The 115,343-nt window shown below is 69.1% G+C and carries 105 protein-coding genes and 2 tRNA genes (2 of these 107 cut by a window edge); 26 read left to right on the forward strand and 81 right to left on the reverse strand.

What is annotated here, in order from left to right:
* A protein-coding gene (locus tag JFC09_RS08725; protein WP_198393639.1) for a ribonuclease J crosses the window boundary here: on the reverse strand, positions 1–762 show its beginning. It extends 924 nt beyond the left edge of the window; the window shows 762 of its 1,686 coding nt (coding positions 1–762); its start codon is at positions 760–762; the stop codon falls past the left edge of the window.
* Positions 756–1,679: a 4-hydroxy-tetrahydrodipicolinate synthase gene (gene dapA / locus JFC09_RS08730; RefSeq protein WP_198393640.1), complete on the reverse strand. Its 924-nt coding sequence runs from the start codon at positions 1,677–1,679 to the stop codon at positions 756–758. Before dapA ends, JFC09_RS08725 begins: the two co-directional genes overlap by 7 nt.
* Positions 1,680–1,726: 47 nt before the next feature.
* Here dapA and JFC09_RS08735 point away from each other — a divergent pair, with 47 nt between their 5' ends.
* Positions 1,727–3,061: a heparan-alpha-glucosaminide N-acetyltransferase domain-containing protein gene (locus JFC09_RS08735; RefSeq protein WP_198393641.1), complete on the forward strand. Its 1,335-nt coding sequence runs from the start codon at positions 1,727–1,729 to the stop codon at positions 3,059–3,061.
* Here JFC09_RS08735 and JFC09_RS08740 read toward each other — a convergent pair.
* The 18 genes from JFC09_RS08740 to JFC09_RS08825 all read right to left on the reverse strand — a co-directional run bounded on the left by JFC09_RS08740 (position 3,024) and on the right by JFC09_RS08825 (position 20,486).
* Positions 3,024–4,232 (reverse strand): MalY/PatB family protein, encoded by a 1,209-nt coding sequence (locus JFC09_RS08740; RefSeq protein ID WP_198393642.1) that lies wholly within the window; start codon positions 4,230–4,232, stop codon positions 3,024–3,026. The two genes, JFC09_RS08735 and JFC09_RS08740, sit on opposite strands and share 38 nt — an antisense overlap.
* On the reverse strand, positions 4,229–4,684 hold the full coding sequence (locus JFC09_RS08745) for a hypothetical protein (protein ID WP_198393643.1): 456 nt from the start codon (positions 4,682–4,684) through the stop codon (positions 4,229–4,231). Before JFC09_RS08745 ends, JFC09_RS08740 begins: the two co-directional genes overlap by 4 nt.
* Positions 4,681–5,433, reverse strand: a complete 753-nt coding sequence (dapB, locus tag JFC09_RS08750; protein ID WP_198393644.1) for a 4-hydroxy-tetrahydrodipicolinate reductase — start codon at positions 5,431–5,433, stop codon at positions 4,681–4,683. The genes JFC09_RS08745 and dapB overlap by 4 nt, the downstream gene beginning before the upstream one ends.
* A gap of 196 nt (positions 5,434–5,629) precedes the next feature.
* Positions 5,630–6,250, reverse strand: a complete 621-nt coding sequence (locus tag JFC09_RS08755; protein ID WP_198393645.1) for a superoxide dismutase — start codon at positions 6,248–6,250, stop codon at positions 5,630–5,632.
* 130 nt (positions 6,251–6,380) lie between these two features.
* The gene (locus JFC09_RS08760; protein ID WP_198393646.1) at positions 6,381–7,691 is read right to left on the reverse strand and encodes a M16 family metallopeptidase; all 1,311 of its coding nucleotides are present in this window, start codon (positions 7,689–7,691) and stop codon (positions 6,381–6,383) included.
* A gap of 10 nt (positions 7,692–7,701) precedes the next feature.
* Positions 7,702–9,930, reverse strand: coding sequence for a polyribonucleotide nucleotidyltransferase (locus JFC09_RS08765; protein WP_198393647.1), 2,229 nt, complete (start codon positions 9,928–9,930; stop codon positions 7,702–7,704).
* Complete coding sequence (locus tag JFC09_RS08770; RefSeq protein WP_198393648.1) at positions 9,921–10,088, reverse strand: hypothetical protein; 168 nt, start codon at positions 10,086–10,088, stop codon at positions 9,921–9,923. The genes JFC09_RS08765 and JFC09_RS08770 overlap by 10 nt, the downstream gene beginning before the upstream one ends.
* Before the next feature lie 194 nt (positions 10,089–10,282).
* Positions 10,283–10,552, reverse strand: coding sequence for a 30S ribosomal protein S15 (gene rpsO, locus JFC09_RS08775; protein WP_198393649.1), 270 nt, complete (start codon positions 10,550–10,552; stop codon positions 10,283–10,285).
* Between the two features lie 86 nt (positions 10,553–10,638).
* Positions 10,639–11,574, reverse strand: a complete 936-nt coding sequence (locus JFC09_RS08780; protein WP_198393650.1) for a bifunctional riboflavin kinase/FAD synthetase — start codon at positions 11,572–11,574, stop codon at positions 10,639–10,641.
* Positions 11,575–11,686: 112 nt separating this feature from the next.
* On the reverse strand, positions 11,687–12,157 hold the full coding sequence (locus JFC09_RS08785; RefSeq protein WP_198393651.1) for a hypothetical protein: 471 nt from the start codon (positions 12,155–12,157) through the stop codon (positions 11,687–11,689).
* On the reverse strand, positions 12,154–12,828 hold the full coding sequence (locus JFC09_RS08790; protein ID WP_198393652.1) for a MarR family transcriptional regulator: 675 nt from the start codon (positions 12,826–12,828) through the stop codon (positions 12,154–12,156). The genes JFC09_RS08785 and JFC09_RS08790 overlap by 4 nt, the downstream gene beginning before the upstream one ends.
* A gap of 105 nt (positions 12,829–12,933) precedes the next feature.
* Positions 12,934–13,929 (reverse strand): tRNA pseudouridine(55) synthase TruB, encoded by a 996-nt coding sequence (gene truB, locus JFC09_RS08795; protein WP_198393653.1) that lies wholly within the window; start codon positions 13,927–13,929, stop codon positions 12,934–12,936.
* Between the two features lie 11 nt (positions 13,930–13,940).
* On the reverse strand, positions 13,941–14,843 hold the full coding sequence (locus tag JFC09_RS16430) for a ligand-binding protein SH3 (RefSeq protein ID WP_232483378.1): 903 nt from the start codon (positions 14,841–14,843) through the stop codon (positions 13,941–13,943).
* A 175-nt stretch (positions 14,844–15,018) separates the two neighbouring features.
* Positions 15,019–15,540 (reverse strand): 30S ribosome-binding factor RbfA, encoded by a 522-nt coding sequence (gene rbfA, locus JFC09_RS08805; RefSeq protein WP_198393654.1) that lies wholly within the window; start codon positions 15,538–15,540, stop codon positions 15,019–15,021.
* Between the two features lie 100 nt (positions 15,541–15,640).
* The gene (gene infB / locus JFC09_RS08810; protein WP_198393655.1) at positions 15,641–18,454 is read right to left on the reverse strand and encodes a translation initiation factor IF-2; all 2,814 of its coding nucleotides are present in this window, start codon (positions 18,452–18,454) and stop codon (positions 15,641–15,643) included.
* Positions 18,455–18,562: 108 nt separating this feature from the next.
* Positions 18,563–18,835: a YlxR family protein gene (locus tag JFC09_RS17075; RefSeq protein WP_408610962.1), complete on the reverse strand. Its 273-nt coding sequence runs from the start codon at positions 18,833–18,835 to the stop codon at positions 18,563–18,565.
* A gap of 96 nt (positions 18,836–18,931) precedes the next feature.
* Positions 18,932–19,891, reverse strand: coding sequence for a transcription termination factor NusA (gene nusA / locus JFC09_RS08820; RefSeq protein ID WP_198393657.1), 960 nt, complete (start codon positions 19,889–19,891; stop codon positions 18,932–18,934).
* A gap of 112 nt (positions 19,892–20,003) precedes the next feature.
* Positions 20,004–20,486: a ribosome maturation factor RimP gene (locus JFC09_RS08825; RefSeq protein ID WP_198393658.1), complete on the reverse strand. Its 483-nt coding sequence runs from the start codon at positions 20,484–20,486 to the stop codon at positions 20,004–20,006.
* 79 nt (positions 20,487–20,565) lie between these two features.
* Here JFC09_RS08825 and JFC09_RS08830 point away from each other — a divergent pair, with 79 nt between their 5' ends.
* Both JFC09_RS08830 and JFC09_RS08835 read left to right on the forward strand, forming a co-directional pair.
* Positions 20,566–21,609: a hypothetical protein gene (locus JFC09_RS08830; protein WP_198393659.1), complete on the forward strand. Its 1,044-nt coding sequence runs from the start codon at positions 20,566–20,568 to the stop codon at positions 21,607–21,609.
* The gene (locus JFC09_RS08835; RefSeq protein ID WP_198393660.1) at positions 21,606–22,625 is read left to right on the forward strand and encodes an aminoglycoside phosphotransferase family protein; all 1,020 of its coding nucleotides are present in this window, start codon (positions 21,606–21,608) and stop codon (positions 22,623–22,625) included. Before JFC09_RS08830 ends, JFC09_RS08835 begins: the two co-directional genes overlap by 4 nt.
* 8 nt (positions 22,626–22,633) lie before the next feature.
* Here the strand turns inward: JFC09_RS08835 and JFC09_RS08840 are convergent, their stop codons facing one another.
* Together JFC09_RS08840 and JFC09_RS08845 are read right to left on the reverse strand one after the other, a co-directional pair.
* Complete coding sequence (locus JFC09_RS08840; RefSeq protein ID WP_408610963.1) at positions 22,634–23,479, reverse strand: TSUP family transporter; 846 nt, start codon at positions 23,477–23,479, stop codon at positions 22,634–22,636.
* A 92-nt stretch (positions 23,480–23,571) separates the two neighbouring features.
* Positions 23,572–25,404 (reverse strand): proline--tRNA ligase, encoded by a 1,833-nt coding sequence (locus tag JFC09_RS08845; protein ID WP_198393661.1) that lies wholly within the window; start codon positions 25,402–25,404, stop codon positions 23,572–23,574.
* 263 nt (positions 25,405–25,667) lie between these two features.
* On the opposite strand from JFC09_RS08845, the gene JFC09_RS08850 reads away from it, so the two are divergent.
* The 3 genes from JFC09_RS08850 to JFC09_RS08860 all read left to right on the forward strand — a co-directional run bounded on the left by JFC09_RS08850 (position 25,668) and on the right by JFC09_RS08860 (position 28,964).
* On the forward strand, positions 25,668–27,041 hold the full coding sequence (locus JFC09_RS08850) for a CaiB/BaiF CoA transferase family protein (RefSeq protein ID WP_332839712.1): 1,374 nt from the start codon (positions 25,668–25,670) through the stop codon (positions 27,039–27,041).
* Complete coding sequence (locus JFC09_RS08855; RefSeq protein ID WP_198393662.1) at positions 27,038–27,970, forward strand: beta/alpha barrel domain-containing protein; 933 nt, start codon at positions 27,038–27,040, stop codon at positions 27,968–27,970. Before JFC09_RS08850 ends, JFC09_RS08855 begins: the two co-directional genes overlap by 4 nt.
* 64 nt (positions 27,971–28,034) lie before the next feature.
* Positions 28,035–28,964 (forward strand): carbon-nitrogen hydrolase family protein, encoded by a 930-nt coding sequence (locus JFC09_RS08860; RefSeq protein ID WP_198393663.1) that lies wholly within the window; start codon positions 28,035–28,037, stop codon positions 28,962–28,964.
* A 183-nt stretch (positions 28,965–29,147) separates the two neighbouring features.
* Here the strand turns inward: JFC09_RS08860 and JFC09_RS08865 are convergent, their stop codons facing one another.
* On the reverse strand, positions 29,148–30,101 hold the full coding sequence (locus JFC09_RS08865) for a cytochrome b/b6 domain-containing protein (protein ID WP_198393664.1): 954 nt from the start codon (positions 30,099–30,101) through the stop codon (positions 29,148–29,150).
* Positions 30,102–30,249: 148 nt separating this feature from the next.
* Between JFC09_RS08865 and JFC09_RS08870 the strand changes: the two genes are divergently transcribed.
* Positions 30,250–30,642, forward strand: coding sequence for an RNA-binding S4 domain-containing protein (locus JFC09_RS08870; RefSeq protein WP_198393665.1), 393 nt, complete (start codon positions 30,250–30,252; stop codon positions 30,640–30,642).
* A gap of 120 nt (positions 30,643–30,762) precedes the next feature.
* Here the strand turns inward: JFC09_RS08870 and JFC09_RS08875 are convergent, their stop codons facing one another.
* The 4 genes from JFC09_RS08875 to dxr form a co-directional block, all read right to left on the reverse strand.
* Positions 30,763–31,638, reverse strand: a complete 876-nt coding sequence (locus tag JFC09_RS08875) for a GNAT family N-acetyltransferase (RefSeq protein ID WP_198393666.1) — start codon at positions 31,636–31,638, stop codon at positions 30,763–30,765.
* Between the two features lie 13 nt (positions 31,639–31,651).
* Positions 31,652–32,800 carry a flavodoxin-dependent (E)-4-hydroxy-3-methylbut-2-enyl-diphosphate synthase gene (gene ispG / locus JFC09_RS08880; protein WP_198393667.1) on the reverse strand — a complete coding sequence of 383 codons (1,149 nt, stop codon included), beginning with the start codon at positions 32,798–32,800 and terminating at the stop codon, positions 31,652–31,654.
* A gap of 156 nt (positions 32,801–32,956) precedes the next feature.
* Positions 32,957–34,360, reverse strand: a complete 1,404-nt coding sequence (locus JFC09_RS08885) for a M50 family metallopeptidase (RefSeq protein WP_198393668.1) — start codon at positions 34,358–34,360, stop codon at positions 32,957–32,959.
* On the reverse strand, positions 34,357–35,646 hold the full coding sequence (dxr, locus tag JFC09_RS08890) for a 1-deoxy-D-xylulose-5-phosphate reductoisomerase (RefSeq protein ID WP_198393669.1): 1,290 nt from the start codon (positions 35,644–35,646) through the stop codon (positions 34,357–34,359). Before dxr ends, JFC09_RS08885 begins: the two co-directional genes overlap by 4 nt.
* 103 nt (positions 35,647–35,749) lie before the next feature.
* On the opposite strand from dxr, the gene JFC09_RS08895 reads away from it, so the two are divergent.
* From JFC09_RS08895 to JFC09_RS08910, 4 genes are all read left to right on the forward strand, one after another.
* Positions 35,750–36,967, forward strand: a complete 1,218-nt coding sequence (locus JFC09_RS08895; RefSeq protein ID WP_198393670.1) for an acyl-CoA dehydrogenase family protein — start codon at positions 35,750–35,752, stop codon at positions 36,965–36,967.
* Between the two features lie 528 nt (positions 36,968–37,495).
* A complete protein-coding gene (locus JFC09_RS08900) occupies positions 37,496–39,142 on the forward strand; it encodes a long-chain-fatty-acid--CoA ligase (RefSeq protein WP_198393671.1) in 1,647 nt (548 codons plus the stop codon).
* A 37-nt stretch (positions 39,143–39,179) separates the two neighbouring features.
* Positions 39,180–40,496 carry an alpha/beta fold hydrolase gene (locus tag JFC09_RS08905; protein WP_198393672.1) on the forward strand — a complete coding sequence of 439 codons (1,317 nt, stop codon included), beginning with the start codon at positions 39,180–39,182 and terminating at the stop codon, positions 40,494–40,496.
* Positions 40,493–41,593: a dihydrodipicolinate synthase family protein gene (locus JFC09_RS08910; protein WP_332839713.1), complete on the forward strand. Its 1,101-nt coding sequence runs from the start codon at positions 40,493–40,495 to the stop codon at positions 41,591–41,593. The genes JFC09_RS08905 and JFC09_RS08910 overlap by 4 nt, the downstream gene beginning before the upstream one ends.
* Positions 41,594–41,739: 146 nt before the next feature.
* Here JFC09_RS08910 and JFC09_RS08915 read toward each other — a convergent pair whose 3' ends face one another.
* From JFC09_RS08915 to rpsB, 8 genes are all read right to left on the reverse strand, one after another.
* Complete coding sequence (locus JFC09_RS08915) at positions 41,740–42,516, reverse strand: hypothetical protein (RefSeq protein WP_198393673.1); 777 nt, start codon at positions 42,514–42,516, stop codon at positions 41,740–41,742.
* A 2-nt stretch (positions 42,517–42,518) separates the two neighbouring features.
* Positions 42,519–43,076, reverse strand: a complete 558-nt coding sequence (locus tag JFC09_RS08920; protein ID WP_198393674.1) for a DivIVA domain-containing protein — start codon at positions 43,074–43,076, stop codon at positions 42,519–42,521.
* A 70-nt stretch (positions 43,077–43,146) separates the two neighbouring features.
* The gene (gene rlmN, locus JFC09_RS08925; RefSeq protein ID WP_198393675.1) at positions 43,147–44,535 is read right to left on the reverse strand and encodes a 23S rRNA (adenine(2503)-C(2))-methyltransferase RlmN; all 1,389 of its coding nucleotides are present in this window, start codon (positions 44,533–44,535) and stop codon (positions 43,147–43,149) included.
* A gap of 72 nt (positions 44,536–44,607) precedes the next feature.
* Positions 44,608–46,047, reverse strand: coding sequence for a phosphatidate cytidylyltransferase (locus JFC09_RS08930; RefSeq protein WP_332839714.1), 1,440 nt, complete (start codon positions 46,045–46,047; stop codon positions 44,608–44,610).
* Positions 46,048–46,053: 6 nt separating this feature from the next.
* Positions 46,054–46,611 (reverse strand): ribosome recycling factor, encoded by a 558-nt coding sequence (gene frr / locus JFC09_RS08935; RefSeq protein ID WP_198393676.1) that lies wholly within the window; start codon positions 46,609–46,611, stop codon positions 46,054–46,056.
* A 135-nt stretch (positions 46,612–46,746) separates the two neighbouring features.
* Positions 46,747–47,505: a UMP kinase gene (gene pyrH / locus JFC09_RS08940; RefSeq protein WP_198393677.1), complete on the reverse strand. Its 759-nt coding sequence runs from the start codon at positions 47,503–47,505 to the stop codon at positions 46,747–46,749.
* Between the two features lie 214 nt (positions 47,506–47,719).
* Entirely contained in the window at positions 47,720–48,547 is an 828-nt protein-coding gene (tsf, locus tag JFC09_RS08945; RefSeq protein WP_198393678.1) for a translation elongation factor Ts, read from the reverse strand.
* A 67-nt stretch (positions 48,548–48,614) separates the two neighbouring features.
* The gene (rpsB, locus tag JFC09_RS08950; RefSeq protein WP_198393679.1) at positions 48,615–49,598 is read right to left on the reverse strand and encodes a 30S ribosomal protein S2; all 984 of its coding nucleotides are present in this window, start codon (positions 49,596–49,598) and stop codon (positions 48,615–48,617) included.
* 549 nt (positions 49,599–50,147) lie between these two features.
* On the opposite strand from rpsB, the gene JFC09_RS08955 reads away from it, so the two are divergent.
* Complete coding sequence (locus JFC09_RS08955) at positions 50,148–51,251, forward strand: D-alanyl-D-alanine carboxypeptidase family protein (protein WP_198393680.1); 1,104 nt, start codon at positions 50,148–50,150, stop codon at positions 51,249–51,251.
* Between the two features lie 25 nt (positions 51,252–51,276).
* On the opposite strand, the gene JFC09_RS08960 is transcribed toward JFC09_RS08955, so the two are convergent.
* The 24 genes from JFC09_RS08960 to coaD all read right to left on the reverse strand — a co-directional run bounded on the left by JFC09_RS08960 (position 51,277) and on the right by coaD (position 75,499).
* The gene (locus tag JFC09_RS08960) at positions 51,277–52,383 is read right to left on the reverse strand and encodes a tyrosine recombinase XerC (RefSeq protein ID WP_198393681.1); all 1,107 of its coding nucleotides are present in this window, start codon (positions 52,381–52,383) and stop codon (positions 51,277–51,279) included.
* A gap of 19 nt (positions 52,384–52,402) precedes the next feature.
* On the reverse strand, positions 52,403–53,614 hold the full coding sequence (gene dprA / locus JFC09_RS08965) for a DNA-processing protein DprA (protein WP_198393682.1): 1,212 nt from the start codon (positions 53,612–53,614) through the stop codon (positions 52,403–52,405).
* Between the two features lie 3 nt (positions 53,615–53,617).
* Positions 53,618–55,231, reverse strand: a complete 1,614-nt coding sequence (locus tag JFC09_RS08970) for a YifB family Mg chelatase-like AAA ATPase (RefSeq protein WP_332839715.1) — start codon at positions 55,229–55,231, stop codon at positions 53,618–53,620.
* Entirely contained in the window at positions 55,228–55,584 is a 357-nt protein-coding gene (locus JFC09_RS08975) for a YraN family protein (protein ID WP_198393683.1), read from the reverse strand. The genes JFC09_RS08970 and JFC09_RS08975 overlap by 4 nt, the downstream gene beginning before the upstream one ends.
* 143 nt (positions 55,585–55,727) lie before the next feature.
* Positions 55,728–56,045: a DUF2469 domain-containing protein gene (locus tag JFC09_RS08980; protein WP_198393684.1), complete on the reverse strand. Its 318-nt coding sequence runs from the start codon at positions 56,043–56,045 to the stop codon at positions 55,728–55,730.
* Between the two features lie 55 nt (positions 56,046–56,100).
* The gene (locus JFC09_RS08985) at positions 56,101–56,796 is read right to left on the reverse strand and encodes a ribonuclease HII (RefSeq protein WP_198393685.1); all 696 of its coding nucleotides are present in this window, start codon (positions 56,794–56,796) and stop codon (positions 56,101–56,103) included.
* On the reverse strand, positions 56,797–57,471 hold the full coding sequence (gene lepB, locus JFC09_RS08990) for a signal peptidase I (protein ID WP_198393686.1): 675 nt from the start codon (positions 57,469–57,471) through the stop codon (positions 56,797–56,799).
* Between the two features lie 54 nt (positions 57,472–57,525).
* Positions 57,526–58,143, reverse strand: a complete 618-nt coding sequence (gene lepB / locus JFC09_RS08995) for a signal peptidase I (protein WP_332839716.1) — start codon at positions 58,141–58,143, stop codon at positions 57,526–57,528.
* A 49-nt stretch (positions 58,144–58,192) separates the two neighbouring features.
* Positions 58,193–58,534 carry a 50S ribosomal protein L19 gene (rplS, locus tag JFC09_RS09000; RefSeq protein WP_198393688.1) on the reverse strand — a complete coding sequence of 114 codons (342 nt, stop codon included), beginning with the start codon at positions 58,532–58,534 and terminating at the stop codon, positions 58,193–58,195.
* A gap of 167 nt (positions 58,535–58,701) precedes the next feature.
* Complete coding sequence (trmD, locus tag JFC09_RS09005) at positions 58,702–59,634, reverse strand: tRNA (guanosine(37)-N1)-methyltransferase TrmD (RefSeq protein ID WP_198394039.1); 933 nt, start codon at positions 59,632–59,634, stop codon at positions 58,702–58,704.
* Positions 59,634–60,170 (reverse strand): ribosome maturation factor RimM, encoded by a 537-nt coding sequence (rimM, locus tag JFC09_RS09010; RefSeq protein WP_198393689.1) that lies wholly within the window; start codon positions 60,168–60,170, stop codon positions 59,634–59,636. The genes trmD and rimM overlap by 1 nt, the downstream gene beginning before the upstream one ends.
* Before the next feature lie 206 nt (positions 60,171–60,376).
* Positions 60,377–60,607, reverse strand: a complete 231-nt coding sequence (locus JFC09_RS09015; protein WP_198393690.1) for an RNA-binding protein — start codon at positions 60,605–60,607, stop codon at positions 60,377–60,379.
* Positions 60,608–60,609: 2 nt separating this feature from the next.
* A complete protein-coding gene (gene rpsP, locus JFC09_RS09020; RefSeq protein WP_198393691.1) occupies positions 60,610–61,044 on the reverse strand; it encodes a 30S ribosomal protein S16 in 435 nt (144 codons plus the stop codon).
* A gap of 226 nt (positions 61,045–61,270) precedes the next feature.
* On the reverse strand, positions 61,271–62,875 hold the full coding sequence (ffh, locus tag JFC09_RS09025; RefSeq protein ID WP_198393692.1) for a signal recognition particle protein: 1,605 nt from the start codon (positions 62,873–62,875) through the stop codon (positions 61,271–61,273).
* A 176-nt stretch (positions 62,876–63,051) separates the two neighbouring features.
* A complete protein-coding gene (ftsY, locus tag JFC09_RS09030; protein ID WP_198393693.1) occupies positions 63,052–64,215 on the reverse strand; it encodes a signal recognition particle-docking protein FtsY in 1,164 nt (387 codons plus the stop codon).
* A 70-nt stretch (positions 64,216–64,285) separates the two neighbouring features.
* Entirely contained in the window at positions 64,286–64,687 is a 402-nt protein-coding gene (locus tag JFC09_RS09035; RefSeq protein WP_198393694.1) for a hypothetical protein, read from the reverse strand.
* A gap of 208 nt (positions 64,688–64,895) precedes the next feature.
* The gene (smc, locus tag JFC09_RS09040) at positions 64,896–68,579 is read right to left on the reverse strand and encodes a chromosome segregation protein SMC (protein WP_198393695.1); all 3,684 of its coding nucleotides are present in this window, start codon (positions 68,577–68,579) and stop codon (positions 64,896–64,898) included.
* Positions 68,580–68,700: 121 nt separating this feature from the next.
* A complete protein-coding gene (locus JFC09_RS09045; protein WP_198393696.1) occupies positions 68,701–70,878 on the reverse strand; it encodes an HNH endonuclease signature motif containing protein in 2,178 nt (725 codons plus the stop codon).
* A gap of 622 nt (positions 70,879–71,500) precedes the next feature.
* Positions 71,501–72,442: a redoxin family protein gene (locus tag JFC09_RS09050; RefSeq protein ID WP_198393697.1), complete on the reverse strand. Its 942-nt coding sequence runs from the start codon at positions 72,440–72,442 to the stop codon at positions 71,501–71,503.
* An 86-nt stretch (positions 72,443–72,528) separates the two neighbouring features.
* Positions 72,529–73,419 carry a bifunctional DNA-formamidopyrimidine glycosylase/DNA-(apurinic or apyrimidinic site) lyase gene (gene mutM, locus JFC09_RS09055; protein ID WP_198393698.1) on the reverse strand — a complete coding sequence of 297 codons (891 nt, stop codon included), beginning with the start codon at positions 73,417–73,419 and terminating at the stop codon, positions 72,529–72,531.
* Entirely contained in the window at positions 73,412–74,122 is a 711-nt protein-coding gene (rnc, locus tag JFC09_RS09060) for a ribonuclease III (protein WP_198393699.1), read from the reverse strand. The genes mutM and rnc overlap by 8 nt, the downstream gene beginning before the upstream one ends.
* Before the next feature lie 7 nt (positions 74,123–74,129).
* Complete coding sequence (rpmF, locus tag JFC09_RS09065; RefSeq protein WP_198393700.1) at positions 74,130–74,333, reverse strand: 50S ribosomal protein L32; 204 nt, start codon at positions 74,331–74,333, stop codon at positions 74,130–74,132.
* 2 nt (positions 74,334–74,335) lie between these two features.
* Positions 74,336–74,857 carry a YceD family protein gene (locus tag JFC09_RS09070; protein ID WP_198393701.1) on the reverse strand — a complete coding sequence of 174 codons (522 nt, stop codon included), beginning with the start codon at positions 74,855–74,857 and terminating at the stop codon, positions 74,336–74,338.
* A 126-nt stretch (positions 74,858–74,983) separates the two neighbouring features.
* Positions 74,984–75,499 carry a pantetheine-phosphate adenylyltransferase gene (gene coaD / locus JFC09_RS09075; RefSeq protein ID WP_198393702.1) on the reverse strand — a complete coding sequence of 172 codons (516 nt, stop codon included), beginning with the start codon at positions 75,497–75,499 and terminating at the stop codon, positions 74,984–74,986.
* Positions 75,500–75,695: 196 nt separating this feature from the next.
* On the opposite strand from coaD, the gene JFC09_RS09080 reads away from it, so the two are divergent.
* From JFC09_RS09080 to ehuA, 4 genes are all read left to right on the forward strand, one after another.
* A complete protein-coding gene (locus JFC09_RS09080) occupies positions 75,696–76,595 on the forward strand; it encodes a transporter substrate-binding domain-containing protein (RefSeq protein WP_198393703.1) in 900 nt (299 codons plus the stop codon).
* 104 nt (positions 76,596–76,699) lie between these two features.
* On the forward strand, positions 76,700–77,431 hold the full coding sequence (gene ehuC / locus JFC09_RS09085; protein WP_198393704.1) for an ectoine/hydroxyectoine ABC transporter permease subunit EhuC: 732 nt from the start codon (positions 76,700–76,702) through the stop codon (positions 77,429–77,431).
* Complete coding sequence (gene ehuD, locus JFC09_RS09090; RefSeq protein ID WP_198393705.1) at positions 77,428–78,090, forward strand: ectoine/hydroxyectoine ABC transporter permease subunit EhuD; 663 nt, start codon at positions 77,428–77,430, stop codon at positions 78,088–78,090. Before ehuC ends, ehuD begins: the two co-directional genes overlap by 4 nt.
* On the forward strand, positions 78,077–78,865 hold the full coding sequence (gene ehuA, locus JFC09_RS09095; protein WP_198393706.1) for an ectoine/hydroxyectoine ABC transporter ATP-binding protein EhuA: 789 nt from the start codon (positions 78,077–78,079) through the stop codon (positions 78,863–78,865). Before ehuD ends, ehuA begins: the two co-directional genes overlap by 14 nt.
* A gap of 66 nt (positions 78,866–78,931) precedes the next feature.
* Here the strand turns inward: ehuA and rsmD are convergent, their stop codons facing one another.
* The 4 genes from rsmD to JFC09_RS09115 form a co-directional block, all read right to left on the reverse strand.
* Entirely contained in the window at positions 78,932–79,504 is a 573-nt protein-coding gene (gene rsmD / locus JFC09_RS09100) for a 16S rRNA (guanine(966)-N(2))-methyltransferase RsmD (protein WP_198393707.1), read from the reverse strand.
* Positions 79,505–79,565: 61 nt separating this feature from the next.
* Positions 79,566–81,800: an ATP-dependent DNA helicase RecG gene (locus tag JFC09_RS09105; RefSeq protein WP_232483381.1), complete on the reverse strand. Its 2,235-nt coding sequence runs from the start codon at positions 81,798–81,800 to the stop codon at positions 79,566–79,568.
* Positions 81,793–83,457: a DAK2 domain-containing protein gene (locus JFC09_RS16895; protein ID WP_198393708.1), complete on the reverse strand. Its 1,665-nt coding sequence runs from the start codon at positions 83,455–83,457 to the stop codon at positions 81,793–81,795. Before JFC09_RS16895 ends, JFC09_RS09105 begins: the two co-directional genes overlap by 8 nt.
* Positions 83,458–84,645 carry a thiamine-phosphate kinase gene (locus JFC09_RS09115; RefSeq protein WP_198393709.1) on the reverse strand — a complete coding sequence of 396 codons (1,188 nt, stop codon included), beginning with the start codon at positions 84,643–84,645 and terminating at the stop codon, positions 83,458–83,460.
* A gap of 96 nt (positions 84,646–84,741) precedes the next feature.
* Between JFC09_RS09115 and JFC09_RS09120 the strand changes: the two genes are divergently transcribed.
* Positions 84,742–85,311 (forward strand): DUF3515 domain-containing protein, encoded by a 570-nt coding sequence (locus JFC09_RS09120; RefSeq protein ID WP_198393710.1) that lies wholly within the window; start codon positions 84,742–84,744, stop codon positions 85,309–85,311.
* Positions 85,312–85,342: 31 nt separating this feature from the next.
* Here JFC09_RS09120 and JFC09_RS09125 read toward each other — a convergent pair whose 3' ends face one another.
* From JFC09_RS09125 to leuC, 7 genes are all read right to left on the reverse strand, one after another.
* A complete protein-coding gene (locus JFC09_RS09125; protein WP_198393711.1) occupies positions 85,343–86,464 on the reverse strand; it encodes a D-alanine--D-alanine ligase family protein in 1,122 nt (373 codons plus the stop codon).
* Between the two features lie 10 nt (positions 86,465–86,474).
* Complete coding sequence (locus tag JFC09_RS09130; protein ID WP_198393712.1) at positions 86,475–87,002, reverse strand: YbhB/YbcL family Raf kinase inhibitor-like protein; 528 nt, start codon at positions 87,000–87,002, stop codon at positions 86,475–86,477.
* A gap of 37 nt (positions 87,003–87,039) precedes the next feature.
* A complete protein-coding gene (locus JFC09_RS09135) occupies positions 87,040–88,044 on the reverse strand; it encodes an NAD(P)H-dependent glycerol-3-phosphate dehydrogenase (RefSeq protein ID WP_198393713.1) in 1,005 nt (334 codons plus the stop codon).
* Positions 88,041–88,979 carry a lysophospholipid acyltransferase family protein gene (locus JFC09_RS09140; RefSeq protein ID WP_198393714.1) on the reverse strand — a complete coding sequence of 313 codons (939 nt, stop codon included), beginning with the start codon at positions 88,977–88,979 and terminating at the stop codon, positions 88,041–88,043. Before JFC09_RS09140 ends, JFC09_RS09135 begins: the two co-directional genes overlap by 4 nt.
* Positions 88,976–90,304 carry a UDP-N-acetylglucosamine 1-carboxyvinyltransferase gene (murA, locus tag JFC09_RS09145; RefSeq protein ID WP_198393715.1) on the reverse strand — a complete coding sequence of 443 codons (1,329 nt, stop codon included), beginning with the start codon at positions 90,302–90,304 and terminating at the stop codon, positions 88,976–88,978. Before murA ends, JFC09_RS09140 begins: the two co-directional genes overlap by 4 nt.
* Before the next feature lie 113 nt (positions 90,305–90,417).
* Positions 90,418–91,014, reverse strand: a complete 597-nt coding sequence (gene leuD, locus JFC09_RS09150) for a 3-isopropylmalate dehydratase small subunit (RefSeq protein ID WP_198394042.1) — start codon at positions 91,012–91,014, stop codon at positions 90,418–90,420.
* Positions 91,015–91,022: 8 nt separating this feature from the next.
* On the reverse strand, positions 91,023–92,594 hold the full coding sequence (gene leuC / locus JFC09_RS09155) for a 3-isopropylmalate dehydratase large subunit (RefSeq protein WP_332839717.1): 1,572 nt from the start codon (positions 92,592–92,594) through the stop codon (positions 91,023–91,025).
* Positions 92,595–92,797: 203 nt separating this feature from the next.
* Between leuC and JFC09_RS09160 the strand changes: the two genes are divergently transcribed.
* The 3 genes from JFC09_RS09160 (at position 92,798) to JFC09_RS09170 (ending at position 94,684) form a co-directional block, all read left to right on the forward strand.
* Entirely contained in the window at positions 92,798–93,520 is a 723-nt protein-coding gene (locus JFC09_RS09160; RefSeq protein ID WP_198393716.1) for an IclR family transcriptional regulator, read from the forward strand.
* 148 nt (positions 93,521–93,668) lie between these two features.
* Positions 93,669–94,178, forward strand: coding sequence for a DUF4282 domain-containing protein (locus JFC09_RS09165; RefSeq protein WP_198393717.1), 510 nt, complete (start codon positions 93,669–93,671; stop codon positions 94,176–94,178).
* Positions 94,178–94,684, forward strand: coding sequence for a DUF4282 domain-containing protein (locus tag JFC09_RS09170; protein ID WP_198393718.1), 507 nt, complete (start codon positions 94,178–94,180; stop codon positions 94,682–94,684). Before JFC09_RS09165 ends, JFC09_RS09170 begins: the two co-directional genes overlap by 1 nt.
* A gap of 103 nt (positions 94,685–94,787) precedes the next feature.
* Here JFC09_RS09170 and JFC09_RS09175 read toward each other — a convergent pair.
* The 4 genes from JFC09_RS09175 to JFC09_RS09190 all read right to left on the reverse strand — a co-directional run bounded on the left by JFC09_RS09175 (position 94,788) and on the right by JFC09_RS09190 (position 97,539).
* Positions 94,788–94,860 (reverse strand) — tRNA-Glu (locus JFC09_RS09175).
* Between the two features lie 46 nt (positions 94,861–94,906).
* Positions 94,907–94,978, reverse strand: a tRNA-Gln gene (locus JFC09_RS09180).
* A 185-nt stretch (positions 94,979–95,163) separates the two neighbouring features.
* A complete protein-coding gene (gene gltX, locus JFC09_RS09185; protein WP_198393719.1) occupies positions 95,164–96,645 on the reverse strand; it encodes a glutamate--tRNA ligase in 1,482 nt (493 codons plus the stop codon).
* An 84-nt stretch (positions 96,646–96,729) separates the two neighbouring features.
* Positions 96,730–97,539, reverse strand: coding sequence for a fumarylacetoacetate hydrolase family protein (locus JFC09_RS09190; protein ID WP_198393720.1), 810 nt, complete (start codon positions 97,537–97,539; stop codon positions 96,730–96,732).
* A gap of 92 nt (positions 97,540–97,631) precedes the next feature.
* Here JFC09_RS09190 and hrpB point away from each other — a divergent pair, with 92 nt between their 5' ends.
* On the forward strand, positions 97,632–100,406 hold the full coding sequence (hrpB, locus tag JFC09_RS09195; RefSeq protein ID WP_198393721.1) for an ATP-dependent helicase HrpB: 2,775 nt from the start codon (positions 97,632–97,634) through the stop codon (positions 100,404–100,406).
* 71 nt (positions 100,407–100,477) lie between these two features.
* Here the strand turns inward: hrpB and JFC09_RS09200 are convergent, their stop codons facing one another.
* The gene (locus tag JFC09_RS09200) at positions 100,478–101,113 is read right to left on the reverse strand and encodes a TetR/AcrR family transcriptional regulator (protein ID WP_198393722.1); all 636 of its coding nucleotides are present in this window, start codon (positions 101,111–101,113) and stop codon (positions 100,478–100,480) included.
* Positions 101,114–101,253: 140 nt separating this feature from the next.
* On the opposite strand from JFC09_RS09200, the gene JFC09_RS09205 reads away from it, so the two are divergent.
* The 4 genes from JFC09_RS09205 (at position 101,254) to JFC09_RS09220 (ending at position 105,963) form a co-directional block, all read left to right on the forward strand.
* A complete protein-coding gene (locus tag JFC09_RS09205) occupies positions 101,254–103,770 on the forward strand; it encodes a YhgE/Pip domain-containing protein (RefSeq protein ID WP_198393723.1) in 2,517 nt (838 codons plus the stop codon).
* A 105-nt stretch (positions 103,771–103,875) separates the two neighbouring features.
* Positions 103,876–104,097 carry a hypothetical protein gene (locus tag JFC09_RS09210; RefSeq protein WP_198393724.1) on the forward strand — a complete coding sequence of 74 codons (222 nt, stop codon included), beginning with the start codon at positions 103,876–103,878 and terminating at the stop codon, positions 104,095–104,097.
* 223 nt (positions 104,098–104,320) lie between these two features.
* Positions 104,321–105,346, forward strand: coding sequence for a malate dehydrogenase (locus tag JFC09_RS09215; RefSeq protein WP_198393725.1), 1,026 nt, complete (start codon positions 104,321–104,323; stop codon positions 105,344–105,346).
* Positions 105,343–105,963 (forward strand): DUF1990 domain-containing protein, encoded by a 621-nt coding sequence (locus JFC09_RS09220; protein ID WP_198393726.1) that lies wholly within the window; start codon positions 105,343–105,345, stop codon positions 105,961–105,963. The genes JFC09_RS09215 and JFC09_RS09220 overlap by 4 nt, the downstream gene beginning before the upstream one ends.
* A 10-nt stretch (positions 105,964–105,973) precedes the next feature.
* Here the strand turns inward: JFC09_RS09220 and JFC09_RS09225 are convergent, their stop codons facing one another.
* On the reverse strand, positions 105,974–106,807 hold the full coding sequence (locus JFC09_RS09225; protein ID WP_198393727.1) for an aminotransferase class IV: 834 nt from the start codon (positions 106,805–106,807) through the stop codon (positions 105,974–105,976).
* Positions 106,808–106,847: 40 nt separating this feature from the next.
* On the reverse strand, positions 106,848–109,142 hold the full coding sequence (pabB, locus tag JFC09_RS09230) for an aminodeoxychorismate synthase component I (RefSeq protein ID WP_198393728.1): 2,295 nt from the start codon (positions 109,140–109,142) through the stop codon (positions 106,848–106,850).
* 158 nt (positions 109,143–109,300) lie between these two features.
* Here pabB and JFC09_RS16440 point away from each other — a divergent pair, with 158 nt between their 5' ends.
* Positions 109,301–110,368, forward strand: a complete 1,068-nt coding sequence (locus JFC09_RS16440; protein ID WP_332839718.1) for a 3-methyladenine DNA glycosylase — start codon at positions 109,301–109,303, stop codon at positions 110,366–110,368.
* A gap of 89 nt (positions 110,369–110,457) precedes the next feature.
* Here the strand turns inward: JFC09_RS16440 and JFC09_RS09240 are convergent, their stop codons facing one another.
* From JFC09_RS09240 to JFC09_RS09255, 4 genes are all read right to left on the reverse strand, one after another.
* Positions 110,458–112,461, reverse strand: a complete 2,004-nt coding sequence (locus JFC09_RS09240) for an FAD/NAD(P)-binding protein (protein ID WP_198393729.1) — start codon at positions 112,459–112,461, stop codon at positions 110,458–110,460.
* Positions 112,461–113,453 carry an LLM class flavin-dependent oxidoreductase gene (locus JFC09_RS09245; protein ID WP_198393730.1) on the reverse strand — a complete coding sequence of 331 codons (993 nt, stop codon included), beginning with the start codon at positions 113,451–113,453 and terminating at the stop codon, positions 112,461–112,463. The genes JFC09_RS09240 and JFC09_RS09245 overlap by 1 nt, the downstream gene beginning before the upstream one ends.
* A 160-nt stretch (positions 113,454–113,613) precedes the next feature.
* Positions 113,614–115,065 (reverse strand): NtaA/DmoA family FMN-dependent monooxygenase, encoded by a 1,452-nt coding sequence (locus JFC09_RS09250; RefSeq protein WP_198393731.1) that lies wholly within the window; start codon positions 115,063–115,065, stop codon positions 113,614–113,616.
* Positions 115,062–115,343: the 3' end of a dipeptide ABC transporter ATP-binding protein gene (locus JFC09_RS09255; RefSeq protein WP_198393732.1), read on the reverse strand. The gene runs 1,635 nt beyond the window's last position; only the last 282 of its 1,917 coding nucleotides appear in the window; its start codon lies beyond the right edge, outside the window; the stop codon is at positions 115,062–115,064. The genes JFC09_RS09250 and JFC09_RS09255 overlap by 4 nt, the downstream gene beginning before the upstream one ends.

The raw sequence follows: 115,343 nt of genomic DNA on the forward strand, positions 1-115,343 counted from the left end.
CGCGTCGAGCACCTGCTGCACGCGGTGCACGTGCGACGCGAACGACGCGACGATGATGCGGCGCGGTGCTTGGGCGAACAGGTTGACGAGGACCGGTCCGATGTCCTTCTCGAACGGGGTGAAGCCGGGGACCTCCGCGTTCGTCGAGTCGGTGAGGAAGAGGTCCACCCCTTCCTCGCCCAGGCGTGCGAAGGCGCGGAGGTCCGTGATCCGACCGTCGAGCGGAAGCTGGTCCATCTTGTAGTCGCCGGTGTGGAGGACGTTGCCCGCCTTCGTCCGGATCATGACGGCCAGCGCATCCGGGATCGAGTGGTTCACCGCGATGAACTCGAGGTCGAACGGACCCAGCTGGTCCTTGTCGTCCTCCTTCACCACCCGGGTCATCGGCTTGATCCGGTGCTCCTTGAGCTTCGCCTCGATGAGCGCCAGTGTCAGGGTCGATCCGAGGATCGGGATGTCATTGCGCTTGCGCAGCAGGTAGGGCACCGCTCCGATGTGGTCCTCGTGCCCGTGGGTGAGGACCAGCCCGACGATCTTGTCGTACTTGCCGTCCAGGTATGTGAGGTCGGGCAGGATGAGGTCGACGCCGGGCTGCTCCTCCTCAGGGAAGAGGACGCCGCAGTCGACGATGAGGATCTTGTCGTTGTACTCGAAGACGGTCATGTTGCGACCGACTTCTCCGAGTCCGCCGAGTGCCACGATTCTCAGAGCATCGCGAGAAGCCTTCTTGGGCTCTCCGATCTCCGGTAGGAAAGTCAACACGTGAGGTAGTCGCTCCTTTGCAGGGCCAGGCGCACCGCCTCCACCTGCTCCGCATCAGCCGGAAGCAGGGGAAGGCGCGTTGTGCGCGTCGGGATGACGCCCATGAGTTCGAGCGCCGCCTTCGCGGCGACGACTCCGGGCATGTGATTCATGATCGCGTCCACCAGGGGTGCCAGGTCCGCCGCGATCCGGCGGGCCGCCGCGACATCATTCGACGCGACGAGGGAGACGAGGGTGCTGTAGCGGTCCGCGGCGACATGTCCCACGACGGAGACGACGCCGACGGCACCGATCGACAGCAGGGGGAGGTTGAGTGCGTCCTCCCCCGAGTAGTAGGCGATGGTCCCGTGTGCGAGGACGTCCTGCGTCGCACCGAGTGCGCCCTTCGCATCCTTGACCGCGAGGATCTGCGGATGCTCAGCGAGGGCGAGGATGGTCTGGGTGGTCAGCGGTGCGGCCGACCGCCCGGGGATGTCGTAGAGCATGACGGGGAGGTCCGTCGAGTCCGCGATCGCCCGTGTGTGCGCGATGATCCCGTCCTGCGTGGGCCGCGAATAGTAGGGGGTGACGGAGAGCAGGCCGTCCGCTCCGCACTCCCGCGCACTCTGCGACAGCGCGATCGACTGTGCCGTGTGGTTCGTCCCCACACCTGCGACGACCTTGGCGCGACCCGCGGTCGCGGAGACGACGGCGCGGAGGATCTCCGCCTTCTCCGTGTCGGTCGTCGTCGACGCCTCCCCGGTCGTCCCGGACACGACCAGCAGGTCGTTGCCCCGTTCGATGAGATGGTCCGCCGTCGCTTCCAGCGCAGCGAAGTCCACCGCGCCGTCCGCGGTGAAGGGGGTGATCATCGCGGTGCCGACGTGGCCGAAGGCATCGCGCGCCGCATTTCCTGCTGCGTCCTCTATCATGGCCATGGTCCGATCCTACCCGCCGCGCGCGGGCGAACCCACGAAGGCCCGCCGTGCACACGACTCCCGCAGCATCCGCCCAGGGCACACCTCGCGGCACTCCGCGAAGCGCCACCCGCTCCCGCATCCTCGGCATCGACCTGGCCCGCGGGCTCGCGCTGTTCGGGATGATGGCCACGCACATCCTCCCCCGCATGGACGATGCGGGGAATCTCACAGCGGTCGCGCTCTTCCAGGGCCGTGCCTCCGCTCTCTTCGCCGTCCTCGCGGGGTTCTCGATCATCCTGTCGACCCGTGGCGCACTCGCCCACCCGGGAGTACGCGGGTGGGCAGCTGCGGCGATCGGACTCGTCGTGCGCGGCATCCTCATCGCCCTCGTCGGCTTCGCTCTGGGCGAGTTGCCTTCCGGGATCGCCGTCATCCTCGTGAATTACGGCGCACTGTTCCTCATCGCCCCGCTCTTCCTCCGCTTCCCCACGTGGCTGCTCGGCGCCACCGCGTGGGTGTGGTTCCTCGTCACTCCTCAGCTGTCGCACCTCGTGCGGTCACTGCCGGTGTTCGCGGACGCGGACCTGTTCGTCCCCGCCTTCTCGAACGCCCTCGTCCCCGACACCTGGATCGGCCTCCTGCTCACCGGGTACTACCCCCTCCTGCAGTGGGTGGGCTACATCCTGCTGGGGATGTGGCTGGCCCGCATCGACTGGAGCGATCTCAACCGCCGGGTCGCACTGCTCCTGGCCGGGACGGCAGCGACGACCCTCGCTCTGGCCGCTTCCTCGCTCCTCATGAACGTCCGCGGCCGCTGGGAGCTCGAATCGCTCTACGGAGAGGCGACCGTGACGGATGTCCCCACCTATGTCGATCGCGTCATCATGCTGGGGGCGTACGGCGTCACACCGGCGGATTCGGCGTGGTGGCTGGTCACGGCCGGACCGCATTCCGGCACGAGCTTCGATCTCGTCCAGACCTCAGGGGTCGCGATGGCGGTCATCGCGCTCTGCCTGCTCGTGGGGCCCCTGCTGGACCGTGGTCCGACCCTGCTGCACGCGTGGCTGTCGCGACCCGGGTCGACCCCGCTCAGCATGTACTCGCTGCACATCTGCGTCCTCGCGATCGCGGCCGTCTCCCCCACCATGCCGACATTGCCCGGAGTCGGGTGGCACCTGCAGTGGTTCGCGGTGAACCTCGCGCTCGTCATCCTCGCCGCTCTGCTGTGGACCGGCCTGGTCTCCCGCCGGGGGCCGCTGGAGACCGGCGTCTCCGTCATCGTGAGAGCCGCTCTGCGGCAGGTGCTGGGTCCCGTCGTCGGTGAGGCCTCCGGCCCGGTCGTCGGTCCGGGCGCGACTCACGTCACCGGACCGCGGACACCGCCCGGCCCATCCTCGTGACGGCATCGGTGAGGATCTCCGGCCGAGTCGCGAAGTTCAGGCGCACCGCGTCCTCCCCGCCGCGACCGAACACGTGGCCGGAGCTCAGCGCCACCCGCGCCTCCTCGAGGAAGAATTCCGCCGGTCCCGCGAGGTCGGAGACGACTGCGAGGGCGTCCGCTGAGGCCGCGGCGGACAGGCCCAGGGCAGAGGCGTCGAGCCACGCGAGGTAGGTGGCCTGCGGCGGTGTCCAGGACACCTGCGGCAGATGTTCCTCGAGCAGCCGGCCCAGCAGCGTCCGGTTGTCCTCGAGTCCCGCGAGCAGCGCGTCGAGCCAGTCTCCGCCGCGAGCGAAGCCGGCGGTGTGCGCGAGGATCCCCACGTGGCTGGGGCCGTGGCTGACTTCCTCCGGCAGGCGCCCGAGGTCGTCGACGGCCTCCGGACCCGCCATGAGGAGCGCGGCCTTGAGTCCGGCGAGGTTGAACGCCTTCGACCCGCTCGTGAGCGCGAACGCGTTCTCCGCCCCCACCACCGACAGCATCGGGACGAACGCCGCGTCGGAGTACACGAGCGGTGCATGGATCTCGTCGGAGACGATCCGTGCACCGTGCCGCCGCGCGACCTGGGCGATGGATTCGAGCTCTGCGCGCGTGTGCACGGTGCCCGTGGGGTTGTGCGGATTCGACAGGAGCACGACGGGGTTCTTCGAACCCCCTGCCCGCGCGCGCAGCAGCCCGTCCTCGATCGCGGCCGGGTCCAAGCGGTGTTCGGCGCTCAGCGACGTCTCCACCACCTGCCGGTCCGCGTGCGTGACGAAGGCGAAGAACGGCGCATAGACGGGCGCGGTGACGACGACAGCGTCACCGGGCCGGGTGAGCAGTCGGAGCACTTCGACGATCCCCATCATGACGTCCGGCACCTGAGCCGTCCGGGATGGGTCGAGGCCGTCCCACCCCCAGCGGTCCGCTGCGAAGGAGGCGACGGATTCGGCGTACGCCGTTCCGTACGGGTACCCGGTGTCGCCGGTCTGAGCGGCACGGACGATCGCCTCCGTCACGGCAGGGGCGAGACTCACGTCCATCTCCGCCACCCAGAGCGGCAGCACGTCGGAGGGGTAGAGGCCCCATTTCATGCTCGTCCGCGCACGGAGGTCCGAGAGGGTGGGGACGAGGAGGGGGTTGGTGGTCGTCATGGTGTCACCGCGATTCTCTTCTCCATGCTGATCGCTCGCCGCATCGATTCGCGGGCGCGCCTGCGGTCCCCGGCGGCGTCATACGCGCAGGACAGGCGGAACCAGGACCGCCAGTCGTCCGGTGCCGCGTCCGCCTCCACCCGGTACCGCTCGAATTCGGCGTCCGCGGCTGCACGGACGATGCGCCCTCCCGGGGTGCGGGGCAGGTTGTCCGGGGGCAGACCGCCTTCGGCGGCGAGCATCTGGGCCAGGCGCTCCGTCTGCGCTCCGAAGAGCAGTTCCCGCACGAGCGTCCATGCGCCGACGAGCGGAAGGGCGAACAGTGCGATCCCGATCCCCTTCGCGACGAGGGAGTCGTCCGTCACCATGATCCACGCGCGCTGGAGGGTGAACCAGAAGTAGAGGAGGAGGCCGATCGTGACGATCGCCACACCGATCTTCGCCTTCGTCATGCGAGGTCCAGGTAGGACTCGAGTCCCACGTCCAGGCCGCGACGGCTGCCGATCGCGCGCACCGCCGTGAGGATGCCCGGCATGAAGGCGCTGGTGGAGAACGTGTCGGTGCGCAGTGTGAGGGCTTCCCCGTCGGAACCGAACATGATCTCCTCGTGGGCGTTCATGCCCTGCTGGCGGACGGCGTGGACGTGGACGCCGTCGATCACCGCTCCGCGGGCGCCGTGCGGATCGGAATCCGTGGCGTCCGGCATCGCCGTCAGGCCCGCCGCGTTCCTCGCCGCAGCGATCCGCTGCGCCGTGTGGACGGCGGTCCCGGACGGTGCATCGAGCTTGCGGGTGTGGTGGATCTCGAGGATCTCCGCGGAATCGAAGTACGGCGCCGCCAGTTCCGCGAACCGCATCGCGAGCACCGCGCCGATCGAGAAGTTCGGGGCGATGAGGACTGCCGTGTCGGGGTGTTCCTCCAGGCGCGCCCGCAGCGCGTTGAGCCGGTCGTCCGTCCACCCGGTCGTCCCCACGACGGTGTCGATGCCGTGGTCGACGAGGAAGGAGACGTTGTCCTCCGTCGCGTTCGGGACGGTGAGCTCGACGGCGACGTCGACGTCCGCCTCCAGGATCCGCTCGATCGGGTCGGAGCTGCCCAGTGCGGTGGCCAGCACGAGCCCCTCTGCGTCCCGGACCGCTTCGACGGCGTGCGAGCCCATGCGGCCCTGCGCTCCGATGACGCCCACTCGGATGTCGCTCACGTGTCACTCCCCTGTTCCCCGACCCGCGGGCCGGTCTGCACACTGCGGTCGGATCCGAGTCTACGAGGCTGAAGCCCCCGCCCGGAAACAGGCCCTGCACGCTGCAGCGCACCACGGCGCACTGCAAGGGGGCGAGACGACGAAGCGCCCCTGCTCAGCGGAGCGGGGGCGCTTGTCACGTGCGAGGCTGGAGGCGTCAGGCGATGAGGCCCGGCGTCTGCGTGCGTGCGCGCTCGAAGCGTGCCTGCACGTCCTCCCAGTTCACGATGTTCCACCAGGCCTTGACGTAGTCCGGCTTCACGTTCTGGTAGTCGAGGTAGAAGGCGTGCTCCCACATATCGAGCTGCAGCAGCGGGATGTAGCCGACCTGGACGTTGCCCTGCTGGTCGTAGAGCTGCTCGAGCGTGAGGCGCTGCCCCAGCGTGTCCCAGCCGAGGATGGCCCAACCGGAGCCCTGGATCGACGTCGCCGCGGCCGTGAAGTGTCCCTGGAACGAGTCGAAGCCGCCGAACTGGTCGTCGAGGGCCGCCGCGAGCTCACCGGTGGGCTTGTCGCCGCCGTCCGGGCTCATGTTGTTCCAGAAGATCGAGTGGTTGACGTGACCGCCGAGGTTGAAGGACAGGTCCTTCGACAGCTTGCTGATCGTGCCGAACTCGCCCTTCTCGCGGGCTTCCGCCATCTGCTCGAGTGCGGTGTTGGCACCCTTCACGTAGGTCGCGTGGTGCTTGTCGTGGTGCAGCTCCATGATGCGACCGGAGATGTGCGGCTCCAGTGCGGCGTAATCGTACGGAAGGTCGGGAAGGCTGTACTCAGCCATGTGTTGCCTCCTTGAAATCGTCGGGTGGGCGGAACGCCCCTCCACATCTTCGACCCTATCGCGGGCCGCTATCAGGGACAACGGCTGTGTCACGTGCCGTTATTCCCGCCCTTCCACGTGCGGTGCGGCGTCACCCCAGGTGCGGGATCCGCAGATCACTGCGGGGTCCCACCGCTGCGAGGGCCCAGTCCTGCTCGAGCAGACCTGCGGCGTGTGCGCGGATGTCCTCAGGGGTGACCCGGCGGACCTCCGCGATGAGGGTGTCCGCACTGAGCAGTGGCAGGCCCGTGAGCTCGTGCCGCGCGATGCGATTCATGCGCACTGCCGTCGATTCGAGCCCCAGCACGGTGCCGCCCGCCAGCTGCGAGACCACGTCGTCCACCTCGCGGCCGTCCGGCATCTCTCGTGCGATACGGGTGAGCTCCTCCCCCACGAGGTCGAGCACCTGGTCGGCGGATTCGGGTGCGCATCCCGCGTAGACGCCGAAGAGCCCCACGTCCGAGTACTGGCTCAGCACGGTCTGGACCGAGTAGGCCAGCCCGTGCTCCTCACGGATCCGCTGGAAGAGTCGCGAGGCCATACCGCCGCCCAGCAGGTTCGACAGGACGAGGTGGACGAACCGGTCGTCGTGCCCCTCGCTGAGCCCCTGCGTGCCGAGGACGAGTCCCTGCTGCTCCGTCGACCGCTGCCGGACGTGGGTGCCCGGAGTGAACACCGCGGCCGAGGCCTCCGCCGGGTCCTCCGTGCCGCGCGCGGTCCCAGCCGTGCAGGAACCCGCCCCGTCGCTTCCGGCGACGTGTCGCATGACCTGGTCCACGACCTCGGCGTGCGTCGCACCGCCCGCGGCGGCGAAGACGAGTCCGGGGCCCGAGTAGGCGTCGGCGTAGTGCTCGCGGAGCACCCCGTGCTCGAGCGCGCGGATCTGCTCCCTCGTCGCGCCCACCGGGCGGCCCAGCGCCTGCGATTCGAACGTGAGCTGCTCGAAGTCCTCGAACAGCTGGTCCGTCGGATCGTCCGCCGCCATCGCGAGCTCTTCGACGATGACTCCGCGCTCCCTCTCGAACTCGTCCACGTCGAGCGTCGAGCGGAGCACCATGTCCCACAGCAGCTCGCCGACGGCCTCGAGGTCACTCACGAGGCACCGGGCGTAGTAGCAGGTGTACTCCTTCGACGTGACCGCGTTGGAGTCGCCACCCGTGCGCTCGAGACCTCGGGCGATGTCCAGCGCACTGCGCGTCGCCGTGCCCTTGAAGAGCATGTGCTCGAGGAAGTGCGTCGACCCCGCGGCGACCTCGGCCTCGTGGCGGGAGCCGGAGCCCACCCACACGCCGACGGTCTCCGACTGCAGGCCGGGCACGGTCTCGGTGATGATGCGAATGCCGCCGGGGAGGACGGTGCGCTCGATGCGACCGCCCTCCCCGGCTGAGAGGATCTCACTCACGATGGCAGGATCAGGCCTCCTCGGCCGTCTCTGCGGTCGCGTCGGCGTCAGAGTCCTCCGTCACCGGCACGAGCGACAGCTTGCCGCGGTCATCGATCTTCGTGATCTCGACCTGGACCTTCTGTCCGACGCCCAGGACGTCCTCGACCTCTTCGACACGCTTGTTGTCGTTCAGCTTCCGCAGCTCCGAGATGTGGAGCAGACCGTCGCGGCCCGGGCTCAGCGACACGAACGCGCCGAAGCTCATGAGCTTGACGACGGTGCCCAGGTAGCGCTCGCCCAGTTCGGGGACCTGCGGGTTCGCGATCGCGTTGACCGCGCTGCGTGCGGCTTCCGCCGCAACGCCGTCCGCCGCTCCGATGAGCACGGTGCCGTCGTCCTCGATGCTGATCTGCGCGCCGGTGTCCTCCTGGATCTGGTTGATCATCTTGCCCTTGGGGCCGATGACCTCGCCGATCTTGTCCACGGGGATGTTGACCGAGATGATCCGCGGTGCCGTCGGAGCCATGTCCGCCGGTGCGTCGATCTCCTCACCCATGACGTCGAGGATCGCGAAGCGCGCCTCACGTGCCTGCTTGAACGCAGCGGACAGGACTGCGGTCGGCAGTCCGTCGAGCTTCGTGTCGAGCTGGATCGCCGTGATGAAGTCGCGGGTGCCGGCGACCTTGAAGTCCATGTCGCCGAAGGCGTCCTCCGCACCGAGGATGTCGGTGAGTGCCGCGTAGGCCGTCTGCGGGCCATCGGCGGTGTCGACGACGTCCGAGACGAGGCCCATCGCGATGCCCGCGACCGGCGCGCGCAGCGGCACACCCGCGTGGAGCATCGCGAGCGACGACGCGCAGACGGAGCCCATCGAGGTCGAGCCGTTGGAGCTCAGTGCCTCCGACACCTGACGGATCGCGTAGGGGAACTCCTCGCGGGTCGGCAGGACCGGCATGAGCGCACGCTCTGCGAGCGCGCCGTGACCGATCTCGCGGCGCTTCGGGCTTCCCACACGGCCGGTCTCACCGGTCGAGTACGGCGGGAAGTTGTAGTGGTGCATGTAGCGCTTCGACTTCTCCGGTGCCAGCGAGTCGATCTGCTGCTCCATCTTGAGCATGTTGAGCGTCGTGACGCCGAGGATCTGCGTCTCGCCCCGCTCGAAGAGGGCTGATCCGTGCACGCGCGGCAGGACGCCGGTCTCCGCGGTCAGCGGACGGATGTCCTTGAGCCCGCGACCGTCGATGCGGATCTGCTCGGTGAGGATCCGCTTGCGGATGACCTGCTTCGTCAGCGCGTTGAGCGCACCCGCGATCTCGCCCTCGCGGCCCTCGAAGCGCTCACCGAGCTGCTCGTAGAGCGACGTGAGCAGAGCGTCGCCAGCGGTTTCGCGCTCCTGCTTGTCAGCGATCTGGAAGTTCTTCGTCTGCTGCTCGAGCGCGAGCTCTTCAACAGCGGCGTAGACGTCGTCCTCGTACTCGCGGAACACCGGGTAGTCGGCAGTGGGCTTCGCAGCCCGGTCAGCCAGCTCCTGCTGTGCACGGACGAGCTCCTTGATGAAGGGCTTCGCGGCCTCGAGGCCGCTCGCCACGACTTCTTCGGTCGGTGCGGTGGCGCCGCCGCGGACCAGGTCGATGACCCGTTCCGTCGCCTCTGCCTCGACCATCATGATCGCGACGTCGTCGCCGACCACCCGACCGGCGACCGCCATGTCGAAGACGGCCTCCTCGAGCTGTTCGTGTGTGGGGAACGCGACCCACTGGCCGTCGATCAGTGCGATGCGGACAGCACCGATCGGACCGCTGAAGGGCAGGCCCGACAGCTGCGTCGACATCGACGCCGCGTTGATGGCGAGCGTGTCGTACAGGACGCCCGGCTCGAGCGCCATGACCGTGACGACCACCTGGACCTCGTTGCGCAGCCCCTTGACGAAGGACGGGCGCAGCGGGCGGTCGATGAGGCGGCAGGTGAGGATCGCGTCGGTCGACGGGCGGCCCTCACGGCGGAAGAACGAGCCGGGGATCCGGCCGTCCGCGTACATGCGCTCTTCGACGTCGACCGTCAGCGGGAAGAAGTCGAAGTGCTCCTTCGGACGCTTGCTGGCCGTCGTCGCCGACAGCAGCATCGTCTCGTCGTCCAGGTAGGCGCAGACGCTGCCGGCGGCCTGCTGCGCGATGCGTCCGGTCTCGAAGCGGACTGTGTGTGTGCCGAAGCGCCCATTGTCGATATGGGCGACGGCGGACTCGGGGTTCAGACCCACGGTGTCTCCGTTCTGCCGCCGAGCACGTCGAACGCGCGGGCGGCGGGATGGTTGCGCCCTCGGACCCGATGGAACGGGCCGGGCGCGGAATGGCCGGTGACCTGCGCTGCGCGCATGCGCTGCACGTCGTAGTTCGGCGGCCTTCGATCGAAGCCCACGCACTTTCTCGTTGCGGAGGCCACTGTCGAGGACCGACGACGATGTCACCGGTTTGTTGGACACACCCATCGTAGCAAGCACTGACGGTTTCACCGGCATCCGCGCCGTCGGAACGGACGAAGCCCCTGCCCACCGGTGCGGTGGGCAGGGGCTTCGAAGCACTCGTGCGCCGATCCCGGGGACCGGCGCGCACTCAGCGGCGCAGGCCCAGACGGGCGATCAGCGCACGGTAGCGCTCGATGTCGACGTGCTGAAGGTACTTGAGCATCCGACGGCGCTTGCCGACGATGAGGAGCAGGCCACGACGCGAGTGGTGGTCGTGCTTGTGCTCCTTGAAGTGCTCGGTGAGATCGGTGATACGGCGTGACATGACCGCGATCTGCACCTCCGGAGAACCGGTGTCGCCTTCGTGGGTCGCGTATTCCTTCATGATCTCCTGCTTGACCTGTGGGTCGAGAGCCATGTGAGTCCTCCGTGGTGTCGCTGCGCGGCGCCCACACCTTCTGTGCGAGCACTATGGAACCGCGGCCGGTGAAAAAACGGCATCTTCTAGCCTAACACAGCACGCACGCGGTCGACATCGTCGTGCATCTGCTCGATGAGCGGCCCCATCCCACGGAACGCCACCTGCCCGCGGATGCGCTCGACGAAGGAGACCTCCATCGTCTCGCCGTAGACGTCGAGGTCCGCGAAAGCCACGTCCGGGGCGTGCCCTTCGACGGTGCGCACACTGCCGTGGAACGTCGGATTCGTCCCGACGGAGATGGCGGTGGGGAGTCGGAGGCCGCGCGCAGGGAAGGTCATCCACCCGGCGTAGACACCGTCCGCCGGGACGAGTCCCTCAGCTTCGAGGTCGAGGTTCGCTGTGGGGAAGCCCATCTCGCGTCCCCGCTTCTCACCGTGCACCACGGTCCCCGTGAGCGTGTGGTCATAGCCCAGCTGCTCCGCGGCAGCACGGACATCGCCGATCTCGAGCAGCCTCCGGATGGCGCTCGACGAGTAGCGACCGCCCTCACCGACCTCGTCGATGACGCACACGTCGAAGCCGTGTTCGTCCCCCAGCGCCGTGAGGGTCGCAAGATCGCCGGAGTTGCCACGACCGAACCGCACGTCCGCGCCGACGACGACCGCACGGGCGCCCAGCTTCCCCACGAGGTAGTCGAGGACGAACTCCTCCGCCGACTGCTCCGCGAACGCGAGGGAATACGACTGGACGAGCACCGCGTCGACTCCGGAGAGGGCGATGCGCCCCAACCGCTGCTCGAGCCCGCAGATGAGTTCGACCGGTGAGTCCGCCTGATGCACGAGCCGCGGATGCGGGTCGAAGGTCACGACGAGCGACGTGAGGTCGCGCTCCACGGCCTTCGAGCGGAGCGTCTCGAGGACCACCGCGTGACCGCAGTGCACACCGTCGAAGTTGCCGATGGTGACCGCCGTCCGCCCGAGGTCCTCGGGCACGTCCTCGAGCCTGCGGAAGATGTCCACCTGCGTCCTCTCAGTGAGCGTCGATTCATCGCGGACCGCGCGACGGCGACCGGTGCGGGCGGGTCTGCTCCCGCACATGCGCGAAGCACCCGATCCAGGGTAGCGCAGGGTGTCACCCGATCAGTGCACGGCCGACCACCCCGACGCCCAGTGCCACCCCGAGGGAGGCGAGGGAACCGATGATGAAGCGCTCGCCCGCGGTCGGGCTCTTCAGCAGCTCCGGCACACGCCCGAGCCCCTTGATCGCGACGACGACCGCAAGGATGGATGGTTCACCGAGTGCGATCCCGCCGGCGACGAACGCGCGCTCCAGGAGCCCGATCCACAGCCCGCCGCGCAGCAGACCGTCGTCATCCACGTCGTGCACGGCGGTGTCGGGGTCCGGGTCGTCCTCGTGGCTCGTGTCGCCGGTGCGGCCGGGCACTTCTGCGTCCGTGTCATCGGGTGCGGCGGCCTCCTCCCGCCGAGCGCGGTCCCGTCCGGCCGCCACGTGGAGGGTGAGCCGCGTGAGCGGCCACCCGAGGAGTGCCGCCGCGATGCCGATGCCCAGGGCTGCGCACACGGTGAGGACGTCGGGACTCATCTTGAATCACGCCCGGTGCGCCCAGTCCCCGACACCGGGCCGTCCGCGCCCCCTCCGGTGGGACACAGCTCGAGTGTGTGCGCCAGCAGGCGCGCCGCAGAGACGAGACCGGCGTCGACGGTGTGTGCGTGGTTCGTCCGCAGCGCCTTCGACACCGCCTGCCGTGAGATGCCGAGGTCGCGGGCGAGCTCGGCCTGGGTCGCCTCCGGACGCGCCCGCGCGGCGTCGAGCACCCGCCAACCCGCGTCGGAGCGCATACCGATGATGACGGAGAGGAGGCGCAGGACGGACTGCGCGTCCGCGCCGACCGCCTCCGCATCGGAACCGGCTGCAGACGGTGACACGGAGACGGTCACGCGAGAGGCATCGCCCTTCGCATCCTCGACCGCCTCCCGGGCGGCGAGGAAGGGGCCCCCGCGCGATGCCCGACTGGAGGCGGTGAGCACACCGTCGCGCCCGACACCGATCCCCACCGTCCATCGCCCGTCACGGGCTGACGCCTCCCATGCGTCCACGACCGCGCGCGGATCGGAGAGCACGCCCTGGACCTCATCGCCTGCGGTCCTCTCGAACGGCAGGTCGACAGGCACGTCCCGCAGGCGCTCGAGCAGCTGCGGGACTGCATCGGGATGCGCTCTCGAGTCGACCTGGTCGATCGTCATGACGAACATGCCCCCAGTCAACCGCACACCGAGCCTAACGTCAACCCTAACCGGTTGCATGTTGCATTGCAACCTTAAACGGTTGCATCACCTATTCGGTGATGCGACTCCGGCTCACGCGGGGAAGACGACGCGGGGGGCGAATGCGCTGCCCCGCCGGTCCACAATGGCCACCAGGTCGTGCGCGACGGGATGGTCACCGCCGCGGTCGTCTCGTCTGGAGTCGTCCCCGTCGAACTCACCCTGCCGCACGACGGCGGCGAACGGTTCCGAGGCGTCAGGGGGCACCACGGACTGGTCGTCGATGAACTGCCCCTGACGCAGCGACGCCGCCTGCTGCGGGGACACGGCGAGCACGGGCAGCAAAGCGGCCGCGGCGGTCGCAGGTGCGAGCAGATCGGGCGACGGTGCGGTCTCCTCGAAGTCCGGCACAGCGAGTGCCTCGTCGACGCTGTAGTGACCCACGTGCGTGCGGCGGAGTGCGGTGAGGTGGCCGTGCACGCCGAGCGCATCGCCCAGGTCCCGGGCGAGTGCACGCACATACGTCCCCGATGAGCACTCGACGACGACGTCGACGTCCGCGACTCGATGCGGGGAACCCGCCTCGTCGACGAGGGTGTCGCAGCGGATCGAAGAGGTGGGGTCGAAGCGCGACACCGTCACCGGCCTGGCAGCCAATTCGACGTCCTCGCCCGCACGCACTCGCGCGTAGGCGCGGCGCCCGTCCACCTTGATGGCCGAGACAGCGCTGGGCGACTGCATGATGTCACCGCGCAGGGCCCCGAGCGCCTCGTCGATCCGGTCGAGGTCGAGATCCGCGAGTGCGCTGGGATCACCGAAGCGGTCAGCGGGAGAGTCCGCGTCGTCCGTGGGCGTCGCGGCGCCCAGGCGCACGGTCGCAGTGTAGGTCTTGCCCAGGCCCACGGCGAAAGTCAGCAGTCGTGTGGAGGGACCCACTCCGATGATGAGGAGCCCGGTGGCCATCGGGTCGAGCGTGCCGGCGTGGCCGACCTTGCGCGTCCCCAGCCACTTGCGCACCCGGGAGACCACACGGTGGCTCGACCACCCTGCAGGCTTGTCGAGCAGGAGGAATCCGTGGGGAGCGGTCACAGTCGACCCGATCAGTTCACGGAGACGTGGACGTGGTCGTAATGATTGGCGGTCACGGAACCGCGATCCTCCATCGGACGACCCGACCAGCCCGTGTAGGAAGCGTAGATCTTCTGCTCCCAGATCACGTACTTCACATTGAGCTTGTCCCGGTTCGCGATGAGGTAGTCCTTGATGCGGTCACCGGTCGCGCTGGAGGTCATGATGTCGACGGCATTTCCGCTGTTGTGGTCCGAGCCGGGGTCAGACCGACGCCCCCCGTAGGACTCCACTTCCGGGAAGGCTGCGCAGACGGCACGATAGGCGGCCCTGCCGCCCGGTGTGAGTCCCGATTCGATCGAGGACGACACGGAGCACGCTTCGCCCGACACACCACTGTCGTCGCCGCCGCCACTGCTGCTTGCATCGGAATCGCCGGAATCGGATCCGCCGGACGCTTCGCCGACCGCCGCGTCGGTCGCCTGGGCGGTCTTCGTCGGCTTCGGCACGGCCTTCATGCTGGACTCGCCCGCATCCGCATAGCGATCGTCGTCCTTGAGCGAATCGGCGTACGCCTCGCGCTCCTGGTCGATCTCCTCCTGCAGCTCTTCCTCCGAGGGAGTGGACGCTTCAGGCGTCGGCGTGTCGACTTCACTCACCTGCGCACTGCTCTCCGCAGTGACGGTGCCGCCGGCCTCGTTCTGACCCATCGCGAACGTCGAGGCCACGATGCCGACCGTCGCAGCCGCCGGCAGTGCGATCGCAGCGACCATCGGACGCTGTCGCACAGTGCGGAGGACACCTGTCGCTGTCAGCTCCTCAGTGCTGGGCCCGCTGTGCCTGCCCTGAGGCTTGCGATGCAGCGTGGCCACAGCACCCGCGAAATCGCGCGCGGTGGTGAGCCAGGACTGCTGAGGTGTCGAATGCTTACCCAATCGGATCGTTCCTTCACAGATTCGTGATCGTTCCGTTACCTCGAGCAAGTGTACTCGTCTCGTTCGCGAGTACAAGTCACCCGTTGAAACCCCTGATGACAAGCGTGGAGGGCGGCCTTCCGGCCGCCCTCCACGCTCGATTTCCTCTGTAACGCGACTGTGACAGTCGGCCGCTTCAGCGTTCGTCTGTGTCCGTGACGTCTTCCGCCTCCACGACGACCTCCGCGGTCTCAGCGTCTGCACCGTTCGCCGCATCTGCCTCGTCCACCGCGGCGTCTTCGCGTGGACGACGGTAGGGGTCGGCCTCGCCAGCGGGCACCGCGTCGCGAGCCAGCGCCGCCACTTCCGCGTCACGCGCCTGCGCGCGCGCGATGAGTTCATCGAGCTCAGCCGCCGCTGCGGGCACTGCGTCTGCGACGAACTCGATCGTCGGTGTGAGCCGGATCCGCAGCACCTTGCCCACTTCGGAGCGGATGAGGCCCTTCGAGGATTCGAGGGCCGCCTTCGTTCCTTCGAGGTCCGCGTCGGAACCGAACACCGTGTAGAAGACGGTGGCGTTCTGCAGATCGCCGGTGAGTCGCACGTCGGTCACAGTGACGAACCCCAGGCGCGGGTCCTTCACTCGCTTCTCCAGCGTCTGCGCCACGCTCACCTTGATGCGGTCGGCGATCTTCCGTGCTCGTGTCGGATCTGCCATGGGTACTCCCTAGTCATTCAGTGGTGATGGATGAATGCGCCGGGGGCGGCTGCGGCGGCGCGGACAGCGCCGGCACAGCCGCCCCCTGACGGACACGCACTCAGTCGCGCGGCTTCTCGCGCATCTCGAACGTCTCGATGAGGTCGCCCTCGCGGATGTCGTTGAAGCTGCCCAGTCCGATACCGCACTCGAAGCCCTCGCGGACCTCGGTCGCATCGTCCTTGAACCGCCGCAGCGACTCGACCGTGAGGTTGTCCCCCACGACCACTCCGTCGCGCGTGAGACGCGCCTTGGAGTTCCGCTTGATGAGCCCGTCCCGGACGATCGAGCCCGCGATGTTGCCCCACTTGGAGGACCGGAAGACTTCCCGGATCTCTGCGGAGCCCACGTGGGCCTCTTCGAACTCGGGCTTGAGCATGCCCTTGAGCGAGCTCTCGATGTCATCGATCGCATCGTAGATCACCGAGTAGTAGCGCACGTCCACGCCTTCGGATTCGGCGAGGTCGCGGGCCTTGGCCTCGGGACGCACGTTGAAGCCGATGACGATCGCGTTGTCGACCGTCGCGAGGTTGATGTCGTTCTCCGTGATCGCACCGACACCGCGGTGGATGATGCGGAGGTCGACCTCGTCGCCCACGTCGATCTTGAGCAGCGAGTCCTCGAGGGCCTCGACAGCACCCGACACATCGCCCTTGAGGATGAGGTTGAGCATGTCGACCTTGCCCTCTTCGAGCGCCTGCGTGAACGACTCGAGGCTGATCCGCTTGCGGCTGCGGGCCTGCTGTGCGTTCCGCTCGATCGCGTCGCGCTTCTCAGCGATCTGTCGCGCCGTCCTGTCGTCACCGGTCGCGAGGAACGTGTCCCCCGCCCGTGGCACCGACGACAGTCCGAGGACCTGGACGGGACGCGACGGCCCCGCCTCCTCCAGCACATTGCCGTTCTCGTCGAACATCGCACGGACGCGGCCGTGGGCCGTCCCACAGACGATCGCGTCGCCCTGACGGAGCGTTCCGGACTCGACCAGCACGGTCGCGACCGCGCCGCGGCCCTTGTCCAGCTTCGCCTCGATCGCGAGACCGCGCGCCGACCGGTTCGGGTCGGCTTCGAGGATCAGCGCCGCGTCCGTCGTGAGGAGGACGGCTTCGAGCAGCTGATCGATGCCCTCCCGCTTGAGTGCGGAGATCGGGACGAACATCGTCTCGCCGCCGTACTCCTCTGCGACGAGGTTGTACTCGGTCAGCTGCTGCATGACCTTCTGAGGGTTCGCAGCCTCCTTGTCGACCTTGTTGACCGCCACGACGATCGGCACGTTCGCCGCCTGTGCGTGGTTGAGCGCCTCGATCGTCTGCGGCATGACACCGTCGTCCGCGGCGACCACGAGGATCGCCACGTCCGTCGACTTCGCACCACGTGCACGCATCGCAGTGAACGCTTCGTGACCGGGGGTGTCGAGGAACGTGATCGCACGGTCCTGGCCCTCGTGATCCACGCTCACCTGGTACGCGCCGATGTGCTGCGTGATGCCGCCGGCCTCCCCGCCTGCCACGTTGGCCGACCGGACTGCGTCGAGCAGCTTCGTCTTGCCGTGGTCGACGTGTCCCATGACGGTGACCACCGGCGGACGGGGACGCATGTCCTCCGCGTCGCCCTCCTCCGTGATGTCGATGTCGAAGGTCTCCAGCAGCTCACGGTCCTCGTCCTCCGCGGACACGATCTCGAGCTTGTAGCCCAGCTCGTCCGCCAGCACCTGGAAGGTGGCCTCGTCGAGCGACTGTGTGATGGTCGCCATCTCGCCGAGGTGGAAGAGGATCGTCACGAGGTTCGTCGGATCGGTGTTGATCTTCTCCGCGAAGTCCGCGAGCGATGCGCCACGACGCAGCCGCAGCGGGGTCGAGCCGTCACCGCGCGGGACGGAGACTCCTCCGACCGACGGTGCCTGCATCTGCTCGAGTTCCGCGCGCTTCGCCCGCTTCGACTTCCGCCCGCGTGCCGGGCGGCCGCCGCCGCGACCGAATGCGCCCTGCGTGTTGCCACGACCGCGACCCGAACCGCGAGGACCGCCGCCGGGACGGCCGCGACCACCGGGTGGACCGCCTGGGCCACCTGGGCCGCCTGGGCCACCGGGACCGCCGCGACCACCGGGACCCGGCTTCGCCAGAGCCGAGTTCTTGAGCATCCCCGGGTTGGGGCGCGGGACGCCGGGACGCGGAGCACCGGGACGGGGACCGCCGCCGGGCTTCGGCGCGCCGCCGCCCGGACGAGGGCCGGGACCGCTTGGACCGGGGCGCGGCCCCGGCTTGGCACCGGGCTTCGGCATCCCCTGGGACGGTGCGAACGGGTTGTTGCCCGGACGGGCACCACCGCCGCCGCGCGGAGCGCGCGGACCGGGCTTGGGACCCGGCTTGGCGCCGGGCTTCGGCATTCCCTGGGCCGGCGCGAACGGGTTGTTGCCCGGACGGACGCCCGCAGGTGTCGGCGCGGGGGCGCCAGGGGTGGGAGCGGACGAGGCCGCCGGGGCTTCGGGCGTGGGAGTCGGCGCCGCGGGAGCAGCCGGACCGGGCTTGGCAGCCGGCGCCGGCTTCGCAGCGGGTGCCGGCTTGGCAGCAGGTGCGGGCTTCGCTGCCGGAGCGGGCTTCGGTGCGGTTCCCGGCTTGGGAGCAGCTGCGCGAGGCCCGGGCTTGGCGCCGGGAGCCTTGGGCCCCGGCTTCGCAGCGGACGCACCGGATGCGGGCTTCGCAGAATTCGAGGTCTTCCCCTCGGATTCGTAGGCCTCCCTCAGGCGTCGGACGATCGGGGCCTCGATCGTGGAAGAGGCGGAGCGGACGTATTCGCCCATCTCCTGAAGTTTGCTGAGCATTTCCTTGCTCGTTGTGCCAAGCTCTTTCGCGAGCTCATGGACACGGGGCTTTGCCACTTTTCTCCTGTCCGGGTCCTCCCGGGCAGGAAGGACCGCATCAGGGTCGCGCAGTCGTCATTTCACTGCTCTCGACCATCGTTTCGAGTCGTCATCGGGCGACACTCACTACACGGAATCCATTCGAGATACCTGCTTCCTGTGGTCCCAACCCTCTTCGCACACCGGTTCCGGGCCGGACAGACCCGGAACCTTGAACGCTGTGGAAAAGGCTCTCTTCGCGCGCGCCTTCTTCCAGCACGCGGCCGAATCATGGATCCAGGCGCCCCTGCCGGGGAGTCTGCGATCTGCGTCGACGACGATTCGGGGTTCGTCCGTCACGAGCACAGCCAAGCGCAGGAGCTGCGATCGGGGGGCTCGACGGCGGCAGGCGATGCACATCCGGAGAGGCTCCCGGAAGGACTGCACTGCCGTCGACACCGGACCAGTCTACAGCACCGGCGGGACCGCTCGGTGAGCGGCGGCGACCGCGGGCGCTCAGGCTGCGGTGATGTCGATCTTCCAGTTCGTCAGACGCGCCGCGAGGCGGGCGTTCTGCCCCTCCTTGCCGATCGCGAGCGACAGCTGGTCCGCTGGGACCGTGGCCCGCGAGGATTTCGTCGCGGCGTCCAGGATCTCCACCTTGAGCACCTTGGCGGGAGACAGCGCCTGTGTGATGAACTCCGCAGGGTCGTCCGAGTAGTCGACGATGTCGATCTTCTCCTGACCGAGCTCCGCCATGACGGAGCGCACCCGCGACCCCAGTTCGCCGATGCAGGCACCCTTGGCGTTGACACCCGATGCGGTCGCTCGCACTGCCATCTTCGTGCGGTGTCCGGCTTCGCGTGCCAGCGCCGCGATCTCGACGGTCCCGTCCGCGATCTCCGGCGATTCGTGGGCGAAGAGGCGCCGCACCAGGTCCGGGTGAGTCCGGGACACGGTGATCGCCGGACCCTTCAGCCCGCGGCGCACGTCCACGATGACGACGCGGATGCGCTCCCCGTGCGTGTAGGCCTCCCCCGGCACCTGCTCGTGGGGCGGCAGCACCGCTTCGACATCGCCCAGGTCCACCTGCACCATCTGCGGGTCGCGGCCCTGCTGGATGCGTCCCGAGACGAGCTCGCCGTCCCGCCCCTTGAAAGCGCCCAGCACGGCGTCGTCCTCGACATCCCGCAGCCGCTGGTGGATCACGTTTCGCGCGGTCATTGCCGCGATGCGCCCGAAGTCTTCGGGAGTGTCGTCGAACTCACCGATCGGATTGTCGTCGTTGTCGAATTCGACCGCCCAGATGTTCGCGGTCCCGGTCTTCGGATCGATCTCCGCGCGGGCATCCTGCCACGCTCCCGGCGTGCGCTGATAGGCGAGGAGCAGCGCCTGTTCGATGAGCTCGACGAGCGTGTCGAACGGGATCTCCTTGTCCGTCTCGATCATCCTCAGGGCGCTGAGGTCGATGTCCATCTCTTCCCGTCCTTCTCACTGGTGCGGCCGTACGGCGCGACATGTCCCGGGGCGGACCCCATCCTGGTGGTCGCGTCCCGGGGTCACCACTATAGGCGAACGTCCGCCCCGGTCAGCGCAGGGAGACGACGACTCGTGCGGTCCGGATGTCCGCGAACGCGATCCGCGCGCCGTCGTGCACGCCCTCGAGCACGATCCCGTTCGCGTCGACGTCCGTGAGGATCCCCTCAACGGTCTCGAGGCGTTCGGAGGGCAGCCCCTCCGCTCCGAGCTCCGCGCGCACGCGCCTGCCCACGACGCGTCGGAACCGGCGTGGTTCCGTGAGCGGGCGCTCCGCCCCCGGCGACGTCACCTCGAGCGTGTACGGGTGGTCGCCCCACACGTCGATCCCGTCCAGCACTTCCGACACGCTGCGGGTCGCATCCGCGATGACGGCTGAGGACACCGGTTCCGCGTGGTCGGCGTCGAGGTCGATGGTGATCGTCAGCGTCCGATGCCGGCCTGCGGCGTGGGCCCGGACGTCTTCGACGACGAGGCCTTCTTCCCGCAGGGGCCCTTCGAGCGCCTCGCGGATCCTGTCGGTGTGGAGTGCCATGTGTGCCTTTCGCGTGAGAGCGGTCGACGCGTCGTACACGTCGCGAGAAGCCTACCGACCTGCGGCTACGATTGTCCCCATGCGCAGGCAAGGGAGTGTTCGCGGCCCCGTCCGCAGGACGGTGCTCACCGCGGCGATCGGGCTCCTCGCCGCCGGGGCCGCCGGGTGCGGCCTCCGCCTGGACCGTGATCCGCAGATGCCCGCTCTCTCCCCCGTCGACGTCCTCCGGGACGCCGTGGCGCGGATTCTCGCTGCCACGCAGACCGATGACGGGACGGCCGCCGCGATCCGCGCGTTCGCCGAGGCCGTGGGGCCTCCGTGGAATCCGCCCGCGCACCTCGACGAACCGGTCGAGGCACCCAATCCGGATCCTCCGGCCGCCTCCCTGACGGAAGGCCTCGTCGACCTCACGGAGCGGATCGTCGACGCGTCGACCTCGCTGGGCCCCGGGACGGATCCCACCTTCGCGGTGCTCGCCGATGTCGCCGTCGGCTCGCTCCTCCTCCTGGACTCCCACGACGCCGAGGCCGCCGCCGCGATCCGCTCCGACCTCGCCGCTGCGATGCGTGAGGTGCTGGACGGCGACGGTTCCCTGGTCGACGGGACGGAAGGCAGCGGGACAGGAAGTGACGGGGCAGACAGCGGCGCGTCAGGTGGTGCATGGCCGGCCGGGAACGTCACGGTCCCTGAGCACGAGGGCGACGACGTCGCGCATCCGCTCACCGCGCTCATCACGGCGTGCTACACGGGCGTGTACGCGTATGAGCGTGCCGCCGTCCACCTGCCGGATGATGATGAAGCGAGGCGGTCGGCGCACACCCGCATCGACCGTCTCCACGCGATGACGGCCACCGCCGCGACACTCGAGGAGGACGTGGCCGTCCCCTCCGATCGGCCCGCATGGGAGCTTCCCGTGAGCCCCCGCGACGGCTCGACCGCTCGGGAGGCGCTGCGGATCGCCGAAGACGGTCTGGTGGCGGTGCTGGCGGACGCGCAGGGCTCGGTCCCGCCCGCCGTCTTCCTGTCGTGGTTGGATGACAGCGGCCGTGCACGCCGACGGGCCGAGGGTTCCCAGGACCTCCGCCTCACGGTGGTCCCGCGGAGTGACGAGGAGGACGGATGAGGGTTCCCAACGTGCTGTACGAGACAGCGCGGGAGATCAACGGGGAGAGGCACACCCACGCGTGGACGCGCGCCCTGGATTTCATGCTGATCGAACTCGTCGACCGCTGGGACCTCACACTCGACCCGCAGCCCACGAGCCCGTGGGCCGGATGCGAGTCGCTCGTGATCCCCGTGCTCACGGCGGAGAACCGTCCCGCGATCATCCGGTTCGCCGCCCCCAACGTCGACAACCCCCGGGTCCACACCCAGATCCTCGAGGCCCTGCGCGCCTGGAACGGTCGTGGCGCGGTCCAGGTGATGGCCGACGACCCGACGTTCCGTGCGACACTCCAGGAGCGGCTCCGCACGGACACCAACCTGTCGGCACTCCCTCTCGAACAGGTGCCAGCGACGTGGGGCCAGCTCGCCCAGGCGCTGCGGGTCCCCGGGGTGCCCGGGCTGGTGCGCGTGCAGGACATCGCCGCCGGATGGTCGGAGAGGTTCGAGGCGGATTCCGCCCTGCTGCGCGAGTTCCCCGACTTCGTCCCCGCGGACTGGTCCGTCGTCAACGCGGCCCGGATGTGGATCGAGCGCCTCGCACGGTCAGATGAGTCCTGGTTGCTCCACGCGGACCTGCACTACTACAACATCCTGGCCGGACACCCCGACGCTTCCGGCGTCGCGACGTGGAAGGCGATCGACCCGCAGCCGCTCAACGGACCGGCGGCGTACATGATCGCCCCGCTCCTGTGGAACCGCATGTCTGAGATCCCCGCGACGGACCCTGAAGGTCAGGCCGCGTGGCTGCGCGATTTCGCGGCGGAGCTGTGCCGGTGTGCGGCCGTCGACCCCGGGCTGGGGGTGGGATCCGCGATCGCCCGCGAGGTCGAGAACATGTTCTGGTACCTCCGTTCGGCACTGGGCGGCACGCAGAAGGCGTGGGGCGACGCCGCCCGGTCCCTCTGGGTGGCGCGCGCCCTGTCGCATGTGAGCGTGCAGGGTGTGAGTGCACACCGCCTCAAGCCCCTGGGCTGACCGGGCCGTCAGCCGCCCAGCACCGTCGAGAGCATGCTCCAGCCCATCGACAGCACCATCGCGCCGACGACCACGACGAAGACGATCCGCACGAACCCGCTGCCCAGTCTGATCGCCGCGCGCGCACCGATGTAGCCGCCCGTGAGGTTGCCGACCGCGAGTGCCAGCCCCAGCGGCCACACTGCGTGACCGGCGGGGACGAAGAAGAGGAGCGCGCCCAGGTTGGTCGCCCAGTTCACGATCTTCGTGGACGCGGACGCCTGCAGGAAGCTGAAGCCGATGAGGGCGACGAAGCCGATGACGAGGAAGGAGCCGGTACCCGGGCCCAGCACCCCGTCGTAGACGCCGACGACGAACCCCAGCACCCACGCTGTGCTGTGGTGGGCGGCGGAATCGGGTGGGAAGCGCAGCTTCGCCTCCTGCCCGAGGGTGGGCTTGAGCAGCGTGAAGGCGGCCACCCCCACGAGGACGACGAGGATGACGGGGCGGAAGAGGGCTTCGGGCACCATCGAGGCGAGCATCGCACCCAGCACCGCGCCGATGAGGGCGAAGCCCGCCGCGGGGAAGGTCGCCGAACGGTCAGGTCGCACCCGCCGCAGGTAGGTGAGGGACGAGACTGTCGCCCCGGCGATCGAGCCCACCTTGTTCGTCGCGAGCGCCTGCACCGCGCTGATCCCGGGGACCAGGAGGAGCGCCGGCAGCTGGATGAGCCCGCCGCCTCCCACGACCGCGTCGATGGTCCCGGCGACCAGCCCCACCGCCAGCAGCAGGAGGACGAGGCCCACGGTCACCTCGATGTCGCCGCGAGCGGCGCCTGCGACGCCGTCCGAACCCGCGGCCGCCGCACCTGCCACCGTGAGTCCCTGCTCGCCTGTCAGGCCCGACAGACCCGACGCGCCCGGCAGACCCGTCAGGCTCGCCAGACCCGGCAGGCCGGCGAGACCGGTCACACGAGGTAGTCGGCGCGGGTGTCGCCGACCAGGGCGTAGCCGGCGTCGACCTGCGTCACGACGGCGTCGACCGCCTCGGCGACGGGGACGTCCGAGGCGGACCCGTCTGCACGGTTGCGCAGTTCCACGTTGCCGTCCTTGAGGCCGCGGCCCACCACCAGCACCGTCGGGATGCCGAACAGCTCCGCATCACCGAACTTCACACCGGGGCTCGTCTTCGGCCGGTCGTCGAGCAGGACGCGGATCCCCCGCGACTCCAGCTCCGCGGTGAGGGACTCCGCAGTCTCCCAGACCTCGGTGTCCTTGCCGGTCGCGACGATGTGGACGTCCGCCGGCGCGAGGTGCTGCGGCCAGATGAGCCCCCGGTCGTCGTGGTACTCCTCCGCGATGCAGGCCATGACGCGGGTGACACCCACACCGTAGGAACCCATCGTGACGACACGGGTCTTGCCGTTCTCGTCGAGCACCGTGAGGCCCAGCGCCTCCGCGTACTTCCGACCCAGCTTGAAGACCTGCCCGATCTCCACGCCGCGGGCCAGCTCGAGCGGCCCGGAGCCGTCAGGGGCCTCGTCGCCCTCACGGACCTCGGACGCCTCGATGAGCCCGTCGGCGACGAAGTCGCGGCCGTAGACGAGGTCGTACACGTGGTGGCCCGGCCGGTTCGCGCCGGTGACCCAGCGGGTGCCCTCCGCGACGCGCGGGTCCACGAGGTAGCGCAGACCGGACACGCCCTCGAGTCCGAGGAACGGCTCCTCGAGCGATTCGCCGGGCCCGATGTAGCCCTTGACGAGCTGCGGGAGCTTCGCGAGGTCAGCCTCGGTCGCGGGTTCGACGTCGATCTCGCCCTCACCCAGACGGCCCGTGCCCTCCGCACGATCGAGGTCGACCTCGCGGTCGCCCGGCAGACCGATGACGACGATCTCGCGCTCCCCGTTCGCGTGCGTGACGGCCACGACGACGTTCTTGAGCGTGTCCTCGGCCCTCCAGGGACGGTCCTCGCGCGGCTGGAGCTCGTTCGACGCGTCGACGAGCGTCGCGATCGTCGGCGTGTCAGGGGTCGGCTCGACGTGGGCGGCCGGGATGCCGGACCAGTCGCCCGGTTCCGGCGCGACGGTCGTGACGGCTTCGACGTTCGCGGCGTACCCGCCCGCGGTGCGGACGAAGGTGTCCTCGCCCACCGGGGACGGGTAGAGGAACTCCTCCGTCCCCGCACCGCCCATCGCACCGGGCGTCGCCTCGACGATGACGTACGGCAGGCGCAGCCGGTCGTAGATGCGGACGTACGCGTCACGCATCGCCTGGTAGGAGGCGTCGAGTCCCTCGTCGTCGAGGTCGAACGAGTACGCGTCCTTCATGATGAATTCGCGGCCCCGCAGCAGACCCGCGCGCGGCCGGGCCTCGTCGCGGTACTTCGTCTGGATCTGGTAGAGGCTGAGCGGCAGGTCCTTGTAGGAGCCGTAGAGATCCTTGACGAGGAGGGTGAAGACCTCTTCGTGGGTGGGCGCCAGCAGGTAGTCGCCCTCCTTGCGGTCCTGGAGGTCGAAGAGGAGGTCGCCGAACGTCTCCCAGCGGCCGGACTCCTTGTACGGCTCCGCCGGCAGCAGCGCGGGGAAGTGCACCTCCTGCGAACCGGCGCGCTCGATCTCCTGCCGCACGACCGTCTCGATGCGACGCAGCACCGCGAGGCCCAGCGGCAGCCACGTGTAGATGCCGGGGGCGGAACGGCGGATGTACCCCGCACGGTGGAGGAGCCTGTGGCTCGCGACCTCGGCGTCGGCCGGGTCCTCCTTGAGGGAACGCACAAACAGGCTGGACATGCGCAGGGGCACGGGCACTCCTCGAAGAACGGGGTCGATGGCGACAGGCGAGACGCTGGAACTCTATCACCGGAGACCTGCCGTCCATCTGCGGCGCGAGGCGGCCTCGGTCCCTCCCCCGCGCCCTCCGCCGACAGGGCTCCCGGCCACAGCGTGGACAGGCGTTGTCCGCGTCCGTGCTCTGTGCGACGATCCGAACCATCGCGCCCGTGTGCCCCGCCCGGGGCACGCGGGCGGAACCGGACACGGATCGACGACCGAAGGAGACCGGCGCAGTGACGGATGCACAGTCGCACAGGACAAGTTCCGACGGAGTGCGCACAGCGCCCCCGCTGCCGCTCGAAGGAGTGCGCGTCCTCGAACTGGGCAACTACATCGCCGCTCCCACGGCCGGCCGGATGCTCGCGGACTTCGGTGCGGACGTCATCAAGGTGGAGCGTCCTCAGACCGGTGACGAACTGCGCGGCTGGCGCCTCCACAGCGGGACGACCTCCCTGCTGTACCGCACGACCAACCGCAACAAGCGGTCGGTCGTGCTGGATCTGCGATCGGAGGACGGGCGTGAGGCGGCCCTCGCGCTCGTGCGCACCTCCGACGTCCTCGTGGAGAACTTCCGGCCCGGAACGCTCGAGAAGTGGGGTCTGGGGCCGGACGTCCTCGAGGAGGAGAACCCCGACCTCGTCCTGGTCCGCGTCTCCGCCTTCGGGCAGACCGGCCCCCTCTCGTCGCGTCCCGGCTTCGCCGCCGTCGCCGAGGCCCACTCCGGCTTCCGCGACCTCGTGGGCGACCCGGACCGGCCGCCCGTGCGCGTGGGCGTGAGCATCGGTGATTCGATCGCCGGCATGCAGGCGGCGTTCGGCGCGGTCATGATGCTCTTCGAGCGCGAACGCCGGAAGGTGCACGAACCGGCTGTGCGGGAAGGCGACGGAGTCCCGCCCGCTCATGGCGGCGCTGCCCCCGCGCACGGCGGGGGCGCCTCCCCGCACGACGGTGGCTTGGAGTCCAGGACCGTCGACGTCGCACTCCACGAAGCGATGTTCTCCGTCATGGAGTCGCTCGTGCCGGACTACTCCGCGACGGGACGCCTCCGCACCCGAACCGGTGGGCGGACGGAGGGCATCGCACCATCGAACGCGTACACGTGTGCAGACGGGGAGTCGGTCGTCGTCGCGGGCAACGGAGACGGGATCTTCGCCCGCTACATGAATGTCATCGGCAGGCCGGATCTGGCCGAGCGCCCGGACCTCGCGGACAACGCGGGCCGCTGGGCGGCTCGCATCGAGCTGGACGCGGCGATCGGCGCCTGGACGGGCGCCCACGACCTGTCCCACGTCCTCGCGGCACTGGACGAGGCCGGAGTCCCCGCCGGTCCGATCCACACCGCCGCGGACCTCGTCGCCGACCCCCAGCTGCGCGCCCGCGGGATGATCCAGGAGTTCGACGTTCGCGACGGCGACGGCGAGGACGCCACGGTCCTCACCGACATCGCGTTCCCCGGCGTCTCCCCCGTCCTGGGAGGCACGAGTCTCCCGATCCGCTCGCTGGGGCCCGACCTCGGCGCACACACTCACGAGGTCCTCACGGACGCGGGCCTCGACACAGCACTCATCGATCGTCTGCTGACTGTCGGACAGGAGAAGCACACATGACCGACCACCCCGCCCTCCCCGAGGCCGCGCTGCGCGACGTCACCCTGCGTGACGGGCTGCAGCTCACCGGCGGCCTCCTGCCGACCGACGAGAAGGTCCGCGTCGTCCGCGAGCTGCTGGCCGCGGGGGTGCCGCAGCTGGAGATCGGGTCGATGGCCAGACCCGACCTGGTGCCCCCGATGGCGAACACGCTCGAGCTCGTCGGGGAGCTCACATCGGCGGAGCTCGACCGGTCCTGGATCTGGGTCGCGACACCCCGCAACGTCGAGCGCGCCGTCGCCGCCGGCGTCACCCGGATGCAGTACTGCCTGTCCGTGTCCGACGCGCACAACAAGGCGAACGTGGGCAGGACCACCGAGGAGTCGATGGCTGCGCTGCCCCGCGCCCTCGACATCGCGGAAGAGGCGGGGGCGGAACTCCAGCTGTGCTTCGCCACCGCCTTCACCTGCCCGTTCGACGGCCCGGTCGACCCCGCACGGACTCTCGCCCTCGCCGCGGATCCACGAGGTGAGAGGTGCTCCGAGGTCGTCATCGCCGACACGCTGGGGCAGGCCGACCCTCAGCAGGTCGGTGCCCTCGTGGCGGCGGCGGACCGCACCGCACCCGATCACGGCATCGTCTTCCACGGTCACGACACGTGGGGCATGGGGGTCGCGAACTCACTCGCAGCGGTCGCAGCCGGCGCAGTCGCCGTCGACGGCGCGCTCGCGGGGCTGGGCGGATGCCCGTTCGCACCCGGCGCGTCGGGCAACACGGCGAGTGAGGACCTCCTCTTCGCCCTCAAACCCGGATGGCTCACGCAGGAGACGTTCGCGCGGATCGTGGGACTCGGCGAACGGATCACCGGTCTGCTGGGTGAGGACGGAACGTCCCGCGCCGCACAGGGTGCCCGTTCGAAGGCAGAGGCGTTCCCCTGGGTCGTGCCCTGACGCAGCGAGTCCCCCCCAGATCCGGAATATCCACACGAGTTGCCGAACCGAGCGAGGAGTACCCATGTCACCCACCACCGTCGCCGTCGTCCAGACCGGTCCCGTTCCCTTCGACTCCCCCGCCACCGCACGGAAGGTCGCCGACCTCATCGCCCGGGCCGCGGACCGCGGTGCCCGACTGGCCGTCTTCCCCGAAGCGATGATCGGGACCTACCCGAAAGGACTGACCTTCGGCGCACCGCTGGGCAGGCGCACTGAAGACGGACGCGACGAGTACGCGACGTACGCGGCAGCCGCGATCACCCTGGACGGCGAGGAGATCGCCACCGTCGCGGAAGCCGCGGCCGCCCATGACGTCTTCGTCGTCGTGGGCGTCATCGAACGGGAGCGCGGCACCCTCTACTGCACCTCGGTGCACATCAGCCCGGAGGACGGGGTCGTCGGCCACCACCGGAAGCTCATGCCCACGGGGGCGGAGCGGCTGGTGTGGGGCTTCGGCGACGGGTCAACCCTGCCCGTGAACGAAACCGGGTTCGGTCGGGTCGGCACGGTGATCTGCTGGGAGAACTACATGCCGCTCATGCGGCAGGCGATGTACGCGAAGGGCGTCGAGATCTACTGCGCGCCGACGGTCGACGACCGGGACTCCTGGCAGTCGACGATGCAGCACATCGCACTCGAGGGCCGGTGCTTCGTGCTCGGCTCCGCTCAGGCGATCCGCAGGGACGCGTTCGACGACGACTACGACTCCACACTCGAGCCGAACGACGCGGGCTACCTCATCCGTGGCGGCAGCGTCATCGTCGGCCCGTCCGGAGAGGTCCTCGCCGGGCCCGTCTTCGACCGGGAGGAGATCCTCACCGCGACGATCGACGTCTCCGACCGCGCCCGCTACACCTACGACTTCGATCCCACGGGCCACTACTCCCGCCCGGACGTATTCTCCCTCACCGTCGACGAACGTCCCAAGCCGTCCGTCCGCTTCGACGGCTGAGGCACCCCGTCCGGGGCCTTCGACCGCAGGCGTTGGAGCGGTGGTGAAGCGCACGAGACGCGAGTCTCACTGAATGCGAGAGCGCCCGGCACCTCCGGGACGGATCCTGGAGGTGCCGGGCGCTCGTGCGTCAGCGGCGCGGTCCCGGCGGAACGGCCGAGGCCGGACCGGGGACGACGACGGTCAGCGGCTCACCCTGCCGAACATGTTCGCCACCGGGGTGAGGAAGATCGGCCGCGCCAGGAACCACGCCGCCACCATGACGACGATCGAGATCGCGAACATGATGAACCCGAACCACGGTGCGTCGTCGGACGCCGCATACATGTGCTGCAGGTTGCCGAAGATGCCGTGACCGCCCACGACGGCGCCCACGAACACGAGGAACACGTGGACGGCGATGAAGACGAGGAAGAACACCATCGTCGGGAAGTGCAGTGCGCGTGCCACCGGGGCCGGGAACGCCTTGGTGAGTCCGGAATCCTCCGGCCAGATGTTCGACATGCGCAGCCCGGTGACGAGGGAGATCGGTGCCGCGATGAAGATGACGGTGAAGTACGCGAGCAGCTGGAGGGCGTTGTAGTTCGTCCAGCCCATCTCCGCGGGCCAGTTCATCGACGCGTACTGCAGCGCAGACGACAGCGCGTGCGGGAAGATGTCCCAGCTGAGCGGCACGACGCGCTTCCACTGATCCGTGACGAAGAGGAGCACGAAGAACACGATGCCGTTGAGCAGCCACAGGATGTCGAACATGTAGTGGATCCAGAGGTTCATCGTGATCTTCTGGGGCGGCTTCTTCGTCTTGATGAAACCCTTGTTGTTCCGGGTCCAGTGCCCCTTGGGCCGCTCCGTGATCCGGACGAGGATGCCGGTGCGGATGATGAGGAGCATGAAGAAGGCGTTGAGGAAGTGCTGCCATCCGAGCCATGCGGGCAGTCCCTCTTCGACCTCGTTCACCGGATCCTGCCCCGGGTACTTCTCGACGAAGGCCTCGACCGAGGGAATGGAGCGCAGCCAGATCGCGAGCAGGACGAGGAGCCCGAGCACGACGATCGCGCCGACTGCGATGAGGGCGGGCTTGACGAAGGGCTGGACGTCGAAGCCGCCCTTCTTCTTGTTCTTGGACGACGTGTTCACGCGCGCCTTCCTGGTCCAGCGGTGCGGTGACGGGCATCGCTCGGAGCGCTTCCCGACCCCGCACCGGAATCGGTGTGCAGATGATCGTCTCTGAGCATACCGTGAGAGTTCTAACGAGCGTTAAGTGGGATCGCGGTAGTCTTCCCCCATGCCTGAACCGGACTTCACACCAGGAGCGTCGATGCGGGTCGACGTGTGGCTGTGGGCTGTGCGCATGTTCCGCGCCCGCTCCGCTGCCACCGCCGCGTGCAAGGGCGGGCACGTCCACGTGGACGGCCACCGCGTGAAAGCCGCACTGAAGGTCACCGCGGGCCAGACGGTCCGGGTCCGCACCCCCGGTGGGGAGCGGATCCTCATCGTCACTGCGATGCTGGCGACGCGCGCAGGCGCCCCCATCGCGCAGCAGTGCTACGAGGACCGCACGCCTCCTCCCGACCCTGCGCTGCGGGCTCCGGTCCCCCGCCGGGACAAGGGGACGGGTCGCCCCACGAAGAAGGACCGACGCGAACTCGACCGCCTGCGCGGGCGCCGCTCGGACTGAGCGAAGACTCCGAGCTGGGGTTCCTGAGCATCGGCACGAGGCGCGGGCACTGGACGTTCTACGGGGCTCATGATCCTGGACAGGGAACCCGGACGACGGCGTCAGTGCATCACGGTCGAGTCAGTACATGACGGTGGCGAAAGTTCCGCGCTGCACGTACCCCGCCTTCTCGTACACCCGCAGAGCCGCCGCGTTGTAGGAGTTCGCGTAGAGGCTCACGGTCGGAGCGACATGCTGCTGCGCGTGGGCTGAGACCGCGGCCATGCCCGCGCTGGCAATACCCCGCCCCCGGAAGTCCGGGTGCGTCCACACGCCCTGAACCTGGACCGCGTAGGGAGAACGGATCCCCAGATCCGCCTTGAAGATGACCTGCGGGATGCTGCGAGTGGCGGGCCATCGCCGGATCGGTTGGCCGTCGGGCCCTCGGTCTGACAGGACGAGAAGCGTGCTTCCGCTGTCCAGGAGGCTCCTGACACGCGACCGGTACTCCCTCTCGCCGTCCTCGATCGGGGAGAAGCCGACCTCCTCCGTGAACATCTCCACGGAGGCTCCGAACACCGCACCGAGGTCCGATACCTCGCCCACCCTCACGCCCGGGTGCGCGAGGACTGCGGGCTCCCGCTCGTACACGAGGAGCGGCTGCTCCGGTCGTACCCCGCGGGGTTCTCCCCACCGCAGCTGCGCCGTCAGATCGAGGACCCACGACGCGTCCCCGATGAACGACGTCGACCAGCGGCCCCGCGCATTCAGGAGGGTCGCGATCGGCTTGTTCGTGTGGGGAGTCGCACCGACTGCCACGATGCTGCCGCCCAGCCAGTACGCGGCGAGCGGACCGTCGTCGTCGAACACCCCGTAGAGGGTCCCGGTGGGTCCGGAGATGTCGGCGCTGCCGCGGGCCCGGACCAGCGCCAGCAGGTAGCTGTTCCGTGCGGGATCCTCCAGCAGCGAACGGGTCAGCCAGTCCGTGTACCGCTGGGTCAGGGGAAGGAGCCTCACCGGATCGTGGCAGTCATCCGACGACGACTTCCGCGCCGCCCTGGGGCAGGCCGTTCTCGTCCGCGATCCGCATCGCCTCTTCGATGAGCGTTTCGACGATCGCGGACTCCGGCACCGTCTTGATGACCTCGCCCTTGACGAAGATCTGTCCCTTGCCGTTGCCGCTCGCCACACCCAGATCCGCCTCGCGGGCTTCGCCCGGCCCGTTCACGACGCATCCCATGACGGCGACGCGCAGTGGGACTTCGAGCCCTTCCAGACCAGCGGTCACCCGGTCGGCGAGCGTGTACACGTCCACCTGGGCCCTGCCGCACGACGGGCACGACACGATCTCGAGCTTGCGGGGTCGCAGGTTGAGGGATTCGAGGATCTGGTTGCCCACCTTGATCTCCTCCACGGGAGGGGCGGACAGCGAGACGCGGATGGTGTCGCCGATCCCCCGGCTCAGCAGCGCGCCGAACGCGGTCGCGGACTTCACGGTCCCCTGGAAGGCGGGACCCGCTTCCGTCACGCCCAGGTGCAGCGGCCAGTCACCCTTCTCCGCGAGCAGCTCGTACGCCCGGACCATCACGACCGGATCGTTGTGCTTGACGGAGATCTTGAAGTCGGAGAACCCGTGCTCCTCGAACAGCGATGCTTCCCACACGGCCGATTCGACGAGTGCTTCCGGCGTCGCCTTGCCGTACTTCTCCATGATCCGCTTGTCGAGCGAACCGGCATTCACCCCGATGCGGATGGAGACCCCGGCGGCTGCTGCCTCCTTCGCGATCTCCTTCACCTGATCGTCGAACTTGCGGATGTTGCCCGGGTTCACGCGGACGGCGGCACAGCCGGCCTCGATCGCCCTGTACACGTACTTGGGCTGGAAGTGGATGTCCGCGATGACAGGGATCTGCGATTTCTGCGCGATCGACGGCAGCGATTCCGCGTCTTCGGCCGCTGGGCAGGCCACCCGGACGATGTCGCAGCCCGCGGCGGTGAGCTCTGCGATCTGCTGCAGCGTCCCGTTGACGTCGGTCGTCTTGGTGGTCGTCATCGACTGCACGGACACCGGGTGGTCCGATCCGACACCGACCTTGCCCACCGCGATCTGCCGGGTCTTCCGGCGAGGCGCCAGAACGGGCGGTGGGGGCGCAGGCATTCCCAGATTCACTGAGGTCACAGGTGTGGTTCCCTTCGATGAGGACCGGTCCGAACGATGCCACCATGCTACTCCGGAGCCTGGGGAAACTCCTGGAAACGGACGGTGAAGCGACGCAGGGGTCGATGAGCGGGGCGGGGCACAGGGCGCTGGGTGGGGCCGCGCACGGGCCCGGGGCTAGGCGCCGAACAGCCGCACCGGCTTGACGATGTCGACGTAGAGGAGCAGCGCCGTCATCACGAGGAAGCAGGCGACGACGACGTAGGTGAGCGGCAGGAGCCGTGCGGTGTCGAAGGGGCCCACGATGCCCCGCCCCCTCCACCGGCTGACCGTCCTTCTAGCCCCCTCGTAGAGCGCCACGGCGATGTGCCCACCGTCCAGTGGGAGCAGCGGCACCATGTTGAAGGCGAAGAGGAAGAGGTTGAGGGAGGCGAAGAGTCCGATGCCGGTCTGCGCCTTGTCCAGCATGTCGACGGTGACGACATCGCCGTTCGCGGTCTCCACTTCGTCGGTCGAGGCGATCTCGCCGGCGACCCGGCCCACACCGACCATCCCCATGGGGCCATTAGGATCGCGGGGCTCGTCCGTGAACGCGACGCGGGAGATGTCCACGAGCTTCTGCGGCAGGGTGGCGAGCGCGTGGAACGTGTTGCCGACCGCCGCCCCGGCCTCCGCGGGGAACTGTGTCACCGGGATCGGCTCGTATCCCTGGGTGGGGCCCACGCCGAAGAATCCGGCCGGCTCCGTCTCCGGCGTGCCGTCGTCGCGCATGATCGGTTCGTTGTCCGCGTCGAGGGCGGGACGCTCGGTCTCGATGATGGGAACGTCGAGCGTGCGCTCCTCCCCGTCCCGTTCGATCATGACGGGGACGGTCTGTCCGGCCGCGTCGCGGATGAGCCCTGACATGGTGTCCCAGTTCGTCGCGGGTTCCCCGTCGATCGCGAGGATCGTGTCTCCGGGGTCGATGCCCATCTCCCAGGCCGGCGTGAGCTGATCGCCCGGCTGGCATTCGGCCTGTTCCTCCGCGGTGCGCTCAGCTGCGACGGCTGCGGGTACGGCGCATTCGACGACCGTCTGCACAGTGGTCGTGGGGGCGGGTGCGCCGATCCCCACGAGGCTGACGGCGAGCGCGAGGATGCCCAGGACCAGATTGACGCAGGGGCCACCGAACATGACGGTGAGTCGCTTGGGCACGCTGAGCGCATAGAAGGCGCGGTCCTCCTCCCCCGGTTCGAGCTCCTCGTTCGAGAACGCGCGGGCGTCCTCCATCGCACCGGCGAACAGCCGGGGCCTGCGCACCGCACGGCGGCGGCCCCCACCCACTCGCGTGTTGGAGGCGTCCTCCGGCGGGTACATGCCGGGCATCGCGATGAAACCGCCCAGGGGCAGCGCCTTGACGCCGTAGACGGTCTCACCGCGGCGGGTCGACCAGAGGGTGGGGCCGAACCCGATCATGTACCGGGTGACCTTCACACCGAAGCGCTTGGCGGGGACGAGGTGGCCCAGTTCGTGCAGGGCGATCGAGGCGGAGATCCCGACGAGGAAGAGGACGATCCCGACCGTGTAGAGGACTGCGGTCATGGGGTGGGCACCTCGGCGATCCAGTCACGTGCGAAGGTGCGTGCCGCGCCGTCCGCGGCGAGCACGGCATCCCGGGTGAGAGGTCCAGTCTCCGGCATGCCCGCCGTCGGGGGCGTTGTCCCCGTCTTCGAGGCCCCCGTCCCCCTCGTCGGGGTCGTCGTCCCCCGCGTCGAGTGGGCCGCCAGTGCGGCGGCGATCCCGTCCGCGATCCCGGTGAAGGGGATGCGGCGGGCGTGGAAGGCGTCGACCAGCTCTTCGTTCGCGGCGTTGTAGACCGCCGGTGCGGTGCCGCCGCGACGTCCCGCCTCCACGGCCAGCCCCAAGGCGGGGAACGCCGTGTGGTCCACGGGCTCGAACGTCCACGTGCTCGCGGCGGTCCAGTCGTTCGCCGCGGCGCCGGAGGCGATCCGCTCGCCGGCTCCCAGCGCGTAGGCGATGGGCAGGCGCATGTCCGGGGGCGACACCTGGGCGATCGTCGACCCGTCGGTGAACTCGACCATCGAGTGGACCTGGCTCTGCGGGTGGACGACGACCTCGATCCTCTCGAGCGGGACGCCGAACAGCAGGTGCGCCTCGATGACCTCGAGCCCCTTGTTGACGAGGCTCGCGGAGTTCGTCGTGATGACCCGGCCCATGTCCCACGTGGGGTGGGCGAGCGCCTGCTCCGGTGTGACCGTCTGCAGCTGTGCGCGGGTGTACCCGCGGAAGGGCCCGCCGGAGGCGGTGACGATGAGCTTGCCGACCTCGTCCGCCCGGCCGGATCGCAGTGCCTGGGCAATCGCGGAGTGCTCGCTGTCGACCGGGATGAGCTCCGCGCCCGAGGCCGCGGCCGCACCCAGCACCACCTCGCCGCCGATGATGAGGGACTCCTTGTTGGCGAGTGCGGTGTCCGTGCCCGCCTCCAGCGCTGCGAGCGTGACGTCGAGCCCGACTGCGCCGGTCACCGCGTTGAGGACGACGTCGGTCGGCAGAGCGGCGATATGGGCGGGGGCACCGGGTCCCAGCTCGATGACCTCGACCGGGTCCGGCTTGCCCTGCCGTGCGGCTTCCGCGGCGAGCGCGGCGCGGACGGTGGCCACCGCCTCGGCGTCGGTGCCCTCCGGTGGGTGCGCCAGGCCGATCGCGGGGACGGAGAACTCCACGGCCTGCGCGGCAAGATCCGTGAGGTTCGCCCCCGCAGCGAGGCCGCGCACACGGAAACGGTCCCGGTGTCGCCGGATCACGTCGCGGGTCTGGGTGCCGACCGAGCCTGTGGCTCCGATTACACTGAGGTCACGTACATTCACAGTCCACGATCATCGCATCCGTTCCTCGGAAATCGGTGACCGTGAGACCCATTGCGCCGGCCGCCCCGCGGTTCGGCGCAGTCTTCGAAGGGAGCGACGCCTGATGGCAGTCACCAAGGGGAACGTATCCACGCCGGACGAGATCCTGCAGATCGACCAGGTCTTCGAGAAGGAGGATCTCGAATGGGCGGGTGTCGTCCGGAAGTGGCTCGACGAGCACGTCCGCGACAACATCGGCGACTGGTATCTGGAAGGCACGATCCCCGCCCGCGAACTCGCGGAGGGCCTGGGCGAGCTGGGTGTGCTCGGCATGCACCTCGACGGCTACGAGTGCGCCGGCTCCACCGCGACCCAGTACGGACTGGCGTGCCGCGAGCTCGAAGCGGTCGACTCCGGTCTGCGCTCCCTCGTGAGCGTGCAGGGCTCGCTCGCGATGTGGTCCATCCACCACTGGGGCTCCGAGGAGCAGAAGCAGGAATGGCTGCCGCAGATGGCCGCCGGCAAGGCGATCGGCTGCTTCGGCCTCACGGAACCGGACGTGGGCTCCGACCCCGCCGGCATGAAGACCCGAGCGACCCGCGACGGATCCGACTGGATCCTGAACGGCGCGAAGATGTGGATCACGAACTCCCCCGTGTCCGACGTCATGGTCGTATGGGCGAAGACGGACGAGGTCAACGAGAAGACGGGTGAGAAGGGTGTGGTCCGCGGATTCGTCGTCCCGACGAACACCCCCGGAGTGGAGACGCCGGAGGTCCAGCGCAAGCTGTCGCTGCGCGCGTCGATCACCGGCGAGATCGTGCTCGACAACGTCCGCCTGCCGGAATCGGCGATGCTGCCGAAGGCCTCCGGGCTCAAGGGGCCGCTGTCCGCGCTGTCGGAGGCCCGCTACGGCATCATCTTCGGTGTGACCGGCTCGGCACGCGACTCCCTCGAGCAGGCACTCGAGTACACGGGCACCCGCATCCAGTTCGACCGCCCCCTGTCGTCGTTCCAGATCTCGCAGCAGAAGCTCGCGAAGGCGCTGGGACAGTACTCGTCGATCACCCTGACCGCGGCTCACCTGGGCCGTCTCAAGGACTCCCCCGCCGGAGTGCGTCCGGAGCAGATCAGCCTGGGCAAGATGGTGAACGTCGACACCGCGATGAACATCGCCCGCGACCTGCGCGCCCTGTTCGGCGGATCCGGCATCACGAGCGAATACTCGCCGCTGCGCCACGCCATCAACCTCGAGACCGTGCTCACCTACGAGGGCACCCACGAGGTCCACCAGCTCACACTGGGCCGGGCACTCACCGGCATCAACGCATTCGCTAACTGACGAGGAGGGGCTGGCGAGGAGGGGGCTGCTGGCCCCCGGCGGTCAACTGGCACCCGGGGGGTCGGACGGCGGACAGTAGCCGCGTACCCGGCGGGCGGTCGGCGGCCCGGTCGGCCTCAGCCGCTCACACCGGAGCGCTCACCCGAGCGGTCACCTCAGCGGTCACCTCAGCGGTCACCTCAGCGGCCCATGGACCGCCGCATCACCGCGAGTGAGTCCGAATCGGCCCCGAATCTCCAGGTTCGGGGCCGATTCGCACTCACTCGATCTCAGCCCACCCCACCGGACCCACCCCACCGGACTCACCCCACCGGATCTCAGCCCACCTCACCGGAGCCCTGTTCACGGACGGCGACGATGTGGATCGCCCTGTACGAACTCCTGCAGCCGCGCACGCCTCCGACGCTCCGCCGTCTGAAGCCGGTGCGCTTCGTGGGGTACAGATCACCGACGTGCCGAATACCGGTTAGGATTCCCGCGAAGCAGGGCGCGCCGGTCGTGCGCGCCGCACTGGACGTAAGGACGCTCATGGAGACCTGGAAGACCGCTCTCACCCCTCTGTCATTCCTCGCCCGGTCGGCTGCGGTGTATCCGGACACCCCCGCACTCGTCTACGGCGACGACACGTGGACGTTCGCCCAGCTGCACGAGGCCGTCGAACAGCGGGCCCGTGCGCTGCGCGCCGCCGGCGTCCAGCCAGGGGACCGGGTCGCGTACATGATGCCGAACCTCCCGGAGATGCTCATCGCGCAGTTCGCGGTACCGCTCATCGACGCCGTGCTCGTCTCGATCAACACCCGGCTCGCCCCGGAGGAGGTCCGCTACATCTGCGACCATTCCGGCGCGAAGGTGCTCGTCCTCGACACGGTCCACTGGCCGGACGTCACCCAGGTCGCGGCGGAGCTGGAGTCGGTGCAGACGATCGTCCTCGCCGAGGACGCGCTCCACACGGACCAGCCGGCAGGGCGCGCGAATCCGGCGGGCACCCGCGTCGTCCCGCTCCCGGAGCTCCTCGCAGGAGCGGACCAGGACACCGACGACCTCGTCTGGGCGGTCGCCGACGAGGACCAGACCCTGTCGATCAACTACACGTCCGGCACGACCGGGAAGCCCAAGGGCGTCATGTACTCGCACCGGGGTGCCTACCTCAACGCGCTGTCGGAGATCGTCCATTCGGGGTTCGGCAAGCGCTCCGTCTACCTGTGGACGCTGCCCATGTTCCACTGCAGCGGCTGGTGCACCGGGTGGGCGCTCGTCGCCGCCGGCGGGCTGCAGGTGTGCCTGCGCGAGGTCCGCGGGACCGTCATCTGGGATCTCATCGACCGCCACGGGATCACCCACCTCAACGGCGCCCCGACAGTCGTCACGACCATCATGAACGCGCCGGAGGCCCACGACCTCGACCACCGACTCGTCATCACCACGGCGGCGGCACCGCCCAGCCCCACGATGCTGTCGCGCATGGCGGACATGGGATTCGAGATCGTCCACGTGTACGGCCTCACGGAAACCTACGGGCCGTACACGGTCTGCGAATGGCAGGATGCGTGGGCTGACCTGGACGGCACCACCCGCTCCGCGAAACTCGCACGGCAGGGCGTCGGCATGCTCACGGCCGAACGCGCCCGCGTCGTCCGCACCGACACCGACGGCGACGATCTGGTCGACGTGCCCGCGGACGGGAAGACTATGGGTGAGGTCGTCATGCGAGGCAACAACGTCATGAAGGGCTACTACAACGACCACGCGGCGACCGCGAAGGCGTTCGCGGGCGGCTGGTTCCACTCCGGCGACCTGGGTGTCATGCACCCCGACGGGTACATCGAGCTGCGAGACCGCGCGAAGGACGTCGTCGTGTCCGGCGGCGAGAACATCTCCACGATCGAGGTCGAGCAGGCGATCGCCGCGCACGCCGACGTGGAGGACGTCGCCGTCGTCGGCGTCCCCGACGACCGCTGGGGTGAGCGGCCCAAGGCGTTCGTCGTCCTGGTCGACGGGGCCACCGCGACGGAGGAGACGCTCACGGACTTCCTGCGCGATCGGCTCGCCCGCTACAAGACGCCGCGGCTCTTCGAATTCCTCCCGGCGCTGCCCAAGACGTCGACGGGGAAGATCCAGAAGTTCTCCCTGCGGGAGAAGGAGTGGGAAGGGCAGGAGTCCCGCATCCAGGGCTGAGGCCCGAACTCCGCAGGGCGGGAGTAGGCTGAGGCGCATGTCGAACGACCTCCTCTACGACCTGCCGGGCCTCCACGTCCGGGACGTGACCCTCGATGTGCCGCTGGACCGGGCTGACCCCACACGCGCGAAGATCGAGGTGTTCGCCCGCGTCGTCACCGCACATGGTGGTGGCGACCGCCCGTACGCCGTCTACCTGCAGGGCGGTCCCGGTGTGGAGGCTCCGCGCCCGTCGCTGGAGCCGGTGTCCCCGTCGTGGCTGCCGCGCGTCCTCGAGGACTACCAGCTGATCCTGCTGGACCAGCGCGGGACGGGCCGGTCCACGCCGGTGGGGCTCGACACGCCGGCACCGGGCCTCCGGGAGCCTGGCATCGACCCCACCGCGCCCGAGGCGCCCACGACGCTGCGCACCGCGTCCGCCGCCGCAGCCGCGGAGTTCCTCACACACTTCCGTGCCGATGCGATCGTCGAGGACGGCCTCGCGGTGCTGGCCCACCTGGGCGGGGACACCGTCACCCCGATCGGGCAGTCGTTCGGCGGGTTCACGACGCTCCACTGGATGTCGGTCCGCCCGGAGACCCTGGCGGGAGCGATCATCACGGGTGGTCTGCCCGCGGTGGGCCGCTCACCGGACGAGGTCTACGCGCAGACGTGGGACATCATGCGTCGGAAGTCACTCGCCTTCTACGCGAGGTTCCCCGGCGACCGCGCGCGAATGGAGCAGCTCGCGGTGCTCGCTGCGGACAGTGAGATCCGCCTGCCGAACGGCGACGCGGTCTCGCCCGCCCGGCTGCGGACGGTCGGCCACCGGCTTGGCGCGACGGGCGGAGCCGAGCAGCTGCACTGGCTCCTGCACCTGGACCACCGCAGCCCGGCGTTCCAGCACGATCTCGCCGCCGCGATGCCCTACGGCGGCCGCAATCCCCTCTACGCGGTCATCCACGAATCGTCGATGGCCGACGGCCATGCCACACGGTGGGCCGCTGAACGCACGATGCCGGACGACGTCCGCGCGGACCCGACCCTGCTGGGCGGTGAGCACGTCCATTCCGGCCTCTTCGACGAGGACTCCGTCCTGGCGCCCTGGAAGGAGATCGCCCACGCGGTCGCAGCACACCCGTGGCCGTCCCTCTACAGTCGGGGGGCCCTGGCCGAGGTCCGGGTGCCGGCCGCCGCGATCGTCTACTTCGACGACGCCTACGTACCGACCGAATTCTCGCTCGAGACCGCCGGACTTGTCCCCACCCTCACCCCCTGGGTGACGAACGAGTGGGAGCACAACGGCATCCGCGCCTCCGGCACGGAGGTCGTCGATCGGCTCATCGGGCTGGTGACGGGCGGGAGACTCGCATGAGCGGCGACGCTCAGGGGTACGGGCGCCTGAACGGAGAAGGCGGCACGAGCGCGAACAGCCCCACGCACGTGAACGATCCGATGAGCACGAACAACCCCTCGAACGCCCCGGCCTGCCGGCCTGTGAGCTCCTGCGACGTCGAGGCGGAGCAGGAGTGGATGCGCGCGCAGGCCACACAGTTCGCCCCGAGCCAGTGGATGCGGGGCCTCACGGCATTCCCCCTCACCCCTCTCACGGGCGACCGGATCGACGAGATCGCGCTCATCCGCCTGGTGAGCCGGCTGGTCGAGGCCGCCGTCGATTCGATCGCAGTCCTCGGGTCGACGGGGTCGTACGCGTACCTCGACAGGTCCGAGCGCCGCCGTGTCGTGCACACCGCTGTGCAGCACGCTCGCGGGATCCCCGTCATCGCAGGTGTCGGTGCGCTGCGCACCTCCCAGGTGCTCGCGTGCGCCGACGACGCCCAGCGGGCCGGTGCGAGCGCTCTCCTGCTCGCCCCGGTGAGCTACCAGCCCCTCACGGAGGACGAGGTCTTCACCCTCTTCCAGACGGTCGACGCAGCGACGGATCTGCCGATCATCGTGTACGACAACCCCGGCACGACGCACTTCGAGTTCTCGCTCGAGCTGTACGGCCGCCTGGCCGCACTGCCTCGCGTCTCCGCCGTGAAGATCCCACCCGTCCCGCTGGACGCGGACGATCCTGCCGGCACCAGCGCGGCGAGGGCACACGTCGCAGCGATCCGGGAGGCCGTCGGTCCTGAGACTCTCATCGCCGTCTCCGGGGATCCCACGGCCGCAGCGGGGCTGCTCGCCGGCTGCGACGCCTGGCATTCGGTGGTCGGAGGTGTCCTGCCCGGGCAGGCTATGCAGCTCACCCGTGCGGCACAATCCGGCGACGCCGAGGCCGCACTCAGGGCTTCGGACGCGCTCCATCCGCTCTGGGACCTCTACGCGTCCGCCGGTGGGAGTGTCCGTGTCGTCGCTGCGGCGGCTGAGGTACTGGGCGTCGTCGCGCCCCACTGCCTGCCGCTGCCTGTGAAGGGTCTCTCACCAGAGGACCGCGAACAGCTCGCGCAGTACCTCGCCACGCTCTGACCCCGCCAGGCGCACAGCCGAGGACTCTGGGCCCCGGGAGTCGACTCTTCAGGACGGGCGCGCCTGAACCTCCGGGTCAGCCCACTCACGTGAGACGTCGGGTCACAGGTGAGAAGTAGGGTCAGCCGAGGTCGGGAGTGATCGAGTCAGCCGAGTTGGTGGTCGCTGCTGGTATCAGCGTCCACGGTCATGAGGAGGTCCGCGAGATGTCCCGCGGCGTCCGCCAGGGTGAGGGTCGTCCCGTTCACCACGAGTGCGGGGCGCTGCGCGTCGCGCGGGCGTGAAGCCGCCGGCTGTATGCGCGAGTCCCGGACCAGACGGTCGAGGTCGCGGGACTGCCCGCCCCCTTCGACTGCGATGCCTTCGAAGTGGGAGCGCACGCTCCGCACCGCCGTGCGGATCGCGGAATCGGCGCTCTCCGCTGTGCTCTCACCGTCCCGGTGCGGGCGGATCGTGAGCGTCTCCGCATCAGCGTCGGCGTCGGCGGCATCTGTGGGAGATGCACGCTCAGTCGTGTCACCGGAGCGCGGCGTCGCGTCGGAGTCCACGGCTGCCTCGTCGTCGACCAGGACACCGATCCGCACACCCGCGAGCACCGCGAACGCCCGCACGTGAGTCGGCAGATCCCCGCTGACGATGAGCCGGGACGCCCCGTCAGCACCGAGGACACGCAGCACTCCCCCGAGCTTCGCAGCACGGTCCAGGACGTCCGCCCGGCTGAAGGTCTGCGGCACCGACAGCGCCTCGACGAGCCGCGGGTCCTCGACCGGGCGGCCATCGATCGTCGGAGTGTCCGGAGCGGGTGCCGCGAGGATCACGTCGTCGGCCCCGCCGAGCGCCACGGGACGATCGAGCAGGTCGTACGTCGGGTCGAGCCGCTGCAGGTCCGACGACTCCACCGCTGCTCTCTGCTTGTCTGTCACCGTCAGTCCACACTCGCCATCACTTCGACGACCCGGTCGATGAACGCATCGACCTGGTCCTCGCTGTACGCCGCATCGCCCTTGCGCGTCCGGAACAGCACCCGGCGCACCTCGTCGACGCTCATCGCCTGTCCCTGAGTGAAGTATCCGTGGATGCGGTCGCAGAGGTCGTCGACCTCAGCGACGTCGTAGCCGATGTCGCCCTTCTCCGCCCGGGTGAAGCGCTCTCCCGCAGGGCGTTCGAGACGTCCCCGCAGCGAGCCCGCGGCACGCGTGAGCTCCTTGATCCAGGCCTCGTTGCCCGACCGGGCCACCATGCGGTCACGGGCCTGCTTCGCGAAGGCGTCCTCGAGACGGTCCAGCGCGGCGTCGACGACTCCCACGTGGTAGCCCTTCCGGACGAGATCGAACCCCACCGTGCGGACCGCACGCGCGTCGAGGTCACCCGGCTGGGGCGTCTCCCGATTGAACGATTCGCGCGCCCGCCGGAAGAAGCTGTCGACCTGGGCCGGATCGTAGCCGGATTTCCAGCCCGTCATCCGCGGAAAGTTGGTGTCCATCCCTCTCCTTCAGTCTCCTCAGTCAATCCGTGCCGATGGGCGCGGGCAGTCGTGCCGGTCGGGGTCGTGTCTAGTCGGTGGGGTCTGCGGCGTCCTGCTGCGAGGTCGCCAGCTGTCCACACGCACCGTCGATGTCCTTGCCGCGGGTGTCACGGATCGTCGTGGGCACGCCGGCATCCCTCAGGACGCGGACGAACTCCGCCGCGACTTCCGGTTCGGAGGCCGTCCATACCGAGCCCGGCGTGGGGTTCAGCGGAATCGGGTTGACATGCACCCATCCGCGCCCACGGGCGTTCAGCTTCTTCGCGAGCAGTCCCGCTCTCCACGCGTGATCGTTCATGTCCTTGATGAGCGCGTACTCGATGCTCACACGCCGGCCGGTCTTCGCGAAGTAGGCGTATGCCGCGTCGAGGGCCTCATCGGCCTTCCATCGGGTGTTCACGGGGATCATCTCGTTGCGCAGTCCGTCGTCCGGAGCGTGCAGCGACAGGGCGAAGGTGACGGGGATGTCCTCCATCGCGAGCTTGTTGATGCCGGGCACCAGTCCCACCGTCGACACCGTGATCCGACGCGGGGACATCCCCAGACCGGAGGGTCCCGGTTCCACGAAGCGACGGACCGCGTTCATGACGCGCTTGTAGTTGGCGAGCGGCTCGCCCATGCCCATGAACACGATGTTCGTCACGCGTTCTGCGGAACCGGGGGCGCCCGTCGACGCGGAGGCGGTCGGGGTGGGGGCCGTCGGCCGGGTGCCGGTCGGCCGGGGTGCGTCTGCGGCCTCGGCGCCGGATTCGTCGCCCACGCCCGCGGCGGTCTCGCCCAGGAGGTTGCGGTCCTCGCCCGAGGTGTCTGCCAGCTGCCCGTCCGCGATCACCTGGTTCGCCCGGACGACCTGATCGACGATCTCCGCCGTGGACATGTTCCGGGTGAGCCCCTGCTGGCCGGTCGCGCAGAACGGACAGTTCATCCCGCAGCCGCACTGCGAGGACACGCACAGCGTGATGCGGTTGCGGTACCGCATGAGGACGGATTCGACGAGCGAGCCGTCGAACAGGCGCCACAGGAACTTGATGGTGTCGCCGTTGCCGGTGCGCAGCCGGTGCACTTCTGTCAGCAGCGACGGGAAGAACCTCTCCTGCAGCTGCGGTCGGACGTCCTTCGGCAGATCCGTCATCGCGTCGACGTCCGAAGTGTGGTGCACGAAGTAGTGGGTCGAGAGCTGCTTCGCACGGAATGCGGGCAGTCCCATCTCCTTCACCGCGTCGATCCGCTCGTCCATCGACATGTCCGCCAGATGCTGCGGCGGCTGCGAGACACGCGGCCCGCGGAAGTCGAGGAGGGGTCGCCCGCCGCGTGTGGGCGTGGCCGACGTCGTCCCGTCTTCGTGTTCGACAATGGGACGAACCTGCTTCCGCGGGGAGGTTCGCCTGGGGACCGAGGAGGGGGCTGTCTCAGACATATGCGTCGATTATCTCATGGTTGCGGGGATCCCACAGGGAACGTGCCCTGTCTCTCACCTGGGAGGGGCCCGTCAGCCGACGAAGCCGGGCAGGAAACTGAAGAGGATGAGCACCACGGGGGCGGTGGGCAGGATCGAATCGAGGCGGTCCATGATCCCCCCGTGGCCGGGCAGCAGCGAGCCCATGTCCTTGAGGTCGAGGTCCCGCTTGATCATCGATTCGGAGAAGTCGCCCAGCGTGGCGAACGCCGGGATGAGCACACCCAGCACGACGCCCGTCCACATCGGCGCGTCGAACGCCCAGATCGCCATGCAGACGCCCACAGCGGTCGACATCAGGGCTGATCCGGCGTATCCCTCCCACGACTTCTTGGGCGAGATCTTCGGTGCGATGGGGTGCTTCCCGAAGAGGACCCCCGCGATGTACCCGCCGATGTCACTGCCGACGACGAGTGCGAGGAAGCAGATGACCAGGAGGTTGCCGCTGTCCAGCGTGAGCAGGTACACGATCAGACTGGCGGTGAGGCCCACATAGGTGAGCGCGAAGAGGCTCAGGCAGACGTCCTTCACCGCATTCCCGGTGCGCCGCTCCAGCAGTGCGAAGAGCAGGACCGCGCCCGCTCCTGCCGTGAAGGCGACCCAGAGCGCCTCCCGCCCACCCAGGTAGGTGGCGATGATCATGCACGCACTCGCCGCGATGACGGGGACACGGGACACGTGCGCACCGGACCGCGACAGGGCGTTCGCGAGCTCCCACATCGCGAGCCCGACACCCACCAGCGCGATGAGGACGAAGGACGGCGGGTAGAAGATCAGCGAGGCCAGCACCGAGCCGCCCAGGACGGAGCCCACACCGATCGCGGCGGGCAGGTTCCGTCCGGCCTTGCCGTAGTCCTTCTGGTCACCGCTGTCCGCCGCCTGCTTCCGCAGATGTCGACGCGGCGGCGGGGTGACGAAGCCGTGGCCGATCGGGATCCCCGCAGTCGGCGGCCCCTGCACCGTGGACGAGCCGGACGCCGAGGCCCCCACGTCTGCCAGCGCGGGTTCGTCGGCCGAGGCCGGCGCAGTTCCGGAGGCCGACCCGCCAGCCGAGGCCGCCACGTCTGCCGGCGCCAGTGGAGCCTGCGAGTCCGGCTCGATTGCCGCTGCCGCCTCTCCCGGGGAGACCGCGGGCATCGGCGGGACGGTCGGCACAGCGTGCGCGGCGTCTGATTCCGTCATCGGCTCGGCGTCCTCGGTCGGTGCAGCTGCGGCGTCCCCTTCGGGCACGGGGCCCTTCCGCACGTCCGGCGTCGGAGCGGTGTCCGTCACCGGGGCCGCGGTCGCTGCCGCGTCCGGGCTCGCAGGAGCATCCTGTCCGTCATCGCGTGCGGCGAAGGCGCGTCGCAGGACCTCGTCCTGCGACAGCGGTCCCTCACCGCGTGCTTCCGCTTCCTCCGTGATGCGCCGCAGCTCGCGGCGCGTGGGAAGCGGAGTGTCGCCGCTGGGCGCGGCGTCGCTCGAATCTGCCACGTGGACTCAGACCTCGAGCAGTTCGGCTTCCTTGGCCTCCAGGAGACGATCGATGTCGTCGGTCTTCGACTTCGTGATCTCGTCGAGCTCCTTGATGCCGCGGTCAGCCTCGTCCTCGCCCACATCGCCGTCCTTCGACATGCGTTCGAGCGTCTCCTTCGCCCTGCGGCGGATGTTGCGGATCGACACCTTGCCGTCCTCCGCCTTCGTCTTCACGACCTTCACGTACTCCTTGCGGCGCTCCTCCGTGAGCTGCGGGAGGACCACGCGGATGACGTTCCCGTCGTTCGCCGGATTCGCACCCAGGTCCGAGTTGCGCAGGGCGGTCTCGATGTCGCCCATCGCGTTGCGGTCGTACGGCGTGATGATGACCGTGCGCGCTTCGGGCACCTGGAACGACGCGAGCTGCTGCATGGGCGTCGGCGAGCCGTAGTAGTCGACGAGGAGGTTCGAGAAGAGCGCAGGGTTCGCACGTCCTGTGCGGATGTTCCCGAACTCCTCCTGCGTCACCTCGATGGCCTTGTCCATCTTCTGGCGCGCCTCGCTGAGAGTCTCCTTGATCACGGTGTCCTCGTTTCCTCTTTCGTGCCGGGTCGACCTGTGCGGGTCACAGCGGGTGCGCCACGACTGGCGTGACCGGCGGGATGGCTGCTGAAAGTACTGGTGTCGATTCTACGGTCTGCGGGAACGTCGTCCCACTCACGCAGTGACGAGGGTGCCGATCGGGTCGCCCGCGATCGCCCTGCTGAGGTTCCCTTCGCCTTCCATGCCGAACACGCGCATCGGCAGCGCGTTGTCCATGCAGAGGGAGAACGCCGTCGCGTCGACGACCTTGAGGCCGCGCACCAGCGCGTCCTGGTAGGTGAGCGTGTCGAGCTTCTTCGCGTCGGGGTTGCTGCGGGGGTCGTCGTCGTACACGCCGTCCACCCCGTTCTTCGCGATGAGCACTTCATCCGCGTTGATCTCCAGCGCACGCTGCGCTGCGACCGTGTCCGTGGAGAAGAACGGCATGCCCGCGCCCGCACCGAAGATGACGATCCGGTTCTTCTCCATGTGGCGGATCGCACGCCGGGGGATGTACGACTCTGCGACCTGCGACATGGGGATCGCGGTCTGCACACGCGTGTCCACGCCCGCCTGCTCGAGGAAGTCCTGCAGCGCGAGGCAGTTCATCACGGTGCCGAGCATCCCCATGTAGTCCGCCCGGGTGCGGTCCATCCCGCGCTGGGAGAGCTCTGCACCGCGGAAGAAGTTGCCGCCGCCCACGACGATGCTCACCTCGACGTCGGGGATGGTCGTCGCAATCTGCCGTGCGACGTGGGAGACGACGTCCGGGTTCACTCCGACCGCGCCTCCGCCGAACACCTCGCCCGACAGCTTGAGCATCACGCGCCTCCGCTGAGCGCGTGGGGCGGTTACGTCATCACGGCCCGAGGTGTGGACCGGCGTGTGATTCATTGTCATGTCTCCTGCGAGCTCGGGGCCACCGTTCCGCTGCGCACCTCTGTCAGATGCCCAGCGGGCCGCCGTCGAGTCTACCGGTAGCCCGGTCGTGCACGTGCACAGACGCCGACAGGGCGGCACCCCCGGAAGGGTGCCGCCCTGTCAGAGCAGTGGCGCTTATCAGAGTGATGGCGCCTGGCCGTCCCGGTGACGGATCACCGGGGGGCGGTCAGGAACCCACGCGGAAGCGCACGAAGCCCGTGGGCTTCACGCCGGCCTCTTCGAGGACCGACGCAACCGACTTCTTGGGATCCTTCGCGAACCCCTGGTCGACCAGGACGTTCTCCTTGAAGAACCCGTTCACGCGGCCTTCGATGATCTTCGGCAGAGCCTGCTCCGGCTTGCCTTCGTTGCGCGCGGTCTCCTCAGCGATGGCACGCTCCTTCTCCACGAGGTCCGCCGGAACGTCCTCGCGCGAGAAGTAGGTGGGCGAGAGCGCCGCGATGTGGACGGCCACATCGTGTGCGACGGTCTCGTCGTCGCCCTCGAAACCGAGCAGAACGCCGACCTGCGGGGGCAGGTCCTTGTTCGTGCGGTGCAGGTAGGACTCGACCTTCGCAGCCTCGACACGGGCGACGCGCTTGAGCTCGACCTTCTCGCCCAGCGACGCACCGCCCTCCGTGATGAGCTGGGAGACGGGCTTGCCGTCCACCTCGACGTTGACGAACGACTCCGCGTCCGTCGCGGCGTGCTCGACGGCCAGCGCGAGGATCCGGTCCGCCAGTTCGATGAACTTGTCCGACTTCGCGACGAAATCCGTCTCGGAGTTGAACTCGATCATCGTGCCCACGCCGCCTTCGACGTGCGTGGCGACGAGACCGTCAGAGGTCGCGCGGCCCTCACGCTTGGTGGCGCCCTTGAGACCCTTCACACGGAGGACCTCGATCGCCTTCGCCTGGTCGCCATCGGCCTCGTCGAGGGCCTTCTTGACGTCCATCATGCCCGCGCCGGTCTTCTCGCGGAGCTCCTTGATGTCAGCAGCGGTGTAGTTGGCCATACGCACTCCTTCTTCTGGGAGGTGTGTGCCCACAGCCGGCGGGTGGGCCGGCTGTGGGCGTGAACGATCAGGCTTCGGTCGACTCGGTGTCGGCCTCAGCGGCTTCGGGGGCCTCGGCAGCGGGGGTCTCCGCGGCCTCGGCAGCAGGGGTGTCCGCGGCCTCGGCAGCGGGAGCCTCAGCGGCAGGCGCCTCAGCGGCGGGGGCTTCCGCAGCGGGAGCCTCAGCGGCCTCGGCGGCGGGAGCGTCTGCTGCGGGGGTTTCCGCAGCGGCGGTCTCGGTCGACCCCTCGAGGAGCTCGCGCTCCCACTCCGGCATCGGCTCGACGGCGGAGACGTTCTTCTCCCCGCCCTCGTCCACACCGTGGCGCGTCATGAGACCCTCGGCCACCGCATCCGCGACGACGCGGGTCAGCAGGTTGACGGAGCGGATGGAGTCGTCGTTGCCCGGGACCGGGTAGGAGACCTCATCCGGATCGCAGTTCGTGTCGAGGATCGCGATGATCGGGATGCCGAGCTTCCGCGCCTCGTCGACCGCGAGGTGCTCCTTCTTCGTGTCGACGAGCCAGACGGCGGACGGGGTCCGCTGCATGTCCCGGATACCACCGAGCGTGCGGTCGAGCTTGTCCTTCTCACGACGGAGGATGAGGAGTTCCTTCTTCGTGTACATCGACGACGCGACGTCGTCGAAGTCGATCTCCTCGAGCTCCTTCAGGCGCGCCAGACGACCGGAGATCGTCTGGAAGTTCGTGAGCATGCCACCCAGCCAGCGCTGGTTGACGTAGGGCTGGCCGACACGCTGGGCCTGCTCCGCGATCGCTTCCTGCGCCTGCTTCTTCGTGCCGACGAACAGGATCGTGCCGCCGTGCGACACGGTCTCCTTCACGAAGTCGTAGGCCGAGTCGATGTACCCCAGCGTCTGCTGGAGGTCGATGATGTAGATGCCGTTGCGCTCCGTGAAGATGAAGCGCTTCATCTTCGGGTTCCAACGGCGGGTCTGGTGTCCGAAGTGGACGCCGCTGTCGAGCAGCTGGCGCATGGTGACGACGGCCATGCCGACGACTCCTTCCACGTGTGCCCCGCACCCGCGGGTGCACACGTATGTCAGGCTGGAACGCACTCCTTCCGGACATCCCCGCCGGCACGATGCGCCGCGGGCATGGACAGGAGAGGGTCCGTTTCAGCGTTTCCGGTTTCTGCCTGGCATCCGCGTTCCCCACCGGCGAGCACAGGCTCGCACCGTCGGCCGGGATCGGGTGTTCGGATGCGCGAAGTCAGCCTGTGCCCGTGAGTTCGTCCGACGCCTCACGACCGGGGCCGAACGGCGGAATTCCGAAGCGAACGGACACAGTGCTGCTGGGAGCATCCTACTGTGCTCCAGCCCGCCGAGCCAATCGGGGCCCGGGACGACGGGCTGTCGGGAGCCGGGGTGATCGCCGGTCGGAGCCGGCGATGAGGGGGTGTCGGTACCGGGGACGACGGGTGCGGAGGCTGGGGACATGACCCATCGCCGCACGTACACGTTCCTGGGGAGGAGTGGGACGCTCTCCACAGGTACAGGAAGGGCCTGGGGCTGGCGCGGGCTGCCCGCTTCGCTGGGTGGATGAACGCGCACCCCTACACCTCGCTCCCTCGACGGACGCAGCACCCGGGCCTCCGCCTTCCCCGCCGGAGGCTCCCGAAGAGACCGGCCTCCGCGGCACTGCGCCGATCGGGACGACTGCTCATCGTCGCCGTGCTGGGGCTGCTCCTGCCCCTCCTGGCAGCGCCTCCCGGGTACGCGGTCGTCGCACCGGCGAGCCCTCTCAGCGGCGAGGCTGCGGCAGTGCAGCACCCGACGGATTGGATCGCCCCGGTCCCCTCCCCCACTGTCGTGCGCGGTTTCGATCCGCCGGAGGAGAACTGGCAGGCAGGTCATCGCGGGGTCGACATCGCGGCGCTCCCGGGCGAACCCATCCGCGCTCCGGCACACGGAACGGTGCGGTACGCCGGCGTGGTCGCAGGCAAGCCGCTCGTGAGTGTCACCGTCCGGGACTGGGTCATGAGCGTCGAAAACGTCGACGCATCGGTGCGCACCGGCGACGACGTGTACCCCGGGCACGTGATCGGCGCGGTATCGAGTCCTTCCCATTGCGATGACGGCTGCGTCCACGTGGGCGTGTGGCCCGATGGGGAGAAGACGTCGTACGTCGACCCCATGCCCTTCTTCGGTCGTGGAGACACCATCCTGCTGCCCGACTCAGAAGCGCCGGACGAACTCCCCGAGGTCCCACAGGACTCCGGACGCAGCGGTGCCGGACCCTGGGGTGGGCACCAGAACGGGCGGATCCCCTCCGTCGCCCTCTGCGCTCTGGAGACCGCACCCGGGCATCTGATGCGCTGCGACGCGGCACGCGCCTTCGACGAGATGAGTCGCGCCTATCAGCAGGAGTTCGGCACCCGGATCTCCGTGACGGACTCGTACCGCGACTACGACACCCAGGTGATCCTCAAACGGCGCAAGGGCCGTATGGCCGCCACACCGGGAACCTCCAACCACGGCTGGGGCCTGGCGATGGACCTGGGAGGCGGCATCAATCGCTTCGGCACCGCTGCCCACCGGTGGATGCAGTCGAACGCATCGAGGTTCGGCTATACCCACCCGGCATGGGCCCGTCAGAACGGCTCGCTGCCGGAAGCCTGGCACTGGGAGTACGCCGGCGGATGACCTCGCTCCCGCGACCACGACTGCTCTACGCCCGGGGGTGAGCCTGCTTGTAGACCGCGGCCAGCCGCCCCATCGACACGTGGGTGTAGATCTGGGTCGAGCTGAGCGCCGCGTGTCCCAGATACTCCTGCACCTGCCGGATGTCCGCACCATTCTCCACCATGTGTGTGGCCGCCGAATGCCGGAGGCCGTGCGGGGACAGTGGGGGCGCACCCCGCACTGCTGTCGTGGCGCGCCTGACGACTCGTCGCACCTGCCGCACATCGATGCGGCCGCCGCGCACTCCGAGGAAGAGAGCGGGTCCGGACCGCTCCGTCACGAGTGAGGGCCTCCCCCGCCGCTGCCATGCATCGACCGCACGCTCCGCGGGCACCCCGAACGGCACGCGCCTCACCTTGCCGCCCTTGCCCACCACCGTCACGAGCCGTGCCTCGCGATCCACGTCGTCGATGTCGAGGCCCGCGAGCTCCGCCACGCGCAGGCCCGTGGCGTAGAGCAGTTCGAGCATCGCGGCGTCCCGGAGTGCTTCTGCAGGATCCTGCACTTTCGCCGTGCCCGGACGGCCCGAGCTGTCAACCGCGTCGGACCCATCGGACGTGTCAGTGGTGTCCGAGGTGTCTGAGGTGTCTGAGGTGTCCGACGGGTGAGAGCCGTCGGAGTCGTCGGGGACGGACGAACGGTCTGCTGCCATCACCGCATCACTGACGCCGTCGAGCACCTGTTCCGCATGCTCCTGCTGCAGCACGGTGGGCAGACGGGAGGGCTTCTTGGGCGAGCGCAGACGGGTGGAGGGATCCTTGCTGATGCGGCCGGAGCGGAGGCACTGTCCGAAGAACCGGCGCACAGCCGCCGTCCGGCGGGCGATCGTCGACGGGGCGGACCCGTCCCGGGACATCGAGAGCACCCAGTCGCGCAGGTTGCCCGCTTCGATGGCGTCGAGCGGGAGCCCCGTCGCGTCCGGACCTTCGAAGTCCGCGAGCAGGCGGCAGACGTCGCCCACGTAGGCGCGTCGCGTGTGGCCGGAGGCGCCGCGCTCGATCCTCAGGTGCGCGTCGAACTCCTCCACCGCGTCGATGTAGGCGGGGTCGTGCAGATACCGGTCGATGAGATCGCCCGTGGGGGAAGCAGGCATGACTCCAGGGTAGCGCCCGTCACACCGGTCGCGCCGGAGGCTCCGCCTTCGTCCAGCCCCGGTCCGTCCTCCGTGCGTGGCCGCCCAGTTCCAGCATTCCCAGAGCGGACATCGCGGCGCCGATGCTGAGACCGGCACGTGCTGCGAGGGTGGGCACGTCGACGCCCCGGCGTGCCGGCAGCGCGGAGTACACCTGCAGCTGTTCGGGAGTCATGGTGTCCGTGACCCGCAGTTCCGTCTGCACCTCGTCCTCGCCGTCCAGCGCCTCCGACAGCGAACCTGCCAGGGCGATGACGTCCTGGGCGTCCGTCACGAGGACGGCCGCACCCTCGTGCAGCAGGCGGTGGCAGCCCGACGACTGGTCGCTCAGCACGGAACCGGGGACTGCACCGACGGGTCGCAGGAGTTCGGCCGCCCTGTTCGCGGTGTTGAGTGCACCGGAGCGGTGGCCCGCCGCCGTGACGACGGTGGCGCGTGACGCCGCAGCTATGAGCCGGTTGCGCAGCAGGAAGCGATGGCGCATAGCAGTCTGTCCCGGAGCCGCTTCCGACACGACTGCACCACTGCGCACGACCTCCGTGAGCAGTTCGTGATTCCCGCGTGGGTAGAGGGTGTCAGCGCCACCTGCCATGAAGGCGACCGTCATGCCGTCCGCCCCGAGCGCCGTTCGATGCGCGGCGGCGTCGACACCGTAGGCCCCGCCGGAGACGATCGTGTACCCGGCACCGGCGAGGTCCCATGTGAGCATCTTTGTGACGGTGAGACCGTAGGGGTCCGCGGCCCGGGCACCGACGACGGCGACCGACCGTTCGAGCACAGTCTTGAGCGACGCCGGACCGCGTACCCACAGGGCGATCGGCGCGTGCGTCCCCAGGTCGTCCATCCCCCGCGGCCATTCGTCGTCCGCGGGGAGCACGAGCCTCCCGTCGAGGCGCTCCATCACCCGCAGATCCCGCGCCCCGTCCAGCTCCGAAGCTCGCACCGCCCATCGGCCGAACGCGTCGCCGACCCGCTTCCCGCACACCGCCGTGCCATCGCCGTCGTCCGACCCTCCCAGCTCTTCGACGATGACCTCCGTCGCCTTCCGGTGGTCACGGGCGTCGCTGCTCAGCGCCAGCCCGCGGGCGTCCTGGAAGCCGACGGCTCTGACGAGCGCCGCCAGCAGGACATCGCCCGGCTCAGCCATCCGCACGAGGTCTGCGGCCGCTTCCCTCACTGCGAGAGTGTCCATGTCTCATCCTTCCTGCGTGCGCATGAGCAGGGCGGCGCCCAGCTCCTCCGTGCCGGGCCGTTCCTTGCCGGCCAGGTCGGCGATCGTCGTCGCGATGCGCAGGACACGGTCGTATCCCCGCATGGTGAGGGCGCCCGTCTCCAGCGCGCGGTCCAGGAGGTGCGTCTCGCGCGCAGCGAATCGGAAGTGGCCGCGCAACCACCCTCCCGGTGTCCTCCCGTTCGTCGTCCAGTCCCGCCCCGCGTAGCGTTCGGCCTGTACCTGCCGCGCCGCGACCACTCTCTGTCGCACGTGCGCCGACGCTTCACGCGGCTCCTGCGCGTGCACATCCGCCGGAGTCACGGGCAGCATCTGCAGTCGCAGGTCGATCCGGTCGAGCAGCGGGCCCGAGAGCCTCCCCCGATACCGCCGGCGGTCCATCGGCGTGCACGTGCACCCGGGCGCACTCGTTCCGCCTGTTCCGCACGGGCACGGATTGGCCGCCATGACCAGCTGGAACCGGCTCGGCAGGTCGACGGCTCCCCAGCTGCGCGACACGCGGCACCACCCTGATTCGAGCGGCTCTCGCAGAGCTTCCAGCACATCGCGGGAGAACTCCGGTGCCTCGTCCATGAAGAGGACCCCGTGATGCGCTCTCGAGAACACGCCCACACTGTTGGGCCGCGAGCTGCCGAGCATCGCCGCAGCCGTCGTGCGGTGATGCGGTGTCTCGAACGGCGGCAGCGGCGGGACATCCCGAGCAGAGAACGTCCCCGCGAGCGACGCGAGTGCGAGCACCTCCACCGCGGCGTTCTCGTCGAGCGGCGGGAGGATCCCCGGCAGGCATCCGGCGAGGAGAGTCTTCCCCGCACCCGGTGACCCCGTCATGATCAGGTGGTGTCCACCCGCGGCGGCGACCTCGAGCGCGTAGCGCGCATCGTCCTGTCCCTGCACCTGGGCGAGGTCGTGGACGTCGGGCCGCTGTCCGTGCGTCACACTGCGGTCCCGCACGATCTCCACGGGTCCGGGCACCATGTCCGCGCCGAACCAGGCCGCGCATTCGGCGACGCTCGCGACCGGGAGGATCTTCGCACCGGGGACCAGGTTCGCCTCCTCGGCGCTGCCCGCAGGCACGACGAAGTGGGTGAAGCCCGCTCGCAGGCCGGACACGATCGTCGGCAGCACGCCGGGCACCGGGACGATCCGTCCGTCCAACCCGAGTTCCCCGCAGAACACCACACCAGTCGTGCGGTCGGCGTCGACGATCCCTTCGGCCCCCAGCACCGCCGTCGCGATCGCCAGATCGAAACCGCTCCCGATCTTCCGGACGCTGCCCGGCGACAGCGACACCGTGTACCGCATCGCCTTCAGCCGCACGCCCAGGTTGCTGAGTGCCGCACGGATCCGCTTGCGGGATTCGCTCACTGACGCATCGGGCAGCCCGACGACGTCGATGCCGGGGATGCCGGGATTCACGCTCGATTCGACGATCACGTGCGTGCCGTCCAGACCGGACAGCGCGATCGCCTCCGTCCGCCCCAGCTTCACCGGTCGGGGTGTCCCGACAGACGACGGGAGCTCTTCGGAACCCGGCATTGCGGCGCTCATCCCGTTCACCCGGGGTTCCGCGGCACTCATTCGAGCCCCTCGAGGTGCGTGAGCTCAGGGGCCAGTGCGTCCCAGATGATCCCGATGACGTCGATCCGGAAGCGCGGGATGAAATCGTCCTGCGCCGACAACCACGCTCCAGCAGTCCGCCGCATCCTCGCGGCCTTGCTGGGACCGATCGTCTCCAGCGGGTGTCCCGCGTTCACGGTGGACCGGGTGCGCACTTCGATGAAGACGACCGTGACCGCGTCCGGCGCGATCGCGATGATGTCGATCTCGCCGTGGCGGCACCGCCAGTTCCGCTCGTGGATGGTCCACCCGTGCGATTCGAGGTGCTTCACCGCGAAGTCCTCGCCGTGGCGGCCCAAAATCTGTCTGCTCATGCCTCCATGACAGGGGCTGAATCAGGTGGCGAACAGGGCCCCACCATGTCTGTGGACTGTCGCGGCTGCGCCCACAGCGCCGTGTGCGCATCATGAGCCACACCTGTCGCTGCGTTGTGACGCGCAGTCGATCGGGGCTCCGTCTATCGCCTCAGCGAGGTCGGCGGCTCCAGTTCGGTCTTCGCGAGCTCCTCGATGTTCACGTCCTTGAAGGTGAGCACGTGGACGTGCTTGACGAAGCGGGCGGAGCGGAAGGTGTCCCACACCCAGGCGTCCTGGAGCGTCAGCTCGAAGTAGATGTCCGTACCCGCTTCGTGCGCTTTGAGGTCCACCGAATTCGCAAGGTAGAAGCGACGGTCCGTCTCCACCACGTACGAGAAGAGGCCCACGACGTCCCGGTACTCACGGTAGAGCTGGAGTTCCTGATCCGCCTCGTAGTTCTCAAGATCCTCAGCACTCATAGGGGCCATCCTAGCCATGCGCGCCATCGGATGGGGGACGACGGATGCGGGTCGCTCACAGCGCCCAGGACCGGCGATGGTGCTCGGTCACGCCCAGCGATGCGATCGCCTCGCGGTGCGCCGCAGACCCGTACCCGACATTCGAGCACCAGCCGTAGCCCGGGAGTTCCGCATCGAGTGCCTGCATGCGTGCGTCCCGGTCGACCTTGGCAAGCACGCTTGCCGCCGCGATCGTGGCGACCGACCCGTCGCCCTTGACGATCGTCCGCACTCGCGGCACCTCCACGTCCGCTGCGTCACCGAACACGAGTCCCGCATCGAGGGTCAGCGGCGCGGACAGCCAGTCGTGGCTGCCGTCCAGGAGCACCAGGTCGATGTCGCCGTGTGCCGCGAGCGCCGCGAGGGCGCGGCGGCCCGCGAGGCACAGGGCGAGCGAGATGCCGACCGCGTCGATCTCCTGAGCGCTCGCGTAGGCCACGGCGTGCTCGGGGCGCCACGCGGCCACCGTCCGGGCCAGTGTTCCGCGGAGGGACACCGGGACCTGTTTCGAATCCCTGAGGCCATCGGGGACACGGGACACGTCACGATCCGATCCGTCTGCGAGTGCCTGCGCGTCGACCCGGACGGCGCCGACGCCTACGGGACCCGCAAGTGCGCCACGACCCACTTCGTCCATCCCCACGAGAAAGCGCGCACCGGAGGCGTGGCATTCGACCTCGACGTCGTGTCGAGTGATCTCTGCGACGCGCATTCAGGCCCCCTGCGGGTCCGGGACGGTCGCGAACGTCTTCTCGTCGCTGCCCATCCAGCGCAGACGGTCCAGTGGCCAGTTGATGACGAACACTTCGCCCACCACACCGTCTGCCGGCACGAAGGGGCCGCCCGTGGCGTTCGTGTTGTAGCGGGAGTCCAAGGAGTTGCTGCGGTTGTCGCCCATCACCCAGTAGTGGCCTTCGGGGACATCCACGGAGAACGGCACATCGGAGGGGGTGACACCGGGGTACAGGTAGGAGGATTCGTCGATCGGCTCGCCGTTCACCATGAGGTGCCCCTGGTCATCACAGCATTCGACGGTGTCGCCGCCGACCCCGATGACGCGCTTGATGAGCTGCGTTCCGGCGTCTGCAGGCTGCAGCCCGACGAAGACGAGCACAGGGTTGGGCTTGTACTGAGCGGTGACACCAGGGGCCAGCCAGCCGCCCGGATCGTCGAAGACGATCACGTCACCGCGTTCGACGTCGTTGAAGAACAGCTGGTTCACCATGACTCGATCGCCCACCTCGAGCGTCTGCTGCATCGATGCCGACGGGATGTGGAAGCTGCGCACGACGAAGGTCTTGAGCGCCCACGACACGATGAGGGCGATGATGATGATGATCGCGAATTCGCGGATCGTGCCCCACAGGGACTTGGTCTCACCCTGCATGCTGTCTCCTCCACTCACGATCGCTCAGTCTAGCGCCGCGGGTCCGGTTCGCCGTCACTCCGCTCCGAGCACGGTGCCGATGAGTCTCTCCTCACGGATCATGCCGCCGCCCGGCCGACCCAGGAGGTCGCGGGAATCCGTCGAGTCGTAGCGGTTGTCTCCCAGCAGCCAGAGCCTGTCAGCAGGCACCTCGACAGCGAATTCCGTGCCCGAGGCCGCTGCCGCCCGATCCTTGAGGTACGGCTCGTCGAGGGGCTCACCGTTGACGAGGAGACTGCCGTTCTCATCGCAGCACTGCACGGTGTCACCTGCCACTCCGATGACGCGCTTGACGTAGTACACGTCGCGGGGCCCGATCCCGAACCACGCACCCATCTGTGCGAACATGTCCGGCGGAAGGCTCCCGACGAAGGATCCGCGCCCGTCGACGACGACGACGTCCCCGCGGTCCACGGTGTGCAGCAGCGCGGGTGCCCGCAGCGCGACGATCCGATCCCCGGGTTCCAGCGTGGGTGACATCGACGCAGACGGGACGACGAACGACTGGAGGCCGACTCCGCGGATGAGACCGGCGAGGACGACTGCGATGAGGAGGACGAGGCCTCCGATCCGCATCCATGCCCGCCAGCCCCCGGACGACGCACGAGGGCGCGACCCGGGATTCCGGGTCACGCCCTCGTGAGCATCGTCAGATGCCTGCATCGCGGCGGGATGCGCCGCGTCAGCGCTTCTCGCGGATGCGTGCGGCCTTGCCGCGGAGGCTGCGCAGGTAGTACAGCTTCGCCCGGCGGACGTCACCGCGGACGTTCACCTCGATCTTCTCGATGATGGGCGAGTGCACCGGGAAGGTACGCTCGACGCCCACACCGAAGCTGATCTTGCGGACGGAGAAGGTCTCGCGGATGCCGGTGCCCTGGCGGCGGATGACGACGCCCTTGAACACCTGGATACGCGAACGGCTGCCCTCGATGACGCGGACGTCGACGGAGACGGTGTCGCCTGCACGGAACTCCGGCAGGTCGGTCTTCATCGACTTCTGGTCGACGAAATCAAGCTTCTGCATGATGTCACTCCTGATCGCTCGCCCCGGGACGGGTGATCGTTGTTCAGCCCCACGGTCATGCCGTGAGAGAGATGGATTCGTCCGTCCGGTGGCACCCTGTGACAGGAGAACCGCCACCGCCAGCGCCGTCTCCCCCGAGGCAGAGCGGCCGCAACGAACGCAATCGCCTATTCTGCCAGACCCGACCCGCTTGCTTCAACGCGGGACGAGCCGGCCTCCCGCTGCTCCTCTTCCTGAGCCCCCGTCGTCGCCTCACGCAGCACCTCGCTGTCGCGGGCGTCCAGCGATCCCGCAGGGAGGACGGCCAGCAGGTCCGGCCGGGTCGCTGCAGTGCGGCGCAGACGCTGGTCGCGACGCCATCGTGCGACCTTCCCGTGGTCGCCGGACAGCAGGATGGACGGGACGTCCAGTCCTCGCCAAGTGGCGGGTTTCGTGTAGACCGGGTATTCGAGCAGCCCGTCCTCGTGGCTCTCCTCGTCGAGGGATCCGGGGTTGCCGATGACTCCCGGCAGCAGGCGTGCGATCGCCTCCACCATCGCGAGGACGGCCACCTCTCCCCCGTTGAGGACATAGTCGCCGATGCTCATCGGGCGGACTTCCATCCGCTGTGACGCCCAGTCGATCACGCGCTGGTCGATCCCCTCGTAGCGACCGCACGCGAAGACCAGGTGATCCCGTGATGCGAGCTCACGTGCGGTGGTCTGGGTGAAGACCTCACCGGCAGGGCTGGGGACGATGAGGACGGGCCGGGCGCGGACCGCAGCGGCGCTGTCCTCCGCAGCGGGCACCTCGGCGACGGGCTCCCCCGCTGACGACGCCCCGGCGACGGACTCCCCGGATGGCGAAACTTCGGCGACCGGCACGTCGGGGGTGGCTGACAGGACCGTGTCGAGCGCTTCGCCCCACGGCTCCGGCTTCATCACCATGCCCGCACCTCCCCCGTAGGGGGTGTCGTCGACGGTGCGGTGACGGTCGTGAGTCCACTCCCGCAGATCGTGCACAGTGAGGTCCAGCAGGCGCTTCTCCCGCGCACGGCCGATGAGGCTCAGATCCAGCGGGGCGAGGTACTCCGGGAAGATGCTGAAGACGTCCAGCCGCATCACGATTCCGGGCTCTCCGTGCGGTCGTCCGTCTCGTCACCGTCGATGAGTCCCGGCGGAGGTGTGAGGAGGACGCGCCCGGTCTCCACGTCCACTTCGGGAACGATCTCCTCGACGAAGGGGACGAGCACCCCCTCGCCCTCAACCGTCTCGACGTGCAGAAGGTCCTGCATGACGCCGACCGTCAGATCGGTGACCGTGCCGACGAGACCTCCCGCGGCCAGGTGCACTTCGAGCCCGCGGAGTTCCTCGACGGTCCACGCGTCGTCCTCGACCTCGTCGTCCTCCGCATCCACCAGGATGAGCGTGTTGCGGACCTCCTCCGCACGCGTGCGGGTCGGGACCTCCTCGAACGTGAGCAGCAGCCGATCACGATGCCAACGAGCACGCTCGAGCGTGAGCTCCCCGATGTCCGGATCCGTCGTGAAGACCGCGCCGGCGACGAACCGCGCATCGGGATCGTCCGTGCGGACCTCCACCGTGACCTCACCGTGTATCCCGTGTGGCTTGCCCAGACGGGCGGCGACCTGACTCATGCTCCTCCTGGGTTCGCACACTGCAGCTGGGGCAGCGCTCCGATGTCTGCCCCCGCGGATGTATGCGCCAATCGTGCCACACGGAACACCGATGGCGGACACCCGCAGCGCCGCACAGGCGGTGCCGCACGCACAGCGAAGGGCCCCACCACCTCGAGGAGGTGATGGGGCCCTTCAGCACACTGAAGCTCAGCTGTGCATGATGCTCAACCGTCGATGAGATCGACGCGCACGCGTTCACGCCCGGCCAGCGCACCGATGACGGTCCGCAGTGCCTTGGCGGTGCGGCCTGCACGCCCGATCACGCGACCGAGGTCGTCGGGGTGCACCCGGACCTCGAGCGTCGTCCCGCGGCCGCCGCCGCGCGTGCGCACGGAGACGTCGTCGGGATTGTCCACGATCCCGCGGACCAGGTGGTCGAGAGCGTCAGACAGCATGATCAGGCCTCGGCCTGGTCTGCGTCCTCAGCCGGGGTCTCCGCAGGAGCGTCGGCTGCTGCTTCCTCCGAGGCTTCGGCAGGTGCTTCCTTCGGCTTCTCGACGATGACCGACGCTGCCGCCGGTGCTTCGAAGGACTCCTTCGCGGAACGACCCTTCACGGTGTTGACGGCCTCGCCCTCGCCGGTGAACTTCTGCCAGTCACCGGTGAGCTTGAGGAGCGCCTTCACCTGGTCCGAAGGCTGCGCGCCCACGGACAGCCAGTACTGCGCACGCTCGGAGTCGATCTCGATGAACGAGGGCTCTCCGGTGGGGTGGTACTTGCCGATCTGCTCGATCGCGCGACCGTCCCGACGGGTGCGGGAATCAGCGACGACGACACGGTAGAACGGAGCACGGACCTTGCCCATGCGGGTGAGGCGGATCTTGACTGCCACGAGAGTGGTGTCTCCTTCTGATGAGGTGTGAGAATCCGGACCCGTCCGTGGGGACAGACGGTATGCGTACTCTGCGTGTAGTCGAGCGCCCGCGGTTGAGAGGGTCCGCGCACGCTCGGGTACAGCGATAGATTATGCCAGAAACCGATGGCCGAGAGGAAACCGGGCCGGTGAGCCCGCCACGGACCGATGCCCCAGGCCCAAGAGGCCCAGGGACCTCGGCCGCTCAGAACCCGCCGAAGCCCTTCGGCAGCTTCGACAGGTCGATGTCGTCGTCGCCCAGTTCGATGCCGCCGAAAGCGGCGCCCTTCTGCTCCGGGGCCTTCCCCTGACGACGCAGTTCGGCCAACCTCGCCTCTTCTGCTCGCTTCGCAGGATTCCCGGACTTGCCTGCGGGCTTCTTCTTCCCCTTCTTGCGCTTCGACGCACCGCCCGGGCTGCCCATCCCCGGCATCCCGGGCATCGCGGGCATGCCGGGAGCCGCCTGGGGACCACGAGAGCGACCGCCGCCCATACCGGGCATACCCCCGCCGCTCCGCATCTGACGCATCATCTTCTGTGCCTGCCCGAACCGCTCCATGAGCTGATTCACCTGCGTGACGGTCGTGCCCGCACCCTTGGCGATGCGCTGGCGCCGCGACCCGTTGAGCAGCTTGGGGTTCGTGCGCTCCTGCGGGGTCATCGACTTCACGATCGCCTCGATGCGATCGATCTCACGTTCGTCGAACGCCTCCAGCGCCGCCTTGTGCTCGCTCATGCCCGGCATCATGCCGAGCATCTTCTTGAGCGACCCCATCTTCTTGAGAGAGGCCATCTGTGTGAGGAAGTCGTTGAGGTCGAAGTCCTCACCGGCCTCGACCTTCTTCGCGAGCCGCTCCGTCTCCTTCTCGTCGAAGGTGCGCTCCGCCTGCTCGATGAGGGTGAGGATGTCACCCATGTCGAGGATGCGGTCCGCCATGCGGTCCGGATGGAACAGCTCGAAGTCCGTCATCGATTCGCCGGTCGAGGCGAACATGATCGGCTTGCCCGTCACCTGTGCCACGGACAGCGCAGCACCACCGCGGGAATCGCCGTCGAGCTTGGACAGCACGACGCCGGTGAAGTCGACGCCCTCATTGAACGCGTCGGCCGTCGCCACCGCGTCCTGACCGATCATCGCGTCGATGACGAAGAGGATCTCGTCCGGGTCGACGGCGTCGCGGATGTCCCGCGCCTGCTGCATGAGCTCTTCGTCGATGCCCAGGCGACCAGCGGTGTCGACGATGACGACGTCGTGCAGCTTGGTGCGCGCCACATCCATCGCGTCCGTCGCGACCTGGACCGGGTCTCCCACACCGTTGCCCGGTTCCGGCGCGTAGACGAATGCGCCTGCACGCTCACCGACGATCTGCAGCTGGTTCACCGCATTGGGCCGCTGGAGGTCCGCTGCCACCAGCATGGGACGGTGGCCCTCCTGCTTGAGCCAGTGCGACAGCTTCCCAGCAAGCGTCGTCTTGCCGGCGCCCTGGAGGCCCGCGAGCATGATGACGGTGGGCGGACGCTTCGCGAACGCGATGCGCCGCGTCTGGCCGCCGAGGATCTCCACGAGTTCCGCATTGACGATCTTGACGATCTGCTGGCCGGGGTTGAGTGCCTGCGACACCTCTTCCGACAGTGCGCGCTCCCGCACACTGCCGGTGAAGGCGCGCACGACAGGCAGTGCGACGTCCGCGTCCAGCAGGGCGCGTCGGATCTCGCGGATGGTCTGGTCGACATCGGCTTCGGTCAGGCGGCCCTTGCCGCGCAGATTCTTGAAGGTCGAAGTCAGCCTGTCGGACAGTGAGTTGAACACAGCACTCCTCGCAGGATCGGATCGTGGCTGCCCCGCAGGGTCAGCTCTCCAGGGTACCAAGCGCGACTGTGCTGAGCGCACCACCGGGAGGAGGTCCCGATCTCAGCACACCGCACAGCATCGGCGTACCGCCCTCGCCCTCCAGGGATCGCCGCGCAGCTCTGGCCGGGCAGCGCTCAGCCGTCGACGATCGCGTCGACGAATCCCTGCGCGTCGAACGGCGCGAGGTCGTCCGCGCCCTCGCCCAGGCCGATGAGTTTGACGGGCACTCCCAGGGTCCGCTGGACCGCGACGACGATCCCGCCCTTCGCCGTCCCGTCGAGCTTCGTGAGTGCGATGCCCGTGATGTCCACCGCCTCGGAGAACACCTTCGCCTGCTGCAGGCCGTTCTGCCCCGTCGTCGCGTCGAGCACGAGGAGCACTTCGTCGACTCCGCGGTCCTCGCCCAGGGGACGGGCCGCGACGCGCTTCACCTTGCCCAGCTCGTCCATGAGGCCCTTCTTGTTCTGGAGCCGGCCGGCGGTGTCGACGAGGACGACGTCGATGCTTTCGTCGATCCCCCGTTCGACCGCGGTGTAGGCGACGGACGCAGGATCGGCGCCCTCCTCCTTGCGCACGGTGTCCACGCCGACCCGGGCCCCCCACGTGGTGAGCTGCTCCGCTGCTGCCGCACGGAACGTGTCCGCGGCTCCCAGCAGGACGGTGCGGCCCTCCGCGACGAGGACGCGGGCGATCTTGCCGACGGTCGTCGTCTTGCCTGCTCCATTCACACCGACGACCAGCATGACGCGCGGCGAACCGTCGATCGGGTCGACGGCGAGAGCCCGGTCCATCGTCGGGTCGACCGCTTTCACGAGCTCTTCTCGCAGCAGCTCCTTGAGGGCTGCGGGGTCCCCTGTCCCCAGGACGCGCACCCGCTCACGCAGCGCGTCGACGATCTCCGTCGTCGGGTCCACACCGATGTCCGCCATGATGAGGAGGTCCTCGACCTCCTCCCACGTCTGCTCGTCGAGGGTCTCCCGCGACAGCAGTGTGAGAAGTCCCCGCCCCAGCGTCGTGTTCGACTTCGACAGGCGGTCCCGCAGGCGCGCCAGGCGGGAGGTGGGTTCCGTCGGCGTCTCGAGTACCGGCGCCGAGGTCCCCTCACCGAGGGCTTCCTCGTCCGAGTCGGGAGACGTGGACGGGCCGGTGCCGACGCCGGTGCCCGGCGCCTCGGGCGCGGTGACGGTTCCCGACGTCGCGTCGCCGCGGCGACGCTTGGACGGCGCAAGGAGGAAGGCCCCCGCAATGATGACGAGCAGGACCAGTACGCCGATGCAGGCGTAGATGACGGACTCCACGTTTCAACTCCTGTGGGTCGGAAGCGGACGGATCAACAGCAGACGGTCGGAAGCGGGCAGGCCGCCGGTCTCAGCCTGCGCCCCGACCGAACAGCAGATTCATCGTGGTCGTGAAGCCGGTCCCCGACTCCGGGACCTTCCAGTGGCGCGTCCGCGGGCGCAGTGATGCGAGCGGCGGGGCCGCGTGCCGGGCGGGCTGGGGACGCAGCACATAGGCGTGCTCGCGCATCGCGGTGACTGCGGCCTGTTCACGTGTGGCGAGCGTGGCGGTCTCGTCGTCGCCGAAGTATCCGTAGACCTCTTCGTCGTATCCCGTCCACCTGCGGGGCAGGCGGAACCGGTCGTGCTCGTTGGCACGTATCCGCCCGTCCCTCCGCAGACCGGGAAGCGCGACGAGGAGGACGATGATCAGGCCGATCACGAACGTGACCGCCAGCCCGATGATCACGACGAGGAAACCACCTGTGTCCATCAGGCGGCACCTCTCATCATGAGGGCTGGCATGGGGAAGTACTCCTCACGGTCTGCACGGTCCACCGGCACCGCGTCCGCAGCACAACGGACTCGACCGGTCATCGCGTGCCAGTCTATACGCGCACCGCACTGCACGATCGACGTGCTCATCGAGTTCGGACAGATCACAGTCTCCTCAGAGGTCCCACCCCCGCGCCGTGGAGCCTTCACCGCGCTGCAGGCTGCGGGGCTGTGGGCGGCTGGGCGTCCTTCGGCGATTCCAGGCGCTGGGAGATGACGCGCGAGATGCCGTCCCCGTGCATCGTCACCCCGTAGAGCGCGTCGGCGATCTCCATCGTGCGCTTCTGGTGGGTGATGACGATGAGCTGGCTCGACTCCTGGAGCTCCCGGAAGATGGTGAGCAGCCGGGACAGGTTGACGTCGTCGAGGGCGGCCTCCACCTCGTCCATCACGTAGAACGGACTGGGCCGGGCCTTGAAGATCGCGACGAGCATCGCGACGGCCACGAGCGAGCGCTCCCCACCGGACAGCAGCGACAGTCTCTTCACCCGTTTCCCGGCAGGGCGGGCACTCACCTCGACCCCCGTCGTGAGCATGTCGTCCGGGTCCGTGAGGTCGAGCGAGCCCTCACCGCCGGGGAAGACGCGCGAGAAGATGTCCGCGAACTCCCGCTGCGTGTCGAAGAACGCGGATTCGAACACCTCCTGGACGTGCCGGTCGACGTCCTCGACGAGCCCCAGCAGTTCCGTCCGGGTCCTCTCCACGTCCGTGATCTGCTTCTCGAGGTAGTCGTGCCGCTCCTGCAGAGCAGCGAACTCCTCGAGTGCCAGCGGATTCACCTGACCGATCGACGCGAGTTCCTTCTTCGCCTTCGCCAGCGACTTCTCCACATCGGCCCGCACGTACGGGACCGACGGGGTGTCCTCGCCGTCGGCGCTGCCGTCGTGCTCGCGCGGGTCCAGCACCGGTACCGGGAGATAGGGGCCGAACTGCTCGATAAGGTTGTCCGCTTCCAGCCCCACGTCGTCGACCGCGCGCCGTTCGAGCTCTTCCAGCTGCAGGAGATGCCGTTCCCTCGCCAGCCGCGCCGCGTGTTCCGCGTCCGCCGCCCGGGAGAGTCGGTCCGCTGCGTCCGCTCGCCGTGTGCGCAGGCCGGTGACGGCCTCTTCGAGCCGCTGTCGTTCGCCTGCGCGTTCGGCGAGAGCTGCCTCCGCCTCGCGCTGCCATTCCCCGGCACGGTCCGCGACCTCGGCCGCAATGCGTGCGATCTCCTCCGCGCCGTCGGCCTGTCGCCTCCGCGCCTGCGCGGTGCGCTCTGCCTGCGCGCGGGCCGCCTCTTCCTGGTCTGCCTGCCGGCGCAGCGACCGGACGCGGTCGGCGAGGAACGTCACCCTGTCCTCCGCCGTCCGCAGCCCGACCCGCGCATCGACCGTCCGCTCCCCCAACGCCGACCGGGCGTCCGCGAGCCGGTCCCGTTCCGTCGTGTCCGGTTCGTCCTGCAGGTCTTCTTCCGCATCCGCATCTGCCAGTGCTCGGCGCGCGCCCTCGAGTTCCGCGGCCGCCGCGTCCCTGCGCTCCGTCGCCTGCACGAGCGATGACGCCGCAGCCGAGGCCCGTGCCGTCAGCCGTTCGAGTTCGCCGGCTGCTCGCGCCAGTTCCTCACCGGCCGCCATGATCGCCGCATCGGAGTCGTGCAGTGCGGCCATCGCCTCCTTCTCCTGCGTGCGCGCAGCGGCCAGGGGCTCATCGAGCTGACCGATCCTGCGGTCCAGCTGCGCGACCCGTGCCTCTGAGTCCTCGACCGCGGCGAGCGTGTCGTCGAGTGCTGCCCGTGCGGCGATCTGGCCGGCCTCCGGCGATCCGGCGCGCGCCGCCCGCCCTGCCGCGAACACGGTGCCGTCGAGCGCGATGACGGTCTCGTCCGGATGGGTGGACAGCCGTGCGAGCGCGGTCTCACGAGAGCCGGCGAGCCGCACACCGCTGAGCAGAGGCGCGAGTGCCGCGGCGAGATCTGGGGCCGACGAGGTGACGACGGCCTCAGCGGCGACCGTCTCTGCAGGCGCCGGTGGGGTCGAGGACCGCGGTGACGGAGACTCCGAGGGCTGTTCGGCAGAGACCGGCGACGAGCTCTGAGCCGGAGGTGCTGACGAGGTGTGGGAGGGGTGCTCCGATGAGGCGAGTGTGGCCGGGGGGTGGACGACGTCGATGAGCCGGTCCTCTCCCACATGGTCGAGGAGTGCCAGCGCTGCCGTCTGGTCGGCTGCGAGGACGGCGCCGGACAGTGTGCCGATCGCAGCGGTGACCGCAACCTCGCAGCCGGGGACGATCCGCAGGTGCTGCGCCACCGCACCGCGCAGACCCGGCAGACCGGCCTCCACCAGATCGCTGAGCTCCGCGGTGAGACGACTGCTCGCGCGCTGCCCCTCCGCCTGCGCGCGCAGGCTCACGAGTTCCGCCTTCTCCTGCTCGCGCGCCTGCACGAGCGCGGTCCGTTGCTCCTCGACCTCCGCGACACGCGCCGCGGCCGCCGTGTGGGACTCGTCCAGCACCGTTTCCCCTGATTCGCTGGCGGTGAGTCGTTCGCGTGCTTCTGCGACGGCGACCTCCGCACGGACGATCTGCTCGTCCGAACCGGCGGACTCGGCGTCGAGGGAGCTGATGACCGACTCCGCGTGGGACATGGTGCGCTCCGCCACGGCGACACCGGATTCGAGCTCCGCCCTGTGCTTGACGCGCGCAGCGATCCGGGCACGCTCTCCAGCGAGTTCCCGTTCCGCGGCGGACAGGCGGGATTCGACGTCCTCCTTCTCCGCAGTGAGGTCGTCGAGCGCCGTCCGCCGGTCCGCGGCCTCTTCCTGCGCCTCGTCGTGGTCCGCGACGAACCGTTCCGCCCGCTCGCGCAATGCATCGGGCGACTCTCCGACCGGGCGGTGCTGCTCCGCCGCGGCCCGCAGCATGGTGACCCTGTCCCCCGCACGCTGGGCGAGTGCCGTGGCCCGCGAGTGCTGAGCGGCGATCGCCGTGCGCCTGTTGTGTGCTTCGTCCGTGTGGGCGTCGAACGTCCGGCGGGCGGTCTCCGCCTCGCCGATCTCCTCATCGAGCAGCCGCACTTCCTCCTCGATCGCACGCCTGCGCTCCGCGGGATCGTAGTCCGGCGTCGTCGCGGCGATCCGCGCCTGCAGCTGCACCAGATCGTCGGCGAGCAGTCTGGCGGTTGCATCCCGGACGACCGCCTGGACGACCTGCGCCCGCTGCGCGGCCTTCGCCTGCCGCCCGAGGGGTCCCAGCTGACGTGCCAGCTCCGACCGGAGGTCGGCCAGCCGGTCGAGGTTCGTCTGTAGACCCGTGAGCTTGCGGAGCGCCTTCTCCTTCCGCTTGCGATGCTTGAGGACACCGGCGGCTTCTTCGATGAAGCCGCGCCGCTCGAACGGGTCCGCGTGGAGGATCGCGTCGAGGCGGCCCTGCCCCACGATGACGTGCATCTCCTTGCCCAGACCGGAATCGCTCAGCAGCTCCTGGATGTCCAGCAGCCGTGCCGGTTCCCCGTTGACCCGGTACTCGCTCCCGCCCGAGCGGAAGAGGGTGCGCGAGATCGTCACTTCCGTGTAGTCGATGGGCAGTGCCCCGTCGCTGTTGTCGATCGTGAGAGCGACCTCTGCTCGGCCCAGCGCCTGCTTCTTCGCGGTACCGGCGAAGATGACGTCTTCCATCTTCCCGCCGCGCAGGTTCTTCGCACCCTGCTCCCCCATCACCCAGGCGAGCGCGTCGACGACGTTGGACTTGCCCGAACCGTTCGGACCCACGACGCAGGTGATGCCTGGCTCGAACTCGAGCTTCGTCGCCGACGCGAAGGACTTGAATCCGCGCAGGGTGAGGGTCTTCAGATGCATGGTGACAAGAGTCTATCGAGGCCGGGCATCAAGAACCCTTTCGTGCGACGAAGAATGAGTCGGAGAGTCGCGTCGAAGCAGAGCCGTCTCCCGTTCCCGCACGACGGCGGTCTGCGGAAAGTCAGAACGGTGGCTGCCCACCGTCGACGTCCTCACCGCAGCTGTGACGTCCGCAGCCCTTCCGGTCGCATCCGACGTCGCTGCAGGTCGCAGCTGCTTCTGCTGCCTGGGATTCGTCGACGAGTAGTTCGAGCAGCTGCTGCGCCGCTTCGATCTCCGTGAAGTTGCTGTCGATCACGGCGATCGCTTCACGTCCCAGCGGGTAGCGCCACCGTTCGACGCCCTCGTCGTCCACGCTGACGGTGATGATGCCGGCCGTCTTGAGCTGGTGATGGTATTCGCAGAGCGGGTGCAGGTTGTCCGGCACCGTGAGACCGCCGTTGCGCGGAGCCGCGTGGTCGAAGGGGATGATGTGGTCCATGTCGAGCTTCGTCGATGACCGCGTGCATCCCGGGGCGGCGCAGGAGCTATGGCGCGCTTCGACTGTCCGCCGCATTCCCGCCGGCACCCGGTACGTGGTCGCAACCTCTTCGAGGACTTCACCGGACATCGGGTCCGTGAGCAGTCGGAAGACAGCGGACTGGGTGGGGAGGATCGTGCGGACGAGATCCGCCGGGATCGGCGAGTGCCCTTCCATCTCTCCTGGCAGCAGACTGTCTGCGTCGATGCATGTGAGAACCGGGACGGTGATGCTCACGCGCGCCTGCTCGGCCAGCCAATCACCTTCGGACGGGCAGCGCACGATCACGAACTCCGGGGCGGTGCCATCCGCAGCTGCAGACGGACGGGAGTCTCCGCGGGAAGGGCGCACCCACCCGTGGTCGCGACTCCCCGACCCGCAGGAACCGCCGGAGCAGTCAGAGCCTTCGGTGCCGGCGGAGCAGCCAGGGTCGTCAGAGCTGTCGGAGCCGTCGGAACTGTCGGAGCAGCCAAGGCCGTCAGTCCCGCCCTGGTCGTCGACTCCGTCGCAAGCGTCGGCCGCCGCACAGTTGGGACAGATTCCCTCGTCGGACGCTTTGCCGCGAGCGAAAACTTCGGAAGAGTCCACGGGCACTCGTGTCCCGGGTGCGACGAGAGCGAGCAGGTCGAACACCAGCTGGTCGAGCGAACGTGTGTCAACGACCCGGAGCCCGGCGAGCGAGACGGGATGGCCATCCATGTCGGTCACGTCAAGCGGGGAGATCCTGCCTGCGAGGATCGCTTCCGCGGTCGCGTGAACACGTTTCATCAAGGGCTCGAGTACCGTGAGCGGGCCGTGGAGGCTGACGCAGCCCGTCCCGTTGTAGAAGCGCTCGAACTCGACACGACGGGTAGCGAAGGCGTTACGTGCCTTCTGGCGCCGATTCGAGCGGGAGTCCACCAACTCGCTGATGCGGCGTGCGAATGTCTCCAAGGGGACGTCCGGATCGAGCTCCCGGGCAGATCGATCCAACCATCGCACGTCGGCGAGGGAAAGCGCCGCGCTCCTGCGAACGAGCACCATGAGCTTCTCGGAGCTCAGGACGCCGGCGAACACATCGCGCAATGACCCTGACAGACCGATGTACGCGATGACGGCGTCGATCACGTGCCGACGAGCCTGGTTGTGAGTGAAGTCGAAATCCACGACGAGTGCGTGGGTGATCTGAGAAGGCAGCGCGGCAGCGGTCCTTTCGCGAGCCGTGTATGCCTCATGGTCTGCGAGGACGTCGTCGATGATCGCGGGATCCTCCCCGTGCACACCGACTGCCGCGAGAGCGGTCTCTGCGGTCGCGACCGTTTCGACCGCGTGCAGTCGGGACTTCGCATGAGCAGCCTCCCGCATCCGGCAGGACAGGTCGTAGGCGCTCAGAGACGCAGTGAGCGTCCGGTAGGGGACCTTCGACGTCGCGCGGCCATGACGCCCACTGTCACGGCCCCCACCTGCACGACCCGAGCTGCCACCGCCCCCACCGTCACGACCCGAACTGTCACGACTCGCCCCTTCACAGCCATCACGCGCATCACCAGCAGGCACACCACCAACATCCGCATCGGCCTCACTCACCGCGTAGTCGCCCACCGGGCCGCCGCTCATCAGCTGAAAATCTGCGATGCGCGCGGGCTCAGCGCTGCCGGTCAGCTGCGAACCGCCCTGGAGCAGATACGTGTAGACATCCCCGCCATGGCTCAGGGGAACGAGGTCCAGGCCCTTCGCGCCCGCGATCGTCAGCGTGTTCGCCGCCGAATCACGTCGTGCTGAAGCGAACGCCCGGTGCATCCGAGTACCCCGTCGCGGACGCAGTGCGCCGTGCTCATCACCCCAGGACCCGACATCAACCGCATGCGCCCCAAGACCGTCCGGCTCTCCCGCGGAACCCGTCGAACCCCTGTCATCGCCGTCATCATCTTCACCCAAAGGGCCGCTTCGGAGCCCCGTCATGCCACTCACACCTTCTGACCGTCGCCCTGCACCATCGCCCTGCACCATCGCAGGAGCGTCATCTTCCTTCGATTATAGTTCGAATGCCGCATCGAACGGAAGGGGCGAACTGTGACTTTCTTGATTCTTCGTACGACGCGACGACAAATCCGCTCGAAGGAGGAAGGCACGTGAATGACGAAGCCCCAGAGGAGATCTGGAAACTCAAGGAGGGCTGGAGACTGGTCGGCAACGATGTCCTAGCAATACTCGTCGCACGTGGTTGGGCAGTAACCGACCTCGACGTCGCTGACGACGATGTGTGGAAGTGGGCCGGTGATCTTGGTCCCCGAAAAGCGCGCAGTCGCAGATCCAGGCGCACGCGTGACGTCGGGCTAGCCCAGATCGCGTCGCATGTCGCTGAGCCCGAGGTGCGGGGCGACGTGCGTCACACTGCTCCTGGTCGGCGAGTCCTGCTGGATCAGGCGGGGTGCTGCACCAGCCAGTCGAGTACCTGCCCGGCGTGTTCGTTCGGAGGGAAGATCGGATAGAAGACGTGCTCGACAACCCCACCTCTGACGACCAGTGTGAGGCGGGCATAGAGCCGATCGTGCCCCGGCGCGGAGAAGGTCGGAAGGCCGAGAGCGTCGGCCAGCGCCAGGCTTTCGTCGGAGATCATGCTGAACGGCAACCGCAACCGCTCGACGACTTCCGCCTGGTACTCAGTGTTCTGGCCGGAGAGGCCGAACACCCGCTCCGCGCCTGCGTTGCGAAGCTGCTGGAAGTGGTCGCGGAAATCACAGGCCTCCGTCGAGCAGCCACGCGCACCGGGGATCGCGTCCCATCCCTCCGGCAGGTCCACGCCGGGCCGTCCGGTGAGCGGGTACAGGTAGACCACTGTGCGCCCCGGGCCAAGGTCGGAGAAATCGATGCTCCGGCCATCGCTGGCCGGAAGGGACAGCCGGGGCATCGACGAACCGGGCAGGCCGTGGGCGGCTCCGTCGTCCTCGGGGACCGGCAGGCCCTCGGGCAGAGTCGTGTAGTCAGACATCGGCTTCTCCTTCTTGAATGAACGGTCCGCACTCCGGTCGAGCCGCTGCTGCAGGGCGTCCCGGCGGAGCGACAGCGCATCGATCATGCGTTCGAGGTCGGTAATCGTGTCGCGATAGACCGTGAGTGAGCTCACGCATTCGTCCCCGTGCTCGTGCCCGAGGTCCAAACACTCCACGAACGGTCCTGCCTTGGACGGCGAGATGCCGATCTCGCTCAGCTCACTGACCTCCATCACGACCCGCACATCGTTCTCACCGAACGACCGATACCCGTTGGGTTCGCGAGCCGGATCGACCAGGCCGAGCCGCTCGTAGTAGCGAACGGTCTTGGTCGACACTCCGGCCTTGCCGGCCAGCTCCCCTATGCGCACCGGAACACCTCCTTGCGACTACGCTAAACCTTGCCCCCAGGGACAAGGTCAAGCCCTCGCATGAGCTCGTCAGCCCAGCCCCTCGGCTAGCGCTTCCGCTGGCAGCGCGGGCAGAAGTGGCTCGAGCGGTTGCTGAAGCGGTCCCGGACGATGGCGGTACCGCAGCGTTCGCACGGCTGCCCCTCACGCCCGTAGACTTTCAGGCTCCGCGAGAAGTACCCGGATTCGCCGTTCACGTGGACGTAGAGCGCATCGAAACTGGTGCCGCCCTGGGCGAGGGCTTCGAGCATGACGGTGCGCGACTCCTCCAGGGTGCGCCGAATACGCGAGATGCGCGTGCGGGACGGCACGGCCAGAGGGTGTACGCCCGCACGGAACAGCGCTTCGTCCGCATAGATGTTTCCGATGCCGCTCACAACGGTCTGGTCGAGCAGGACGGACTTGATCGCCGCCCGGGAGCGCGCGACCGTGCGGGCGGTCGATTCGAGGTCCCAGTGCTGGTCGAGCGGATCGCGCGCGATATGGGCGCTCCCCCGGGGAATCGCGTCTGGACCGTCGGCGACGAGGTCGTCCAGACCGATGTGGCCGAAGATCCTCTGATCGAGGAACCGCAGCTCCAGGGGCTCGTGGGGGCCCTCACCACACTCCAGGGAGAGCACCGCGCGGGTATGGCGGTGATACGCCTCGTCGGGCGAGTGGATCCGCAGCTGACCGCTCATGCCCAGGTGCAGGGTGAGCGCCGCGGGTCGATCCTCCCCAAGAGGCACCCACAGGAACTTGCCCCGACGTTCGGGAGCGCGGAAGGAGGCGCCGGTGACGGCGTCAGTGAAGGCATCCACGGCCTCGGGCGGGATGCGCCGCTGCGACGTGGTGCCGAGGATCCGCGGGTCCAGCACACGGGCACCGACCACGTGGGCTCCGGAGATCCAGTCGACCAGACCGCGGCGGACGGATTCGACTTCGGGAAGCTCAGGCACGCCGGGCGTAGCGGGGGTGAGCGGCGGAGATGGCACGCATGGCGACTTCGGCGGCGACCGCCTCGGCGGCCTTCTTCGACGACCCCTCACCCGTGCCCCACACGGTGTCCCCGGTGTACGCAGCCGCTGTGAACACGCGGGCGTGAGCAGGTCCCTCACCGGAGATCTCGTACCGGACCGTCCCGAGCGACAGGTCCGCCGCGGCTTCCTGCAGAGTGGTCTTGAAGTCCATGCCCGCGCCCAGAGTCACGGCGTCCGACAGCATGGGGTCGATGAAACGGTGCACGAGCGCGAAGGCGGTATCCGGCCCGCAGCTCACGTAGCACGCGCCGATCAGCGCCTCCACGGTGTCCGCGAGGATCGAGTCCTTGTCACGGCCACCCGTAGCGTCCTCGCCCTTGCCCAGCAGCAGGGAGGCGCCCACGTCGTAGCGGCGAGCGACCGACGCCAGCGCGCGCGTGTTGACGACCGCGGCGCGCATCTTCGCCAACCGGCCTTCCGGCAGGTCGGGGTTGTCGCTGTAGAGGGATTCCGTCGCCACCAGCTGCAGCACCGAGTCCCCCAGGAACTCGAGCCGCTCGTTCGTCGGGATGCCACCCTGCTCGAACGCGTACGACCGGTGCGTGAGGGCAAGACGAAGCGTCTCGGGGTCGATATCGACCCCGAGACGCTCAGTGAGACCCGCGAGTCCCTCGTCATTCATGACGCTGTCAGACGTCAGCGATCTTGCGACCCTTGTACTCGAGGAACAGCGGCGTACCGGCTGAATCCTCGACGACCTTGGCCTGGTGGGGGCGCGAGTAGACAACGCGTCCGTTCTCGACGGTCTTGACCAGCGCCGGAGCCTTGGCCTTCCACGCCGAGCGACGATGGCGCGTGTTGCTGCGCGACAGCTTCCGCTTGGGAACAGCCATGATCAGCTCTCCTTCTCTTCGTTCAGAACACTCTTGAGTGCCGCCCACCGAGGATCGTCCTCGGGTTCGTCCTCGGTGATGTCCTCACCCAGCGTGTAGCGGAACTCTCCCTCGTCCCCGTCCTTGAGGGGACGGAACGGCAGAGACATCACTACAGCGTCTCGGACGGCGGGCTCGAGGTCCAGCAGACCGGCTTGCACCAGCTGCGATTCCTCGTCCTGCGGGTCCGCCTCGTAGACGAAGAGCTCTTCGATGGCGACATCGAGCGGCAGCTCCATCTCATCGAGCGTCCTGGCATCCTGCCCCTTCGCCGTGGCGCGCACGGCTCCGGAGACGTAGATTCCCTCCACGACGCTCTCGAAGCGGAGATCGAGTTCCATCGGGTCGCCTTCCGGCACACCGATGAGTTCGATCCGCAGGTCCTCAGGTGCTCTGACCGTCTTCGCGATGGACTCCCACGAACCCGGGGAACCGGCGAGGCCCAGCTTCCTCACATCGATGACGAACTCCGACGATCGATCCACTGGTACACCTCCACGCACATTCGTTCGGACACAGCGCACCCTGAGATGACACGCAAGGACCTACTTTAGACCTTCTGCAGACCCCACACAAACTGCAGGTCGCACCCACCGGGGCCGAGGCGCCGGTCAGCGTCGCGCTCGCTCCTCCCGGAGCGCGTCGAGGGCCCGGAGGACCTCCGTGGGGACCAGACCGCCGATGTCGCCGCCCAGCGCGTGCACTTCGCGGATGAGGGACGAGGACACGTGCTCGAATTTCGGGTCACCGGGGATGAATACGGTCTCGAGTTCCGTGAGATGGCGGTTCATGTGTGCCATGGGCAGCTCGTAGGCGAAGTCCGTGGCGGATCTCAGCCCCTTGAGCACCGCTGTCGCACCGATCCGCGTGCAGTAGTCGACGAGCAGCCCGCCGGCGACGTCGTCGATGATGAGCCGGCCATCCACCAGCGCCTGAGCGGTCCGCGGGTCCTCCTCGAGGCCCGCGCGGATGAGTTCGACGCGACGGTCGACGGGGAAGGTTCCGGACTTGTTGGGGTTGTGGACGACAGCGGCGACGACCTGATCCGCGAACCGCAGTCCGCGGGCGAACACGTCGACGTGACCGCTCGTCACAGGGTCATACGAACCCGGGCAGACGATCTTCATGGGATCGATCGTATCCGTCCGTATCACGCGTGTTCGACGGGCGTCCACGAACCCCGCTCCCCCGAAACGCGAAGGTCACGAACCTGTAACCATCAGTCTCCCTTCCCTGAATGTTGTGACAGTTCACATACCGTGACAAGAGTTCGACCAACACGAACCGCCTTTCTACGGGCGGGTAGAGACGGAGGAACCAGGCATGAAACCCACACGCGTCGCACGCGTCGCCGGATCGGCCATCGCGGTCACGGCACTCGCACTCACCGCAGGATGCGGCGGCTCCGGCGGTGACGATGAGGGGGACAGCACCCTGCAGCAGGCGATCGATGCCGGCACCATCACAGTCGGATTCGCCGGGGAGGCCCCCTACAGCTTCGAAGAGGGCGGCGAGCTCACCGGGGCCACCGTCGCACTGCACCGCGAGATCTTCTCCGAGCTGGGGATCGACGAGGTCGACGGCGTGAATGCGGACTTCGGCGCGCTCATCCCGGGCCTCAACGCGGACCGGTTCGACGTCGTCTCCGCTGGCATGTCGATCCTCCCGGAGCGCTGCGAGCAGGCCGCGTTCTCCAACCCCGAGTTCATGTACACGACTGCGCTCATGGTCCCCGAAGGGAACCCGGAAGGGCTCAAGACCCTCGACGACACCGTCGACACGGACCTCGACGTCGTCACGATGACCGGCGCGATCGAGTCCGATTACGCATCGAGCCTGGAGATCGCGAACCACAACGAGGTCTCCGACCCGCAGGACGGAATGGACGCGGTGACCACGGGGCGCGCGGACGTCTTCGCGCTCACCGGCATCTCACTCAACTGGATGGCGGACAACAACCCGGACGCCGAGGTCGAGGTGACGGAGTCCTTCGTGCAGGAGATCGACGGCGTACCGCAGGTCGGTGCAGGCGGCACCGTCTTCCGCACGGACGACACGGAGCTGCAGGAGGCGTACAACGAGAAGCTCGACGAGATCATCTCCGACGAGGACCGCTACCTCGGAATCGTCGGCGAGTACGGCTTCACGGCGGAGGAGCGTCCTGACGGCTCGCTCACGACCGAGATGCTGTGCGAAGGCGATCTGCCGACCGGCGACGAGTGATCGGCTCGACCGCACTCCTCCCTCGCGCTCTTCCGGTGGGACGGACCCCTCTGACCGAGGGGATCCGTCCCACCGGAGGCGTGCGCGTCTGAGATCGGACACTCATGGGCGATAAACTCACCACACTCGTCGACTTCGTCCCCAATCTGTGGGATGGACTCCTCGTCACTCTTCAACTCACCCTCGGCGGAGCCGTCGGCACCGTCGTCCTCGCGGTCCTCCTGGGCCTCGGGATGCTCGCACCGACCGGCTGGGTATCCATCCCCTGCCGTATGATCGTGGAATTCTTCCGCGGCACGTCACTGCTCGTGCAGCTCTTCTGGTTCTTCTACGTCCTGCCGATCGTGCTGGACGTCGACCTCGGGCCGCTCGCGTGCGGCATCCTCGCACTGGCGCTCAACTACGGCGCGTATTCCGCCGAGGTCGTCCGCTCCTCCATCGTGCACGTGCCCCGCGGTCAGTGGGAGGGTGCGATGGCGCTGAGCCTGTCACCGGGCCGCCGCATGTTCCGGGTGATCTTCCCGCAGGCGTGGGCACTCATGATCCCGTCGCTCGCGACCCTGCAGATCCAGCTGCTCAAGGGCACCGCCGTCGCGTCCTTCATCACCCTCCAGGACCTCAACGAACGAGTGGGCGTGCTCCGTCAGGCGACAGGCGACACGATGTTCTCCTACACCGTGGGGCTCCTCGTCTACTTCGTCATCGCATGGCTCATCCAGGTGGGGATGGACGCACTCGAACGCAACGCGAAGAAGCGCTTGGGCCGCGGCGACGGACGGGCCGGCCTGATCGCACGGCTTGTCGGACGCACGGACGCGAAGGCGGTGACGGCATGAGCTGGTGGAACTGGCAGAGCGCCGCAGACGCGCTCCCCCTCCTCCTCAAGGGCTTCGGCACGACGCTCGTGGCCACACTGGGAGGCACCGCGATCGCGATCGTTCTGGGCCTTCTCATCGCGGTGCTCCTCCGGACGCTGCCGACGTGGATCGTGTGGTTGCCGAAGCTCGTCGTGGCGTTCATCCGGAACACGCCCCTGGTCGTGCAGCTCGTGTTCATCTACACACTCTTCTCGATGAACGACACTCTCATCGCGATCTCCGCCCTCACGGTGGGCATCGTCGTGATCGGCATCCACTACTCGACGTACATGTCGGAGAGCTACCGTGCCGGCATCGACGCAGTGCCCCAGGGGCAGTGGGAGGCGATCAGCGCCCTGTCGCTGCCGCCCGTGCGGTCGTTCCGGTCGATCGTGCTCCCCCAGGCACTGCGGGCGACTGTCCCGTCCTTGGGCAACTACGCGGTCGCGATGTTCAAGGACACGCCGTTCCTCATGGCGATCTACGTGACCGAGCTGGTGCGCACGGCCGAGCAGTACGGCGGTCGCACGTTCGCGTACACGGAGGCGTTCACGCTGGCGGGACTCATCTTCCTCGCGGCGAGCTACCCGACCTCCCTCTTGATCCGACGATTGGAGAAGTCCCTTGCCACCTACTGAGACAGGACAGGTCCCCGCGATCGAGTTCCGCGACGTGAAGAAGCGGTTCGGCGATCACACGGTCCTCAAGGGGCTGAACTTCACGGTCCAGCCCGGCGAACGCGTCACGCTCATCGGGCCCAGCGGTTCCGGCAAGACGACGATCCTGCGGCTCATCATGACGCTGGAGAGTCTGACGGACGGCTACATCGACGTCCACGGCAAGCCGCTGACCCACGAGGAGCGCGGCGGCAAGCGCGTCGCCCTGCCGGGCAAGCAGGTGAGGGCCACGACCAAGCGGATCGGGATGGTGTTCCAGCACTTCAACCTGTTCCCCAACATGACGGTCATCGAGAACCTCATCGAAGCGCCGATGCACGTGCTGGGGCTCAACAAGGCGGAGGCGACGACGAAGGCTCGCGGTCTGCTGGAGAAGGTCGGCTTGTCCGACAAGGAGAGCGAGCACCCGTCCCGGCTGTCCGGCGGTCAGCAGCAGCGCGTAGCGATCGCCCGCGCGCTGGCGATGGATCCCGACATCCTGCTGCTCGACGAGGTCACGAGTGCGCTGGACCCGGAGCTCGTCGACGACGTCCTCCAGGTGCTGCGCGACATCGCTCAGGAGACCGACATCACGATGCTGATCGTCACGCACGAGATGCAGTTCGCCCGCGACGTGTCCCAGCGCGTCATGATGTTCGACGAAGGCGTCATCCTCGAAGAGGGACACCCCGACGACATCTTCACGAACCCCTCGCAGGAACGGACGCGGAAGTTCCTGTCGGCCGTGCTCGACTGACGGGACGGTTCGTCCGCCGCTGCTCACCGCGACGGCCACGGGCCTGAGCATCAGGCAGACCCTTGGTCAGCGCCCGTCGCTCTCGAGCTGCAGCAGCCACAGTCGGGTCTCCCCGTAGGTCCGGTCGCGGTAGAGCTCGAGCTGCGGAGGCAGGGTGGGCTGGGGGGATCTCACTGACCGTTCCACGACGGCCAGCGCGTTGAGATCGCGCAGCAGTCCGGACGCAGAGGTGAGCAGGCGCGCCAGTTCGTCTTCCCCCAACGGGTACGGCGGGTCCGCGAAGAGCAGGTCGAACGTCTCGCCGGCCTCGCGGAGCCGGTCGACAGCGGTCTGCGCACGCTGGGCGAGCACGCTCGTGCGTCCCTCTTCGCCCAGGTCGGCGATGCTGCGTCTGAGGGCTGTCACAGATCCTGACCCCTGGTCGACGAACGTGACCTTCGCAGCGCCCCTGCTCAGTGCTTCGAGTCCCAGGGATCCGGAACCGGCGAAGAGGTCGAGGACGTGGGCCGCTTCGAAGAGGCCCATGCCGTCGAGCATCGCGAACAGGGATTCGCGCACGCGGTCCGGAGTGGGCCGGGTGTCGCGTCCTTTGGGCGCGTGGAGGGGCCTGCCCCTGTGGCGCCCCCCGATGATCCTCATGAGCGCGACCCCGTCCGTACAGTCAGCGTTCTCATCAGGCCGCTTCGAATCCGGGTTCTCATCAGCTCGCCTCGATGAGGTCTTCGTCCGCCGTGGCGAAGATGAGGGAGATGAGGCGTGCGAGCGCGGGCGTTCCGAGCAGGGACGGGTCGACCGTCAGCAGTTCCTCCGCGTCGTCGCGTGCGTTCCTGATGATCGCTTCGTCGCGCAGGACGGACAGGTGCTTCAAACTCGATTTCCCACCCCACTGGGCGCGGCCCAGGACATCGCCTTCGCGTCGTGTCCGGATGTCGTACTCCGCCAGCTGGAACCCGTCGAGGGTGTCGGTGACCGTGGTGAGCCGCTCCATCGCCTCCGATTCGTCGGGCGTGTGGGTGAGGAGGAAGCAGAGGGATTCGTCACCGGCACGGCCCACGCGTCCGCGCAGCTGGTGGAGCTGCGCGACGCCGAACCGGTCCGCGTCGACGATCACCATGACGCGGGCGTTGGGGACGTCGATGCCCACCTCCACGACGGTCGTGGCGACCAGCACGTCGATGTCGCCCGCAGAGAACGCACGCATGACGTCGTCCTTGTCCTGCGTGGGCATCTGACCGTGGAGCACCTCCACCCGCGCCTCCGCGAGTGACGGGAACGACTGGAGGAACGCGGCGTAGTCTTCGACTCCCGGCTGTGGCACCCCTGTGACGGGGTCCGGTTCTGCCGTCTCGATCCGGGGAAGCACGACGAAGGTCTGCTCATCGCGTGCTGCGTGCTCCCCCACGACTTCGACGACGCGCTGGATCCACTGCGGATACCGGGCCAGCGGCACCAGGTGCGTCGTGATCCGCTTCTCCCCGGTAGGCATGTGGCTGAGCGTGGAGACGTCGAGGTCCCCGAACACCGTCATGGCGGCCGTCCGCGGGATCGGCGTGGCCGTCATGACGAGGGTGTGCGGTGTCTTCCCACCCGCCTTCTGCCGCAGCGCCTCCCGCTGCTCCACCCCGAACCGGTGCTGCTCGTCGACGACGACCATGCCGAGGCCGTAGAAGATCGTGGTCTCCGACAGGAGGGCGTGGGTCCCCACGACGATGTCGATGTCGCCGATCGCCAGGTCGATGAGGATCCGTCGCCGCTCCGTGGTCGACAGGGAGCCGGTGAGCAGGGCGATGACGACCCCGTTCTCCTGCCGGAGTAGCGCGGATTCGGCGGCGAAGTCACCCAGCGCGGCGGTGAGCGAACGGTAGTGCTGGGCGGCGAGGACCTCCGTGGGGGCCAACATGGCGGCCTGCGCGCCCGAGTCAACGGCTTGGAGCATCGCACGCAGGGCCACGAGTGTCTTCCCCGAACCCACGTCGCCCTGCAGCAGCCTGTTCATCGGCACGTCCCCCGCCAGTTCTGCTCCGATGTCCACACCCGCGTGCATCTGCGACAGAGTGAGGTCGAAGGGCAGCGCACGGTCGAACGCGGCAAGGGTGCCGTCGTCCTTCCCCGGCAGGGCGGACGCACTCAGTGCGGCGTGCTCCTTGCGGCGCTGGTGGAGGACCGTCTGCAGCGCCAGTGCTTCTTCATACGCCCAGCGCGGCCGTGCGGCGTCCACGTCCTGCATCGTCGCCGGCCGGTGCATCGCCTCATAGCCGGTGCGCAGGTCGACCAGTGTGTGCTTCTGCCTGAGGAACTCCGGGACCGTGTCCTCGAACCACGAGTCGCGGACCGTGTCGAGCGCGGTCGTGATGAGCGTGTGGAACCGGCTGCTCGTCATCTTCCCGGCCACCCGGTAGACGGGGACGGGGCGTGTGGGCTCGAGCGGCTGCACCTCTCCCGTGTCCTGGTCTTCCGCGATCCTTCCGTCCGCGGTGAGGAGGCTGGGCGATGACAGCTGGACGCGCCCCCGGTAGTGCTTGATCTTCGCGCTCAGAAGGATGCGCAGGCCTTCCGTGAGGCGGCTGCCGATCCACGGCTGGTTGAAGAACACGGCATCGACGAAGCCGCCTTCGTGATCCGTGACGGACACCGTCGAGATCGTTCCCCGTCGGCTCTGCATCCTGCGTGAGGCGACGCTCACGACCGTGACGTGGAGGACGACGTCCTCGCCCTCCTCCAGGTCGGAGAGGCCGCGGATCCTCGTGAACGTGCCCGGGTCGACCCAGCGCCGGGGGAAGTACCGCAGAAGGGAGTCGACGTCTGCGATGCCCGCCTTGGCCAGCGCCTTCCGGTCCGCGGGTTTGGGGACCAGTGCGAGGAAATCCTGTGCGCGCCGGAACGCGTCCGGGTCGTGCATCCGGTCGTCGTCCGGACCGCCGTCTCCGCTACTCAACTCCCACCACCATCCACGAACCGGTCTGACCGCCGTCGATGACCACGACTTCGGCGTCCGTGTGGTGGGCGTCGATGTGGATGCGCAGTCGCGACACGGCGGCGACCGGGGCGTCCGCCCCGGGCAGCAGCGTGACGAGGTCGCCGCCGGCACCCAGCAGGCGGTCGACGAGGTCCCGTGCGGCTGCTTCCGGATCTGTGCCGACGGCGCGTACACGCCCGTCGACGACGGTGAGGGCGTCCCCGGCGGCGTACATGAGCGGGCCCTCGCCGTGGCTCTCCTCAGCGAGGAGCACGGCCCCGACCCGGGTCCCCGCCGCAGCCTCCACCATGTCCGCGTGCAGGTCCTCGACCTCCGCCCAGGGGTCGAAGACGGCTGCCGCGGCGACGACGGAGGCGGCATCGCGGGTGCGCAGCGTCTTCGCCCCGGTGAGTCCGCTGACCGTGTCCGCGGCGGCGGCGGAATCGGGGAGGACGAAGACCGGCCCTTCGGCGAGACCGACGACGTCTTCGACGACCTCGCGAAGATCCGGCCGATCGGAACGCACAGCGACCGCGTCGGACAGGGCGAGTGACAGGAGGAGCCCGGTGCCGTCCGCCAGTGCCACCAGGCCCGCGGGCTCACCGTCCGGCTGCTTCACGGCGAGGTCCTCGACTCGCAGATCGACGACGCGATGAGCGTCCAGCACATCGAGGAGTCGCCGGGCGTCGTCGACTCCCCCGCCTTCTGCGGTGTGGACATGGACCATGGGCCAATTCACGACGATGCTCGTCCCTCCGGCACGGGTCAGTGCCCGCTTGAGGGGACGAGTGCGGTCCTTCTGCTCGCCCACGTGCGCGACGAGCTCCAGCCCGGTCTCCCCACCGCCCAGCAGCAGGGTCGCAGGCTGACCGCGGTCCGCGGCGGCACCGTCCGGCCCCGACCGGTCGACAGCCGCGCGACCGTCGGCCGGTACAGAACCGCCTTCTCCGTCTCCGGAGGCGTGCTCGCCGCCTGTCGGGTCCCCGCCCGTCACGGTGAGATAGAGGAGATCGAACAGTTCGACGATGCCCGACGAGCCCGCGTCCACGACGCTGTTCTCGCGCAGGACCGGCAGCTGGCCCGTCGTCTCCCGCAGTGCGGCCTGGGATCTGTCTCGCACCGCGATGACGAGGCGCACGAGGTCGTCATCAGCATCTGCCCGTTCCCGCGCCGCTTCCGCCATCGCGTCGAGGACCGTCACCATCGTGCCGTCGACGGGGTCCGCGATCGCATCCCGCGCCCGGGCGGCGGCCAGTTCGAGCGCCGCGGCGAAGGCGGGGGCGTCGGGCACTTCGACACCCGCGAGCGCGTCGGCCACCCCCCGCAGTGCGACGGACAGGATGAGGCCCGAATTCCCGCGGGCTCCGCGCTGGGCACCGGTCGCCATCGCGTCGATGACGTCCGGGAGCGTCACCGCCCCGTCGAGTGATTCGACGGCGCGGTAGGCGGAGCGCACCGTGTGATAGAGGTTCGTGCCCGTGTCGCCGTCCGGGACGGGGAAGACGTTGATCGCATTGATGCCGCCACGCTCACGGCGGAGGCGGTCGACCGTGCGCTTCGCCCACCGTGCGGCGAGGTGACCGTTGATGCGGGCGTCCGCCCGAGGATCACGTCCTGGCCCGTTCCGCTTGCGCACTCATTCCCCCGCACCGCTGAAATGTCGGAAACCACCGTCCGGATCGACAGCGGCGAACCCTGCATCGTCGACGGGGACGCCGTCGATCAGCACGTGCGGTGCCCCGGCGGTCCCGGCGTCGGTGGCGACCGGACGAACCCGTCCGATCCTCGTCCAGCCTAACGGATGCACACCGGTCGGTACGGCGGCGAGGAAACCGTGATCCTCCCCACCTGTGAGGATCCACCGCCGTGCCAGAGCCCGGGCACGGTCTGCGTCAACACTGTCCTCGATCGAGCCCGCGCGGTCAGCAGGATGGGCGGCGCCGGCGGGCCCCACGGTGCTCGCATCGTCCTTGAGCCCCAGCACATGAGCGGCGAGCGGCACAAGATCGTCTGCGAGCGCGTCGAGCGTGCCGGCATCGAGGTCGATCGTCACCGCGGAGGCCCGTGCCATCCTCCCGGCGTCCGAACTCAGGCCATCGGACAGGTCGATGAGTGCCGCCTGGGGGCCGTCCGCCTCGTCCCGGAGATCGACGGCCTCACGCAAGCTGTCCACGCACGTGTAGTCCGGCCGGGGAGCGCGCTGCGCTTCGACCGCCCGTGCACGACGCGCTGAGACATCCGCGGCCGACGCGGGGTCCTCCACGGGAAGAGCCCCCCCGGAGGCCAGGAGGACCTCCAAGCCCGCTGCCGCCCATCCCGTCTGTCCGCCGAGCAGAACATCGAACCCGGGACAGGCCGCATCGCGGGTGAGAGGGGGCTGGTCCACGGCGAGGCTGCCGAGAGCCGTGACCGCGATGACGATCTGCGGCGCGTCCGACAGGTCACCGCCCAGAACCGACGCACCGGCACGCGCAGCCTCGCTCACCATGCCATCGAGCAGACCGTCCACGAACGAGGCGGGGGTGTGCCCGGGAGCGGCGAGCGACAGGAGGAGGCCCGTGGGTCGCGCACCCATCGCCCGGACGTCCGCGAGGTTCTGTGCCGCCGCCTTCACCCCGAGACGGGCAGGGTCGAGCCATCCCTGGAGGAAGTCCTCCCCTTCGACCAGCATGTCCACCGTGCTCACCAGGCGGCCCGGTGAGACCGACACCGCCGCATCGTCGCCCGGACCGATGAGCACGTGATCGGCGGCAGGGATGCGTGCGAGGATCCGCGCGACGATGCGGTCCTCTCCGAGGTCCGCGAAGGTGGGCTCTGACATCATGCTCCCAGTATGCCCGGCGGTACGGACACGGGATGAGCCGTCCCGTGCCGCGACACACTCTCCTCCGTCCGAACCACGGCAAGTACCCTGGACGGCATGCGCTTCCGATCCCGCCTGCACGGTGATTCAGCACGATCGAACCGGTCGCCTCGACCGATCGCCCGCCATCGCATCGCCCAGCGCGCAGCGGCCGGCATCGCGGTGCTCACCGCCGTCGTCACACTGTCCGGCTGCACCGACGTCCTCGTCGTCGACCCCGCCGAGAACGCCGCGGACCCCGACTGCGCCCTGCCGATCCTCCTGATGCCCGACGAGATCGGCGACCTCCCGCAGCGGACCACGTCCTCGCAGGGCACGACCGGGTGGGGAGAACCGGCGAGCGTCATCGTCCGCTGCGGGGTTCCGGAGCCCGCTCCGACCACCGATCCGTGCATCACCGTCGACGATGTCGACTGGGTCCAGGTGCGGGCGGAGGAGGACACGTGGCAGTTCGTCACATACGGCCGCTCCCCCGCGATCGAGGTTCTCGTCACCCCGTCCGTCGTGTCCGGAGCGACCGCACTCGCGTCCGTGTCCTCCGCGGTGAAGGACATCGAGCAGACCGCCGCATGCGTGGCGGCAGAGGACGCGGAACAGGTCGAGGAGGACGTCCCGGCTCAGCCGTGACGTCGGCACGGGGCCACGCAGCGGCGCACCGTCACGCAGCGGCGCGGTGGTCGCGCAGCGCGATGTCGACGAGCGTGTCGACCAGCTCCTCGTAGCGCAGCCCGCTGCGCTGCCAGACAACGGGGAACATCGACGTGGGGGTGAACCCCGGCAGCGTGTTGATCTCGTTGACGTACACGTCGCCGTCGGCTGTGACGAACGTGTCGATGCGTGCCAGACCGGAGCAGTCGAACGCGTCGAACGTCGCACGCGCCAGCTCCTGCACGCGAGCCGCCGCCTGCGCGTCGATGTCCGCGGGGCACGTGATGCGCACGGCATCCGCGTTGAGGTACTTCGTGTCGAAGTCGTAGAACTCCGCACCCGTGACCTCGATCTCGCCCGGGACGCTCGCCCGGGGCCCCTCATGGAACCGTGTTCCGAGCACTCCGCACTCGATCTCCCGCCCTACGATCATCGGTTCGACGATCGCGGCGGAATCGTGGCGGAGGGCCTCCGCGAGGGCCGCATCCAAGGAGGCGTCGTCGGACGGATCGGACACCTTCGAGACACCCATCGACGAACCGGCGTTCGCCGGCTTGACGAAGAGCACATCGCCCAAAGCGCGCAGACGCGCCGCGACGGCCTCGCGGTCCGACCGGAACTGACGGACCGTGACCGACTCCCACGGGCTCGTCGGGATACCCGCGTCGCGCAGCACCGCTTTCATGAAGCGCTTGTCCATGCCGATCGCGGAGCTCAGCACACCGCTGCCCACATAGGGGACGTCCATGAGCTCGAAGACGCCCTGCACCGTCCCGTCCTCACCGAACGGGCCGTGGAGGACGGGGAAGAAGACGTCGACGACCGCGACGTCCTCGACCTCGCCGCCCTCACGGACGACACGCAGCGGGCTGCGCCGCATGTCCAGGGGGAATACCAGCTCCGTCCCGTCGTCGACGACTTCCGGCATCGCGTCGGGGTCGAACCGGAAGTCCTTCGCGTCCTCGACGATCCGGCAGACCCCTTCACGGGTCATCCCGATCGGCAGTACACGGTACCGCCGCTCGTCGAGCGCCCCCAGGACGCCGGCGGCAGTCACACAGCTGACCGTGTGCTCGGAGGAGCGACCCCCGAACAGGACCGCGACGACGGGACGGGTATCGGCTGGGCTCATGCGCTCTGCGTCACTTCGCTTCGTAGGTGGTCTCGATCCATGCACGGCCGATCGAGTGGAAGAAGAGGTTGAAGCCCACGAACGCGGGCGTCGCCGTCTCATCGACTTCCAGCGGCGCGTCGAGCGCGTGCACGATGAAGAAGTAGCGGTGCGGGCCGTGTCCGGCCGGCGGCGCCGCACCGACGAATTCGTGTGCCCCCGCGTCGTTGCGCACGGTGATCGCGCCGTCCGGCAGAAGGCCGCTGTCCGGGGTGCCGGCGCCGGTGGCGAGCTCCGTCACATCGCCGGGGATGTTCGTGACCGTCCAGTGCCAGAAGCCCGATCCCGTCGGAGCGTCAGGGTCGTAGCACGTGACGGCGAACGCCTTCGTGTCCGCGGGGAAGCCGGACCACGAAAGATGCGGCGACACGTCCTCACCGCCGGGCACACCCATCTTCCCGGACGTCTGCGGGGCGGCGAGTTCCTGGCCTTCGGTGATGTCCGTGCTGGTCACGTCGAATCGGGGAAGGTTGTTGAGCTTGTGGAAGGGGGAGTTCACAGGTGACCCTTTCGTGGAATGCGTCACGCCGGACCGCTCAGCGGACCGGACCTTCGTGCTTGCGCTTTCGAGCCAACAGGAGTGCCCCCAATTCGTCAACCCGGAGGTGGCCAGCGATCACCGCGGTGACCGCCTGGGTGATCGGCAGCTCGACGTCGTAGGACTCCCCGAGCGCCAGCACCGCGCTGGCGGACTTCACACCTTCAGCGACCTGCTTGGTCGTCTCCGCGGCTTCATCGACCGTGAGGCCGGTGCCCAGCAGCCGCCCGAAGCTGCGATTCCTCGACAGCGGCGAGGCGCAGGTCGCGACGAGGTCGCCGAGCCCCGCGAGCCCCGACAGCGTGTGTGCCTCCGCGCCCATCGCGAGCGCGAGCCGCGTGGTCTCCGTGAGGCCGCGCGTGATGATCGACGCCTTCGAGTTGTCCCCGAGCCCCTGCCCGTCGCACATGCCCACGGCCAGCGCGATGACGTTCTTCACGGCACCGCCCAGTTCGACCCCCACGACGTCCGTGTTCGTGTACGGCCGGAAGTACGAGGTGGCGGACAGTTCCGCGACGAACTCCGCCGTCGTGACGTCCGTGGCCGCGACGACGGTGGCCGTCGGCTGCTCCAGTGCGATCTCCTTCGCGAGGTTCGGGCCGGAGACCACCGCGATGCGATCCGGATCGTGGCCCGTCGCCTCCGCGATGACCTCGCTCATGCGCTTCCCCGTGCTCCTCTCGATGCCCTTCATGAGGCTCACGAGGACGGCGTCCGGGGGGAGGAGGTCCTTCACGTCCGCAAGGTTGTCGCGCAGTGTCTGCGCGGGCACGGCGAGGACCACGGCCTCGGCGTCCGTGAGCGCGTCCGCGGCGACCGTCGTCGCCGTCACGTTGTGACCCAGGCGGACGTCTCCCAGGTAGCCGGAGTTCGTCCCCTGCTCCGTGATCTCCCGCGCGACCTCGTCCCGTCGCGCCACGATCGTGACGGGGTGGCCCGCATCGCCGACGACCTTCGCGAACGTCGTCCCCCAGGAGCCGGCGCCCAGCACTGCGGTCTTCATGATGTCTCCTCGTCGTCGGCCCCGCGCGGGTGCTCGGATGTGCGCGTGTCGTCGGTGGGATGCGTCGTCGCATCGGTCCACTCCGCGGATACGGATCCGTGGGTGGCGTCCCAGGCATCGATCGTGTCACGGAATCGCTGCGGCAGCTCGACGCCGCGCAGGTCCGCGACGCCTTCCGCGATGCCGGCGGTCACCCGGTCCGCGAAGCTGCGGGAGAGCGACGACGACGTGGCGTGCCGCGCGTCGCGGGCGGGCGGGTGGAGCGGATCGCCGAACGCGACCCGCACCACGTGACCGGGCCGAGGCCTGATCTTCTTGCTGTGGACGGGCATGATGTGGTCCAGCCCCCAGTGCGCGATCGGGATGACCGGCACGCCGGTCTCGATCGACAGCCTCGACACCCCGGTCTTCGCCTGCTGCGGCCACAGCTCAGGATCCTTCGTGAGAGTGCCCTGGGGGTAGATGACGACCGTCTGGCCCGCTGCCAGGGCACGCTTCGCGTGGATGAGGGAGTCCCCCGCCTTCGTCGAGGCCCGCAGGACCGGGATCTGTCCCATCGTCACGAGCGCACGTCCGACGAACCCGCCGAACAGGCTGGACTTCGCGAGGAAGTGCGGCAGCACCCTCTGGTTCCAGATCGCGACGGCAACGACGAGTGGGTCGATCTTGCTCGCGTGGAAGGGCGCGAGGATGACCGGACCGTGCCCGATCTTGTCACCTCCCGTCACCTTCACCCGAGCGACGAGGCGGATGACGAAGCGGATCGAGTTCGCCGTGGGCGTCGCCCAGAACAGGCTGCGCTTGAGCGCGGCGGGGTGGAACTCCGGGTAGCGGACCTCCGAGGCCTTCGCGGCACCGCGGCTGGGCTCCGCGGGTGCTCGACTCGCGTCCGCCGCCCGCGAGCCTTCGCGCTTGCCGCGGCCCCGGCCGATCACGGCTCCGTCACCACGTCGATGCGGGCTCCGAGACCGTCGAGCTTGTCGAGGAACCGCTCGTACCCGCGGTTGATGACGTCGATGCCGGACACCTGCGAAGTGCCCTCCGCCGCGAGCGCGGCCACGATGTGGGAGAACCCGCCCCGCAGATCCGGCACCGTGAAGTCCGCCGCCGTGAGCGGGGTGGGACCGGAGACGACCGCGGAGTGGAGGAAGTTCCGCCGACCGAACCGGCACGGGGTGCCGCCCAGGCATTCGCGGTACAGCTGGATCGTCGCCCCCATGCGCCGCAGCACATCGGTGAACCCGAACCGGTTCTCATACACCGTCTCGTGGATGATCGAGACGCCCGACGCCCGTGTGAGGGCGACGACGAGGGGCTGCTGCCAGTCGGTCATGAACCCCGGGTGCACATCCGTCTCGAGGACGATCGACTTGAGCTCACCGCCCGGATGGCGGAACCGGATGCCGTTCTCCAGCACGTCGAACCGTCCACCGATCTGCCGGTAGACGTTGAGGAACGTGATCATGTCCTGCTGACGGGCGCCCTCCACCATGATGTCGCCCTCCGTCGCAAGAGCGGCGGACGCCCAGGACGCGGCCTCGTTGCGGTCCGGCAGGCTGCGGTGGAAGTACCCGTCCAGGGCGTCGACGCCCTCGATGCGCAGGACGCGGGCCGGGTCGACCGTGATGGAGGCGCCCATCTTCTGCAGGACCATGACGAGATCCATGATCTCCGGTTCGATCGCCGCATTGCGCAGCTCCGTCACACCCTCCGCGCGGACAGCGGTGAGGAGCACCTGCTCCGTCGCCCCCACGGACGGGTACGGCAGCTTCACCTTCGTCCCGCGCAGCCGCTGCGGGGCGGTCAGGCGGATGCCGCCGTCGGTCTTCTCGACGACTGCACCGAATTTCCGCAGCACGTCGAGGTGGAAGTCGATGGGGCGATCACCGATCCGGCAGCCGCCCAGGTCCGGGATGAACGCCTGACCCAAGCGGTGCAGCAGCGGGCCGCAGAAGAGGATGGGGATGCGCGAGGATCCCGCGTGAGCGTCGATGTCCACGATGGATCCCTGTGCGACGTCCGCGGGGTCGAGCACGAGCTCCCCGTCCTCATCATCGCGGTCGGGCCCCGGTGTCACGCGCACGCCGTGCAGCTCCAGGAGGCCGGTGACGATCTCGACGTCGCGGATCACCGGCACGCCGCGCAGGACGGACGGGGTGTCGCCCAGGAGGGCGGCGACCATAGCCTTCGGGACGAGGTTCTTCGCACCCCTCACCCGCACGGTCCCATTCAGCGGTACACCGCCGTGGACGTCGAGCATTCGGGCTCCTCTGCAGTCGGATGGAACGTGCGCCCGGTCGACGAACGCACACGGCCGCCCGGAAGGCGACCGTGTGCATGGTATCGGATCCTCGTCAGAGAATCGGATTCGCGTCAGAGGACAGGGAGCGTCTTCGGCTTGTGGACCGGCCGTGCCTGCTCGAACGCCTCGATCGCGTCCGCGTGCTGCATCGTCAGCCCGATGTCGTCCAGTCCCTCCAGCAGACGCCACCGCGTGTAGTCGTCGATCTGGAACGGCACCGTGAGGGTGTCCGCGGTGACCGTGCGCTCGATGAGATCGACCGTCACCTCGGTCCCCGGGTGGTTCTCGAGCACCTTCCAGATGAGCTCGATGTCCGGCTGCTCGACCTGGGCGGCGAGCAGACCGCCCTTGCCCGCATTGCCGCGGAAGATGTCGCCGAAACGACTCGACAGGACAGCGCGGAAGCCGTAGTCGTGGAGCGCCCAGACGGCGTGCTCCCGCGATGAGCCGGTGCCGAAGTCAGGTCCTGCCACCAGGACGCTGCCCTTGCTGTACACGTCGTGGTTGAGGACGAAGTCCGGCTCGTTCCGCCAGCGCGCGAAGAGCGCGTCCTCGAACCCCGTCCGCGTGACCCTCTTGAGGTAGACGGCGGGGATGATCTGGTCGGTGTCGATGTTCGACCGACGCAGCGGCACGCCGATCCCGGTGTGAACAGACAGCTTCTCCATGGTCACGGTCATGCCTCCTTGCCGGCGGTCACAGTGGTTGCCGAGGTGCTCGACCCACCGGTCGGGCGGACGGGACCCGGGGTGACGGTGAGCGGGATCGGGGTGGGGCGTGCGCGGGCCTCCGCAGCGGCCGCGGCCTCCGCCTCACGGGAGTCGGCCACGGCCTGGGGATCGGCCGGCGGCAGGTCCACGGGTGCGGACAGGGTCCCGCGGATCGCGGTCGCAGCCGCGACGAGCGGGCTCACGAGGTGCGTGCGACCGCCCTTCCCCTGCCGTCCCTCGAAGTTCCGGTTGGAGGTCGATGCGCACCGCTCTCCCTCCGCCAGCTGGTCCGGGTTCATCCCCAGACACATCGAGCAGCCGGCGAACCGCCAATCGCCGCCGGCAGCCTTGAAGACCTGGTCGAGGCCCTCCTCCTCCGCCTGCAGGCGGACACGAGCGGAACCCGGCACCACCATGAAGCGGATGTCCTCCGCCTTGCGGCGTCCGCGCAGGACGTCCGCCGCCGCGCGCAGGTCCTCGATGCGGGAGTTCGTGCACGAACCCAGGAAGACGGTGTCCACCGGGATGTCGCGCAGCGGCGTGCCCGGGGTCAGCCCCATGTATGCCAGGGCGTTCTCCGCCGCCTCACGGTCGGTCTCGTCGTGGAAGTCCGCGGGGTCCGGTACGGATGCCGACAGGGGCAGACCCTGGCCGGGGTTGGTGCCCCAGGTGACGAAGGGCTCCAGGTCGGAGGCCTCGAGCACGACCTCGGCGTCGAACTCCGCGTCGTCGTCGGTGCGCAGCGACTTCCAGTACTCGACCGCAGCATCCCAGTCCTCGCCCGTCGGCGCGTGGTTGCGGCCCTCGAGGTAGTCGAACGTCGTCTGGTCAGGCGCGATCATGCCGGCACGGGCGCCCGCTTCGATCGACATGTTGCAGATCGTCATCCGGGCCTCCATCGAGAGCTTCCGGATCGCCTCCCCGCGGTATTCGAGGACGTAGCCCTGTCCGCCACCGGTGCCGATCTTCGCGATGACGGCGAGGATGATGTCCTTCGCGGTCGACCCTTCCGGCAGTGCGCCGTCCACCGTGATCGCCATCGTCTTGAACGGCTTGAGGCTGAGCGTCTGGGTGGCGAGGACGTGCTCCACCTCGCTCGTGCCGATGCCGAGCGCCAGCGCGCCGAACGCACCGTGGGTGGAGGTGTGCGAATCACCGCAGACCACGGTGGTGCCCGGCTGCGTGAGGCCCAACTGGGGCCCGACGACGTGGACGATGCCCTGCTCCGCGTCGCCCAGGGAGTGCAGTCGAATGCCGAATTCCGACGCGTTGGAACGCAGCGTCTCGATCTGGGTCCGCGAGGTGGGATCCGCGATCGGCTTGTCGATGTCCTGGGTCGGGGTGTTGTGGTCCTCCGTCGCGACCGTGAGGTCCGGCCTGCGGACGGGTCGGCCCGCCAGGCGGAGCCCCTCGAAGGCCTGGGGGCTCGTCACCTCGTGCACGAGGTGGAGGTCGATGTAGATCAGATCCGGCGCGCCGCCCTCGCCCTTGCGGACGACGTGGTCGGCCCACACCTTCTCCGCGAGTGTTCTGCCCACTGTCAGGTCTCCTCCGTTTGGTTCCCGATCCCTTCGGCACGCGCGCCGACGGTGGTCCGCTGCGCGTGTCCTGAGAAGGATCAGCGCCCCGGCGTCTCAGACTGCGAAACTCACGGGGCGCGCTGTTCGTGAGTCCAGGATACTCCGCAGATTCTGAATGGTGGACTTGCATCTCGAATGGCAAGACGTCTAGATTGTGAGACATGACATCCACGAACAGCAGCAGCGGAGTCGGCGTCATCGACAAGGCCGCACTCGTCCTGTCCGCCCTCGAAGCCGGCCCCGCGTCCCTCGCGGAGCTCGTCTCGCTCACCGGACTCGCGCGGCCCACCGCGCACCGACTGGCCGTCGCGCTCGAGTACCACCGGTTCGTCAACCGCGACCTGCAGGGCCGCTTCGTCCTGGGCCCGCGGCTCGCCGAGCTGTCGTCAGCCGCCGGTGAGGACCGCCTCCTGGCCGCCGCAGGTCCCGTGCTCGCACACCTGCGTGACCGCACCGGGGAATCCGCGCAGCTGTTCCGCCGGCAGGGCGACCTGCGCCTGTGCGTCGCCGCTGCGGAACGTCCCGTGGGTCTGCGCGACTCCGTCCCGGTAGGAGCCACCCTCAGCATGCGCGCCGGATCAGCGGCACAGGTGCTTCTGGCCTGGGAGGAGCCGGACCGGCTTCACACAGGGCTGCGAGGCGCACGGTTCTCCGCGACCATGCTGTCCGGCGTCCGACGCCGCGGGTGGGCGCAGTCGATCGCAGAGCGGGAGCGCGGTGTCGCCTCCGTCTCCGCGCCCGTCCGCGGGCCCAGCAACCGGGTCGTCGCCTCCGTGTCCATCAGCGGACCCGTCGAGCGCCTCACCCGCCAGCCGGGCCGCCTCCACGCGGAATCGGTCATCGAGGCAGCGCGCGTGCTGACGGACGCCCTCACCCGCGGCTGACCCTCCGACGCCCGGCGGCTCGGACGATCACGCGGCAGGAGCAGCCGGAGGCCGCTGTGCAACCTGTGGGCTCTGTGTCCTGTGGATACGATGCGAACGACAACACCATCCCGGCGCGTCTTCGCCGCCACAGAAGGGACCCAGCCGCATGAGCGCAGCACCACCTCCACCACCACCGCCCGTTCCGGGACCGTACGGACCCTCCGGAGCAGGACAGCACGGCTCCCCCGGGGCAGGCGCGCACAGCGCGGCCGGACCCGCCCCGTACGGATCCCCGGGCAGCGGCCCTCACACCGCCGACCAGCACACGGGTCCGAATCCGAACAGCGGCAGTCGCACCGGCACCTCGGGCGGAGGGATAGGGAGCTTCTTCCGCGCACTCCTCGACCTGAAGTTCGAGCAGTTCGTCGCCCTGAAGTTCTCCGCGATCATCTACGTCATCCTCATCGCCTACTTCACGCTCATCTGGCTGGCCGCCATCGTCATCGGGATCATCGCGGCCTCGCAGGGCTCGGGCGGCCTCCTGATCCTCCTGCCCGCCCTCTTCCTGGGCTGGATCCCCGCCCTGATCTGCATCCTCCTGTCGCGGATCGGACTGGAATTCCTCACAGCAGGGATCCGCACCGCGATCAACACGGGGAAGCTGGTGGGACGCTGATGTCGACACCGCCACCTCCCCACGACCCCCACAACCCACCGCATACGGGCCCGCTCCCCGCAGGAACGGTCCCTGCCGGCCAGTCGCCCTACCACGCGCCCGCCTACCAGCAGCCCACGTCGTCGCGCCCGCCTCAGGATCCGCGCGACGGGTTCTTCCGTGCTCTCTTCGATCTGAAGTTCGAGCGGTTCATCACGCTGAAGTTCGCAAGCGTCCTGTACGTCATCTGCATCGTCATCGCGATCCTGAACTGGCTTGGGACGATCCTGAGCGCATTCCTCGCGGCCAGCGCGCAGTCGGCATTCGTCTCGTACGCCTCCTACTACGGCGGCTACGACTCCGGCATGGGCGCGGGCGGTGTCTTCATGATCATCGCAGCGATCCTGCTCGGCTGGATCCCGTCGCTCCTCATGGTCGTGTGCGCGCGGATCGGACTCGAATTCATCATCGCCAGCATCCGCACAGCGAAGAACACCCAGGAGCTGGTGGACAGCAGGGGCCTCTGACGTGAAGCCGCCGCACTGGGCACCCGCATGGTGCTCAGCGCGGCGGAGCGGCATGAATGCGAGAAGTCCGGTTCTTCGTGATGAAGAACCGGACTTCTGTCTGTACCCCCGAGCAGGTTCGAACTGCCGTTTCCGCCTTGAGAGGGCGGCGTCCTAGGCCACTAGACGACGGGGGCGTATGAGTGATCAGATCACTTGTGTGAATGGCTTGAGAGCCACTCGCTGGGGTACCAGGACTCGAACCTAGACTAAATGAACCAGAATCACTCGTGCTGCCAATTACACCATACCCCAATGCTGAGGAGCTCCTGGGAACTCCCGGCAACGAGAGACAACACTACACTGGCCCCCGGGTTCTCGCAAAGCCAGAAGGCGTCAGGGGGCGTGACGCTCCTCACGCCCCCTGACGCCTTCCGCCACAGGCACGACCTGCACGCACGACCTCAGTCCGTCACCGGCTCACCAGCACGGCGTTCCGCTCACTGCGCGGCGAGATGCGTCTGCAGCGCACGCAGCCGTGTCAGGGTCGAGTCCTTCCCGAGGATCTCCATCGACTCGAACAGCGGAGGCGACACGCGACGGCCGGAGACAGCCACGCGCAGCGGTCCGTAGGCGAAACGCGGTTTGATCTCCATGCGCTCGACGAGTTCCGCCTTGAGCACCTCCTCCAGCTTGTCCGTCGCCCAGTCCTGGCCGTCGAGGGACTCGAGCTGGGAGATCGAGGCGGTCAGCACCTCGGGAGCGGTGTCCTTGAGGGTCTTGAGGCCGTCGGCGGTGAGCTCGAGATCGCCATCCGCGGTGAAGAGGAACGACACCAGGTCCGGCGCCTCGCCCAGCAGATTCATGCGCGTCTGGATGAGAGGGGCGGCGGCCGTGAGGATGCGCTCTTCATCACCGGTGATCGGGTCCGACACGACCCCGGCGCTCTGGAGGTACGGAAGCAGACGCGCCCTGAACTCCGCTTCGTCGAGCAGGCGGATGTGGTCCGCGTTGATCGCCGTCGCCTTCTTCACGTCGAAGCGGGCCGGGTTGGGGTTCACGTCCGCGACGTCGAACGCCTGCGTGAATTCTTCGACGGAGAACACGTCGCGGTCCGGTCCGATCGCCCAGCCCAGCAGTGCGAGGTAGTTGATGAGCCCTTCCCGGATGAAACCGCGGTCCCGGTGGTGGAACAGGTTCGATTCCGGGTCGCGCTTCGACAGCTTCTTGTTGCCCTCGCCCATGACGTAGGGGAGGTGGCCGAACTGCGGGGTGTGGGCGGCGACGCCCACCGCCTTGAGCGCCTCGTAGAGCACGATCTGGCGGGGTGTCGACGACAGGATGTCTTCGCCGCGCAGCACGTGGGTGATGCCCATGAGCGCGTCGTCGACCGGGTTGACCAGGGTGTAGAGCGGCTGGCCGTTGGCACGGACGACGACGAAGTCCGGGACGGAGCCGGCGCGGAAGGTGATCTCACCGCGGACCAGGTCCGTGAACGTGATGTCCTCGTCCGGCATGCGCACGCGCAGCACCGGCTCGCGGCCCTCCGCACGGAACGCCGCCCTCTGCTCCTCCGTGAGGGTGCGGTCATAGCCGTCGTAGCCGAGCTTCGGATCGCGTCCGGCCGCGCGGTGGCGCTCCTCCACCTCTTCGTTCGTGGAGAACGATTCGTAGACGTGGCCGCCGTCGACCAGCTTCCGGATGACGTCCTGGTAGATGTCACCGCGCTCCGACTGGCGGTACGGTCCGTCCGGGCCGCCCACCTCGATGCCCTCGTCCCAGTCGAGGCCCAGCCACTGCATCGCGTCGAGGAGCTGCTGGAAGCTCTCCTCCGAATCGCGCTGCGCGTCCGTGTCCTCGATGCGGAAGACGAACGTGCCCCCGGTGTGGCGGGCGTAGGCCCAGTTGAAGAGCGCGGTGCGGATCATGCCGACGTGGGGTGTGCCGGTGGGTGAGGGGCAGAAGCGAACCTTGGTGGTCACGGAGGGGTGGTTCCTTTCGAACGGAGGGGTGCGGGATGCGGAGGCGCCGGCGAACGTTTCAGAGGCGCCGGCCGCAAAGGTGGGTCAGGCGTCCATGACTGGATTCTCGAGGACTCCCAGCCCGTCGATGGCGACGGTCATGCGGTCACCGGATTCGACCTTGCCGACGCCGGCGGGTGTGCCGGTGATGACGACGTCGCCGGGCAGCAGCGTGATCGTTTCGGAGATGTGCTCGATGAGTGTGGGGATGTCGAAGACGAAGTCCTCCGTCGTCCCGTCCTGGCGCAGCTCGCCGTTGACCCAGCTGCGCAGGCGGACCGCTTCCGGGTCGTAGTCCGTCTCGATCCACGGGCCCAGGGGGCATGAGGTGTCGAAGCCCTTCGCCCGCGACCACTGTCCGTCGGACCGCTGCAGGTCGCGCAGCGTGACGTCGTTCGCAGCCACGTAGCCCAGCACGTGGTCGTACGCGTTCTCTGCACGAACCCCCTTCGCGACCCGGCCGATGACGACCCCCAGCTCCACTTCGTACGACACGTGCTCGCTCACGGCGGGCAGGCGGACGGGGTCGCCGGGGCCCACGACCGCGGTGTTGGGCTTGAAGAAGGTGAGCGGTGAGACGGGCACGTCGTTGCCCAGTTCCGCTGCGTGGTCGGCGAAGTTGCGGCCCACCCCCACGATCTTCGACCGGGGGATGATGGGGGCGAGCAGCCGCACCTCGTCGTACGTGAGCCTCTCCCCCGTCGACTGGGCGGGAGTGAAGAACGGGTCGGAGTCGAGGACCGCGATCTCGAGGCCGGAGGTGTCGACGCGGCCGTCGTCGCCGATCTCCGGCAGCTCCCCTTCGACGACTCCGTACGTGGGCGTGTCCTTGTGGACGAATCGAACGATGCGCATGGGGACAGTCTAGGACCGGGCACGGACGCACGCGCGCCGTCGCCGGGCGCAGCGGACCCCGTCGTGTCCGCGCCGGGTGTCAGACTGGCGGGGTGAGCACGGAACCCGCCTTCGACCTCGGCCGCATCTCCGCCGGTCTGCCCGCCCGCGTGCTCGTGGGCCGCATCGCAGAGCTCGCGTCCGCGGGGCCCGGGTTCCGGGCGGTGGTCGAGGCCCCGCCGGGAACGGGCAAGACGACGGTGATCCCGCCCGCGGTCACACGCTCCGTCGCCGAGGCCGCAGCCGCCCCCGCGCGCACCCTCGTCTCCCAGCCGCGCCGGGTCGCGGCACGGGCGGCAGCTCAGCGACTCGCGTCGCTGTCCGGACAGGAGGTGGGCGGTGCGGTGGGCTACACGGTGCGCGGCGACCGGAAGGTGGGCCGTCACACGCAGGTGGAGTTCGCGACGACGGGTGTCGTGCTGCGCAGGATGCTGAACGATCCGGAGCTCACGGGAATCGACGCGGTGATCCTCGACGAGGTCCACGAGCGCAGCCTCGAATCGGACCTCGCGTTCGCGATGCTGCGCGAGCTCGTAGACCTCCGTGACGACCTGTCGCTCCTCGTCATGTCCGCGACACTCGATGCGGGCGACTGGGCCGCGCGACTGGGCGGTGAGGTCGAGGCGCCCGTCCTGCGCGTGGAGGCGTCGTCTCACCCACTCACCGTCCATTGGTCCCCGCCGCCCCGTCGCGCCGTGGACGACCGCGGGGTGCGGCCCGACTTCCTCACGCACGTCGCCGCCACAGTGCGCCGCGCGCTCGGCGAGGACGACGGCGACGTGCTCGTGTTCGCGCCCGGGCACCGGGAGGTCGACCGGATCGCCTCGCTCGTGGCCGACCAGCACGGCGACGTCGACGTGCTCACCCTCACCGGATCCACGCCGCGCAAGGAGCAGGACCGGGTCCTCAGCGGAGGGCACCGCCAGGGTGGCGGCCACCGTCAGGGCCACGGGCGAGCGCATCGCCGCGTCGTCGTCGCCACGTCCGTCGCGGAGTCCGCGCTCACCGTCCCGGGTGTGCGGATCGTCGTCGATTCGTGCCTGGCGCGGGTCCCCTACTTCGACACGGGACGCGGCGTGGGCGGACTCACAACGGTGCGGGAGTCGAAGGCCGCCGGCGACCAGCGTGCGGGTCGTGCGGCGCGCGAAGCCGCAGGATCCGTGTGGCGCTGCTGCGGGGAGGCCGACTGGGCGGCGTTCCCCGCGCACACCTCTCCGGAGGTCCTCACCGCTGATCTCACGGGCGCGGCCCTCGACTTGGCGGTGTGGGGGTCGCCCGGTGGAGTCGGACTGCCCCTGCCCACTCCGCTGCCCGCACTGCCGCTGGCAGCAGCGACCCGGACGCTCCACGGGCTGGGGGCTTTGGAATCCGCGGATCCCACGGCGCGGGCAACAGACTTCGGCCGAGCACTGGCGCGCGTGCCCGCCGACCCCCGGACAGCTCGCGGTCTCCTGCTCGCAGCCCCCGTCCTCGGCGCGCGAGCCGCGGCGGAATGTGCCGCGCTCCTCTCCCTCGACGTGCGCGGAGCGGACGGCGATCTGGCAGAGGCACTGCGCCACGCCCGCACCGGTCGCGACCGGGCACCGAGTGGATGGAAGCGGGAAGCCAGGAGGCTGGAGCGCCTCGCAGCCGAGCACGCACAGGGCGGGCTCTCCCGCAACACACCCGGCCGGACGGGCTCTGCGCCCTCCTCACTTCCCGGCTCGGCGTCGAGCGACCTCGGCATCGTGCTGGCACTGTCCAGACCGGACATGATCGCGCGCCTGCGGGACGGAACGGACGACGACTACCTGCTGGCCTCCGGGACCGGCGGTCAGCTGCAGCGCGGTTCCTCCCTGAGGGGCTCCGAGTGGATCGCCGTCGCGGACGTGGGCATCGTGGGCGGAAGGGCCCTCATCCGCGCGGGGGTGGGGGTCGACGAGGAGACCGCACTGTGGGCGGGCGGGTCGCTGCGCACCTCACGGGAGTCCGCCCAGTGGGCCGATGGCAGGATCCGCGCGCGCAGGACCGAAGCGCTGGGCGCCATCACCCTGTCGTCCACTCCGGTCGCAGTGACGCAGGACAGTGCACACGCGGGGATCGTCGACGCCGTCCGCGCGGCCCTCACCCGGGTGGCGGTGGGCGACCCTCCCGCCGCGGCGTTCGAGGGCATCGCAACGGCGGAAGAAGCGGAGTCGTTCGCCGCGCTCAGGGGACGCCTGGGGCTGCTCCACGCGGTGGTGGGCGAGCCGTGGCCGGATGTGGGATCGACCGGACTCGCCGGCTCGTGTGAGGACTGGTTGGGCATCGAGATCCACCGTGCGGCACGTGCGCTGACGGCGCGAGGATCCAGCGGTGCGAAGCGCACCGTCCGGCTGCGGCTCGAGGCGGCGCTCCAGGGTCTCCTCCCCTGGCCGGACGCCGCGGACCTCGACAGGCTCGTGCCGTTGCGCATCCCCGTGCCGTCCGGGTCGACAGTGAGGCTCCACTACCCGCGACCCGAAGAGCACGTGGGTGCCCTGCCTGCAGACGGCGCACCCACTGACGACAGCAGTGGGATCACCCCGCCGGTGCTGGCGGTCAAGCTGCAGGAGATGTTCGGGGCGGCGGAGAGCCCGGCTGTGGTCGATGGCCAGATTCCGGTCCTCGTCCACCTCCTGTCCCCCGCGCGCAGGCCGCTGGCGGTCACCGCCGACCTCGCGAGCTTCTGGGAGGGGGCCTACGGACATGTCCGGGCGGAGAACCGCGGTCGCTACCCCAAGCACCCGTGGCCGGAGGACCCCACGACGGCGACACCGACGAAGCACACCTCGAAGCGCGCAGCGGGGGCGCGGCGCTCGGGGAAATGACCTCGGGATACGGGGCCGATCCGACCTAGGGCCAGCGGGGACCCGACCTTGAGCCGGTTCTGAGCCGAGGCTCAGTCCCCCGGCATGCCCGCCGTTGCAGCGAGCAGGCGGCTGAGCCTCGTGGCGAACACGGCGGCAGGCTCCGATGCCTCATCGCGCAGCCAGCGCTCCGTGCGCCACAGCGCACCCGCGGACAGGAACATCGCACGCTCCCGCGCGTCCTCGTCCGTCTGCTCCGCATCCCGCATGAGCGGGCCCAGCGCCGTCACCTCGATGATCCGGGCGGCGAGGAACGCGATGATGTCCTCCCGGACATCGCCCCCTGCGCTGGAGTCGAGCACCGCGAGGTAGAAGCCGCGCCGCTCCTCGAGCTCCGTGAGCAGGGCACCCAGCACTACGGCGGACGCCTCCCTCCAGTGGACCCGAGCGTCCACGGACGGCGGGGGCACCGACTCGAAGAGGGCCACGAGCCGCACCATCGCAGAGGACCGGACGAGGGTCTGCAGGTCGCCGAAGTGCTGATACAGCGTCGGCCGGCTCACGCCGGCGGCACGTGCGATCTCTGCCACGCTCAGCACGGATTCACGTTCGTGAGCATCCAGCGTGCGCGTCATCGCGTCGATCAGCGCCGCCCTCGACCGTTCCGCGCGAGGGTTCTCCGCCGAAGGCTCCTCCACGGGCCTGTGCCCCTCCAACACGTCCGTCATGACTCCCCTCGCTACTGTCTTGCCGTTGATCGACACGCCTGTCCTCGATTGACACACCCACTCTACCGCGATACTTTTACACCTGTCAGCTTTACAGCCGTAAAAGTCCACGCCGGGCACTCCGGCCAGGGAGTCTGCACATGTCCCGTCTCAGCCCCGCAGCCCAGCGCATCGTCATCCTCACCGCGCTGGCGCTCATCCCCCTCATCTACGCGAGCCTCCTCGTCTGGTCCGTCAAGGACCCCACCGGCGACCTGGAAACGATCTCCGCTGCGATCGTCGACGAGGACTCCCCCGCGACGACCGAGGACGGGGACACCCTCCGTCTGGGCGAGGACCTCACGGACGAACTGCTCGACTCCGACGAGGGGTTCGACTGGCAGACGATGACGGCGACGGAAGCGAACGAGGCCCTCGCGGACGAGGACATCCGCGCGATCCTCACGATCCCGTCCGACTTCTCCGCCGCCGCAGCGTCGCTGGGCGAAGACGACCCGATGGAGGCGGCGACCTCACGACTCACCATCACGACCGACGACGCCTCGAACGTCATCGTCGGCAACATCGCCTCGAACGTGGGCGAAGCCGTCCGCTCCTCCGTCTCCCAGCAGGTGAGCGAGGAGTTCCTCGCGCAGGTCACCGTCGGCTTCACCGACATCGCGGAATCCCTTGACGAAGCGGCCGACGGCGCCCACGAACTGTCCGACGGCACAGCGACCGCGCACTCCGGTGCGGGCGACCTCGTCGTCGGACTCGACACACTCACCGACGGCGCGCACGACCTCTCCGACGGCGCCTCACGGCTGGCAGCCGGTTCAGCGACCGCGGCAGACGGCGCCGGGCAGCTGGCGGACGGCCTCGGCGAACTCGATGAGAAGACCTCCACACTGCCCGGTTCCGCGCGCACGATCGACGACGGGGCGAACGACCTGGCCGGCGGCATCCGGGACCTCGCCGACGGGGCCGATGACCTCGCGAACGGGATCAGGACCGCCGCCTCGGGCGCGGACGACCTGGCCACCGGGGCGGACGACGCGCTGTCCGGAGCGCAGGACGTGGACAGTGGCGCACAGTCGCTCGCAGGCTCCACGGGCGGCCTGGCCGACGGGGCGGGCGCGGTCGCCGACGGCAGCTCGACACTGCTGGAGAACTGGGACCTCCTCTCCGACGCGCAGCGCAAGGCGGCCCTCGAGGAGGTCGCTCAGGGCGCGGGCGACGTGAGCGACGGGGCGAGCGCCGTCGACGACGGTGCGCAGTCACTGGCCGGGGGCACGTCGTCACTGATCGGCACCGCACCGTCGGAGGGGACACCGACAGGACTCAACGCGCTGGCGGATGGGGTCGGTGGCCTGCGCGACGGGATCGACGACGCACGGGATGGCGCGGACAGGCTGGCGGACGGCGGCGATCTCCTGCGCGACGGCGCGGACCGTCTCACCGACGGCACAGGACAGCTGGTCGACGGCGCGGACCAGCTGGCGGGTGCGACGAGCACGGCCGCCACGGCGTCCGCCGACTTGAGCGACGGCGTCTCCGCACTCGCCGACGGCGCGGCAGAGCTGGACGACGGGACCACCCAGCTGGCCTCCGGCGCGGGCGACGCCCGGACCGGCGCGGGCGACCTGGAGACCGGCCTGGACGACCTCGACGAAGGTGCCGGAGAACTGGCCACCGGCCTGAACGACGGCCGCGACGAAGTCCCCACCTACACGGACGAGGAGGGCGACCACCTGTCCACGACGGCCTCCGACCCCGTCGGTCTCGAGGAGGACCGCGCACACGAAGTCGCAGGCTACGGGTGGGGACTCGCCCCCTACTTCATGAGCCTCGCCCTATGGGTGGGTGCGATGAGCTACTTCATCATGCGACCGGCCCTCAACCCGCGCAGGATCGTCACCTCATCACGCCTGCGCGCAGTGATCGCGACCCTCGCACCCTCCGTTGCGATGAGCGTCGTGCAGAGCACCCTCATGGTGACCCTCGTGCGACTCGGGGTCGGCATCGACATGGCGAGCACGGCAGGCGTCTACGCGCTGAGCTTCTTCGTGAGCCTCTGCTTCTTCCTCATCAACCAGATGCTCATCGCTGCGTTCGGCCCACCCGGACGGTTCCTCGCACTGGTCCTCATCGTGCTCCAGCTGTCCGCCGCGGGCGGCACATACCCGATCGAGACGGCGCCCGCCTTCCTGCAACGCCTGCACGGGTGGCTGCCGCTCACCCACTCGGTCGACGGGATGCGCTCACTCATCGCGGGCGGACCGTTCGACACCGCGGGCGTGCTGGTGCCGCTGGGCGTGTGGACTGCGGTCGCACTCGCAGGGCTATTCGTGACCATCGGAGTCGTCGCACGGAAGGCGCGCCGCACCGTCGGCCACCGACGCGTCGACGGGCCGGAGAGTGTCGATGGCGCGGAGGCGGTCGCGGTGCCTGTCGGTGCCGACAGTGTGGAGACCTCCGAAGCGCCCGAAGGCGAGGACCATGGGGAAGCCCAGGCACACCGGATGAAGCCGGAGCCGGAGCCGGACGCAGACACCGCTGCGGACGAGACTGGTGGCGAGACCGTCCCGGAGGCCACATCTGCGAGTGATGTGCGAGAAACGGGTTCCGATGACGCGGATGACGCGGCCCGTGCTGCGGGACGTGTGTCGCGACACTGACACATGACGCAGGGTGGGTTCGCGCACTCCGTCGCTTATCGTGAGGCATACCTGCCCCGGCTCGGCGTGGACGCACCCGGCCCCCGCTTTGAAAGGCTCCCTCCCGTGAAGTCGTGCCTGTCCCTGGCCATGGCCGTGCTGCTCCTGCTGTCGCACCTCGCCGTCGTGGTCGGGGTGATCTTCGTGGCGACCGACCTCACGAGCGTGGGGCGGTGGGGGATCCTCGCGGGCACCCTCGTCTTCGCGATCGTCGTCACGGTGGTGTTCCGGATGTTGGGGCACCGCGTCTGGGAGGCGTACGACGTGCTGTCCATCTTCTCCTGGTGACAAGAGCATCGTCCCTTCCCGCATGACTGGCGCAGTGACAGACACAATGACCGACGCAGCATCACCGGCACAGCATTCGCCCCGACGCACCCTGCGCATCGCGCATCTGAGAGCGCGCGTCTCGCCGCTGTAGAACGCGAGTCTCGCCGCTGTCGTGCGCGGCAGCTCGTCCGGCACACGTGCGTAGTGTGGGAGTGACACCGAACCGATCAGGAGGTCGTCCATGACCCGCACCGTCGCTGTCACCGGAGCTGCCGGAAGCATCGCCTACGCGCTCCTCTTCCGTCTTGCCGCCGGCGAGGTCTACGGCAAGGAACCCGTCCGCCTGCGCCTGCTCGAGGTGCCTCAGGCCGTCGACCGGCTGGACGGTGTCCTCATGGAGCTGGCCGACTGCGCGTTCCCCGCACTCGTCGACGTCGTCGCGACGACTGACCCGGACGAGGCCTTCGCAGACGCCGACGCCGCGCTGCTCGTGGGCGCCGCACCCCGGCAGGAGGGCATGAACCGCGCCGATCTGCTGCGTGCGAACGGCGAGGTCTTCCGCACCCACGGGGCGGCGATCGGCCGGGCTGCGAAGGCGGATGTGCGCGTAGTCGTCGTCGGCAACCCTGCGAACACGAACGCGCTCATCGCCGCGCACCACGCTTCGCTCCAGGACCGCGAGGACGGCCGGCGTATGGACCCCGCCCGCTTCACGGCCCTCACCCGCCTGGACCACAACCGCGCGATGAGTGCGCTGGCCGCGAAGATCGACGCACCCGTCGGCTCGATCGAGCGGATCACGATCTGGGGCAACCACTCGAACACACAGGTGCCCGACCTCACCGATGCGCTGGTGGACGGTCGTCCCGCACCCGAGGTCGTCGCCGAGGTGTGCGACGGTCCCGCCGCCGCGCGCGACTGGGTCGCCGATGACTTCATCCCCGCCGTCGCGAACCGGGGTGCGGCAGTCATCGCGGCCCGTGGGGCGTCGTCGGCGGCCTCTGCGGCCTCAGCCGCTCTCGACCACCTGCGCGACTGGACCTTCGGCACTGACGGGGTGCGGGTGTCGATGGCCGTGCGGTCCTCCGGCGAGTACGGCGTGCCCGAGGGCCTCGTCTCGTCCTTCCCGTGCACGGTCGAGGCCGACGGCTCGTACCGCGTCGTCGAGGGGATCGAACTGGACGCGGACCGGCGAGCACGCATCGACGCCTCCATCGCGGAGCTCGCCTCCGAACGGGACGAAGCGGCGGGCCTCGGCTTCCTGTGACCCGTCACGGAGGGGGCACCGGCGTCCGCCTCCTGCCCCTCGACGCCGCCGAGGCCCTGGCCGGCTCCCCGCTGTCCACCCACCTCACCAGCACGGACGACGCCGTCCCGCCCGGTCACAGGCGTCTCGTCACCAGCCGGTTGCTGGTGCGACGGGACTTCGACGCGGCAGCGGACGAGCTCCTGCGGTGGAGGATGCACACGGGCGCGGGGCTGCGCGTCGCAGCCTCTTCCGAGCGCGCGGCCGTCGGGACGGTCGTGCGGCTGACCCTGTCCAGGTTCGCGCGTGGCCCCGGCCTCCACGTCGCATGCAGGGTGGTCGACGTCATCGACGAGGAGCATCGGAAGGGCTTCACGTACGCAACTCTTGCAGGCCATGTCGAGTCCGGGCTGCAGACTTTCACGGTGCACCGGGGGCGGTGCGATGCGGACAACTCACTCCGACAGGGAACAGACAGCCGGACTCCGCACGGAGCGGACAGCCCGGTCCGGGTGTCGGTCGTCTCCGTCTCTGCGCCGGCGCACCCTCTGCTTCGGCGGGTGGGGCCCGTACCGGTCTGGGCACAGCGGATCATGGCGGCCCGCTACTGCGCGGCGATGGACCGGGAAACCACCTGAGACAGGCGGCTCAGACGGTCAGTGGTTTCGCGGCCCGGTCCCACCAGGCACGCCACTCCTCCAGACGCCCATCGTCGACCGCACCGGCGTCGGCCGCGACGCCGCTTCCCCGCCACGCACTGACCGACCGGATCCCGTGGAGGGCGTTCGTGAGCCACACGTCGTGCTCCTGGAGTTCGCTGCGGGTGATCCGGCGCGCCTGCACCGTGATGCGCCGCTGTCGTGCTTCTTCGACGACGAGGCCTGCCGTAACTCCGCCGAACACGGGTGAGCCCGCGTGCGGTGCGCACAGGGTGTCCCCCTCCCACCAGAGGATGTTCGAGTTCGCGGCCTCCACGACGGTCCCCTCCGCGTCGGTGAGCAGCACCTCGTCCGCGCCGAACGAGCGCGCCTCCTCCCGGAGGACCCCCAGGTACGGCAGATCGGGTCCCTTCACTCGCGGGTGCTCGCGCGGGTCCACGTCCTGCGGGTCCCAGACGACCACAGATCGCCCGCGCTCCGGAGCCGGACGGACACGCAGCCTGAGTGTGTCCGTGAGTTCGACGCGGGGAAACCAGTCGCCGGTCGCAGGGATGAGCGCCGCGAGTGCCGACCAGAAGCGGTCCTCGTCCACCGGGGTGATGACCTCCGGGTCCTCCACCATGTCGATCGCCCCGCCGCAGGCGCGCGTGAAGCGACGGCGGTGGCGCGAGAAGGCGCGGGCGGCTCCGTCGGTCACGAGCCACGAATCGGCGACGAGGGGGACCACGTCGGCGTCTGCGCGCTCCGACGGATCCACCACCGGTAGGAAGGAATCCTCACCCAGGTCCCATTCCCACACAGTGGTCGTGTCGCCAGCATTCATGGAGCCCTCCGATACGTACTGTTGAGTCACCCTCGCGATGCTACCTGTTTCGGAGCACTTCTGCGCTGCTGTGCCCTCGTTGTTCCAGCAGGCGCAGGAGCGGGCCGGCCTTCACGACGGTCTCCTCGTATTCCTCGACGGCGCCCGACAGTGCGACGACCGCCCCGCCCACACCGTAGGAGAACCGCCCCTGGGAGGCGACGAGCGTGCGGATGACGACGCTCAAGTCCAGCGACCCGGTCAGGGAGAACCAACCGACCGCACCGCTGTACACACCCCGGGGCCCCGATTCCAAGCCGTTGAGGATCTCCATCGTCCGCAGCTTGGGTGCCCCCGTCATCGATCCCGGCGGGAACGCGGCACGGACGCACTCGACAGGGCTCGCGTCGTCCGCGAGCTGCGCGGTCACGGTGCTCACGAGCTGATGGACGCTGGCGTACGACTCCACCCCGAACAGCGTCTCCACCTGTACGGACCCCGTGCGGGCCGTGCGTCCCAGATCGTGGCGCACGAGATCGACGATCATGAGGTTCTCGGACCGGTCCTTCTCCGAGGTGCGGAGGTCGTCGATGAGGGCGGCATCCTCGGCCGCGTTCCTGCCCCGCGGTCGGGTGCCCTTGATGGGGGACGACTCGACACGGCCGGTGGAGTCGATGCGGAGGAACCTCTCCGGCGACGTGCTCAGCACGGTGGCACCCGGCAGTCGCAGGTAGGCGCCGAACGGCGCCGGATTGTCCTGCCGCAGGCGCAGGTACGCGTCCCACAGCGGATCATCCACGCGAGTCGGACGACGAGGAGCGCGGGGCTCCCCCGCAGAGGCGAGCGCGTCGACCGGCCCTTCGATCCTGGTGGTGAGGCACACCTCGTACGTCTCGCCGTCGCGGATGAGGCGCTGCGCTTCGCGCACCCGCTCGATGTACTCCTCCCGCGGCAGCAGCGCGGTGAGGCCGGAAGCCGCTGCATGCGGGTCCGCTGCATGCGACGCAGTCGCTGTCTGCGGGGCCTCGCCGTGCAGGGCCGGCCATGTGTGCGGAGGTTCCTGGCTCGCGTGCTCCCGCCGCTGCCGCTGCTCCGGCGGCAGTGCGTCGGCGCGTGCGACCACCGCCGAGGTCGTCTCCGTCCACGCATCCGCCTCCCCCGGGTGAGTGGCCGGGTCGAGGGCGAGTAAGTGGGCGGTCCCCTCGAGGGAGTCGAGGATGATCGCCCGGTCGAGGAACACGAGGGTCGCGTCCGGTGTGGGCGCCTGGTGTGCCGCCGAGGATCCGCACTCGGTCTTGAGCTCGTAGCCCAGGTACCCCACCCAGCCGAGCCCGAAGTCGAACGGCAGGTGCGCGGTGGCGGCGGACGGTACACGGTGCCGTCGCAACTCCGCTGCGAGCCAGTCGAAGAAGCCGCTGTCGACGGTGCCGACCTGCGCTCCCGGCCCGGTGAGGGTCACCGTCCCCGCGGTGACGTCTGCTTCCGCGATGCGTCCCAGCGGTCCCGTCGGTGCCCCCATGATCGAGAACCGGCCACGGTCGTCGCCGGGCAGGTTCCCGTCGAGCCACACGGCACAGTCGTCGTCCCCGTGCAGCGTGTCGAACAGCGCGGCGGGGTCACCGGTGAACGGCACGGTCCGGGTGAGCAGGGGAAGGTGTGGCAGTTCCTCCGACTCCGGTTCCGACGCCGGATCCGGGGCCGGCTCCGCAGCCTGCGACCGGTCCGGTCCCGACTGCGGGTCTCCCCCGGATACCGCGCGCACCGGCGCTCTGCTCTGATGCTCCCTGGTGAGCCGCGCGAAGTTCGCGAGCAGCGTCTCCCCGTGGTCGGTGAGGATCGATTCGGGATGGAACTGGACTCCCCACAGAGGACGCTCCCGGTGCGCGATCCCCTGGACGACACCGTCCTCGGAGCGGGCGGTCACCGCGAGGGGCGAGGCGACCTCCGTCACCGCCATCGAGTGATATCGCACCGCGTCGAAGGGCGACGGCAGTCCTTCGAAGAGTCCCTCCCCCGCATGAGAGATCGCGGACACCCTCCCGTGGCGAGGATCCGGCGCGTGGCCCACCCGCGCACCGGCGGCCAGGGCGATGCTCTGGTGCCCCAGACAGATCCCGAGGACGGGGATGCGGGAGGTGGCGATGACCTCGGCGCAGATGCCGATGTCAGTGGGGTTCGCGGGGGTGCCGGGGCCTGGGGAGAGCACCACGTTGTCGACGTCGTCCAGAACTGAAGGGGCCCACCGGTCCCAGTCGTTCGGGACGAGGACGGGAGGCCGGCCGTTGACCTTCGCGAGGAGGTGGAAGAGGTTCTGGGTGAACGAATCGTAGTTGTCGATGAGGAGAGTGCTGATCATGATCGGTCTCCCTCGTGCATGGTGCGATTCTGCCCGGGCCTGCGCGAGAGCGCCACTCGTCCCGTGCAGCTGGCGCGGCTCCTCCGTCCCGTGCGGTTCGTGCAGCTGGTGCGGCTCGTGCAGCTCGAGGCACTGTGTGCGCCGCCTACACTTGTGGGGTGTCATCCCCGTCCGTCCTCACCGTCCTCACCGCCGCCGAGGCCGCAGACCGCGCCGCTGCCCACGCAGCCGCCGTGCACGCACGCACCTCCGCCCACCTGCACCGCCGCGCCCGCGGTGAGAAGCATCCCGTCGAGGACTTCCTCTACACCTACTACCCGTTCACCCCGGGTCAGCTCGCGACATGGCACCCGGGTGCGGGATTGGCGGTGCGCGTAGGTGACACGGATGCAGTCGGCAGCGCGGGTACCACGACCCCTTCGGTCGGGAGCGGCACGTCCCACGTGCTCGAGGACGTCACGACTCATGTGGCCGGGTCCGACAGTGCTGACGCAGTCGGGGCCGACAGCACTCACGCGGTCGAGGACGACACTGCCGCGTTCGTCGAGGCTCTCGCCGGCCGGAAGTGGTACCGCACCGATGGCTCGACCGTCACACTCGACCTTCCCGCGTGGCACGCGGCCCGCGGCGACGGTGCCCGGTTCATCCGGGATCTGCTGGAGCGGACGCTCAACCGGGAGGGGACGTTCGGCTGCTTCGGCCTCCACGAGTGGGCGATGGTCTACAAGCAGACGCCCGACGAGGTACGACACGACGATGTACCGCTGCGGCTCACCCACGCGCAGACGGACCAGGTCGTGGAGGGCCACCGGATCCGCTGCTCCCACTTCGACGCCTTCCGCTTCTTCACACCGGATGCGAAGCCGCTCAACGAACTCTCCCCGGAACGTCAGACCATGCGTGAGATGGAGCAGCCCGGCTGCCTGCACGGCGGCATGGACCTCTACAAGTGGGCGATGAAGCTGGGGCCCATCGTCCCGTCGGAGGTGACGCTCGACGCGTTCGACCTGGCGTCCGACATCCGGGTCCTCGACATGGAGGCGAGCCCCTACGACGTGCGCGACTGGGGCTACGGGTTCGTTGCGATCGAGACCCCTGAGGGCAAGGCCGAGTACGTGCGCAGGCAGAGGGAGTTCGCCGCACGCGGCAACGAGATCCGGCGCAGACTCATCCACGCGATCGACGCAGTCTTCGAAGGCGGTCCTCCCGCACCGGGACGGGCATAGGCGGCGCAGCACCATGAGGTCGCCTCGGGTGGGCAGCACCCTGACGCTGACGCACCCGGACATCGGTATGTCGCACCCTCACCGCATGCTCAGAGGTGCACTGCGTCACGATCACGGATTCGCAGCACCTGGCGCAGTTCGTCCGCGATCCGGGCATTGTCCGGGAAGACACGGGCGTCGATGCCTGGTCGCGTGAAGGCCTCCGGTGTGGAGGCGGCGACCGACGGCCCCACGAGGAAGAGACCCGTGTGTGCCTTCCCGTCCGGGGCCACCGCACGACCGCGGGCGTCCGCGATGAGCTTCGCCGCGTCCCCGCCGTCCGTTTCCAGCAGCAGTTGCCCGCCCTCCACGAGCCCTCGCAGCAGGGGGTCCGTCGCACGCGCCGCACTCACCGGGGCCAACCGTGCATCGATGAGCCACCGGGTCCTCACCGTGTCCGGGTGGACAGCGCTCGTCGCGACGAAAGCGGGACACTCGGGGTCCACTCCCACTCGCACGTCCGCGCCGAGGAACCTCACGATCCCCGCCCGATGCAGCGCGAGCAGGTTCTCCAGCCTCTCCGGTGGCGGGCCGGAGGCGATGTAGGAGAAGAGACCGTGCAGCCGCCCGTCGATCTTCCGGCTGCGGTCCGACGGGGTGAACAAGCCTGCCGCGACGAGTCCCCGCGTCACGTAGTAGGCGGACACGAGCGCGAAGAACACGGCGGAGTCCTGTGAGAACGAGGGGTTCGCCGCCCGGTCGATCTCCGCGCGGGTATGTGCGGCCACCGCATGGTCGAACTCCTCACGGGATCCGAAGAGGGCATCTGCGAACGGCCGGTCCAGGTGTGAGAGATCGAAGCGGTCCTGCGGGTCCGGCACTGTCGCCTCCGCGAAGCGCACCCACTCCTCCCGCTTCACTGCGGCATCGGCCGTGTCACCCGAGGCGAACGCGGAGTGCCACGCCGCGAAGTGCTCGAGGAAATCCTGCGCGGTGGCCGTCGTGCGACCGGTGTACCGGGTGGCCAGCTCCACGTAGTGCGCGGTGGCGAGCTCCGCCTCCAGCAGCGGGAACAGCACGTCGTCGGCGGACACTGTCCCGTCGTCCCGCACGAGACCCCGCACGGTGTCGTCCGTGAGCCACCGCGTCGGACCGATCGCCAGTCCCTCCGGCCTGTACCCGAGCTTCGACTTGTAGGGCACTCCCCTCCGCGAACCCACCCACAGGGTCGGTTCCCGCCCTGACGGGCGATAGATGAGCGGTCCGTCGATCGACCCGTCAGGTGTGCCCTCGAACACGCCGCCGCGCGATTCGGTCAGCAGCATCATCGCGTCGATGAACGCCAGTCCCATACCGCGCACCAGCACGTTTTCACCTGCGGGGACAGTCGACAGATCGATGTCCGCGGTGTAGCCCGGCGCGATGTAGCCCAGACCGTGCTCGTCCGCGGACGACAGGAGCGTGTGCGTCTCCTCGTCAGGTTCCACCTCGAGGAATCCCTGCGCGAGCACGAGCACGTCCGCAACGACCGATTCGGTCCGCCGCGCCGTGGGCGCGGCGCCACCGCCCGTCGCTCCGGTCACTGGATCGACACGTGTCGGCGCCGTCGCCAGGTTGCCCGGAGCGTTCTTCGCATAGCGCACGAGGTGCTTCTCACCCCGTGCCTCCGCCGCGACCGCCAGTCCCCGCACAGCCATGACCGTGAACCCGTCCGGCAGCGACTCGACCGCGCGGTCGAACGCCCACGCCAGGTAGGCGGACTGGACCCTGCGCGGTGCGAAGTCGCCTGCCCGCAGGCCGCGCGCGGGTGCACCGAGGTGGGTGAGATCGCGAGAGCCGGCCCATTCGGCGAGGCTGGGCCCGGTGATCGGCGGGTGCGGCACGGACGCATCCGCGTCCGGGAAGATCGTCACGTCCTCCGCGAGCGAATTCATCCACAGCACCCGGGCCTGATCGTGTCGCCAGATCCGCCCGCCCCCGGGTGGGAACGGGTCGATGACGACGATCTCCACGGCGGGTGGGAACGCAGTGCGATCCGCGCGCGCATGCGCGGCGAGCGCGAACAGCAGCCCCGTCGTCTTGGGGCCGCCTCCCACGAACACGATCCGGGACATCAGGAGTCCCCCGACCCCTCCGCCTGAGGTGCCGCAACCGGCGGAACTGCAGCCGGAGAGACCGCAGCCGGGGAAACCGCCGACGAGCCTCCGGTCGCCTCCTCCGCCTGCGCCGGCTCCTCCTGCACCTGCGTGACGAACGCGTGCGCGTCCCCCGGGGTGCTCAGCTGTGGCACCTCGCTGAGGACGACGACGCTGCGGCCGGCATGGGCCGCCCGGGTGCGCAGTGTGTCGGGGGTGAGCCCGGCCTCGGCGGCTGTGCCCGTGACGATCACGACGTCGGCGACGCGAGCGGCGGCGTCCGCGGACTCCGGCGAATCCACGGTGACGACGGTGGGCAGTTCGCCCTGCGGGGGTCTCGGCACGATCGACGGACCCTTGACCGTGAACTCCTCCCCCACCGAATCGGTGCCGGAGAAGTCGACATAATGGACCTTCTCCCGGTCGAGGAAGCGCGCGGTCTCCTCGTCGCGGATCTCGGCGTCCGGTTCCCACGACGTCCACAGTCGGGTGACGACGTCGTCGATCTCGACGGCCTCCCGCCAGGCCTGGGCAACGGGGGCTGCGGAGCGGCGGCCCACCAGTCGCGCTTCCTCCTCCGTCGTCTGGACGACGGGCGACCAGCCGCCGCGGGCACGTGCCGCGAAGTCGAGTGTCGCGGTGCCGGTCGCGGCGTGGAACGGCTCGTTGTGGGTGACCGGCAGCTCCGGAACGAGCAGCGCGGTCGAGGTCGCGGGGCCCAGCCAGGCGGCCGTCGTGAGTGCGTCGGATCCGGAGGTGAAGTCATCGCCGAGGACGATGAGCGTGACCCCTGCGGCCTCGAGTGCGGTCACCGCGTCCCGCAGCGCGGACGGGTCCGTCCAGGCGGCCGGCGCGAAGCGCACGGCGCGGGTGGCGGAACCGGCGGCGAGCGCGGGGTGGGTGTGAGCGTGCGTCTGTGTCGACGCGGACGCAGATTCCTGCTGCGGGACGGCGCGGGGCGCTGCGGTCATGGGAGTACCTCCAATGCGAGTGGGGTGCGTGCACCACGTGTGTGTGCATGGGCTGTGTGTGCATGGGCTGCACGGCGCGGGTGAGTACCGCGTGGGTGTGCGCGGGGTGGGGGGCACGGCGCGGGTGCGCACGGGGGGGTGGGGCTCGTGGGGCGGGGTGTCAGACACGGACGGGCTCCTTCGGTGCGTCGGCATCCGCACGCACCTCGCTGCCCGTCCGCGTGTCCCCGTCCTCAGCCCGTGCGGCCGCGGGGTCGCGCTCTGCGGCGGCGTCGCGGCCTGCCTGCCAGTCGGCTTCGGGCCGGTGTGATGCGAGGCCGAGGTTCTCCCGCAGCGTGGTGCCCGGGTAGGCGTCGCGGTAGACGCCGCGCTCCTGCAGTTCCGGCACGACCCGGTCGACGAACTCGTCCAGACCTCCCGGGGTGATGTGTGGGACGAGGATGAAGCCGTCGGCCGCACGCTGCTGGATGTAGTCGTTCATCGATTCCGCGACCTGGCCCGGCGTGCCGATGAACGAATGGCGGGCGGAGACCTCGATGACGAGCTCCCGGATGGACAGCCCCTTCGCCTCCGCCAGGTCCCGCCATGCCTGGGCGACGGGACGTGGGTCCTGCACATGGCGGACGCGGCCGCGGGTGATGTCCGCGTTGTCGAAGTCCGGATCGACGTCCGGCAGCGGTCCGTCCGGGTCGTACGCGGTGAGGTCCCGACCCCACAGCTGCTCGAGGAACGCGATCGCCCCGGGGCCCGACACCTGCTGGCGGCGGATGTGCGCGGACTTCTCCTGCGCTTCCGCCTCCGTGTCGCCCAGTACGAAGCTCACGCCGGGGAAGATCTTGAGGTCCTGTTCCGACCGGCCGAACCGGGCGAGCCGGCGAGTGATGTCCGCATAGAACGCCTTGCCCTCGTCGAGCTCCGTGTGCCGCGTGAAGATCACGTCCGCGGTGCCGGCGGCGAAATCACGGCCGTCGGGCGAATCGCCAGCCTGGAAGATCACCGGGTGCCCCTGCGGGCTGCGCGGCAGCGGATACTCACCGCTGATGTCGAAGAAGTCCGACGTGTGGGAGAAGGCGCCGCCGGTGGAGTCCGTGCCGGATTCCCAGAGGCGCCGCGCGGTCGCGACGAAGTCGATGGCCCGCCGGTAGCGGTCGTCGTACGGGAGGAAACCGCCGCGACGGAAGTTCGCACCGGTGAACGCGTTGTTCGTCGTGACGACGTTCCAGGCGGCGCGACCGGCCGACAGGTGGTCGAGTGTGCCGAGCTTCCGGGCGAGGTCGTAGGGCTCGTTGAATGTCGCGGAGAAGGTGCCGGCCAGCCCCAGGTGCTCCGTCACCTGGGCGACGGCGGCGAGCACGGTCGCGGTCTCCGGGCGTCCGACGACGTCGAGGTCGAACACCTCCCCCTTGTGCTCTCGCAGCCGGAGCCCTTCCGCGAGGAAGAGGAAGTCGAAGAGGCCCCGCTCCGCGGTCTTCGCGAAGTGTGCGAATCCGTCGAACTCGATGTGGGACCCGCCTGCCGGGTCGGACCACACCGTGGTGTTGTTGACGCCGGGGAAGTGCGCGGCGAGGTGGACCTGGCGCCGGTCGTCGCCGGAAGAGGTGTGCGTGGTCATCGTGCTCCGTTCGTGAGGCTGTGGGCGTGGGTGAGGCTGTGGGCCCGGGTGGGGTCGTCGGGGCTGGTGAGGTGGTGGGAGAAGCCGCAGCGGTCGGTGGGTGTGCGTGATCCGGGGACGGCGGCCACGAGGCTGCGGGTGAGTTCCGTCTGCGGGTCGTCGAACACGGACGCGGCGGGGCCGGATTCGACGATTCGTCCGTCGGCCATGACGAGGACCTCGTCCGCGATGTTCCGCACGACCGCGAGGTCGTGGCTGATGAAGAGGTACGTCAGCCC

The organism is Brevibacterium yomogidense, assembly GCF_016107685.1.
GTDB lineage: Bacteria > Actinomycetota > Actinomycetes > Actinomycetales > Brevibacteriaceae > Brevibacterium > Brevibacterium yomogidense.

Excerpts from the sequence above, each read along its gene's own strand:
- rnc (WP_198393699.1), bottom strand. The coding sequence starts at position 74,122 with ATGAATGACGAGGGACTCGCGGGTCTCACTGAGCGTCTCGGGGTCGAT.
- JFC09_RS09170 (WP_198393718.1), top strand. The coding sequence starts at position 94,178 with ATGTCGACACCGCCACCTCCCCACGACCCCCACAACCCACCGCATACG.
- dprA (WP_198393682.1), bottom strand. The coding sequence starts at position 53,614 with ATGGACACTCTCGCAGTGAGGGAAGCGGCCGCAGACCTCGTGCGGATG.
- JFC09_RS09250 (WP_198393731.1), bottom strand. The coding sequence starts at position 115,065 with ATGACCACGCACACCTCTTCCGGCGACGACCGGCGCCAGGTCCACCTC.
- tsf (WP_198393678.1), bottom strand. The coding sequence starts at position 48,547 with ATGGCCAACTACACCGCTGCTGACATCAAGGAGCTCCGCGAGAAGACC.
- ehuC (WP_198393704.1), top strand. The coding sequence starts at position 76,700 with ATGGGCGATAAACTCACCACACTCGTCGACTTCGTCCCCAATCTGTGG.
- JFC09_RS09205 (WP_198393723.1), top strand. The coding sequence starts at position 101,254 with ATGTCCCGTCTCAGCCCCGCAGCCCAGCGCATCGTCATCCTCACCGCG.
- JFC09_RS08970 (WP_332839715.1), bottom strand. The coding sequence starts at position 55,231 with ATGAGTGCCGCGGAACCCCGGGTGAACGGGATGAGCGCCGCAATGCCG.
- JFC09_RS08910 (WP_332839713.1), top strand. The coding sequence starts at position 40,493 with ATGAGCGGCGACGCTCAGGGGTACGGGCGCCTGAACGGAGAAGGCGGC.
- JFC09_RS08830 (WP_198393659.1), top strand. The coding sequence starts at position 20,566 with ATGCGCAGGCAAGGGAGTGTTCGCGGCCCCGTCCGCAGGACGGTGCTC.
- rlmN (WP_198393675.1), bottom strand. The coding sequence starts at position 44,535 with ATGTCTGAGACAGCCCCCTCCTCGGTCCCCAGGCGAACCTCCCCGCGG.
- JFC09_RS09190 (WP_198393720.1), bottom strand. The coding sequence starts at position 97,539 with ATGCGCATCGTTCGATTCGTCCACAAGGACACGCCCACGTACGGAGTC.
- pabB (WP_198393728.1), bottom strand. The coding sequence starts at position 109,142 with ATGATCAGCACTCTCCTCATCGACAACTACGATTCGTTCACCCAGAAC.
- JFC09_RS09225 (WP_198393727.1), bottom strand. The coding sequence starts at position 106,807 with ATGAATGCTGGCGACACGACCACTGTGTGGGAATGGGACCTGGGTGAG.
- smc (WP_198393695.1), bottom strand. The coding sequence starts at position 68,579 with ATGCATCTGAAGACCCTCACCCTGCGCGGATTCAAGTCCTTCGCGTCG.
- rpsB (WP_198393679.1), bottom strand. The coding sequence starts at position 49,598 with ATGGCCGTCGTCACCATGCGCCAGCTGCTCGACAGCGGCGTCCACTTC.
- JFC09_RS08975 (WP_198393683.1), bottom strand. The coding sequence starts at position 55,584 with ATGAGCAGACAGATTTTGGGCCGCCACGGCGAGGACTTCGCGGTGAAG.
- JFC09_RS08900 (WP_198393671.1), top strand. The coding sequence starts at position 37,496 with ATGGAGACCTGGAAGACCGCTCTCACCCCTCTGTCATTCCTCGCCCGG.
- JFC09_RS09240 (WP_198393729.1), bottom strand. The coding sequence starts at position 112,461 with ATGTCCCGGATCGTGTTCGTGGGAGGCGGCCCCAAGACGACGGGGCTG.
- rplS (WP_198393688.1), bottom strand. The coding sequence starts at position 58,534 with ATGCAGAAGCTTGATTTCGTCGACCAGAAGTCGATGAAGACCGACCTG.
- JFC09_RS08920 (WP_198393674.1), bottom strand. The coding sequence starts at position 43,076 with ATGGACACCAACTTTCCGCGGATGACGGGCTGGAAATCCGGCTACGAT.
- JFC09_RS08790 (WP_198393652.1), bottom strand. The coding sequence starts at position 12,828 with ATGTTCGTCATGACGATCGACCAGGTCGACTCGAGAGCGCATCCCGAT.
- JFC09_RS08870 (WP_198393665.1), top strand. The coding sequence starts at position 30,250 with ATGCCTGAACCGGACTTCACACCAGGAGCGTCGATGCGGGTCGACGTG.
- JFC09_RS08955 (WP_198393680.1), top strand. The coding sequence starts at position 50,148 with ATGAACGCGCACCCCTACACCTCGCTCCCTCGACGGACGCAGCACCCG.
- JFC09_RS08755 (WP_198393645.1), bottom strand. The coding sequence starts at position 6,250 with ATGGCTGAGTACAGCCTTCCCGACCTTCCGTACGATTACGCCGCACTG.
- JFC09_RS09115 (WP_198393709.1), bottom strand. The coding sequence starts at position 84,645 with ATGATGTCAGAGCCCACCTTCGCGGACCTCGGAGAGGACCGCATCGTC.
- JFC09_RS08985 (WP_198393685.1), bottom strand. The coding sequence starts at position 56,796 with ATGCGCGTCGCAGAGATCACTCGACACGACGTCGAGGTCGAATGCCAC.
- JFC09_RS09080 (WP_198393703.1), top strand. The coding sequence starts at position 75,696 with ATGAAACCCACACGCGTCGCACGCGTCGCCGGATCGGCCATCGCGGTC.
- JFC09_RS08835 (WP_198393660.1), top strand. The coding sequence starts at position 21,606 with ATGAGGGTTCCCAACGTGCTGTACGAGACAGCGCGGGAGATCAACGGG.
- dapA (WP_198393640.1), bottom strand. The coding sequence starts at position 1,679 with ATGGCCATGATAGAGGACGCAGCAGGAAATGCGGCGCGCGATGCCTTC.
- JFC09_RS17075 (WP_408610962.1), bottom strand. The coding sequence starts at position 18,835 with ATGTGCATCGCCTGCCGCCGTCGAGCCCCCCGATCGCAGCTCCTGCGC.
- leuD (WP_198394042.1), bottom strand. The coding sequence starts at position 91,014 with ATGGAGAAGCTGTCTGTTCACACCGGGATCGGCGTGCCGCTGCGTCGG.
- JFC09_RS09120 (WP_198393710.1), top strand. The coding sequence starts at position 84,742 with ATGCGCTTCCGATCCCGCCTGCACGGTGATTCAGCACGATCGAACCGG.
- pyrH (WP_198393677.1), bottom strand. The coding sequence starts at position 47,505 with ATGAATCACACGCCGGTCCACACCTCGGGCCGTGATGACGTAACCGCC.
- JFC09_RS08895 (WP_198393670.1), top strand. The coding sequence starts at position 35,750 with ATGGCAGTCACCAAGGGGAACGTATCCACGCCGGACGAGATCCTGCAG.
- rimM (WP_198393689.1), bottom strand. The coding sequence starts at position 60,170 with ATGAGTCAGGTCGCCGCCCGTCTGGGCAAGCCACACGGGATACACGGT.
- JFC09_RS08960 (WP_198393681.1), bottom strand. The coding sequence starts at position 52,383 with ATGCCTGCTTCCCCCACGGGCGATCTCATCGACCGGTATCTGCACGAC.
- JFC09_RS08825 (WP_198393658.1), bottom strand. The coding sequence starts at position 20,486 with ATGGCACTCCACACCGACAGGATCCGCGAGGCGCTCGAAGGGCCCCTG.
- rbfA (WP_198393654.1), bottom strand. The coding sequence starts at position 15,540 with ATGGCAGATCCGACACGAGCACGGAAGATCGCCGACCGCATCAAGGTG.
- ehuD (WP_198393705.1), top strand. The coding sequence starts at position 77,428 with ATGAGCTGGTGGAACTGGCAGAGCGCCGCAGACGCGCTCCCCCTCCTC.
- murA (WP_198393715.1), bottom strand. The coding sequence starts at position 90,304 with ATGCTCGACGTCCACGGCGGTGTACCGCTGAATGGGACCGTGCGGGTG.
- coaD (WP_198393702.1), bottom strand. The coding sequence starts at position 75,499 with ATGAAGATCGTCTGCCCGGGTTCGTATGACCCTGTGACGAGCGGTCAC.
- lepB (WP_198393686.1), bottom strand. The coding sequence starts at position 57,471 with ATGCAGGGTGAGACCAAGTCCCTGTGGGGCACGATCCGCGAATTCGCG.
- JFC09_RS08860 (WP_198393663.1), top strand. The coding sequence starts at position 28,035 with ATGTCACCCACCACCGTCGCCGTCGTCCAGACCGGTCCCGTTCCCTTC.
- JFC09_RS09160 (WP_198393716.1), top strand. The coding sequence starts at position 92,798 with ATGACATCCACGAACAGCAGCAGCGGAGTCGGCGTCATCGACAAGGCC.
- JFC09_RS08785 (WP_198393651.1), bottom strand. The coding sequence starts at position 12,157 with ATGAGTCCCGACGTCCTCACCGTGTGCGCAGCCCTGGGCATCGGCATC.
- trmD (WP_198394039.1), bottom strand. The coding sequence starts at position 59,634 with ATGCGGCTGGACGTCTTCAGCATCTTCCCGGAGTACCTCGCCCCGCTG.
- JFC09_RS08980 (WP_198393684.1), bottom strand. The coding sequence starts at position 56,045 with ATGAGTGCTGAGGATCTTGAGAACTACGAGGCGGATCAGGAACTCCAG.
- JFC09_RS09125 (WP_198393711.1), bottom strand. The coding sequence starts at position 86,464 with ATGAGCCCAGCCGATACCCGTCCCGTCGTCGCGGTCCTGTTCGGGGGT.
- JFC09_RS09135 (WP_198393713.1), bottom strand. The coding sequence starts at position 88,044 with ATGAAGACCGCAGTGCTGGGCGCCGGCTCCTGGGGGACGACGTTCGCG.
- rpsO (WP_198393649.1), bottom strand. The coding sequence starts at position 10,552 with ATGGCTCTCGACCCACAGGTCAAGCAGGAGATCATGAAGGAATACGCG.
- JFC09_RS09035 (WP_198393694.1), bottom strand. The coding sequence starts at position 64,687 with ATGGACACAGGTGGTTTCCTCGTCGTGATCATCGGGCTGGCGGTCACG.
- JFC09_RS08905 (WP_198393672.1), top strand. The coding sequence starts at position 39,180 with ATGTCGAACGACCTCCTCTACGACCTGCCGGGCCTCCACGTCCGGGAC.
- JFC09_RS09215 (WP_198393725.1), top strand. The coding sequence starts at position 104,321 with ATGACCCGCACCGTCGCTGTCACCGGAGCTGCCGGAAGCATCGCCTAC.
- JFC09_RS09245 (WP_198393730.1), bottom strand. The coding sequence starts at position 113,453 with ATGACCGCAGCGCCCCGCGCCGTCCCGCAGCAGGAATCTGCGTCCGCG.
- JFC09_RS09200 (WP_198393722.1), bottom strand. The coding sequence starts at position 101,113 with ATGACGGACGTGTTGGAGGGGCACAGGCCCGTGGAGGAGCCTTCGGCG.
- JFC09_RS08740 (WP_198393642.1), bottom strand. The coding sequence starts at position 4,232 with ATGACGACCACCAACCCCCTCCTCGTCCCCACCCTCTCGGACCTCCGT.
- JFC09_RS09015 (WP_198393690.1), bottom strand. The coding sequence starts at position 60,607 with ATGCTGTCTGACGCTCTCGACCACCTGGTCCGCGGGATCGTGGACAAT.
- JFC09_RS09165 (WP_198393717.1), top strand. The coding sequence starts at position 93,669 with ATGAGCGCAGCACCACCTCCACCACCACCGCCCGTTCCGGGACCGTAC.
- JFC09_RS08745 (WP_198393643.1), bottom strand. The coding sequence starts at position 4,684 with ATGACGAAGGCGAAGATCGGTGTGGCGATCGTCACGATCGGCCTCCTC.
- JFC09_RS09045 (WP_198393696.1), bottom strand. The coding sequence starts at position 70,878 with ATGCACCGGGCGTTCGCTTCAGCACGACGTGATTCGGCGGCGAACACG.
- rsmD (WP_198393707.1), bottom strand. The coding sequence starts at position 79,504 with ATGAGGATCATCGGGGGGCGCCACAGGGGCAGGCCCCTCCACGCGCCC.
- nusA (WP_198393657.1), bottom strand. The coding sequence starts at position 19,891 with ATGGACATCGACCTCAGCGCCCTGAGGATGATCGAGACGGACAAGGAG.
- rpmF (WP_198393700.1), bottom strand. The coding sequence starts at position 74,333 with ATGGCTGTTCCCAAGCGGAAGCTGTCGCGCAGCAACACGCGCCATCGT.
- JFC09_RS08885 (WP_198393668.1), bottom strand. The coding sequence starts at position 34,360 with ATGACCGCAGTCCTCTACACGGTCGGGATCGTCCTCTTCCTCGTCGGG.
- JFC09_RS08855 (WP_198393662.1), top strand. The coding sequence starts at position 27,038 with ATGACCGACCACCCCGCCCTCCCCGAGGCCGCGCTGCGCGACGTCACC.